105 protein-coding genes, 1 pseudogene and 1 riboswitch (2 of these 107 cut by a window edge) are annotated in these 113,023 nt (G+C 72.0%); of the genes and pseudogenes, 44 read left to right on the forward strand and 62 right to left on the reverse strand.

Annotation, left to right across the window (positions count from 1 at the left end):
* The 4 genes from IM697_RS16640 to IM697_RS16655 form a co-directional block, all read right to left on the reverse strand.
* On the reverse strand, positions 1-554 hold the 5' portion of the coding sequence (locus tag IM697_RS16640; RefSeq protein WP_194048467.1) for a hypothetical protein. It extends 34 nt beyond the left edge of the window; 554 of the gene's 588 nt are visible here — the first part of the coding sequence; its start codon is at positions 552-554; its stop codon lies beyond the left edge, outside the window.
* A gap of 24 nt (positions 555-578) precedes the next feature.
* Positions 579-1,028 (reverse strand): RNA polymerase sigma factor, encoded by a 450-nt coding sequence (locus IM697_RS16645; RefSeq protein WP_265582720.1) that lies wholly within the window; start codon positions 1,026-1,028, stop codon positions 579-581.
* Between the two features lie 233 nt (positions 1,029-1,261).
* On the reverse strand, positions 1,262-3,022 hold the full coding sequence (locus tag IM697_RS16650; RefSeq protein WP_194048469.1) for an NAD(P)/FAD-dependent oxidoreductase: 1,761 nt from the start codon (positions 3,020-3,022) through the stop codon (positions 1,262-1,264).
* Between the two features lie 56 nt (positions 3,023-3,078).
* The gene (locus IM697_RS16655; RefSeq protein ID WP_228044702.1) at positions 3,079-3,711 is read right to left on the reverse strand and encodes a hypothetical protein; all 633 of its coding nucleotides are present in this window, start codon (positions 3,709-3,711) and stop codon (positions 3,079-3,081) included.
* Between the two features lie 219 nt (positions 3,712-3,930).
* On the opposite strand from IM697_RS16655, the gene IM697_RS16660 reads away from it, so the two are divergent.
* From IM697_RS16660 to IM697_RS16670, 3 genes are all read left to right on the forward strand, one after another.
* Positions 3,931-5,313 carry a cation:proton antiporter gene (locus IM697_RS16660; protein ID WP_194048470.1) on the forward strand — a complete coding sequence of 461 codons (1,383 nt, stop codon included), beginning with the start codon at positions 3,931-3,933 and terminating at the stop codon, positions 5,311-5,313.
* 98 nt (positions 5,314-5,411) lie between these two features.
* A complete protein-coding gene (locus IM697_RS16665) occupies positions 5,412-5,948 on the forward strand; it encodes an SRPBCC family protein (RefSeq protein ID WP_194049740.1) in 537 nt (178 codons plus the stop codon).
* Between the two features lie 46 nt (positions 5,949-5,994).
* Positions 5,995-6,864 (forward strand): esterase/lipase family protein, encoded by an 870-nt coding sequence (locus IM697_RS16670; protein ID WP_194048471.1) that lies wholly within the window; start codon positions 5,995-5,997, stop codon positions 6,862-6,864.
* Between the two features lie 13 nt (positions 6,865-6,877).
* Here IM697_RS16670 and IM697_RS16675 read toward each other — a convergent pair whose 3' ends face one another.
* Positions 6,878-7,708: an alpha/beta fold hydrolase gene (locus tag IM697_RS16675; RefSeq protein WP_194049739.1), complete on the reverse strand. Its 831-nt coding sequence runs from the start codon at positions 7,706-7,708 to the stop codon at positions 6,878-6,880.
* 143 nt (positions 7,709-7,851) lie between these two features.
* Here IM697_RS16675 and IM697_RS16680 point away from each other — a divergent pair, with 143 nt between their 5' ends.
* Positions 7,852-8,739 (forward strand): RNA polymerase sigma-70 factor, encoded by an 888-nt coding sequence (locus IM697_RS16680; protein WP_194048472.1) that lies wholly within the window; start codon positions 7,852-7,854, stop codon positions 8,737-8,739.
* 171 nt (positions 8,740-8,910) lie between these two features.
* Complete coding sequence (locus IM697_RS16685; RefSeq protein WP_194048473.1) at positions 8,911-9,672, forward strand: GntR family transcriptional regulator; 762 nt, start codon at positions 8,911-8,913, stop codon at positions 9,670-9,672.
* A 113-nt stretch (positions 9,673-9,785) separates the two neighbouring features.
* Here IM697_RS16685 and IM697_RS16690 read toward each other — a convergent pair whose 3' ends face one another.
* The 3 genes from IM697_RS16690 to IM697_RS16700 form a co-directional block, all read right to left on the reverse strand.
* Entirely contained in the window at positions 9,786-10,943 is a 1,158-nt protein-coding gene (locus tag IM697_RS16690) for an ROK family transcriptional regulator (RefSeq protein ID WP_194048474.1), read from the reverse strand.
* Positions 10,944-11,053: 110 nt separating this feature from the next.
* Entirely contained in the window at positions 11,054-11,716 is a 663-nt protein-coding gene (locus tag IM697_RS16695; protein WP_194048475.1) for a response regulator, read from the reverse strand.
* A gap of 14 nt (positions 11,717-11,730) precedes the next feature.
* Entirely contained in the window at positions 11,731-12,900 is a 1,170-nt protein-coding gene (locus IM697_RS16700; protein ID WP_194048476.1) for a sensor histidine kinase, read from the reverse strand.
* A gap of 108 nt (positions 12,901-13,008) precedes the next feature.
* Here IM697_RS16700 and IM697_RS16705 point away from each other — a divergent pair, with 108 nt between their 5' ends.
* Genes IM697_RS16705 through IM697_RS16715 form a run of 3 tightly spaced genes read left to right on the forward strand, consistent with a single transcriptional unit; the run spans position 13,009 to position 15,130 of the window.
* The gene (locus tag IM697_RS16705) at positions 13,009-13,929 is read left to right on the forward strand and encodes an ABC transporter ATP-binding protein (RefSeq protein ID WP_194048477.1); all 921 of its coding nucleotides are present in this window, start codon (positions 13,009-13,011) and stop codon (positions 13,927-13,929) included.
* A 3-nt stretch (positions 13,930-13,932) separates the two neighbouring features.
* Positions 13,933-14,658 (forward strand): ABC transporter permease, encoded by a 726-nt coding sequence (locus IM697_RS16710; RefSeq protein ID WP_194048478.1) that lies wholly within the window; start codon positions 13,933-13,935, stop codon positions 14,656-14,658.
* Between the two features lie 58 nt (positions 14,659-14,716).
* On the forward strand, positions 14,717-15,130 hold the full coding sequence (locus IM697_RS16715) for a hypothetical protein (protein ID WP_194048479.1): 414 nt from the start codon (positions 14,717-14,719) through the stop codon (positions 15,128-15,130).
* 4 nt (positions 15,131-15,134) lie between these two features.
* On the opposite strand, the gene mug is transcribed toward IM697_RS16715, so the two are convergent.
* Together mug and purB are read right to left on the reverse strand one after the other, a co-directional pair.
* Positions 15,135-15,680 carry a G/U mismatch-specific DNA glycosylase gene (gene mug, locus IM697_RS16720; RefSeq protein WP_194048480.1) on the reverse strand — a complete coding sequence of 182 codons (546 nt, stop codon included), beginning with the start codon at positions 15,678-15,680 and terminating at the stop codon, positions 15,135-15,137.
* Between the two features lie 13 nt (positions 15,681-15,693).
* Positions 15,694-17,136 carry an adenylosuccinate lyase gene (purB, locus tag IM697_RS16725; RefSeq protein WP_194048481.1) on the reverse strand — a complete coding sequence of 481 codons (1,443 nt, stop codon included), beginning with the start codon at positions 17,134-17,136 and terminating at the stop codon, positions 15,694-15,696.
* A 289-nt stretch (positions 17,137-17,425) separates the two neighbouring features.
* On the opposite strand from purB, the gene IM697_RS16730 reads away from it, so the two are divergent.
* Positions 17,426-18,229, forward strand: a complete 804-nt coding sequence (locus tag IM697_RS16730; RefSeq protein WP_194048482.1) for a hypothetical protein — start codon at positions 17,426-17,428, stop codon at positions 18,227-18,229.
* 23 nt (positions 18,230-18,252) lie between these two features.
* On the opposite strand, the gene IM697_RS16735 is transcribed toward IM697_RS16730, so the two are convergent.
* The 7 genes from IM697_RS16735 to IM697_RS16765 form a co-directional block, all read right to left on the reverse strand.
* The gene (locus IM697_RS16735; protein ID WP_194048483.1) at positions 18,253-19,035 is read right to left on the reverse strand and encodes an SGNH/GDSL hydrolase family protein; all 783 of its coding nucleotides are present in this window, start codon (positions 19,033-19,035) and stop codon (positions 18,253-18,255) included.
* Between the two features lie 73 nt (positions 19,036-19,108).
* The gene (locus tag IM697_RS16740; RefSeq protein ID WP_194048484.1) at positions 19,109-20,122 is read right to left on the reverse strand and encodes a hemolysin family protein; all 1,014 of its coding nucleotides are present in this window, start codon (positions 20,120-20,122) and stop codon (positions 19,109-19,111) included.
* The gene (locus IM697_RS16745; protein ID WP_194048485.1) at positions 20,119-21,459 is read right to left on the reverse strand and encodes a hemolysin family protein; all 1,341 of its coding nucleotides are present in this window, start codon (positions 21,457-21,459) and stop codon (positions 20,119-20,121) included. Before IM697_RS16745 ends, IM697_RS16740 begins: the two co-directional genes overlap by 4 nt.
* Before the next feature lie 153 nt (positions 21,460-21,612).
* Positions 21,613-22,038 (reverse strand): GNAT family N-acetyltransferase, encoded by a 426-nt coding sequence (locus tag IM697_RS16750; protein ID WP_194048486.1) that lies wholly within the window; start codon positions 22,036-22,038, stop codon positions 21,613-21,615.
* Positions 22,035-23,000, reverse strand: a complete 966-nt coding sequence (locus IM697_RS16755; protein WP_194048487.1) for an LLM class F420-dependent oxidoreductase — start codon at positions 22,998-23,000, stop codon at positions 22,035-22,037. The genes IM697_RS16750 and IM697_RS16755 overlap by 4 nt, the downstream gene beginning before the upstream one ends.
* Positions 23,001-23,046: 46 nt before the next feature.
* Positions 23,047-25,620 (reverse strand): ABC transporter permease, encoded by a 2,574-nt coding sequence (locus tag IM697_RS16760; RefSeq protein ID WP_194048488.1) that lies wholly within the window; start codon positions 25,618-25,620, stop codon positions 23,047-23,049.
* A gap of 4 nt (positions 25,621-25,624) precedes the next feature.
* Complete coding sequence (locus IM697_RS16765) at positions 25,625-26,548, reverse strand: ABC transporter ATP-binding protein (RefSeq protein WP_194048489.1); 924 nt, start codon at positions 26,546-26,548, stop codon at positions 25,625-25,627.
* A 191-nt stretch (positions 26,549-26,739) separates the two neighbouring features.
* On the opposite strand from IM697_RS16765, the gene IM697_RS16770 reads away from it, so the two are divergent.
* Positions 26,740-26,979, forward strand: coding sequence for a toxin-antitoxin system HicB family antitoxin (locus IM697_RS16770; protein WP_194048490.1), 240 nt, complete (start codon positions 26,740-26,742; stop codon positions 26,977-26,979).
* A gap of 4 nt (positions 26,980-26,983) precedes the next feature.
* Positions 26,984-27,358 (forward strand): fic family toxin-antitoxin system, toxin component, encoded by a 375-nt coding sequence (locus tag IM697_RS16775; protein WP_194048491.1) that lies wholly within the window; start codon positions 26,984-26,986, stop codon positions 27,356-27,358.
* 22 nt (positions 27,359-27,380) lie between these two features.
* On the opposite strand, the gene IM697_RS16780 is transcribed toward IM697_RS16775, so the two are convergent.
* Positions 27,381-28,070 carry a class I SAM-dependent methyltransferase gene (locus tag IM697_RS16780; RefSeq protein WP_194048492.1) on the reverse strand — a complete coding sequence of 230 codons (690 nt, stop codon included), beginning with the start codon at positions 28,068-28,070 and terminating at the stop codon, positions 27,381-27,383.
* 101 nt (positions 28,071-28,171) lie between these two features.
* Entirely contained in the window at positions 28,172-28,858 is a 687-nt protein-coding gene (locus IM697_RS16785) for an esterase/lipase family protein (RefSeq protein ID WP_194048493.1), read from the reverse strand.
* 117 nt (positions 28,859-28,975) lie between these two features.
* Between IM697_RS16785 and IM697_RS16790 the strand changes: the two genes are divergently transcribed.
* Positions 28,976-31,468, forward strand: coding sequence for a helix-turn-helix transcriptional regulator (locus IM697_RS16790; RefSeq protein ID WP_228044960.1), 2,493 nt, complete (start codon positions 28,976-28,978; stop codon positions 31,466-31,468).
* 10 nt (positions 31,469-31,478) lie between these two features.
* Here the strand turns inward: IM697_RS16790 and bioD are convergent, their stop codons facing one another.
* From bioD to bioB, 3 genes are read right to left on the reverse strand one after another with little or no spacing between them, the layout of a single operon-like run.
* On the reverse strand, positions 31,479-32,195 hold the full coding sequence (gene bioD / locus IM697_RS16795; protein ID WP_194048494.1) for a dethiobiotin synthase: 717 nt from the start codon (positions 32,193-32,195) through the stop codon (positions 31,479-31,481).
* A gap of 1 nt (position 32,196) precedes the next feature.
* A complete protein-coding gene (locus tag IM697_RS16800; protein ID WP_194048495.1) occupies positions 32,197-33,477 on the reverse strand; it encodes an adenosylmethionine--8-amino-7-oxononanoate transaminase in 1,281 nt (426 codons plus the stop codon).
* Positions 33,470-34,621 (reverse strand): biotin synthase BioB, encoded by a 1,152-nt coding sequence (gene bioB / locus IM697_RS16805; protein ID WP_194048496.1) that lies wholly within the window; start codon positions 34,619-34,621, stop codon positions 33,470-33,472. The genes IM697_RS16800 and bioB overlap by 8 nt, the downstream gene beginning before the upstream one ends.
* Positions 34,622-34,767: 146 nt before the next feature.
* On the opposite strand from bioB, the gene IM697_RS16810 reads away from it, so the two are divergent.
* Positions 34,768-35,895, forward strand: coding sequence for an 8-amino-7-oxononanoate synthase (locus IM697_RS16810; protein WP_194048497.1), 1,128 nt, complete (start codon positions 34,768-34,770; stop codon positions 35,893-35,895).
* Between the two features lie 80 nt (positions 35,896-35,975).
* Here the strand turns inward: IM697_RS16810 and IM697_RS16815 are convergent, their stop codons facing one another.
* Positions 35,976-36,203, reverse strand: coding sequence for a DUF397 domain-containing protein (locus tag IM697_RS16815; RefSeq protein ID WP_194048498.1), 228 nt, complete (start codon positions 36,201-36,203; stop codon positions 35,976-35,978).
* Positions 36,204-36,212: 9 nt separating this feature from the next.
* Positions 36,213-37,091: a helix-turn-helix domain-containing protein gene (locus IM697_RS16820; RefSeq protein ID WP_194048499.1), complete on the reverse strand. Its 879-nt coding sequence runs from the start codon at positions 37,089-37,091 to the stop codon at positions 36,213-36,215.
* A gap of 213 nt (positions 37,092-37,304) precedes the next feature.
* Here IM697_RS16820 and IM697_RS16825 point away from each other — a divergent pair, with 213 nt between their 5' ends.
* Positions 37,305-37,763, forward strand: coding sequence for an ATP-binding protein (locus IM697_RS16825; RefSeq protein WP_194048500.1), 459 nt, complete (start codon positions 37,305-37,307; stop codon positions 37,761-37,763).
* Between the two features lie 10 nt (positions 37,764-37,773).
* On the opposite strand, the gene IM697_RS16830 is transcribed toward IM697_RS16825, so the two are convergent.
* Positions 37,774-38,691: a LysR family transcriptional regulator gene (locus IM697_RS16830; RefSeq protein WP_194048501.1), complete on the reverse strand. Its 918-nt coding sequence runs from the start codon at positions 38,689-38,691 to the stop codon at positions 37,774-37,776.
* A 91-nt stretch (positions 38,692-38,782) separates the two neighbouring features.
* Between IM697_RS16830 and IM697_RS16835 the strand changes: the two genes are divergently transcribed.
* Positions 38,783-39,397, forward strand: coding sequence for a LysE family translocator (locus tag IM697_RS16835; RefSeq protein ID WP_194048502.1), 615 nt, complete (start codon positions 38,783-38,785; stop codon positions 39,395-39,397).
* 53 nt (positions 39,398-39,450) lie between these two features.
* Here the strand turns inward: IM697_RS16835 and IM697_RS16840 are convergent, their stop codons facing one another.
* From IM697_RS16840 to IM697_RS16850, 3 genes are all read right to left on the reverse strand, one after another.
* The gene (locus IM697_RS16840; protein ID WP_194048503.1) at positions 39,451-39,924 is read right to left on the reverse strand and encodes a C40 family peptidase; all 474 of its coding nucleotides are present in this window, start codon (positions 39,922-39,924) and stop codon (positions 39,451-39,453) included.
* 3 nt (positions 39,925-39,927) lie between these two features.
* Positions 39,928-40,060: riboswitch (cyclic di-AMP (ydaO/yuaA leader) on the reverse strand.
* A gap of 419 nt (positions 40,061-40,479) precedes the next feature.
* Positions 40,480-40,788, reverse strand: a complete 309-nt coding sequence (locus IM697_RS16845; protein ID WP_194048504.1) for a hypothetical protein — start codon at positions 40,786-40,788, stop codon at positions 40,480-40,482.
* Positions 40,789-40,795: 7 nt separating this feature from the next.
* Entirely contained in the window at positions 40,796-41,431 is a 636-nt protein-coding gene (locus IM697_RS16850; RefSeq protein WP_194048505.1) for an ATP-dependent Clp protease proteolytic subunit, read from the reverse strand.
* Between the two features lie 69 nt (positions 41,432-41,500).
* Between IM697_RS16850 and IM697_RS16855 the strand changes: the two genes are divergently transcribed.
* Positions 41,501-41,788: a type II toxin-antitoxin system Phd/YefM family antitoxin gene (locus IM697_RS16855; protein ID WP_194048506.1), complete on the forward strand. Its 288-nt coding sequence runs from the start codon at positions 41,501-41,503 to the stop codon at positions 41,786-41,788.
* Between the two features lie 95 nt (positions 41,789-41,883).
* Here the strand turns inward: IM697_RS16855 and IM697_RS16860 are convergent, their stop codons facing one another.
* Positions 41,884-42,900, reverse strand: coding sequence for an ABC transporter permease (locus IM697_RS16860; RefSeq protein WP_194048507.1), 1,017 nt, complete (start codon positions 42,898-42,900; stop codon positions 41,884-41,886).
* A 125-nt stretch (positions 42,901-43,025) separates the two neighbouring features.
* On the opposite strand from IM697_RS16860, the gene IM697_RS16865 reads away from it, so the two are divergent.
* The 7 genes from IM697_RS16865 (at position 43,026) to IM697_RS16895 (ending at position 48,324) form a co-directional block, all read left to right on the forward strand.
* Positions 43,026-43,655 carry a TetR/AcrR family transcriptional regulator gene (locus tag IM697_RS16865; protein ID WP_194048508.1) on the forward strand — a complete coding sequence of 210 codons (630 nt, stop codon included), beginning with the start codon at positions 43,026-43,028 and terminating at the stop codon, positions 43,653-43,655.
* A gap of 133 nt (positions 43,656-43,788) precedes the next feature.
* Positions 43,789-44,091: an urease subunit gamma gene (locus IM697_RS16870; RefSeq protein WP_010988499.1), complete on the forward strand. Its 303-nt coding sequence runs from the start codon at positions 43,789-43,791 to the stop codon at positions 44,089-44,091.
* Between the two features lie 10 nt (positions 44,092-44,101).
* Positions 44,102-44,413 (forward strand): urease subunit beta, encoded by a 312-nt coding sequence (locus IM697_RS16875; protein ID WP_194048509.1) that lies wholly within the window; start codon positions 44,102-44,104, stop codon positions 44,411-44,413.
* Positions 44,406-46,127 carry an urease subunit alpha gene (locus tag IM697_RS16880; protein ID WP_194048510.1) on the forward strand — a complete coding sequence of 574 codons (1,722 nt, stop codon included), beginning with the start codon at positions 44,406-44,408 and terminating at the stop codon, positions 46,125-46,127. The genes IM697_RS16875 and IM697_RS16880 overlap by 8 nt, the downstream gene beginning before the upstream one ends.
* Before the next feature lie 14 nt (positions 46,128-46,141).
* A complete protein-coding gene (locus IM697_RS16885; protein ID WP_194048511.1) occupies positions 46,142-46,816 on the forward strand; it encodes an urease accessory protein UreF in 675 nt (224 codons plus the stop codon).
* A 69-nt stretch (positions 46,817-46,885) separates the two neighbouring features.
* Positions 46,886-47,563 carry an urease accessory protein UreG gene (gene ureG, locus IM697_RS16890; protein WP_194048512.1) on the forward strand — a complete coding sequence of 226 codons (678 nt, stop codon included), beginning with the start codon at positions 46,886-46,888 and terminating at the stop codon, positions 47,561-47,563.
* Positions 47,560-48,324, forward strand: coding sequence for an urease accessory protein UreD (locus IM697_RS16895; protein WP_228044704.1), 765 nt, complete (start codon positions 47,560-47,562; stop codon positions 48,322-48,324). Before ureG ends, IM697_RS16895 begins: the two co-directional genes overlap by 4 nt.
* Before the next feature lie 10 nt (positions 48,325-48,334).
* Here IM697_RS16895 and IM697_RS16900 read toward each other — a convergent pair whose 3' ends face one another.
* From IM697_RS16900 to IM697_RS16925, 6 genes are all read right to left on the reverse strand, one after another.
* Entirely contained in the window at positions 48,335-49,063 is a 729-nt protein-coding gene (locus IM697_RS16900) for a lysophospholipid acyltransferase family protein (protein WP_194048514.1), read from the reverse strand.
* A 325-nt stretch (positions 49,064-49,388) separates the two neighbouring features.
* The gene (locus IM697_RS16905) at positions 49,389-50,621 is read right to left on the reverse strand and encodes a PP2C family protein-serine/threonine phosphatase (RefSeq protein WP_194048515.1); all 1,233 of its coding nucleotides are present in this window, start codon (positions 50,619-50,621) and stop codon (positions 49,389-49,391) included.
* 110 nt (positions 50,622-50,731) lie between these two features.
* Positions 50,732-53,194 carry a SpoIIE family protein phosphatase gene (locus tag IM697_RS16910; RefSeq protein ID WP_194048516.1) on the reverse strand — a complete coding sequence of 821 codons (2,463 nt, stop codon included), beginning with the start codon at positions 53,192-53,194 and terminating at the stop codon, positions 50,732-50,734.
* Between the two features lie 179 nt (positions 53,195-53,373).
* Complete coding sequence (gene rocD / locus IM697_RS16915; protein ID WP_194048517.1) at positions 53,374-54,591, reverse strand: ornithine--oxo-acid transaminase; 1,218 nt, start codon at positions 54,589-54,591, stop codon at positions 53,374-53,376.
* Positions 54,588-55,400 carry a dimethylargininase gene (gene ddaH / locus IM697_RS16920; RefSeq protein WP_194048518.1) on the reverse strand — a complete coding sequence of 271 codons (813 nt, stop codon included), beginning with the start codon at positions 55,398-55,400 and terminating at the stop codon, positions 54,588-54,590. Before ddaH ends, rocD begins: the two co-directional genes overlap by 4 nt.
* A gap of 114 nt (positions 55,401-55,514) precedes the next feature.
* Positions 55,515-56,027 carry an Lrp/AsnC family transcriptional regulator gene (locus IM697_RS16925; RefSeq protein ID WP_194048519.1) on the reverse strand — a complete coding sequence of 171 codons (513 nt, stop codon included), beginning with the start codon at positions 56,025-56,027 and terminating at the stop codon, positions 55,515-55,517.
* A gap of 88 nt (positions 56,028-56,115) precedes the next feature.
* Between IM697_RS16925 and IM697_RS16930 the strand changes: the two genes are divergently transcribed.
* The 4 genes from IM697_RS16930 to IM697_RS16945 are packed head-to-tail and all read left to right on the forward strand — an operon-like array spanning position 56,116 to position 60,153.
* Complete coding sequence (locus tag IM697_RS16930; protein WP_194048520.1) at positions 56,116-56,880, forward strand: LytR/AlgR family response regulator transcription factor; 765 nt, start codon at positions 56,116-56,118, stop codon at positions 56,878-56,880.
* A gap of 2 nt (positions 56,881-56,882) precedes the next feature.
* Entirely contained in the window at positions 56,883-57,242 is a 360-nt protein-coding gene (locus IM697_RS16935) for a hypothetical protein (RefSeq protein ID WP_194048521.1), read from the forward strand.
* Positions 57,239-58,951 (forward strand): sodium/solute symporter, encoded by a 1,713-nt coding sequence (locus IM697_RS16940; protein WP_194048522.1) that lies wholly within the window; start codon positions 57,239-57,241, stop codon positions 58,949-58,951. The genes IM697_RS16935 and IM697_RS16940 overlap by 4 nt, the downstream gene beginning before the upstream one ends.
* Positions 58,948-60,153, forward strand: a complete 1,206-nt coding sequence (locus tag IM697_RS16945) for a sensor histidine kinase (protein ID WP_194048523.1) — start codon at positions 58,948-58,950, stop codon at positions 60,151-60,153. Before IM697_RS16940 ends, IM697_RS16945 begins: the two co-directional genes overlap by 4 nt.
* Before the next feature lie 3 nt (positions 60,154-60,156).
* Here IM697_RS16945 and IM697_RS16950 read toward each other — a convergent pair whose 3' ends face one another.
* The 7 genes from IM697_RS16950 to IM697_RS16980 form a co-directional block, all read right to left on the reverse strand.
* A complete protein-coding gene (locus IM697_RS16950; RefSeq protein WP_194050166.1) occupies positions 60,157-60,294 on the reverse strand; it encodes a hypothetical protein in 138 nt (45 codons plus the stop codon).
* Positions 60,295-60,339: 45 nt separating this feature from the next.
* Positions 60,340-62,169, reverse strand: a complete 1,830-nt coding sequence (locus tag IM697_RS16955) for a serine/threonine-protein kinase (protein ID WP_194048524.1) — start codon at positions 62,167-62,169, stop codon at positions 60,340-60,342.
* Positions 62,170-62,212: 43 nt separating this feature from the next.
* Positions 62,213-63,580, reverse strand: coding sequence for a PASTA domain-containing protein (locus IM697_RS16960; RefSeq protein WP_194048525.1), 1,368 nt, complete (start codon positions 63,578-63,580; stop codon positions 62,213-62,215).
* A gap of 67 nt (positions 63,581-63,647) precedes the next feature.
* On the reverse strand, positions 63,648-64,598 hold the full coding sequence (locus tag IM697_RS16965; protein WP_194049742.1) for a cytochrome c oxidase assembly protein: 951 nt from the start codon (positions 64,596-64,598) through the stop codon (positions 63,648-63,650).
* A gap of 101 nt (positions 64,599-64,699) precedes the next feature.
* Positions 64,700-65,725: a 6-phosphofructokinase gene (locus tag IM697_RS16970; protein ID WP_194048526.1), complete on the reverse strand. Its 1,026-nt coding sequence runs from the start codon at positions 65,723-65,725 to the stop codon at positions 64,700-64,702.
* Positions 65,726-65,916: 191 nt separating this feature from the next.
* Positions 65,917-66,645 carry a type 1 glutamine amidotransferase gene (locus tag IM697_RS16975; RefSeq protein ID WP_194048527.1) on the reverse strand — a complete coding sequence of 243 codons (729 nt, stop codon included), beginning with the start codon at positions 66,643-66,645 and terminating at the stop codon, positions 65,917-65,919.
* Positions 66,646-66,668: 23 nt separating this feature from the next.
* Entirely contained in the window at positions 66,669-67,907 is a 1,239-nt protein-coding gene (locus IM697_RS16980; RefSeq protein WP_194048528.1) for a MurT ligase domain-containing protein, read from the reverse strand.
* 112 nt (positions 67,908-68,019) lie between these two features.
* Here IM697_RS16980 and def point away from each other — a divergent pair, with 112 nt between their 5' ends.
* Positions 68,020-68,559 carry a peptide deformylase gene (def, locus tag IM697_RS16985; protein ID WP_194048529.1) on the forward strand — a complete coding sequence of 180 codons (540 nt, stop codon included), beginning with the start codon at positions 68,020-68,022 and terminating at the stop codon, positions 68,557-68,559.
* 24 nt (positions 68,560-68,583) lie between these two features.
* On the opposite strand, the gene IM697_RS16990 is transcribed toward def, so the two are convergent.
* Positions 68,584-69,228 (reverse strand): TetR/AcrR family transcriptional regulator, encoded by a 645-nt coding sequence (locus IM697_RS16990; RefSeq protein WP_194048530.1) that lies wholly within the window; start codon positions 69,226-69,228, stop codon positions 68,584-68,586.
* Between the two features lie 184 nt (positions 69,229-69,412).
* Here IM697_RS16990 and IM697_RS16995 point away from each other — a divergent pair, with 184 nt between their 5' ends.
* Entirely contained in the window at positions 69,413-70,639 is a 1,227-nt protein-coding gene (locus tag IM697_RS16995; protein WP_194048531.1) for an acyl-CoA dehydrogenase family protein, read from the forward strand.
* Between the two features lie 74 nt (positions 70,640-70,713).
* On the opposite strand, the gene IM697_RS17000 is transcribed toward IM697_RS16995, so the two are convergent.
* The 5 genes from IM697_RS17000 to IM697_RS17020 all read right to left on the reverse strand — a co-directional run bounded on the left by IM697_RS17000 (position 70,714) and on the right by IM697_RS17020 (position 75,481).
* On the reverse strand, positions 70,714-70,950 hold the full coding sequence (locus IM697_RS17000; RefSeq protein WP_194048532.1) for a DUF6213 family protein: 237 nt from the start codon (positions 70,948-70,950) through the stop codon (positions 70,714-70,716).
* A gap of 25 nt (positions 70,951-70,975) precedes the next feature.
* The gene (locus tag IM697_RS17005; RefSeq protein ID WP_194048533.1) at positions 70,976-72,370 is read right to left on the reverse strand and encodes an NADP-dependent succinic semialdehyde dehydrogenase; all 1,395 of its coding nucleotides are present in this window, start codon (positions 72,368-72,370) and stop codon (positions 70,976-70,978) included.
* 76 nt (positions 72,371-72,446) lie between these two features.
* Positions 72,447-72,920: an NUDIX hydrolase gene (locus tag IM697_RS17010; RefSeq protein WP_194048534.1), complete on the reverse strand. Its 474-nt coding sequence runs from the start codon at positions 72,918-72,920 to the stop codon at positions 72,447-72,449.
* Positions 72,917-74,455 carry an ATP-dependent DNA ligase gene (locus IM697_RS17015; protein ID WP_194048535.1) on the reverse strand — a complete coding sequence of 513 codons (1,539 nt, stop codon included), beginning with the start codon at positions 74,453-74,455 and terminating at the stop codon, positions 72,917-72,919. Before IM697_RS17015 ends, IM697_RS17010 begins: the two co-directional genes overlap by 4 nt.
* Positions 74,456-74,557: 102 nt before the next feature.
* Positions 74,558-75,481, reverse strand: a complete 924-nt coding sequence (locus tag IM697_RS17020) for an NAD(P)/FAD-dependent oxidoreductase (RefSeq protein ID WP_194048536.1) — start codon at positions 75,479-75,481, stop codon at positions 74,558-74,560.
* A gap of 78 nt (positions 75,482-75,559) precedes the next feature.
* On the opposite strand from IM697_RS17020, the gene IM697_RS17025 reads away from it, so the two are divergent.
* The 6 genes from IM697_RS17025 to IM697_RS17050 all read left to right on the forward strand — a co-directional run bounded on the left by IM697_RS17025 (position 75,560) and on the right by IM697_RS17050 (position 80,858).
* A complete protein-coding gene (locus IM697_RS17025) occupies positions 75,560-76,138 on the forward strand; it encodes a helix-turn-helix domain-containing protein (protein ID WP_194048537.1) in 579 nt (192 codons plus the stop codon).
* A gap of 89 nt (positions 76,139-76,227) precedes the next feature.
* Positions 76,228-77,205, forward strand: coding sequence for an NADPH:quinone oxidoreductase family protein (locus tag IM697_RS17030; protein WP_194048538.1), 978 nt, complete (start codon positions 76,228-76,230; stop codon positions 77,203-77,205).
* Entirely contained in the window at positions 77,202-78,383 is a 1,182-nt protein-coding gene (locus IM697_RS17035; RefSeq protein WP_194048539.1) for an acyl-CoA dehydrogenase family protein, read from the forward strand. Before IM697_RS17030 ends, IM697_RS17035 begins: the two co-directional genes overlap by 4 nt.
* Entirely contained in the window at positions 78,380-79,465 is a 1,086-nt protein-coding gene (locus IM697_RS17040; RefSeq protein ID WP_194048540.1) for an acyl-CoA dehydrogenase family protein, read from the forward strand. The genes IM697_RS17035 and IM697_RS17040 overlap by 4 nt, the downstream gene beginning before the upstream one ends.
* Positions 79,466-79,651: 186 nt before the next feature.
* Complete coding sequence (locus tag IM697_RS17045) at positions 79,652-80,515, forward strand: phosphatidylinositol-specific phospholipase C/glycerophosphodiester phosphodiesterase family protein (protein WP_194048541.1); 864 nt, start codon at positions 79,652-79,654, stop codon at positions 80,513-80,515.
* A gap of 148 nt (positions 80,516-80,663) precedes the next feature.
* Positions 80,664-80,858, forward strand: coding sequence for a hypothetical protein (locus IM697_RS17050; protein WP_107912016.1), 195 nt, complete (start codon positions 80,664-80,666; stop codon positions 80,856-80,858).
* 15 nt (positions 80,859-80,873) lie between these two features.
* On the opposite strand, the gene IM697_RS17055 is transcribed toward IM697_RS17050, so the two are convergent.
* The 3 genes from IM697_RS17055 to IM697_RS17065 all read right to left on the reverse strand — a co-directional run bounded on the left by IM697_RS17055 (position 80,874) and on the right by IM697_RS17065 (position 87,865).
* Positions 80,874-82,151 carry a phosphodiester glycosidase family protein gene (locus tag IM697_RS17055; protein ID WP_194048542.1) on the reverse strand — a complete coding sequence of 426 codons (1,278 nt, stop codon included), beginning with the start codon at positions 82,149-82,151 and terminating at the stop codon, positions 80,874-80,876.
* Positions 82,152-82,227: 76 nt separating this feature from the next.
* Entirely contained in the window at positions 82,228-82,587 is a 360-nt protein-coding gene (locus IM697_RS17060) for a DUF779 domain-containing protein (protein WP_194048543.1), read from the reverse strand.
* Positions 82,588-82,891: 304 nt separating this feature from the next.
* On the reverse strand, positions 82,892-87,865 hold the full coding sequence (locus IM697_RS17065; protein WP_194048544.1) for a family 43 glycosylhydrolase: 4,974 nt from the start codon (positions 87,863-87,865) through the stop codon (positions 82,892-82,894).
* Between the two features lie 260 nt (positions 87,866-88,125).
* On the opposite strand from IM697_RS17065, the gene IM697_RS17070 reads away from it, so the two are divergent.
* Positions 88,126-89,583 carry a VMAP-C domain-containing protein gene (locus IM697_RS17070; RefSeq protein ID WP_194048545.1) on the forward strand — a complete coding sequence of 486 codons (1,458 nt, stop codon included), beginning with the start codon at positions 88,126-88,128 and terminating at the stop codon, positions 89,581-89,583.
* Positions 89,584-89,714: 131 nt separating this feature from the next.
* Positions 89,715-93,599, forward strand: a complete 3,885-nt coding sequence (gene fxsT, locus IM697_RS17075) for an FxSxx-COOH system tetratricopeptide repeat protein (protein WP_194048546.1) — start codon at positions 89,715-89,717, stop codon at positions 93,597-93,599.
* Positions 93,600-93,657: 58 nt separating this feature from the next.
* Here fxsT and IM697_RS17080 read toward each other — a convergent pair whose 3' ends face one another.
* From IM697_RS17080 to IM697_RS17090, 3 genes are all read right to left on the reverse strand, one after another.
* Positions 93,658-95,520, reverse strand: coding sequence for an HEXXH motif domain-containing protein (locus tag IM697_RS17080; protein ID WP_194048547.1), 1,863 nt, complete (start codon positions 95,518-95,520; stop codon positions 93,658-93,660).
* 29 nt (positions 95,521-95,549) lie between these two features.
* A complete protein-coding gene (locus IM697_RS17085; protein ID WP_194048548.1) occupies positions 95,550-95,729 on the reverse strand; it encodes a hypothetical protein in 180 nt (59 codons plus the stop codon).
* Positions 95,730-95,791: 62 nt separating this feature from the next.
* Positions 95,792-96,898: an effector-associated domain 2-containing protein gene (locus tag IM697_RS17090; RefSeq protein ID WP_194048549.1), complete on the reverse strand. Its 1,107-nt coding sequence runs from the start codon at positions 96,896-96,898 to the stop codon at positions 95,792-95,794.
* 153 nt (positions 96,899-97,051) lie between these two features.
* On the opposite strand from IM697_RS17090, the gene IM697_RS17095 reads away from it, so the two are divergent.
* Complete coding sequence (locus IM697_RS17095; RefSeq protein WP_228044706.1) at positions 97,052-97,357, forward strand: trypco2 family protein; 306 nt, start codon at positions 97,052-97,054, stop codon at positions 97,355-97,357.
* Between the two features lie 6 nt (positions 97,358-97,363).
* Here the strand turns inward: IM697_RS17095 and IM697_RS17100 are convergent, their stop codons facing one another.
* The 4 genes from IM697_RS17100 to IM697_RS17115 form a co-directional block, all read right to left on the reverse strand.
* Positions 97,364-97,996, reverse strand: a complete 633-nt coding sequence (locus IM697_RS17100; protein WP_194049744.1) for a DedA family protein — start codon at positions 97,994-97,996, stop codon at positions 97,364-97,366.
* A gap of 98 nt (positions 97,997-98,094) precedes the next feature.
* Positions 98,095-99,348 (reverse strand): sugar ABC transporter permease, encoded by a 1,254-nt coding sequence (locus IM697_RS17105; protein ID WP_194048550.1) that lies wholly within the window; start codon positions 99,346-99,348, stop codon positions 98,095-98,097.
* 14 nt (positions 99,349-99,362) lie between these two features.
* Positions 99,363-100,136: an ATP-binding cassette domain-containing protein gene (locus IM697_RS17110; RefSeq protein ID WP_194048551.1), complete on the reverse strand. Its 774-nt coding sequence runs from the start codon at positions 100,134-100,136 to the stop codon at positions 99,363-99,365.
* Positions 100,137-100,182: 46 nt separating this feature from the next.
* On the reverse strand, positions 100,183-101,271 hold the full coding sequence (locus tag IM697_RS17115) for a substrate-binding domain-containing protein (RefSeq protein WP_194049745.1): 1,089 nt from the start codon (positions 101,269-101,271) through the stop codon (positions 100,183-100,185).
* Between the two features lie 246 nt (positions 101,272-101,517).
* On the opposite strand from IM697_RS17115, the gene IM697_RS17120 reads away from it, so the two are divergent.
* From IM697_RS17120 to IM697_RS17140, 5 genes and pseudogenes are all read left to right on the forward strand, one after another.
* Positions 101,518-104,031 carry a SpoIIE family protein phosphatase gene (locus IM697_RS17120; protein ID WP_194048552.1) on the forward strand — a complete coding sequence of 838 codons (2,514 nt, stop codon included), beginning with the start codon at positions 101,518-101,520 and terminating at the stop codon, positions 104,029-104,031.
* A gap of 70 nt (positions 104,032-104,101) precedes the next feature.
* On the forward strand, positions 104,102-105,136 hold the full coding sequence (locus tag IM697_RS17125) for a sugar ABC transporter substrate-binding protein (RefSeq protein ID WP_194049746.1): 1,035 nt from the start codon (positions 104,102-104,104) through the stop codon (positions 105,134-105,136).
* 23 nt (positions 105,137-105,159) lie between these two features.
* A complete protein-coding gene (locus tag IM697_RS17130) occupies positions 105,160-105,336 on the forward strand; it encodes a hypothetical protein (RefSeq protein WP_194048553.1) in 177 nt (58 codons plus the stop codon).
* Between the two features lie 92 nt (positions 105,337-105,428).
* Complete coding sequence (locus IM697_RS17135) at positions 105,429-105,701, forward strand: hypothetical protein (RefSeq protein WP_228044708.1); 273 nt, start codon at positions 105,429-105,431, stop codon at positions 105,699-105,701.
* 64 nt (positions 105,702-105,765) lie between these two features.
* A pseudogene (locus IM697_RS17140) lies at positions 105,766-107,492 on the forward strand (beta-L-arabinofuranosidase domain-containing protein); the annotation flags it as partial.
* On the opposite strand, the gene IM697_RS17145 reads toward IM697_RS17140, so the two are convergent.
* From IM697_RS17145 to IM697_RS17160, 4 genes are all read right to left on the reverse strand, one after another.
* Complete coding sequence (locus IM697_RS17145; protein WP_194048555.1) at positions 107,476-108,423, reverse strand: LysR family transcriptional regulator; 948 nt, start codon at positions 108,421-108,423, stop codon at positions 107,476-107,478. The pseudogene IM697_RS17140 and the gene IM697_RS17145 sit on opposite strands and share 17 nt — an antisense overlap.
* A gap of 185 nt (positions 108,424-108,608) precedes the next feature.
* Complete coding sequence (locus IM697_RS17150; protein WP_194048556.1) at positions 108,609-109,850, reverse strand: NAD(P)/FAD-dependent oxidoreductase; 1,242 nt, start codon at positions 109,848-109,850, stop codon at positions 108,609-108,611.
* Entirely contained in the window at positions 109,847-111,292 is a 1,446-nt protein-coding gene (locus tag IM697_RS17155) for an amidase (protein WP_194048557.1), read from the reverse strand. Before IM697_RS17155 ends, IM697_RS17150 begins: the two co-directional genes overlap by 4 nt.
* Positions 111,289-112,584 carry an Nramp family divalent metal transporter gene (locus tag IM697_RS17160; RefSeq protein ID WP_228044711.1) on the reverse strand — a complete coding sequence of 432 codons (1,296 nt, stop codon included), beginning with the start codon at positions 112,582-112,584 and terminating at the stop codon, positions 111,289-111,291. The genes IM697_RS17155 and IM697_RS17160 overlap by 4 nt, the downstream gene beginning before the upstream one ends.
* A 119-nt stretch (positions 112,585-112,703) precedes the next feature.
* Here IM697_RS17160 and IM697_RS17165 point away from each other — a divergent pair, with 119 nt between their 5' ends.
* Positions 112,704-113,023, forward strand: the start of a protein-coding gene (locus IM697_RS17165; protein WP_194048559.1) for an Lrp/AsnC family transcriptional regulator. It continues 679 nt past the right edge of the window; the window shows 320 of its 999 coding nt (coding positions 1-320); the start codon lies at positions 112,704-112,706; its stop codon lies beyond the right edge, outside the window.

Below are 113,023 nucleotides of genomic sequence, written 5' to 3' on the forward strand. Positions count from 1 at the left end.
AGCGCCTGGATGAGCTGCGGGATCAGTTCGAGGAGCTGGGTGAGCTGAGCCGGCAGCGAGAGCACGTCGCCCACGCCCTCGGCGGCGTGTCCGACGCCGCCCGCCAACTGGCCGACGCCCCCCGCGAGTTGTCCGAGCCCGGCGAAGGCGTTCGCCGCACCGCCCACCGCGGCCAACGGGTTGGCGCCGCCTCCGGTGAGAGCGGCGAGGGGATTGGCCGCCCCCGCAGCGCCCGCGGCCCCGGTCAGCGCGGCGAGCGGGTTGGCGGCGCCCGCCGCTCCGGCGGCCCCGGTCAGCGCGGCCAGCGGATTGCCCGCCGCCCCTGTGACCGCCGCCAGCGGATTCGCCGCCCCCGCGAGCAGCGCGGCCGGGTTGGCGGCGCCGGAGAGGGCCGCCAGGGCGTTCGCCGGCAGCCCGGCCAGGGCCTCGACGGAGCCGGTGGCCGACGACGACTTCTCGGGGCGGTTGAGGATATCGTCGAACGCCTCCTTTCCGCTGTCGGCCATATTGCCCATGAGGTCCTTGAGAATGTCCTGCATGTTCTTGTTGGACATGAGCGGATTTCCCTTCGGTTTCGGTTATCCCGGGGCGTCTTCCATGGCCTTCACACAGGCCGTTCTGAGGCGTGCTCGCCCTCTGGTGAAAGCGGCCTCGGCCGCCTTGAGGGAGATATTGTGTATGCGCGCGAATTCCGCCGTGGAAATTCCCTTGGCCCGGGCGAGTATCACTTCCTGCTCCCGTCCGCGCAGCTGCTGGACCTGGTCGAGCAGCCATTTGCCGAAGTCCTCGTCACAGACGTCCTCCTCGGTCGTCCCGGAGGCGTCCAGGAAGGCCGTCCGTTCTAACAGGCGTCTGCGTCGTTCCAGGTCACGGTAGAAGTCCGTGCACAGGCGCAGTGCCACGGAGGTGAGGAAGGGCCCCAGCCTGCTGCCGTCCAGGGCGGAGTGCGCGGCCGCCCGGGCCATCGTTTCCTGCACGCAGTCCTCGGCGTCCTGGAGGCTCGGGAGTCGGCGTCGGACCAGCCGCATGAGGCGGTCCCGGTGCTGGGATATGTCGTCCCAGGAGCATTGGGCGGGCGAGGGGCAGGTAGAATGTCGCGCCATATGGAGTGCAGCCCGTAGTCTCTCGATCGAGCAGGGGGAATGGCGGCCCAATTCAGATATGTGGGCCACAATTTTTTCCTACCCGAGGTGTCGGGGCGGCAAACCGTGGGCCCGTATCCCGGAATGTGCAGAAATGAATTTTCCGGGTGCTGCCGTTCCTATTTTCGGGCGGGAATCTCCCGCCGGGCCCAGTCGCGGTTCCAGTTGACCCACATGTCCCGTGCGGTCTGCCGCACCAGTGAGCCACCGCGCCGCGCATCGGTGGTGAGGGCTTGCACCGCCTCCTTGCCCACGAGCCGCGCGCCCCCCGTGAAGTACATGCCCCTGACGTGCCGGGGCGAGCGGAACTTGCCCCACAGCAGGATCCGCATCAGCGGCCACAGGGTGAACACCCCGGACGGGCAGCGGTCCTCGGGGTCGAGCGTGCCCCACACGGCCGGGCACAACTCGCTCTCCCGCAGCAGGGCGTAGACCCGCTCGACGGTCTGCTCCCTCGTCAGATCCCCCGCGCCATAGGCCAGTACGGCGTCCCGCGCCTGCTCGAAGAGCTGGCCCACCCAGGGATTGTCGACCCCTTGAAGACCCCGGTAAGGAGCCTTCTCCAACGCGTCGAAACAGGCCGGATCACGCGTCTTCTCGAATGCCACGGCCGCCTGGTTCTGCGCGTTCGTGCCGTAGAGGGTCGTGATGGTCCACACCCGGTTCCAGGCGTTCCACAACTCGAAGTCGTCGAACGACAGATAACTGCACGACACCAGGTCGTCGTAGAAGCGGAACATCCGCTTGATCCAGTTCTCCAGATACGCGAACCGCGCGGAGTCGAAATCGTCCTCGCGCACCGCGCCGATCAGCCGGTGGCCGAGCGCGTTGAGCGCCATCACGGTGACCGCCAGCCCGCTGGAGAACAGCGGGTCGATGAAATCGCTGGCGTGCGGCAGCAGGCACCACCGGTCGCCGACCACGGTCCGCGAGGAGAACTGCGTCCGGTCGGTCGACACATACGGCCGTACCGCCCGAGCCCCCTCGAACTGCCGGGCCACACTGGGGAACCGCCGCACATGGCGCCAGAACTCCTCCTGAGCGGTGACCCCCTCGGGACGCGGATAGCGGTCCAGGTCGAGATTGACGCCGACGCTGCACAGTTCGCTGGTGCTCGAGGAGTGGTTGTCGAACGGGATGACCCAGAACCAGCCGCCCTCGAAGAGATGGTGCAGCGTGCCCTGGCTGAACGGGCTGGGCATGCCGTGCTGTTCGCGCGGGGGCGCGACGGTGTCGAAGGGGCGCACGTTCACCATGTGCGTGAAGACGGTGCGCGAGCGCGTGCGGTACGGCGGCTCCTGCCGCAGCCCCAGCCGCTCGGGCAGCAGCGCCCGCATACCGCCGGCGTCGACGACGTACGACGCCTGGAAGGTGCCCTTCTCCCGGGTGACGAGCGTGACCCCGTCCTCGTCGAACTTCACGTCGTCCACGACGGTGTGGGTGTGCGCGGTGGCGCCGTAGGAGACGGCGACATGGAACATGTACGCGTCGACGTCCTGCCGCAGATAGTGCGAGTCGGGTCCCAGCGGCGGCCCCCAGGTGGGGTACTGGGTGCACTCCTCGGCGCGGGTGGGCTCTCCCTCGCGGTGGTAGACGAAGCTGAAGTTGCGCTTGACGCCGCAGTTCGACGACACATGGCGGCGCAGCGCCCCGTTGGTCGCCAGGTGCTCGATCTCCGGGACGTCGTAGCGGCGGGCCAGGACCCGCAGGCCGAAGGTGGTCTCGGGGACGGTGGACTCTCCGATGGCGAATCTGGGGTGGCCGCTTCCCTCCAGAAGCAGCACCCGCACGCCGTGGCGGGCGAGGATCGCCGCCAGCATCGTCCCGCCGATGCCGCCCCCGACGATGGCGACATCGAAAACACGCTGGTCGTCTTGCACGTCTTCGTCCTTTCGCGACGAGTAGAGCGCTGTGCCGAGCCGGTGTCCGGCGGCCGTCAGGCCGTCGGGCCCGGCAGTGCCCGGCGCAGCCCGCAGGCCGCCACCCGGGCGGAGAACGACAGGGCGAACCAGGGAGTGGGCGCGAGCGTGGCCAACCGCCGCCGCTCGCCCGGCAGTCGGCTGCCACCGCGTCCGGTGACGTCCAGCCAGGCCCCGAAGTGCAGCAGCCGTGCCTCCGGGCCCGCGTGCCGGGTGGGCCAGGGCCGCATGTGTTCACGCACCGCCCGGGTCAGCGGCGCGCACCGCGCCTCGGCCACACCGTGCCCGGCCAGGAAGCGGTCGAGCGACGCGGCCGAACGGCCGGGGAATCCGCCCCGCACCCGTGCGCCGCCCGACGCCAGCCCGGTGTCGTGGAACGCCGCCGCGACGAACAGCCCCGGCCGGTCGTAGTCGATGCCGTGGCCGCGCGCGAACGCGTCGGCCAACAGGAACGTGCGCAGCGAGTGCACCGCCGTGCGCGGCGGCACCAGCCGGGGCAGTTCCCGCAGCGCCGCAGCCACCAGCCGGTCCCCGAGCAGTTCCGCCACGGCCGGCTCGGCGAGCAGCACCCGCCATGCCTCCGGCTCCGCACCACCCCCGCCGACCTCGTGGGGACCAGGGCCTCGCACGCCGTGCGGCTTGGCGGCCATGAGTGCTCCTCTCGCATATGCGACGTGCCGGTTGCGCCTGTCTCTTCTCTTTACGCTCGGGTCCGGCTTCCCCCTGCCCCCGTCCGGCCACCGTCCGGACCTTGGCCGGTCTTCGCCCTCGCACCCTCGAACGTCGATACGGCAGCGCGCGAATCCGGTGAGCACGGGCAGAGATCACGGCACCGACCAGGCGCCATCGCGCTCGTCAAGGAGCCGCCCGTGAAGGCCAGTACGCCCGAGCTCTCCGAACCCGCAGCCGCCCCCGCCCCGCGCCGGGTACTCCTCGGCTACGGCGCGTTCGTCGGGATACCCGTCGGCGCCACGGCGCTGATCCTCGCCTCGGTCGGCTACGCGGGCCCCTCCGGGCAGGCACCCGCCGACTCCACGACCGTGCCCCTGTACCGGATCCTCGGCGCCCTGGCCCTGGTGACCGCCTGCGCCGCATGGGCCGGCGCCCTGGCCCGCAAGGTAGGACAGCCCCGTGTGGTGGGGGAGATCGCCATCGCCCTGCTGCTCGGCCCCTCCGTGCTGGGCGCGCTGTCGCCCGACGCCCAGCGATGGCTCCTCCCGCCCGAGGTGTTCCCGTTCCTCACCACGCTGGGCCAACTGGGCGTCACCCTCTTCATGTTCACCGTGGGACGCGAGCTGTCACTGAGCGCGCTGCGACGTGACGGACTGTCCGCATCGACACTTATCGGCCATTCCGGCATCGCCATCCCTTTTCTGACCGGTGTGCTGGTCGCCCTGGCCCTCCCGGACGCCTACCGGCCCGACGGTGTGGGCGCGGTGCCGTTCGTGCTCTTCATGGGGCTGAGCCTGAGCGTCACGGCCGTACCCGTGCTGGCCCGGCTGCTATCCGACGAGGGCCGGCTCACCACCCGGCTCGGCACCCTCGCGATGGCCTCGGCGAGCGTCGCCGACGTCACCGCCTGGTGCCTGCTGGCGCTGGTCCTGGCCATCGCGAGCGGCGGGTCGCCGGCGGCGGTGGCCGTCACCGTCGGCTGGGTCGTGCTCTTCGGCCTCGTCGTGTGGCGCGTGCTCCGCCCGCTGCTGCGGCGTCTGCTCGCACCGCGGCGCCCCGACGGCCCGATGGCCGCGGCCCGCACGGCGTCCATCGTCCTGGTGACCGTCCTGCTGTGCGCCCTGGCCACCGAACAGATCGGGGTGCACGCGCTGTTCGGGGCGGTGGCGGCCGGCCTCGCCATGCCGCGCACCCAGGCGGTGGAGCAGGTCGCCTGGCGCGTGGAGGGACTCACCAACTGGATGCTGCTGCCGTCGTTCTTCATGGCCGTGGGCCTCAGCACCCGTCTCGGCGCGGTGCCCGGGGCGACCGGCTGGCTCGTCTGCCTGGCCGTCCTGGCCGCCGCGGCGGTGGCGAAGTTCGTCGGCACGGTGGTGCCCGCGCGCCTGCTGCGCTTCTCGTGGCGGCAGTCGGCCCAGCTCGGCGCGATGATGAACTGCCGGGGCCTGACCGAACTGATCATCCTCAACACGGGACTCGCGGCCGGACTGCTCTCGCCCGCGCTGTTCGCCATGCTGGTGGTCATGGCGCTCGCCACCACCGCCATGACGGGGCCGCTGCTGCGGCTCATGGACGACTGAACCGGAGTGCGGGGCGGCCCAAGTGCGCCGGGCGTGCCCTTGGGTTCCCCTTTCGAGGGAGTTCCCGGGTGCGCGGGGCCGGGCAGCCAGTAGCGGTGATCGCTGTGCTGAACGTCCACGAACGTGTCCTGCCCGCACCCCAGAAGTCCGTCGGCGCCCTCATCGACCGTCTGGGCGGCGCGGACGACCGGCTCTGGCCGCCCGACTGGCCGCCGGTGCGCTTCGACGGGCCGCTGGCCGTGGGGGTGTCCGGCGGGCACGGCCCGGTGCGCTATGTGGTGAGCCACTACGTGCCGGGCCACTGGGTGCGCTTCCGGTTCAACGGACCGCGCGGCTTCGACGGATTCCACGAGTTCAGCGTCGAACCGCTGGACCAGGAGCACACCGTCCTGCGCAACACCCTCGTCCTGCGCCCGCACGGGGTGCGCTGGCTGGGCTGGCTGCTGTTCTTCCGGCCCATGCACGACGCGGCCTTCCGGCACAGCCTGGACTGCGCCGAGCGCGCGCTGACCGGGCGGGTCGCGCGTCCGGCGAAGTGGGGTTGGTACGTCAGGCTGTTGCGCGCCGGGACCGCCCGCCTGGTGCCCCGACTGGCCGGCCGGCCCGGGTCAGGGATCGCCGCGCCGGGGCCGTAAGACCGGGCGGACGAAGGAAGGTTGCCCGCAGGAAAGGCGGATCGCCGTGAGTCTCCCGCATCCTCACATCCCCGGCATCAACACGGACGACATCGCCACGGACCTCACCGAGGCACCGCACCGCGCGGCCGGCCTCGGACAGGCCGCCGTCGCCGGAGTCGTCGCCACCGTCGACGTGGAGGCGGGGGAGGACGACTGGGACCTGCCCCTGACCGAGGAACATCCACGCCCGGTGGTGCTGGTGCACGGCACCTTCGGCAACCGCGGCTACACCTGGACCGAGGCCACCCCGCTGCTGCGGCGCAGCGGCCACCGCGTCTTCCGCCTCGACTACGGCCGGCACCTGCACCCGGTGCTCTTCGGGCTCGGCGACATCAGGACGTCGGCCCGGCAACTCGGCGAGTTCGTCGACGAGGTCCTGCAGCGCACCGGCGCCGAGCAGGTGGACCTCGTCGGCTTCTCGCAGGGCGGCATGATGCCGCGCTACTACCTCAACGCCCTGGGCGGCGGCCCCAAGGTGCACAACTTCGTGGGCATCGCCCCCAGCAACCACGGTGTCACCGCCCAGGGCCTGATGAACCTCGCCCGTCAGATCCCGGGCGCCAAGGAACTGGTCGAGCAGGGCGCCGTGGGCACCGTCGTCCCGGCCTGGCCCCAGCTCCAGCACGACCACCCCTTCCAGCGCGAACTCGCCGAACTGGGCGAGACCACGGAGGGCGTCCGGCACACGGTCATCGCCACCCGCTACGACGACGTGGTCACCCCGTACACCTCGTGCGCGCTCGCCGAGACCGAGGGCCGCCACGTCAGGAACGTCCTCCTCCAGGACCTCGCCCCCGACGACCACACCGCGCACGCCGCCATGCCCTACAACCCGACCGTCCTCAAGGTGGTCCTCGAAGCGCTGGCCGAGTGACCGTACGGCGCGCTCAGCGGCTGCCGTCGAGCAGCACCCGGGCGACCAGCGCCGGATCGTCGCTCATCGGCACATGGCCGCAGCCGGGCAGCCGCACCAGCCGGGCCCGCGGGATGATCCGCTTCGCCCGGACCCCCTGGCGGGGCACCAGGAGCCGGTCCTTGCTGCCCCAGGCCACCGTCACCGGAATCCCCGGCACATCGTCGGTGAACCGCACCTCCCGGCCCGACCGGAGGGTCTCGAAGAAACCCTGCGCGCGGGCCAGCCCGACCGTCTCGGCGACCACGGACTCGGGCGAACGGCGGCCCGGGCGGGCGTAGATGGTGCTGGTCAGACCGGCGCGGCCGGCCGCCGAGCGGGACAGCCACTCGACGAGGGGGAGCGGCATCCGCTCGGCGGTCCGCCGCATCCCGGTCAGGACGGTGAAGGCGTACTGCCGCTCCAGCGGCGACCAGAACCCGGCCGGCGACAGGGCGGTGACGGATCGCGCACGGTTCGCCCGGCCGAGATCCAGAGCCAGCAGCCCGCCCAGCGAGTTGCCCGCCACATGCGGCCGCTCCAGCTCCAGCGCCTCGCACAGGGCGGCGAGCACCACGCTCATCGTCGGCAGGTCGTGCGCCAGCCCGTCCGGCAGCGCCGGGGACCGGCCGCATCCGGGCAGATCCACGGCGATCACCTCGCGCTCGGCGGCCAGGACGGGTGTGACCGGGTCCCACACCTGACGGTGGTGGCCTATGCCGTGCAGCAGGAGCAGCGGTTCGCCGGTGCCCACGCGCGCGTAGGAGACCGTCATGCTTTGCGGGCCGTACGGAGTGGGGACTTTGAAGGAGACGGTGGCGGACATGCTGCTCCTCGTCGGGGTCATGGACCGGCATTGTGTAGACACCTTGTCAGCAATTGCTACCGACGGGTAGACCCGAGGGCGAGACCTCTCCGTCCCGCCGATTTCGCCTGGACAGGGCCGCACACGTCGGCTGGGATGGTGCGGTGACCACCGAAACCGAGACCGATGTCTTCGAAGAGCACCGCCCCGTCCTGCTGGGGGTCGCGTACCGCATGCTCGGGCGCGTGGCCGACGCGGAGGACGTGGTGCAGGAGGCCTGGCTGCGCTGGTCCGGCGCGGACCGGTCGGAGGTCCGCGAACCGCGCGCCTACCTGGTGCGCGTCACCACCCGACTCGCCATCGACCGGCTGCGCCAGGTCAAGGCGCGGGGCGAGACGTACATCGGCCCCTGGCTGCCGGAGCCCTATGTCACCGACTTCGGCGACACCGTCCAGGACACCGCCGAGCGCGCCGTCCTCGCCGACTCCGTCTCGCTCGCCGTCCTCGTCGTCCTGGAGTCGCTGTCACCCCTGGAGCGGGCGGTGTTCGTCCTCAGGGAGGCCTTCGGCTACCCGTACGCCGAGATCGCCGCCATGCTGGAGCGCGGCGAGGCGGCGGTGCGGCAACTGGCCGGCCGGGCCCGCAAGCACGTCGACGAGCGGCGCCCGCGCTACGAGGTCGACCCCGTCCAGCGACGCGATCTCACCGAGCGCTTCCTGGCCGCGGCCGCCGGGGGCGACCTGGAGGGGCTCATGTCCCTGCTCGCCCCCGACGTCCGGCTCGTCGGCGACAGCGGCGGCAAGGCGAAGGCTCCGCTGCGGGTCCTGGAGACGGCCGACAAGGTGGGCCGCTTCCTCGTCGGCGCCGCACGCAAGGGCGACGTCCCCGACGTGTCCTTCCACTTCCTGGAGGTCAACGGCGGCCCCGCGCTGCTGATCCGCTCCGGCGACAAGCCCGACAGCGTCTTCCAGCTGGACGTCCTGGACGGACGGATCCAGGCCGTCTACATCGTCCGCAACCCCGACAAGCTGAGGTCGCTGGCCACGGTGTAGCCCGCGCCGCCGCGCCGCGACCGTGGCCGCGCGAGCGCGTCCCGTGAACGTTCCCGGCGATTGGTATTGACCAAGGGTGAGTGCCGTCCTATGGTCGCTGATAAGTGCAACAACCTTTAATAAACAAGGGCGCTAAAACGCCGCCGGGCCACGGCGATTGCGGAGGACAGGGTGGGGACCACGCAACTGGAATCGGTGCCGGAACCGAAGTACTGGCATCTGAGGACCGTGCTCAGTGAGGCACTGGACTCGGAGTTCACCGTGGGCGAGATCCTGCCCAACGAACGCGACCTGGCCGCCCGCTTCGGCGTGGCCCGCGCGACGCTCCGGCAGGCTCTCGAACAGCTCGAACTGGAAGGCCGGCTCCAGCGCCGCCGCGGTGTCGGTACGACCGTCGCCCCGCCGCGCGTGGGCGTGGCCGTCGGCACCGAGCAGCACGCCTGGCCGGGTGCCGAGGACGACGTCTGGCAACCCACGGACTGCGCACCGGCGGTGCCGCCCGCGTCCGTCGCCGACGCCCTGGAGAGCGGCCGGGACGAGTCCGTGCACATCGTGCGCCGCTCCCGTGTGACGCACGGCCAGCCCGTCGCCGCCGAACTCCTCTACATCCCGCAGTCGTCGGTGCCCGACCTCTCCGGCATCGACGCCCCCTCCGGAGCGGCACGCGCGCGTGCCGTGCTGCGCGAGCTGCACCGCCTGGAGCTGGAGGGCCAGGAGAGCGCCGTCGAGCTGGGCTCGGCCCGCGCGGACGACGCGAAGGAGCTGGACCGCCTTCCCGGGGCGCCGGTGCTCGTCGTGACCACCCGCTACATCGCCGAGGGCCGCACCGCCGCGCTCTCCGTCGCCACCTACCGCGCGGACACATGCCGGCTGACCTTCGGTGACTCCGGCGGCGTGGAGATCCACGAGGACCCGGAGCGCCGGGCATCCTGACCACGCCGCACCGGCCGACTCACACCACGCCCCGGATCCCGTCCGGGGCGCGTGTGTTTTGGGCCGGGGCCCGACCCGGGCGCGTGCCTTGGGTGGGAGCCCGGCGGTGGTGGTCAGCGCCGGCCCGTGACGGTTCCCTCCACCGCGAACAGCTGCTCCTCCACATGGTCCAGGGCCAGCCGCAGCGCGCCCGTCGCCACGGCCGCCTCGCCGAGCAGGGACAGGGCGACGCTCGGCGGGCGCAGGCAGTAGCGGGCCAGTTCGCGCCGCAGCGGCTCCAGCACGCCGTCCAGTCCGGCCGCCCAGCCGCCGACGACGACCAGCTCGGGGTCCAGGGCGAGGACGAGCGCGGCCACGTCGTGGACGAGGCGCTGGATGAAGCGGTCGACGGCCGCGCGGGCCCCCTGGTCGCCCTCCCGGGCCTGCGCGAACACCTCGGCGACGGCGTGCTCGTCGAGCGGGCGCAGCGGCTCGTCCGTGGTGGACAGCAGGGTCTCCGGGGTCGCCTCGCGGCCCAGCAGATGCAGCGCGCCGATCTCGCCGGCCGCGCCGCCGAAACCCCGGTGCAACTGCCCGCCGATCAGCGAACCGGCGCCCGGGCTCAGCCCCGCCAGCACGAACACCACGTCGTTCGACTCGGTGGCGGAACCCTTCCAGTGCTCGGCGACCGCCGCCGCGTTGGCGTCGTTCTCCACCAGCACCGGGCACTTGAAGGACCGGCTCAGCCGCTCGCCCAGCCGCAGCCCCGTCCACTCGGGCAGCGCGGCACCCAGGCGAACGGTGCCGTCCGCCTCGACGATGCCCGGCGTCGCGACACCCACGGCCCGCAGTGAGCTACGGGCGACACCGGCCCGGCGCAGCAGCTCCGCGACCGCCGTACGCACCCGCTCGAGCCGCTCGTCGGCCGGAGCCGTCTCGTCGACGTCCTTGGCGATGGAGCCGAGGATCCGGCCGTCCAGGTCGGCGAGCAGCGCGGCGACCCGATGCGCACCGACCTCCACGCCCAGCAGATGACCCGCCTCGGCCCGGAACCGGAAGCGCCGCGCGGGCCGGCCCTGGCGCCGGACGACGCTCTCGTCCGCCGGTTTCTCGACGACGTACCCCGCCTCGATGAGCCCTTCGACGACGCCCTCGACGGTCGGCCGGGACAGTCCGGTCACGCGGGTGATCTCCGTCAGCGTGGCGGCGTCCGTGGCACGCAGCGCGTGCAGCACCACCGCGGAGTTGATCCTTCGCAGCAGCGAGGGATCCCCGCCGGTCAGCTGCCCCAACGTCCGTCCTCCCAGCTCGTACGCATGTTTGGCGGATCGTACTCGCCGGGGCGGGCCCCGGCGAGTGCTGAGCGGCGAGGACCTTGCCGAGCGGTCCCGCGCGCGGCGGGTCACCCGGGTGCCACGAACCCCGACTCGTACGCCGTGATCACCGCCTGGGTGCGATCACGCGCCCCCAGCTTCGCCAGCACCGCACTCACATGGGACTTCACCGTCTCCGTGCCGACCACCAGCCGTGCGGCGATCTCCGCGTTCGACAGCCCGCGCGCCATCAGCCGCAGCACCTCCGCCTCCCGCTCGGTCAGCCGGGCGCGCTCCAGCACCGCGCGCGCCGCACGGTTACCGCCGTCGTCGCCGTACCGCGCGGCGAGTTGCCGCACCGACGCGGGGAACAGCAGCGACTCGCCCTCGGCGACCAGTCGCACCGCGTGCACGATCTCGGCCGGCCGCGCCCGCTTCAGCAGGAAGCCGTCGGCGCCGGCCCGCAGCGCCTCGTACACGTACTCGTCGTTCTCGAAGGTCGTGACGACGACGATCTTCGGCGGATCGTCGACCGTGCGCAGCACCGCGCGCGTGGCCTCGATCCCGTCCAGCAGCGGCATCCGCACGTCCATGGCGACCACGTCCGGCCGCAACCGCCGCACCAGCGGTATCACCGCCGCCCCGTCGGCCGCCTCCCCGACGACCTCGATGTCGGGCTGCGCCTCCAGCACGGCCCGCAGACCGGCGCGTACGAGGGGTTCGTCGTCGACGAGGAGAACGGTGACCGGCATCGGACAAGCCTAGATCAACTCGTCGGCAGTTCTACATGTACCTGCCAGTCACCCCGGTCGTGACCGGTGCGCGCGTGTCCGCCCAGCAGGGCGGCGCGCTCGCGGATGCCGCGCAGGCCGCTGCCCCTGCCGGGCCCGGGTATTCCGGCGGTGAGCGGATTGCGGATCTCCAGGGTGAGGGTGCCGTCCGCGACGGAGATGCGGACCCGGGTCGGCACGGAGCCCGCGTGACGCAGCACATTGGTCAGCGACTCCTGGAGGATGCGGTAGCCCTCCCGCGAGACCGGGCCGGGCACCGTGTCCAACGCCCCCGTCAGCTCGGCGTCGACCTTCGCACCCGACGCCCGCGCGGACTCCAGCAGCCGGTCCGCGTCCGTGAGCGTCGGGCGGCTGCTGACCGGGCGCTCGGACTCGCGCAGGACGCCGAGGACGCGCTCCAGATCCTCCAGGGCGGCCCGACCGGTCTCCTCGATGGCGTCCAGGGCCCGCTCGGTGAACGCCGGATCACCGGCCGCGCGGGCCGCACCCGCCTGGACGACGGCCACGGTCAGGGCGTGGCCGATGGAGTCATGGAGCTCGCGGGCGATGCGGGTGCGCTCCAGGAGCTGCTCGGTGCGCTCCTCCAGGGCGGCGAGGCGCTCCGCGGGGGAGGGGCCGAGGAGACGCAGGGCGAGTGCGGTGATGAGACGGCCCGAGATCACCACGACCGCCCCCAGGGCGGCCAGCGACATCGGCACGAGCAGCACGTGCCACCAGCGGTGGCCGCCGAGGAGGGACAGTCCGCCCTCCTCGAAGTCACCACCGAACGGCGCGGCGACCAACTCCACCGTGGCGAAGACCAGTTGGGCGCTCGCCGTCACCGTCACGTAGCCCAGCAGCAGCCGCGCCTCCAGCCATACGACCAGCCGCCCCCGGTCGCCCCAGGAAGCGGACGGCGCGACGACGATGCCGGTGCTCCCCTGGTCGTGGCGGTGACCGGTCAGCAGCAGCCTCGCCTGGAGCCCCTCCACGGTCCGCATCGCGGGCACCAGCCCGGCGGGGACGAGCACCGCGCCCGCCACCACCCAGATCCACCACTCCTCCCGGACGAAGATGAGCATGGACGGCCCCACGACGGCGATGATCAGGTGCAGCCATCGTGTGTACGTCACCGCCCGGCCGAACGGGCGCAGCAAGCGGACCATTTCGCCATCGTGCCAGCCACCACTGACAACGGACCTCCCCCGCACGGGGGAGACGATCTCCACCGGCGGGGGAGGAGCGGCCCCCGGCCGGGCGGGCACGCTGCCGCCATGACCAGCATCGAAGTCCAGGCCCTCACCAAGGAGTACGGCACCCGGCGAGCCGTGGACGACCTCACCTTCACCGTCGTCCCCGGCCGTGTCACCGGCTTCCTCGGCCCCAACGGCGCCGGAAAGTCCACCACCCTGCGGCTCGTGCTCGGCCTGGACCGGCCGACCTCCGGAACCGCCACCGTCGGCGGCCGCCCCTACGCCACGCTCCGCGAACCCCTGCGGCACGTGGGCGCGTTGCTCGAGGCCCAGGCCGCGCACGGCGCCCGCACCGGCCGCGACCACCTGCGCGTCCTCGCCGCGAGCAACCGCATCCCCGGGCGCCGGGTCGACGAGGTGCTGGAGCAGACCGGGCTCGCGACGGCGGCGCGCCGCAGGGTGAGGACGTACTCCCTGGGCATGCGCCAGCGCCTCGGCATCGCGGCGGCCCTCCTCGGCGACCCCGAGGTCGTCATCCTCGACGAGCCGTCCAACGGTCTCGACCCGGAGGGCATCGTCTGGATCCGCGAGTTGCTGCGCCGGCTCGCGGGGGAGGGGCGCACGGTCCTGGTCTCCAGCCATCTCATGAACGAGACCGCGTCCTTCGCCGACCACCTCGTCGTCCTCGGCCGGGGACGCCTGCTGGCCGACACCCCCATGCGGGAGTTCATCGACGCGCGCGTGGAACCCCGCGTCCGCGTCCGCACCCCGGACGCCACCGCCCTCAGGACAGCGCTCGCCCGGCACGGCTACGACGCCGTCCAGCACCGGGACGGGCACTGGACGGTGCGCCACGCGCGCGTGGACGACATCGGCCGCCTCACGTCCGAGGCCGGCGTGCCCCTCCTCGAACTCGCCGCCGAGGAAGGCACCTTGGAGCAGGCCTACCTCGACCTGACCGCCGCCGAGACCGAGTTCACCGCACAGCCCCAGGAGGCCTGAACCATGGCATTCGCACCCGTGCTCCACGCGGAGTGGCTCAAGATCCGCACCCTCAGGTCCCTTCCGGGAGCACTGCTGGCACTGTTCACCGTGACGACGGCGTTCTCCGCGCTGGCCGGCTCCGACGGCAGTTCCGAACCGGACTTCGACCCGCTGTTCACCGCGCTGTCGGGCGTCCTGCCCGGCCAGATCGCCGCCATCTCGTTCGGTGCGCTGGCCGTGTCGTCGGAGTACCACGGGGGTGCGCTCCGGCTGTCGCTCGCCTCGGTGCCGCAGCGGGGGCGGTGGTTCGCCGCCAAGATGACGGCGATCGCCGTGCCGGCGCTGCTCGTCGGGCTGCTCACCGCGGTCACGTCGTTCGCCGTGGGGCGCGCGGGACTCGGTTCGGCGGCGAGCGGGCTCACCACGGCCGAGCAGGTGCGCGCGGTGTCGGGCTGCGGGATCTACCTCATGCTGATGGCCCTGCTCGCGGCGGGCCTCACCGCCGTGCTCCGCAGCGGCGTGGCCACGCTCTCCGTCCTCGTCCCGTTCATCCTCGTGGTGTCCTTCGTCATCGGCGACGCCGCGGGCACCGTGGCGGACTTCCTGCCCGACAAGGCCGGCCAGACCGCCCTGCACCAGTCGTACGACGGCACCCTCGGACCGTGGTCGGGCCTGGCGGTGACGGCGCTGTGGACGGCGGGCGCGCTGGTGGCGGGGGCGTGGAGCGTGCGGCGCCGGGACGCCTGACCCGGGCGGGCGCCTGATGCCCCGCCAATTGTCAGTGGCGGCGGCAATACTGGATCACATGGACCTCGCGAAGGATCTCGCCCTGACCGACCTGCTGTGCACCGAGGCCTTTCTCCCGGAGCGCGGCAGGACGGAGTTCGCCCGGGGCGGCCCCGGCTACTACATCACCGAGTTAGGAACAGGCTCGTGGCCGAGCACGGACGACCTCTACGCCTATGAGGCCGCCCTGGTGCAGCGATACGACGAGCGATGGGGAACGGCGTCACGTTGGGGGAGCGTGACCTTCATGGAGCGGAGCACACGAGGGGAGGACATAGCCGAGCCCTGGGTCCTGCTCGGCACCCGGGCGGACGACCTGCGTACTTGGGACGTCCCTGGCAAGGGGCGCTGGGTCAACCTGGCCGTCGCCGACCGGGACCGCGAGGCCCAGCCGGAACTCCTGCTGATGGTCACCGACATAGCCCCGCCCTGACCCGTCAGGCCTCCGCCGCCACCCGCAGCCGCCCGTACTCCTCCGCCATCGTCGCCGCCGTCCAGTGCGCGTTCAGCCCGCTCGGATTCGGCAGGACCCACACGCGCGTGTCGCCGATCGTCCGCTCCTGAGGCCCCACCTGTGCCTTGCGGTCCTCGAAGGCCGCCCTGTAGGCCGTGACCCCCACGACGGCCAGCCAACGCGGCCGCAGCCGTGTCACCTTCGCCGCCAGCAGCCGCCCGCCCTCGCGGTACTCCTCGGCGCTCAGCTCGTCGGCCCGCGCGGTCGCCCGTGCCACGACGTTGGTGATGCCCAGCCGGTAGGACAGCAACTCCCCCTGCTCCGACGGCTTCATGAGCCTCGGCGTGAAGCCGGACAGATGCAGCACCGGCCAGAACCGGTTGCCCGGCCGGGCGAAGTGATGGCCGGTCGCGGCGGTCATCAGACCGGGGTTGATGCCGCAGAACAGGACGTGGAGGCCGTCCGCGACGACGTCCGGGACGAGTCGGTCGTGGGCGGCCTCCAGCTCCGCCCGAGTCAAGCGCGCCATGCCGTGAGCGGCGTCAGAGGATGGCCCCGGGCGTGTAACCGGCGGCCTCGGGACGCTGCTTCACGATCTCCTCGACCCGGCCCACGACGACGCCGACCTGGTCGGCCGCGGCGCCCGTGAAGGACAGCTTGTCGGCCATCAGGGCGTCCAGCGCTCCGCGGTCCAGCGGGATGCGCTCGTCGGCGGCCAGCTTGTCGAGCAGCTCGTTGCGCTCGGCGCCCTGCTCGCGCATCGCGAGGGCCGAAGCCACGGCGTTCTCCTTGATGGCCTCGTGCGCGAGTTCGCGGCCCACACCCGCGCGCACCGCGCCCATGAGCACCTTGGTGGTGGCGAGGAACGGCAGGTAGCGGTCCAGCTCACGCGCCACGACCGCCGGGAAGGCGCCGAACTCGTCGAGCACCGTCAGGAACGTCTCCAGCAGACCGTCCAGCGCGAAGAACGCGTCCGGCAGCGCGACCCGGCGCACCACCGAGCAGGACACGTCGCCCTCGTTCCACTGGTCGCCCGCCAGCTCGCCCGTCATCGAGGCGTAGCCGCGCAGGATCACCATCAGGCCGTTGACCCGCTCGCAGGACCGCGTGTTCATCTTGTGCGGCATCGCGGAGGAGCCGACCTGGCCCGGCTTGAAGCCCTCGGTCACCAGCTCGTGCCCGGCCATCAGCCGGATCGTCTTCGCGAGCGACGACGGCGCCGCCGCAAGCTGCACCAGCGCGGTCACCACCTCGTAGTCCAGCGACCGCGGGTAGACCTGGCCGACCGAGGTGAAGGCCTGCGAGAAGCCCAGGTGCCGGGCGATCCGGTGCTCCAACTCGGCGAGCTTCGAGGCGTCCCCGCCGAGCAGGTCCAGCATGTCCTGCGCCGTGCCCACCGGGCCCTTGATGCCGCGCAGCGGGTAGCGGCCCAGCAGCTCCTCGACGCGGCCGTACGCGACGAGCAGTTCGTCGGTGGCCGTCGCGAAGCGCTTGCCCAGCGTCGTGGCCTGCGCGGCGACGTTGTGCGAGCGGCCGGCCATGACCAGCTCGCCGTACTCCCCGGCCAGCTTGCCCAGGCGCGCCAGCACCGCCACCGTACGGTCGCGCATCAGCTCCAGGGAGAGCCGGATCTGGAGCTGTTCGACGTTCTCCGTGAGGTCGCGGGACGTCATGCCCTTGTGCACGTGCTCGTGCCCGGCGAGGTCGTTGAACTCCTCGATCCGCGCCTTCACGTCGTGCCGCGTGACCTTCTCGCGCTCGGCGATGGAGGCCAGGTCGACGGTGTCCAGGACGCGCTCGTAGTCGGCGATCGCCGCGTCCGGCACCTCGATGCCGAGGTCCTTCTGGGCCCGCAGCACGGCGAGCCAGAGCTGCCGCTCCAGCTTCACCTTCTGCTCGGGGGACCAGAGCGTGGCGAGCTCGGTGGAGGCGTAGCGTCCGGCGAGGACGTTCGGGATGCGGGGCTTGGCGGGCGCAGAAGTCACGTGCACGGAGTTTACCCGGGGCGCTCCGCGCGCCGTTCCTTCGCCCGGTCCGCGAGACGGATACGAGACGGACACCGATGCCCTCGGGCGTTCGGGTGAATTCCCCGGCCGTCGTCGCGTCCCGGTTTCCGGGGGCCTCCACATCTCGTTCATAGTCTGCACGTCGTGGCGAGTGCGGTCGTGCGGCATCACGGCACCTGCGACGACGTCCCGAATCCCGGCAATCGACACCATCGCGTCAATGACCGACGTCGGCTTCCCCATTCCGCCTGAGAGAAAGACAACGAGAATGCGACAGGCTCTGACCAGGGGATTGATCGTGGCCGCCGCCGCGACAAGTGCCCTGTCCCTCTACGGCGCGTCGGCGTCCGCGGTCCCACGCACGCAGGGGGCCGTGGTGAACTCCGCCGCCGCACTGTCGGGCCACGCGGATCCCTGGGACCCGGCCCGGCTGGACGACAAATTCGGCAGTATGCAAGAGAAATTCGACGAGATGCGGGACGAATTCCAGGAGGTGAATGACAGGATCAGCGACCTGGATCTGCCGCAGCCCGCTTCCGGAAACACCACCTCGGGATTCGGCGACTCCGGCTACGGCACCGGGGAGCCGACCGGCCAGGGCTATGGCTCCGAGGAGCCGAGCAGCCAGGGCCACGGTTCCGAGAAGCCGAGCGGCTACGGTTACGGCTACGGCGACGACCGGCCGAGCGAGCAGGGCTACGGTTCCGACAAGCCGAGCGAGCAGGGCTACGGCCGCGAGACGCCCAGCGGCTACGGCTACGGTTCCGAAGAGCCGAGCGGCTATGGCTACGGCTACGGCGACGAGAAGCCGGACGACCACGGGTACGGGTACGGCTACGGCCACGACTCGCAGACCCCGACCCCGACGCCCACACCCACCAAGACCGCCACACCACCGCCCAGCCACAAGCCCACGCCGACTCCGACCCAGGCACCGCCGAAGAAGCCGACTCACCCGCACATGCCCGAGACCGGCGCCGAGAGCGTCATCGGAGGCATCGCCGCCAGCGGGGCGCTGCTGATCGCCGGAACCGTCCTGTACCGGCGGAGCCGGGCCGCGTCGCGTCGGTAGCGCGCAGGGGGTCCGGGGGCGGCCTACGCCGCCGGGCCCTCGTACGGCAGCAGCTCCGGGCGCTTCGCCGGCAGCCCGTCCCCGGAGGAGCGCCCCGTCAGGCGCCGGCCGATCCAGGGCAGCAGATGCCGGCGCGCGAACCGCACGTCGGCGACCCGCCGGGTGACCCATCCCGGCGGCGCCGCGGCCGGCATCGGCGTGCGCCACTCGGTGTCCTCGGGGTCGTAGCCGAGCGTCTGCCACACGGCCTCGGCGACCCGGCGATGCCCCTCGGCGGTCAGATGCAGCCGGTCCACGTCCCACATGCGGGGGTCGGAGAGCGACGGGGCCCCGTACAGATCGACGACGACCGCGCCGTGCCGGTCGGCCAGCTCGTCGACGCAGGCGAACAGCTCCTCCATACGCGGCCGGAACCGCTCCAGGACCGGCCCCTGCCGTCCCGGACTGCGCATCAGCACCAGCTGTCCGCAGGCCGGGGCGAGCTTCTCCACCGCCTCCTGAAGCAGTGCGCGCACCCGCCCCATGTCGCACTTGGGCCGCAGCGTGTCGTTGAGCCCGCCGACGAGCGTGATCACATCGGCGCCCATCGAGGCCGCCACGTCCACCTGCTCCTCGACGATCTGCCCGATCAGCTTCCCGCGCACCGCGAGGTTGGCGTACCGGAAACCGGGCGTACGGGCGGCCATCCGCTCGGCGAGGAGGTCGGCCCAGCCCCGGTAGGAGCCGTCCGGGAGGAGGTCCGACATGCCCTCGGTGAAGGAGTCGCCGACCGCGACCAGGCTGCTGTGTGTGGGATTCGTCTGCATGGCGACGGAAATGGTATCCCGGGCTCCATACCCGTCGGTCGGTCGGCCCGGGAACCACTGCTGAGTGCGGCCGTCAGGCCCGCTGTCCGAACAGCTCCCGCAGCACGTCCTCCATCGTCACCAGCCCGGCCAGCCGTCCGTCATTGCCCAGCGCGGCCGCCAGATGCGTACGGCTGCCCCGCATCGCGGTGAGCACGTCGTCCAGCGGCGTGCTCTCCCGCACACGCGCGATGGGCCGCATGTCCCCGACCTCGAACGGCACCTCCCGCGGGGAGGCGTCCAGCGCGTCCTTCACATGGAGGTAGCCCACGATGTGGCGCTCCTCGTCGACGACCGGGAAGCGGGAGAAGCCCGACTCGGCCGACAGCCGCTCCAGCTCCTCCGGTGTGACGCCCACGCGCGCGTAGACGACGCGTTCCAGCGGAAGCACCACGTCGCGCACGGGCCGGCGGCCCAGCTCCAGGGCGTCGTGCAGCCGGTCCCGCGCGCGGTCGTCGATCAGGCCGGCCTCGCCGGAGTCCCGCACCAGCCGGGCCAGTTCGGCGTCCGAGAAGGTCGCGGTGACCTCGTCCTTGGTCTCGACGCGCAGCAGCTTCAGCAGGGCGTTGGCGAACGCGTTGATCGTGAAGATCACCGGCCGCAGCGCCCGGGACAGCGCGACCAGCGGCGGACCGAGCAGCAGAGCGCTGCGCACCGGCTCGGCCAGCGCGATGTTCTTCGGCACCATCTCGCCGAGCAGCATGTGCAGATAGGTGGCCAGTGCCAGCGCGATCACGAACGACACCGCGTGCCCAGCGCTCTCCGGCACGCCCACCGCGTGGAACACCGGCTCCAGGAGGTGCTCGATGGCCGGTTCCGCGACCACGCCGAGCACCAGGGTGCACAGCGTGATGCCGAGCTGCGCCGCCGCCATCAGCGCGGACACATGCCGCAGGCCCCACAGCACGCTCTTGGCGCGCCGGTCGCCCTCCTCGGCGTACGGCTCGATCTGGGAGCGCCGCACGGAGATCAGCGCGAACTCGGCGCCCACGAAGAAGGCGTTGACGACCAGCGTCAGAAAGCCGATGAACAGCTGTACGGCGGTCATCGCCCGTCCTCCTTCTCGGTCTCGGCCGCGTCGTCGAACGGCGCGTGCAACAGCACTCGCGCGGCTCTGCGTCCCGCGGCGTCCACCACGTCGAGCCGCCAGCCGGCGACCTCGACGCGGTCACCGACGGCGGGTATGCGGCCGAGTTCGGCCGCGACGAGACCGGCCAGCGTCTCGTACGGCCCTTCGGGCGCCCTGAGGCCGACGCGCGCGAGCTGGTCCACCCGCGCGGAACCGTCGGCCGAGAACAGGGCCCGGCCCTCGTCGTCGCTGCCCGCGGGGGCGAGGTCGGGCGTCTCGTGCGGGTCGTGCTCGTCGCGCACCTCGCCGACGACCTCCTCGACGATGTCCTCCAGCGTGGCCACGCCGGCCGTGCCGCCGTACTCGTCGATGACCACGGCCATGGTGCGCTTGCCGGACAGCCGGTCCAGGAGCCGGTCGACGGTGAGCGTCTCGGGGACCAGGAGCGGCTCGCGCATCAGCTCGGCGACCGAGACCCGGGGGCGGCGGTCGGCGGGCACCGCCAGGATGTCCTTGATGTGCGCGGTGCCCACGACCGAGTCGAGGCTGCCGCGGTAGACGGGGAACCGGGACAGCCCGGTGGCCCGGGTCGCGTTCGCCACGTCCTCGCAGGTCGCCTGGGCGTCCAGGGCGACGACCTGGACACGCGGGGTCATGACGTTCTCCGCCGTGAGATCGGCCAGGTTCAGGGTCCGTACGAAGAGCTCGGCGGTGTCCGGCTCCAAGGCGCCCTCCCGGGCGGAGTGCCGGGCGAGGGCGGCCAGCTCCTGGGGGCCGCGCGCGGCGGCCAGCTCCTCGGTGGGCTCCACGCCGAAGCGGCGCACGACGCGGTTCGCCGTGTTGTTCAGGTGCGTGATGAAGGGGCGGAAGACCGCGCTGAACCAGCGCTGGGCGTTCCCGACCCGCTTGGCCACGGCCAGCGGCGAGGAGATCGCCCAGTTCTTGGGCACCAGCTCGCCGACGACCATCAGCACGACGGTCGACAGCGCCGTACCGATCACCAGCGCGATCGAGCTCGCCGTCGATCGGGAGACCCCGACCGACTCCAGCGGGCCGGCGAGCAGTGTGGCGATCGACGGCTCGGCGAGCATGCCGACGACCAGGTTGGTGACCGTGATGCCGAGCTGCGCGCCGGAGAGCTGGAACGTCAGGTTCCGTACCGCCTTGAGGGCGCCCGCGGCGCCCCGCTCGCCGCGCTCCGCGGCCCGTTCGAGCTCGCTGCGCTCGACCGTGGTCAGCGAGAACTCGGCCGCGACGAAGGCACCGCAGGCCAGTGACAGCAGGATCGCCACCAGAAGGAGGAGCACTTCGGTCATCGGGTCACCTCCGTCCCATGGTCGGACAGGGTGGGGAGGATCGCGCGATGTCTGCTACTGGGAGGCTCGCCCATGGGCGGACGCTCACACCTTTCACTGGAGGGCCGAAGTGGTCCCCCAATAGTAAAGGATCGGCAAAGCGGATCGGTCGGGTCAGTCGGTGAGGGGCCTCACCCATCGCCGCCAGTGTTCCTCGGGCGTGTACCCCGCCGCGCGCCAGGCATGGTGTGCGGTCTCGTTGTCCACCAGCACCATGGCGTCGCCCCGTCGCCCGCCGAGCCGTACGAACCGTTCCTCCGCGGCGGCCAGCAGCGCCGCGCCGATGCCCCGGCGTCGGCGCTCCGGGTGCACCGCGAGCCGGTACAGATGGCAGCGCCAGCCGTCGAAGCCCGCGATCACCGTGCCGACCAGCTCGCCGTCGAACTCGGCGAGGATCAGCGCCTCGGGGTCGCGGGCGACCAGCCGCTCCACACCGTCCCGGTCGTCGCTGATGCTGGTGCCCTCGGCGGCCGTCTTCCAGAAGGCCAGCACGCTGTCGAGGTCGTCGGCCGTCGCGGACCGTATCTGCGGATCAGTCATGCCGCGATCCCATCACGGGCGACGGAACGGGGCGTGGAATTCCGGGATGCGGACGGCTCCATGCCGCGCAGCCGTTCCATCACCGGCGCGAACGCCTCCATGCTCGGTTCCAGGACGGTGAGATAGCTGAACCCGTACCGCTCGCGCTGGGCCAGCACCTGGGCGCTCATCTCCGCCACGCTGCCGATCAGACCGATGGGCAGCTCCAGGACCTGTTCCGTGGTGAGGTAGGGGACCCGTTCCAGCAGGGGCTGCGCGGCGGCCTCGCGGTCGTCGGTGTCGATCACGAACTGAATGAGCAGGTTCAGCTCCGCCGGCTCCGCGCGGCCCGCCGCCAGTGCGCGGTACCGCGCGACACGCTCCTCGAGCTCGTCGGCGAGCATCGCCCGCAACTCTCCCGCCGAGCTTCCCGGCACCGAGCGCGCGCCGGTGAAGGCGGCGATCTCGGCGTGCTCGGCGGTGAGGCGCAGCACACGGTCGCCGTTGCCGCCGACGAGCAGGGGGACGCGCGGCTTCTGCACCGGCCGGGGCTGGTGTTCCTCGGCGGCGAGAAGCCGGTGGAGCTCCTCGATGGTGTGCAGCAGATGGTCCACCCGTCCGCCGGGCGAGAGCCACGGCAGACCCGCCGTGTCGTGCTCCGCCTTGACGTAGCCGGTGCCGAGCCCGAGCTCCAGCCGTCCCCCGGTCAGCGCGTCGGTCGTCGCCACCTCCCGGGCGAGCAGGGCCGGGTTCCAGAACCCCGCGTTCAGCACGAACGTGCCCAGCCGGGGCCGCTCGGTCGCCTCGGCCGCCGCGACCAGGGCCGGGAACGGCGCGGGCATGCCCAGATGGTCGGGGACCAGGATCACGTCGTAGCCGAGCTCCTCGGCCCGGCGGCACTTGGCCCGCCACTCGTCGGCCGGGGCGGGGGTCATCAGGTTGACGCCGAAGCGGAACGGACGCGGGCTCACCGGTTGCGACATGAACTCTCCTCACCCTCAAGGGACTTGAGCATCTGCCGCGATTCCATCACTCGTGCGCGATGGCCGCCAGCACATTCATGCGCGATGCACGCAACGCCGGCAGCAGCGCCGCCACGACACCCACGACCGCCGAGCCGATCACCACCGCCGCGATGGTGCCCCAGGGGATCGCCAGCGCCGTCATGCCCTGCAGCGCCAGCACCTGCTGGGTGCACACGCCCCACACCAGCCCCAGGGCGAGGCCCAGCACCGCGCCGAACACGGCGATCACCACCGACTCCAGCCGGATCATCCGGCGCAGCTGCCGCCGGGCGAGCCCGATGGCCCGCAGCAGCCCGATCTCCCGGGTGCGCTCCACGACCGACAGGGCGAGGGTGTTGACCACGCCGAGCACCGCGATGATGATCGCGAGGCCCAGCAGGGCGTACACGAGATAGAGCAGTACGGCGATCTGGTCGTGCACCAGGTCCTTGTAGTCGGCGATGTCGCGGACCTGCACCTGCGGATAGGGGTCGAGCGTCCTCTCCAGGCCGGCCCGCAGATCGTCCGGGCCGGTGCCGGAGGCGGCGTTGACGTACACGGCCGCGTCCTGCCCGCCCGGCGCGTACTCCTCCAGCGTGGCCAGGCTGAAGAAGATCCCGCCCTGGCCGCCGAACCCGTCCGCGGACTCCTGGTCGGTGAGGGCGCCCACCGTCAGCTCGGCCCGCCGGTCGCCCTGGAACTCGACGGGGACGGTGCTGCCGAGCCGTACGCCGTGGTCCTCGGCGAAGTCCTTGTCCATGGCGAGGTGGCCCGCCGCGAGCGCGTCCGCGGTGTCGCCCTGGGCGTAGGTGATGTTGGCGACCTCGTCGAGCTCGGGTTCGTAACCCGCGGCGGTCGTCTTCACGCGGTCGCCGTCCGGGAGCCGCAGCGCGATCGTCGTGAACTGCGAGCGTACGACGAGCCCCACGCCTTCGGTGTCCTGGATCCGCTCGGTGATCTCCCGTGGGAAGGGCACGAAGTTGCCGTTCTGCACCACGAAGTCGGCGCCCAGCGTCTTGTCGATCTGCTGGTCGAACGACTTGGTCATCGAGGCGCTGGCCACCGACATCCCGCCCACCAGCGCGAGGCCGACCATCAGGGCGGCCGCGGTGGCGCCGGTGCGGCGCGGGTTGCGCAGGGCGTTGCGCTGGCTCATCCGGCCGATCGAGCCGAACAGCGCGGGGAAGGCCCCGCCGAGGACCCGGATGACGGGCCGCACGAGCAGCGGTCCCGCGATCACCGTCGCGATCAGGGTCAGGAGCACACCGAGGCCCAGCAGGGACGCGGCCGACGACGTCTTCGAAGCCACCGCGCAGCCCACCAGCGCCGCCGCGCCGGCCGCCCCGACCACCGAGCCCAGCACCGCGCGCAGCCGCAGCGGCCGCCCGATCTCGGCGATCTCCGCGTCCGCCAGGGCCGCCATCGGCGAGACGCCCGCCGCCCGCCGGGCCGGGAGGTACGCCGCGACGAAGGTGACGCCCAGGCCGACCACGTACGCGGTCACCGGCGTCCCCCAGCCGATGACCATCTCGGTCGTCCTGATGTTCATCCCCATCAGGCCCATCAGCTCGATGAGCCCCACAGCCAGCCCGATACCGGCCGCGAGGCCCGCCGTCGAGCCGACCAGGCCGAGCAGCAGCGCCTCGGTGAGCACCGAGCGCCGCACCTGGCGCCGGTCCGCGCCGAGCGCCCGCAGCAGGCCCAGCTCACGGGTGCGCTGGGCGATCAGCATGGAGAAGGTGTTGACGATCAGGAACACGCCGACGAGGACCGCCACCCCGGCGAAGCCGAGCATGACGTACTTGATGATGTCGAGGAATCCGCCGAGCTGCTCGACGTCCGACTCGGCCTGCTCGCCGGCGGTGCGCAGCTCGTAGGCACCGCCGTCGGCGCCGAGCGCGTCGGCCACCCGCCGCTTCAGCTCGGGATCGCTGACGCCGTCGGCCGCGTCGAGGGAGATGCTGGTGGCGCCCTCGGGGTCGCCCAGCAGCTTGGTCTGCGCGGTCGGGGTGTCGAAGAAGACCAGCGCGGCGCCCGGGTTGGTGGTGGTGAAGGTGACGATGCCGACGACCTCGACCGGGAAGGAGCCCTCCTGCCCGATGACCGTGAGGCGGTCGCCGATCCGCACGTCCTTGCTGTCGGCGGTGTCCGCGTCGATCATGACCTGCCCGTCGCCCTTCGGGGCGTGACCCGAGGTGAGCTCCACGGGGCTGCGCTCGGTCGGGTTCCAGGCGGTGCCGATGGTGGGGGCGCCGGTGGTCGGGCCCACCGACTCGCGGTTCTCGTCGGCGACGGTGAGGCCCTCCACGTCCACGTCCGCGCGGGCCGCCGTGACGCCGTCGACCCGGGCGAGACGATCGGCGAGCGAGGCCGGCAGGGTCAGGGTCTGCCCCGAGGGGATCGTCTCGTCGAGGGTCTCCCTCGGGGTGACGGTGACATCGGCGGCGGTCGACGCGAAGAGCCGGTCGAAGGTGCGGCTGACGGTGTCCGAGAAGATCAGGCTGCCCGCGACGAACGCCACGGAGAGGATCACCGCCAGGGCGGAGAGCAGCAGCCGCCCCTTGTGGGCGAGGAAGCTCCGGAGCGTCGCTTTCAGCACGGGGTCAGGTCTCCTCGGGCGACGCGGGCGACGCGGGCGGCTCGGGCGACGTCGGCGACGTCGGCGAGGGTTCGTCGGCCGCCGGTATCGCCCCCGGCGCGGGCCCGCCGTCGTCGAACTGGCTCCGGATCACGTCGAACCCGGGGGTCTGGGGGTTTCCCCCGGTGAAAAGGCGCATGCGTTCCAGCACGGCCTCTGCAGTCGGCCGCTCCATCTCGTCGACGATCCGTCCGTCGCCCAGGAAGAGCACCAGGTCGGAGTGGGCGGCGGCGCCCGGGTCGTGGGTGACCATCACGACGGTCTGCCCGAGCTGGTCGACGGCCTCGCGCAGGAAGCCGAGCACCTCCAGGCCGGCCCGTGAGTCGAGGTTGCCGGTCGGCTCGTCCGCGAAGATCAGCTCCGGCCGGGAGGCGAGCGCGCGGGCGCAGGCGACGCGCTGCTGCTGGCCGCCGGAGAGCTGGGCGGGGCGGTGCCCCAGGCGGTCCCGCAGCCCGAGGGTGTCGATGACCTGGTCCAGCCACTTCTCGTCGGGCTTCTTGCCCGCGATGTCCATGGGCAGGGTGATGTTCTCGGCCGCGTTCAGAGTCGGGATGAGGTTGAACGACTGGAACATGAACCCGATCCGGTCCCGCCGCAGCCGCGTCAGCTCGCGGTCCTTCAGCCCGGTGATCTCGGTGTCGCCGAGCCACACCTGCCCCGCCGAGACGTTGTCGAGGCCCGCCAGGCAGTGCATCAGCGTGGACTTTCCCGAGCCCGACGGCCCCATGACCGCGGTGAAGCGGCCGCGCGCGATGTCCACGTCCACCGCGTCGAGGGCGAGCACCGTCGTCTCGCCCGAGCCGTACGCCTTGGTCAGGCCACGGGCGCGGGCAGCGATCCCGTCCGCCGACGCGGAGCCCGGGACGTGCTGGGCAGCTGCAGTGGACAAAACCGCCTCCTCGCGGACGTAACGACCCTCATCTTCGCCGAGCGTAATGTGATCCAGCGCACGTCGGGTATCCGCCGAAGGTCCCGGTCGTTCTCCGTCCCAGGTCGGGCCCCTGATATCGATGTAAGGGGCATGCTCCACCCCTGGACGCACTCTTGCCGTTGCTAGCACTCCCGCGCTAGCTTCGAAGCATGGCGAAGACCCAGCTGAACGTGAGAGTGGACGAGGGTACGGCCCGCGCCGCCCGCGAGCGCGCCCTGGCCCGCGGCATGAGCGTCAACCGCTACATCGAGGAACTGGTCAAGCAGGACACCGGCGAGGTCGGTCATACGTTCGTCGAGGCCGCGGCCGATTTCATGAAGCAGTACGAGTCGGTGTTCGCCGAGGAGTTCGGCGCCGACCGCGAGGGCTCGCGCGAAGGTCGCCACTGAACCGTTGAGCGAACTGCATATCGACCTCGCCTGGCTGCTCATGCTCGCCGAGAAGCGGACGCCGGGGGACCCCCAGGTCTCCGACTGGGGAGCCCTCGTCGCCGCCGTGGCACGCCATCAGGCCGAGATATTCGACGTCCCCGTCTACGACAGCCCGCACGCCCGGGCCGCCGCCCTCCTCCAACTGCTCATCCACGTCCCCGCGCTGGAGCGCTCCAACGCCCTGTTCGCCTCCGCGGTCGCCTACGCCTACCTGGTCGCCAGCGGCCTCAAGGTCGTCACCTCACCCGAGCAGGTACGCGACCTGGCCCGGCTGGTGAAGAGCGGCGAGGCCTCGGTGCAGGACATCGCGCGGGAACTGCGGCAGTGGAGCCTGTGACGTGTGGCAGTGGAGCCTGTGACTACCGACTGACCGGCGGCCGCCATGCCGTGCCCAGCGTGCAGTACGACGAGGGCAGCGCCGGCCCCTGCTCCGGCACCATCACCCGCCGGCAGGGGCCGAGTTCGAAGCCCGCCTCGCGCAGTGCAGCGACCGGGTCCCGGGAGACATGGCAGCCGCCGCTCAGCAGCGGCCACACCGTCCGGTCCAGCGCCCGCTGCGTGAGGAGCATCGCGCGGCCGCCGCCCCGGCCGTGCTCGAAGAACCGCACCATGCCGCCCGGCCGCAGCACCCGCCGCACCTCGGCCAGCGCCCGCGGCACGTCCCGCACGCTGCACATCACCAGCGACAGCACCACCGCGTCGAAGGCCTCGCTCTTGACCGGCAGCGCCTCCGCCACGCCCGGCGCCACATCCACCGGCACCCCGGCGCGCAGCGCGGACTCCACCGCCAACTTCCGCAGCATGCGCTCCGGTTCGATGGCGACGACCTCCGACACCGCCCGCGGATAGTGGGCGAAGTTCAGACCGTTGCCGGCGCCGATCTCGATCACCCGGCCGGACAGCCCGGCCAGCAGCCGGTCGCGGATGTCGGCCATGCCCATCCGTGTCTCGGCGTTGACGCTGACCCGGGCGTAGAAACGGGCGAACAGCGGGTGGTGCACGGCATCCCGTGGCACCTTGCCGGAACCGGTGGCGGACCTCGGGGCCATGGGGACCTCCCGGGAGGACGGGACTCATTCTCGATTGTCCCCCGTTCGGGACCGGCGCACCCCCGCTGTCGCCGCGGCTGTCGTCCGAGCGGGGCCCCGCCTCAGCCGATGAAGTCCCGGACCTGCTCGTACACGCCGTGATCGTTGTTCATGTCAGTGTGCGAGACACAGCCCACTTCGACGTTCGTCGCGCCGCTCAGGATCGCGGTGGTGTCGGGAGTCAGCGCGTCGTCACAGTTCGACCAGTAGCTGGCGTACGACACACCGCCCGGGGTCTCGTCACCGGAGTTCAGCGCGGTCAGGAACGAGCTGCCGGTGTTCATCTCCGCGCAGGAGGTGTACAGCCACGCGCACCACGAGGCGGTGGACGTGCCGTGGTTCACGCCGGCCGTCGAGACGAAGTCGTCCACGTACGACGTCCCGCTGAGGTTCTTGAGGTAGTAGCGGGCGCTCAGCGCGCCCATGGAGTGCACGACCAGGTCGACCTTCGAGGCACCGGTCCGGGCGAGCACGTCCTTGATCTCGGTCGCGAGCCGCTGGGCGGTGGTGGCGTTCGACTGGGCCCAGTCGTACGACCAGGCGTCCAGCTCGGCGGAGGAGTAGCCGTCGGCCTCGAAGTAGCCGGCCCAGTCGTCCCAGCTGCTCGCCGAGCTGCTCAGGCCGTGCACGAAGACGACGGGATCGTGGGCGGCCGCCTGCGCGGGTGTGGGGGAGAGGGACAGTGACAGAAGGAGCGATGAGGCCGCGGCCGTCAGAACCGTGGCGATGCGACGCTTGTGGCGCTGCATGATGCCTCCTGAAACGTGTGGGGTTGTCAGGAGTGTCGAGCCGGTCTACGCGCGCCGCATCGGCGAAATCGCCGGTCTTTACGCTTCAACTGACCCGCCAGTAACGTCATCTGTGTGGTGACCCCGGTGAACCCCCCACCTCTCGACCGCACTTCGCCACCGCAGCCGACGGACGCGTGGCGAGCGTCGGCCGCCGCCCTTCCCGAAGGGGTCCGTGTCCGGGTGCTGCGCGCGGTGTACGGCGATCCGCGCGCCGCCGCCGAACTGGCCCCGCGCCTCACCGACCGCCAGGCGACGGGCCTCGACCCGCTCCCCACGGAACCGGCCGACCAGGCGCCGGCGCTGCTGCGCGAACGCCGGGCGGAGATACGGGCGTTGCCCGACGACACACGCCTGCTGCTCCTGCTCGCCGCCGCCGACCAGTACCCGGTCCCCACCGACGCCTTCCTGCGCGCCGTCATGGCCGCCCGCCTCGACACCCGGTCCCTGGACACCGCTGAGGCGGCCGGGACCGCGCACGCCGGGGCGGGCGGCGTGGTGTTCCGCGACGCGTGGACGCGGATCGCGGCCTACGAGACGGGCTCCCCGGCCGACCGGCGCGACGTCCACCGGCTGCTGGCCCGCGTACTGCGCGGCGAGGGCGAGACACCGTGGCGTTCCTGGCACCGGGGCGCGGGGGCGGTCGGCCCCAGTGGGCGGCTGGCCGCGGAACTCGGCGTGGCCGCGGGCAAGGCGGCCGGCGCGGGGCGGCTGCCGTTGGCGCGGGCCCTGGCGGAGCGGGCCGCCGCGCTGTGCCCGGACCCGTCCCGGCGGTCCCGCCTGATGGCCCGGGCCGCCGGATACGCCTGGCGGTCGGGCGACGGCGACCGGGCGCGCAGGCTGGCGGCGGCCGTGGCCGACGACGCGCTGAGCGGGGTGTTGGCGCTGCGGTCGGGGAACGCGACGGAGGCGTTCGACGCGCTGCTGACGGCGGTGGTTCGGGCAGCGAACGCACCGACGCCGGCCACCGCCTCCGACGCCACGTCAGGTCGCGCCGTCACTGCCGCCTCCGACGCTGCCTCGGGTTGTGGTGTCGCTGCTGTCTCTGATGCCGGGTCGGGTTGTGGTGTCGCTGCTGTCTCTGATGCCGGGTCGGGTTGTGGTGTCGCTGCCGTCTCCGATGCTGCCTCGGGTCGCCGTGCCACCGTCGCCTCCGACGCCACTCCAGGTCGCGGCGTGACCCCCGCCTCCGACGCCACTCCGGGTCGCCGCGTCACCCCCGGCTCCGTCACCCACCTCCTCGCCCGGGCCACCGAGGCCGCCATCTACACGGGAGACCTGCGCCGCCTGCGTGAGGCGTCCCGGGTCGCCGACCGGCTCGGGGTTGTGCAGCCCGGCACCCTGGGCGGGCTCGTCGCCGCGTTCGACGGGCGGTACGAGGACGCGCGCGACCTGCTGAAGGCGGCGGCCGGGCGGTGCGGGCCGGGTGGCGACCCCACTGTCCTCATCCACGCCGGGATCGCCGCCCTGCTTCTCGGCGACCACACCCGCGCGGCCACCGCGACCCTGCGGGCCACCGCCTCCGCCCGGACGCGGGGCGCTCCGGTGACCGTGCCGCAGGCGATGGAGTTCCGGGCGTACGCCGACTTCTGGACCGGGCGCCCCCGGGCCGGTGAGGCCGCCGCGGCCGATGCGCTGTGGCAGGCCCACGCCACCGGTCAGGACAACGGTGCCTGCCATCTGCAGGCCGCCCTCGCCATGTTCGCGGCGCTCACCGCCGACGCCGACGTCTGCCGCGAACGCGCCGCGACCGCACGGTCGTACGCCCTCGCCCGCGGCCTGGGCCTGCCCGCGGCCCTCGCCCAGTGGGCGCTCGCCTTCCTCGACCTGAGCAGCGGCCGCTACGCCGCCGCGGCCGCCCGGCTGCGCGCCCTCGCCGGATTCGGCCCCGGCCACGGCCACCGGGCCATCCGCCATCTGGCCACCCCGCACTATGTGGAGGCCGCCGTCCGCACCGGCGACACCCGGGTCGCCCGTGTGGCACACGCCGACTACGAGCGCTGGGCCGACACCGTCCGCAGCCCCGACGACCTGGCCCTCAGCGCCCGCTGCCGAGCCCTGCTCGCCCCCGGCGCGGAAGCCGTCGACCACTACCGCGCGGCACTCGACCTGCACTCCCACGGCACCCGGGACTTCGAACGGGCCCGCACGGAGCTGCTGTTCGGCAGTGCCCTGCGCCGGCTGCGGCGCCGTACGGAGGCACGCGACCGTCTGCACAGCGCTCTGGAGGCCTTCGACTCCTTCGGCGCCCCGCACTGCGCGACCCAGGCCCGCACCGAACTGCGCGCCCTGGGCACCCCGGCCGTCCCGGGACAGAGCAGCCCCGACACCCCCGTCTCCCGCCTCACGGCCCAGCAGTTCCTGATCGCCCGCATGGCGGCCGAGGGTGCCACCAACCGCGAGATCGCCGCCCGCCTGGCCCTCAGCCCGCGCACGATCGACCACCATCTGCGCGGTGTCTTCACCCGCCTGGGCATCCGCTCCCGCATCGAACTGGTACGGATCGTCGCCGAGGGCGAAGCCGACCAGCGGACGAACCCAGCGAGACAAGAAGACGGCACGAGGGACTGAGACACCCGGCTCAGGGCGCCACCCGCCCCCGAAACCCCTCCGCGTCCCACGTCCCGAACAGCCTCGGCGCCAGCCAACCCGCCGCCGCGCCACGGAAGTCGGCGGGCGGCAGCGCTCCCGCTCCCGCCGGCACCGCGCCCAGCAGCGGCGCCCCCGCGACCTCCGGCAGATCCGCCACATTGCAACGCGACGCCAGATCCGGCGCCTGGGGCCAGCTCCCGATCACCACGCCCAGCAAGTCCAGCCGCCGGCCGCGCAGCTCACGCGCCGTGAGCTCCGTCGTGTTCAGGGTGCCCAGGCCGGCCGACGCCACCACCAGGACCGGCGCCGCCATCAGCTCGGCCGCGTCCGCCAGGGTGCCGCCCGCCTCGTCGAAGCGGACCAGCAGGCCACCCGCCCCTTCCACCAGCACCAGGTCGTACTCGGCGGACAGCTTGGCGGCGGCCTCGGCGATCTCGTGCGGCCGGACCGGTGCCCGGCCGGCCCGGCGTGCCGCCGTCGCGGGGGCCAACGGGTCGGGATAGCGGGCGAGTTCCGCCGTCGTCACCGCGCCCGCGAGCCGCGCCACCTCCTGCGCGTCCCCCGGCTCGTGTGGCCGTACCCCCGTCTGCGCCGCCTTCAGCACCGCCACCGACCGGCCCGCCGCCACCGCCGACGCCGCGATCGCGGCCGTCGTGACCGTCTTGCCGACCTCGGTGCCGGTGCCCGTGATCACCAGTACCGGCATCTCAGCCCTCCCGCGCCGCCGCGCACACCGCACGGGCGATCCTCGCCACGTCGACGTCGCCCGTGACGTACGGCGGCATCGTGTAGACGAGGTCGCGGAACGGCCGCAGCCACACGCCCTCGCGCACGGCCGCCGCGCTCGCCGCCTTCATGTCCACGGCGTGGTCCAGCTGGACGACCCCGATGGCTCCCAGGACCCGTACGTCCGTCACGCCCGCAAGGTCCGCCGCGGGCGCCAGTCCCTCCCGCAGTCCCGCCTCGATCCGCTTGACCTCGGCCTGCCAGTCCTGGCCGAGCAGCAGCTCGATCGAGGCGCCGGCGACCGCGGCCGCCAGCGGATTGCCCATGAACGTCGGGCCGTGCGCCAGCACCGGCACCTCGCCGCGCGAGATGCCGTCGGCCACGCGGGACGTGCACAGCGTCGCCGCCATCGTCATATAGCCGCCGGTCAGCGCCTTGCCCAGGCACATCACGTCCGGCGTCACCGCCGCGTGCTCCGCCGCGAACAGCGCGCCCGTGCGGCCGAAACCGGTCGCGATCTCGTCGAACACCAGCAGCACGTCGTGCGCGTCGCACGCCTCGCGCAGCACCCGCAGATACGCGGGGGAGTGGAACCGCATCCCGCCCGCGCCCTGCACGACCGGCTCGACGATCACCGCGGCCAGTTCGTGCGCGTGCCGTTCGATCAGTGACCGCAGATGGTCGGCGTACGACTCCTCGTACTCGGCCGGCGGCGGGTCCGCGAACACCTGGCGCTGGAGCACCCCGGTCCACAGCTCGTGCATCCCGCCCTCGGGGTCGCACACCGACATCGGCTGCCAGGTGTCGCCGTGATAGCCGCCGCGCCAGGTCAGCAGCCGCTGCTTGCCGGGGCGGCCCAGCGAGCGCCAGTACTGCAGGCACATCTTGGCCGCGACCTCGACCGACACCGACCCGGAGTCGGCGAGGAAGACATGCTCCAGGCCGTCCGGCGACATGTCGACAAGGAGCTTCGCCAGCCGTACGGCGGGCTCGTGGGTGAGCCCGCCGAACATCACATGGCTCATCCGCCCGAGCTGCTCGCGCGCGGCGTCGTTGAGCACCGGGTGGTTGTAGCCGTGGATCGCCGACCACCAGGACGACATGCCGTCGACCAGTTCACCCGAACGGTCCGCGAGCTTCAGCCGTACGCCGCTCGCCGACTCCACCACGAGGGGCTCCGCCAGGCCCGGCATGGGCCCGTACGGATGCCACACGTGCCGACGGTCGAGCTCCAGCAGCTCGGGCACGCTCAGCTCAGGCATTGGGCGCGAGGTCCGTACCGGCGCCCCGGCGGCGTACGGCGACCAGGTCGGTGCGCGGCTCGCCGGCCGGGGCGGCGGCAGCGGCCGTACCGCAGACACCGCCACCCTCGTGCGACCCGCAACCGCCCCCGGCCGTCGTCGCCCGGTGCTCCGGCAGCGTCACCTGGTCGGTGCCCTCCACCTCGAAGCCGGCGTCGGCGATCATCTCCAGGTCGGCCTTGCCCGCCTGGCCCTCGGTCGTGAGGTAGTCGCCGAGGAAGATCGAGTTGGCCAGGTTCAGGGCGAGCGGTTGCATGGTGCGCAGATGGACCTCCCGGCCCCCGGCGATCCGCACTTCCACGTCCGGACAGACGAACCGCACCATCGCCAGGATCCTCAGGCACCGCTGCGGAGTGAGGTTCCACTCCTTGGCCAGAGGTGTTCCCTCGACCGGGATCAGGAAGTTCACCGGCACCGAGTCCGGGTCCAGCTCACGCAGCGCGTACACGACGTCGACGAGGTCCTCGTCGCTCTCGCCCATGCCCGCGATGAGCCCGGAGCAGGCGGAAAGACCGGCCGCGTGCGCCTTGTGCACGGTGTCCACGCGATCGGCGTAGGTATGCGTGGTCGTGATGTCCCCGTACGTCCCCTCGGACGTGTTGAGGTTGTGGTTGTACGCGTCCGCGCCGGCCTCGCGCAGCCGCTCCGCCTGGCCGTCGGACAGCAGACCGAGACAGGCGCACACCTCGACGCCCTCGTTCTGCTCCTTGATCGCCTTGATGGTGCCCGCGACCCGGTCCACGTCACGGTCGGTCGGGCCGCGCCCGGACGCCACCAGACAGACCCGCTTGGCGCCTCCCGCCAAACCGGCGGCCGCGGCCTGGGAGGCCTCGTCGGGCTTGAGCCAGGTGTATTTGAGGATGCCGGTGGTGGAGCCGAGGCGCTGGGAACAGTAGGAGCAGTCCTCGGGGCACAGCCCGGACTTCAGGTTGACGAGGTAGTTGAGTTTCACCCGTCGGCCGAACCAGTGCCGGCGCACCTTGCCGGCCGCGGCCACCACATCGAGCAGGTCGTCGTCGGAAGTGGCGAGGACGGCCAAGGCTTCCTCGCGGGTCGGCAGCTCGCGCCGAAGCCCCTTGTCCACCAGCGTGTTCAGCAGGTCCATGGGAGCTGATCCTTACGTACGGAGGGTGCCGGAGCCAAGGAGAGTTCGCACAACCCTGTCGATTCGATGTGTGGGTATTGCCACACCGTGCGCCGTCGGTCGTGCGACTAGTGTCTGTGCACTGCCTACAAAAGCCCGGAGGAACCATGGCGTTCGGCTGGATCGACGAGCAGGCGGAGCTGCGCCGCCGGGCCGGACTCGTGCGGACCCTGCGCCCCCGCCCCGCCGACTCGCCGCTCCTCGACCTCGCGAGCAACGACTACCTGGGCCTGGCCCGCCACGAGGAGGTCGTCGCGGGGGCGGTGCGATCGGCGCGGCGCTGGGGCGGCGGCGCGACCGGCTCCCGGCTCGTCACGGGCACGACCGAGCTGCACACCGCGCTGGAGCGCGAGCTGGCCGGCTTCTGCGGTTTCGAGGCGGCCCTGGTCTTCTCGTCCGGCTACGCGGCCAACCTCGCCGCGGTCACCGCGCTGGCCCCGCACGGTTCGCTGATCGTCTCGGACGCGGGCAACCACGCCTCGCTGATCGACGGCTGCCGACTGGCGCGCGGCACGACACAGGTCGTCGCGCACTCCGACCCCGACGCCGTGCGCAAGGCGCTCCGGACGCACGACGGTCCCGCCGTGGCCGTGTCCGACACCGTCTTCTCGGTCGACGGCGACGCCGCCCCGCTGGCCGAGTACGCCGAGGCGTGCCGGGGGCGCGGCGCGGGGCTGGTCGTCGACGACGCCCACGGCCTCGGTGTGCTCGGGGACGGCGGTCGAGGGGCCCCGTACGCGGCCGGGATCGCCGGTGCCGACGACGTCGTCGCGACGGTCACGCTGTCCAAGTCGCTCGGCAGCCAGGGCGGCGCCGTCCTGGGCCCCGCCCGGGTGATCGAGCACCTGGTCAACACGGCCCGGACGTTCATCTTCGACACGGGCCTCGCCCCCGCCTCCGCGGGCGCGGCCCTGGCGGCGCTGGGCCTGCTGCGCCGCGAGCCGGAGCGGGCGGCGCGGGCGGGTGCGGTGGCACGCGAACTCCACGCACGTCTGACCGCCGCCGGTCTGGAAGCGGTACGTCCGGACGCCGCGGTCGTCTCCGTGCGCGCGCCGTCCCCGGAGGGGGCCGTCCAATGGGCGGCCGAGTGCCGGGCGGCCGGCCTCGCCGTGGGCTGCTTCCGTCCTCCCTCCGTGCCCGACGGCATCTCACGGCTCAGGCTGACCGCCCGCGCGGACCTCACCGAGGCCGAGATCGAACGCGCTGTACGGGTGATCGGCGAGACACGACCATGAGTCGGCGTGACACGGCCTGTCTTCGCCTGTCATCGAATTGATTGGAACCAGTCAGGGTTGATCGAAACCGATCGAAGTGGTCAGGGCTGGAACGCGGCCGTGAAGCCCGCCCAGCTCTCGGGGGAGAAGAGCAGCGCGGGTCCGGCCGGGTCCTTGGAGTCGCGCACGGCGAGCAGCCCGGTCCAGGGACCGGAGTGCGGTCGTGCCGTCTCCACGCAGTTGTTGGCTCCCGTGCTGTAGCTGCTGCGCAGCCAGCACGCGCCGAACAGTTCGGTGCTCGACGTGATGTTCCGAGGCAGTGCGGTCATGGTGCCTCCTTACGCGCCGCCAGCCAGCGCGGCGATGTAATCCAGCGATTCCTCGGGCGAAAGGGCGTGGATCCGAAGGGCGTTGAAGGCCTCCGTGTAGGCCTGGAGGTCTTCTTTCCGTTCGAGATAGAGGCTACTCGTCAAGTGGTCGAGAACAACCACATCCAGATCAGAAGTGCTCGAAAATGAGAAGATAACGAAAGGCCCGGTGATGCCGATATGCTCCCCGGCCTTGAACGGCAGCACCTGGAGCCTGACTTGGGGCAGCCGCGCCGCCTCCATCAGCCGGCTCAGCTGCCGCGTCATCACCTCGGGCCCGCCGATCTCCCGGTGCAGCACCGCCTCGTCCAGCACCGCGCTCAGCCTCATCGGCGGATCGGCGCGCAGCACGTCCTGCCTGGCCAGACGCACCGCGACCAGCGCGTCCAGGCGTTCGTCGGCCTCATCGGCCTCGTCGGCAAGGCCGCCCACCGCGGCCCGGGTCACCGCCCGGGCGTACTCGGGCGTCTGGAGCAGCCCTGGCACCACGGACGTCTCCAGGGTGCGCATCGCGCTCGCCTGCGACTCCAGGCTGATGAAGTCCCGGTACGTGGGTGGCAGCACTCCGCGGTACGCGTGCCACCAGTTGTGCCGGCCGCCACCCTCGTCGGACCCCGCCAACACCAACAGTAACTCCCGCAGTTGGGCGTCCCGTACGGCGTAGACGTCGAGAAGTAACCGCACATCGGCCGGTTTCACCCCACTGGCGCCGGTCTCGATCCGGCTCACCTTGGACTGGTGCCAGCCCGCCAGCCGGGCCGCCTCACCGCTGGTGAGCCCCGCCCCGGTGCGCAATGCGCGCAGTTCCGCGCCCAGTTTTCGGCGGCGCACCGCGGGACCGTGCTGCATGGGCTACTCCTTACTCCAACCGAGCCGCCCAAATACGGTCTGCCGTCGCAGAGTTCACCGCTTCGAGCGACAGATATATGCATATCTTGGTGGATCGCCACCCGTGACAGGCGCGGTAATGGCAGTCTGGCGACGAAGCACCAGTCCGGGACCGTACTCGAACCATCCGCTCCGTGTCGGACTCCGGTCCCGTGGGAAAGGGACGACGTCGCCATGGCAGATCATCTGGAAGCATCCGTCACTCTGCCGAGCGATCCCGCCTCGGTCTCCGCTGCCCGGGCCTATGTGCTCACCACCCTCGCGGAGTGGGGATTGCCACCGGAAGCGGAAGTGGCCGACACCATCCGCCTGATCGTCTCCGAACTCACCACCAACGCCGTACAGCACACCCTCGGCCAGTCACCCACCTTCACGGTGGACCTCGCGCTCGACCGTGACGAACAACTGCGCATCGGCGTCACCGACAGCCACCCGCGCTTCCCCAAGCGGCTGCCGGCCGCCGTCCAGCAGGACAACGGGCGCGGCATGGTCATCATCCGCTGGCTGACCGCCGAATGCGGCGGCAAGCTGAGAGTGCGCCCCACCCGCGAGGGCGGCAAGACCGTCTCCATCGAACTTCCGTGGACCGTGCCCGCCGCACCGGTGGCGGCGGCCGGACCGCAGGAGTCATAGCCCCTCGGTGCTACTGCGGCTGCCCCGACCGGCCGAACGTGCCGCGCAACAGGGCCCGGAAGGCGTCCGCCGCGGGAGCCGCCTCGTCGCCGCGATAGGCGACCGAGATCGTACGGCGCAGCTCTCCGCCTTCCAGCGCGCGCACCCCGACCGGAGTGACCGACGTGCGCGCCACCATCTCCGGTACGACCGCGACCCCGAGCCCCGCACTGGCCAGCGCGCACACCAGCAGATACCCCGGCGTCGGCACCAGCACCGACGGCGTCGCCCCGGCCCGGGTGAGCACCGCCTCCACACCCCGCCGGGCCGGAGCGTCCGGCGCCATGCTGATCAGGGGCTGCCCGGCGAGCTCGGCCAGCGGCAGCCGGGCGGTGCCGGTGGTGAGGGTGTGGCCGGGGGCGGACACCAGGACCAGTTCCTCCACGAGGATCGGCTCGACGCCGACGGTGGCGGGCAGCGGAGTCGGTTCCCCCGGTGCGTAGGTGTGCGTCAGCGCCAGATCGACCTCGCCCGCCGCCACCGCCGCGACACCGGCCGACGGCTCGTAGTCCGCGACCGTCAGCTCCACGTCCGGATGCGCCCGGCGAAAGGCGCTCAGGGCCGGTGGCAGCAGATGGATGCCCGCCGTCTGGAAGGTGCCGAGCCGCAGGGTGCCGCCCGAGAGACCGGTCAGCCGGGCCAGTTCGTGCCGCGCCCGGTCGAGTTCGTCGAGCACGCGCCGCGCCCGGGCCACCAGCAGCTCGCCCGCACCCGTCAGCCGCGCCCCGCGGTGGTGCCGTACCAGCAGGGCGGTACCCGCCTCGCGCTCCAGCTTGGCGAGCTGCTGGGAGAGCGCGGGCGTGGTGTAGCCGAGCCGCTCTGCGGCCCGGGTGATCGAACCCGCCTCCGCGACCGCCACCAGGGCGGCGAGCCGGACCGGGTCGTACATGGGAGCCCCGATCTGTCTTAACCAATGCTTAAGGACTTCCCAGAATATTCGTAATACCTGCTGAAGGCATCCTCGCGGCAGTCTGGACCGCATGGACGCTCAGCTCATGGTCTTCACCGGTGTCGCGGCCGGCCTGGTCGCCATGCCCGGCGCCGACTTCACCGTCGTCGTACGCAACGCGCTCGTCTCCCGCCGGGCCGGCATCGCCTGCGCGCTCGGGATCGGGGCCGGGCTGCTGGTCCACGTGACGCTGGCGGTGGTGGGGGTCGCCGCGGTCCTGGCCGCCGTACCGGCCCTGTTCCGCGCGATCCAAGTGGTGGGCGGCGGCTATGTGTTGTACCTCGGCGTCCAGACGCTGCGGCGGCGGCACTCCGAAGCGGGGGAGACGCACGAGCAGTCCACCGCGCGACCGCTGCGGCAGGGCTTCGTCACCAACGCCCTCAACCCGAAGGCGTCCCTCACGTTCCTCAGCGTGCTGCCCCAGTTCGTGCCCGCGGGCGCTCCGGCGCTGCCCCGGACGCTGCTGCTGGCCCTGATCGTGCTGGCGATCGCCCTGGTGTGGTTCCAGGTGGTCGCCCTGCTGGTGGACCGGCTCGGCAGGTGGCTGCGCCGGCCGCGCGCCGCCCGGGCGGTCACCGTCGGCACCGGCGCCGCCCTGACGGCCTTCGGCGCGGCACTCCTCGCCGGGTCCGTGCCGGCCCTCTGATGCCCCGGGGGCGGTGACGGCGCGTCAGGCCGCCCGCACCACCCCCGGGAAGGTCACTTGACCCGGCCGTACCAGACGCTCCTGGTCCAGATCTTCTGCAGCTTCACGACGTCCCCGGACTTCGGGGAGTGCCAGATCTTTCCCTTCCCGGCGTAGATGCCGACGTGGTAGACGTTCGACCCCGAGTGGAAGAACACCAGGTCTCCGGCCTTGCGGCTCTTCGCGGAGATGTGGCGGGTCTTGTTGTACTGCTGGGCCGCCGTGCGCGGCAGCTTCTTGCCCGCCTTCTTGAACGAGTACAGCGTGAGCCCCGAGCAGTCGAACCGGTGCGGCCCGGCGGCGCCCCACTTGTACGGGGAGCCCTTCTTGGAGGCCGCGATCCGAAGTGCCTTCGATGCCGGCGTGGCGGCCTCCGCCTCGGAGGCGAAGCCGGGAGCCACGATCGAGCCGCCCACTGCGGCGATGGTGAGGGCCGAGGCCGTACCGGCCCGGACCATGAGCGACGGGACACGATTGAGCGCAGTCATGCGCAACCCTTCGTCAGCCGCCTGTGAAGGATGACCTGTCGGATTCGGGCTGGCGAAGTTGCCCGGCCGCGTTGCCACGGCTTCACCCCAAGGGCTGCTCGGCTCGAACGAACGTCCGCTCCGGCGGCCCGTCTTGCTCGGGTCCTCCACTCCTGCCGATCCACTCCGTCGACCGGTCATCCGGGCGGCGGCAGGACTCGGCGTCCGCCCGGACCGCCCCGCCGCTGCGGCGGGGGCTTGTCGTCAGACAGGGATCTTGACGCACGGATGAACGAAATACCCAACGGAATCGGGGATTTGTGGCGTTACTCACCACTCACCCGTTCGGGTGGGTGGCCGGGTGTTCGAGGGGGTGTCCAGATGCCCGAGGAGTCCCGGACCAGCGACGGAACACCTCATTCCGTCCGGGGGTCATGCCTCTTGCGCAACCCTGGCGGGCGCGCAAAAAGTAGGCTCGGCTACGCCGAAAGGGGGTACCTCGACTGGTCCGTTTCAGCCCGGTTCCGGACGCCTCGTCAGCGGGTCGGGACGTCCGGAATCCGGCTGTACACGTCGTCAACTGTCGGAGCGCGGTGGCACCGTGACGCGAGCCGTGCGGCGCTCTCCGTCCAGCACGCGCAACGCACGCGCCAGCGTGGGCGCGTGCAGCTCCGTCTCACCGCGCTGGTGCATCAGCGCCAGCGCGTCCCGCAGCTCGGCCGCCTTGCTCACCAGCGCCTGGGCGGCGCGCAGTCCGCGGTAGGTGTCGCCGTACTGCGCCGGATTGATCCGGCCGAGCAGGTCCACCGCATCCAGGTAACGGTCGATCAACTCCCCCTCCGCGCGCGTCAGCGCGGGCAGGGGCGGCAGCTCGGGTGGCAGCACCGGCCGATCACCGCCCCGTCGGCGGGGCCATCGTGGACCTGCGGTCGGGGACGATCCGGTCCGCCAGCCCGTACTCCACCGCCTCCTGTGCGGTGAGGACCTTGTCCCGCTCGATGTCCTCGGTCACCTGTTCGCGGCTGCGCCCGGTGTGCTCGGCGAGCATCTCCTCCAGACGGGCCCGAATCCGCGTCAGTTCGTCGGCCTGGATGGCCAGATCGCTCGCCTGTCCCTCGACCGGCTCGGGCAGGGCGGGCTGATGGAGCACCATCCGGGCCCCCGGCAGCGCGAACCGCTTGCCCGGTGTGCCCGCGGCCAGCAGTACGGCGCCGGCCGCGCCGGCCTGGCCCAGGCAGATCGTCTCCACGTCGCAGGCGACGTACCGCATGGTGTCGTAGATCGCCGACATGGCGCTGAACGAGCCGCCGGGGGAATTGATGTACAGCGAGATGTCCTGGTCGGGGTCCTTGTGCTCCAGGTACATGAACTGGGCCATCACGTCGTTCGCCGAGGTGTCGTCGATCTGGGTGCCGAGAAAGACGATCCGTTCCTCCAGCAGCTTCGAGTAGGGGTCCTGCGTCCTGAGGCCGGAACTCGTGCGCTCGGTGAACTCGGGCAGTACATAGCGCGCGGACGGTCGGGTCATGGCTCACGCCTCCCTCTCCGGGGTGCCTGTAAAAAATGTACAGGACGTACATGACGTAATGTGGGGAGCATGGCCTACGAGATTCCGGTGACGCAAGCCAGGGCTGAGCTCGCCGATCTGATCAATCGCGTGGTGTACGGCGGTGAGCGCGTCGTCGTGACCCGTCATGGCAAGCCCCTTGTCGCCCTTGTCTCCGCCTCTGACCTCGAACGACTGGAGGAGCTCGGGGCGCCGGCGGAGCTCGCCGAGGAGCAGGTGATCAGCGCGGTCTCCAGCGTCCGCGAGGTCGCGTCCGCTCCCCGCGAACGGCAGCGCTTCGGCATCGCCGCCGAGCACCGCGGTGCGAGCCCCTCCTAGTACCCGCATCCCAGTACCCGTCTCCGGCACGACGAAGACCGTGCACCCCCGTCCGCTACAGCGGGGGTGCACGGTCGCTTCGGGGTGGCCGGCGGTCAGCCGACGGTGGCCAGTTCCCGCTCGGGTGCCCGCTCGGCGCTCGCCTTCCTCGCCTTGAGCGCGCTCCCCAGCAGTACGGCGCCCAGGCCCAGCGCGGCCCACCAGGTCAGGGTCAGCGCCGGGCCGGTCGCCGCCGCGCCGTCGAAGAAGGACACCGAGCGCAGCAGGGTCGTGCCCGCGCCGGGCGGCAGCCACTGGCCGATCACGCCGACCGGCTCCGGCAGCATCTGCGGTGCCGAGGGCGCGCCGGAGAAGGGGTTGCCGAACAGCATCACGGCGCCGGCCACGATCCCGACACCGGCGGTGCCGATGAGCGCGGCGAGCCCCGCGACGGCGGCACTCACCGCCAGCGTCGCCAGGGCGAGCACCCCGGCCTCCGCCCACCAGTCGCCGGTGAGCACCCCCAGCCAGCTGTGCGCGAGGGCGGCCGCGATCACGCCGATCAGTGCGGCGACGCCGACCAGCGCGCTCACGGCGCGCATGCCGCGCAGTCCGAGCAGGGTCACCGCGGCGCCCGCCGCAATGCCGGCCAGGGCCAGTGGCAGCACACTGGCGTTCAGGGCCGCGCCGCGCGGGTCGTTCTCGGGTGCGGGGACGACGTCGACGGTCCTGACCTGGGTGCCCTCGGCGGCGGCCTGCTCGGCCACCGCCTGCTGGAGGAGCTGGGCGACCGTCGGGCTCGCGGCCGATGCGGTCAGCAGTTCGGGCCCTTGGGGTGTGACGACGACCGCGCCGTATACGGTCCGGTCCTCGACGGCCTCCCGGGCCGCGGCCTCGTCGGCGTAGCGGTGGATCTCGAACGCGCCGTCCTTCTGGGCGAGCTGCCGCTCCACCTGGGCCGTGGCCGCGGCGGGCCCGGCCACGCCGAGCGGCAGGTCGCGGGGCGCGGTGCGGGCGGCGGGCCAGGCGAAGGCCCACAGGGCGAGGGCGGCGATGACGGGCACGAGGACGACGACCGCGATCAGGCGGCGACGCGCCGGGGCCCTGGTCGGCGTAGCGGAAGGGCTGGACATGGTCTCTCCCTGAGGGTCGGAGGTGCCGGACCTAAAAAGAAGGAGCGTTCGTTTTTGCTGTGCCACCACCGTCCTGCGCAATGTCGGCCCTTGTCAAGAAGGAATGTTCGTTTTACTTTTTGACCATGGCCCGTGTATCCCAGGAACACCTCGACGCCCGCCGCCGGCAGATCCTCGACGGCGCCGCGCGCCTCTTCGCGCGCAACGGCTTCCATGCCACGTCGATGCAGGACGTGCTGAAGGAGGTCGACCTCTCGGCCGGAGCGGTGTACCGCTACTTCAGCGGCAAGGACGAGCTGATCGCCGCCATCGCCCGGGAGGTGCTCGGCGAGGTGCGCACGGCGTTCGAGGACGTCGCCCGGCAGAGCCCGCCCCCGCCGCCGGACGTCCTGGTCGGCGAGGTCCTGAGCAGGGTGCTCGGCATCTGGGAGTCCCTGAGCGTCGACGCCGAGCCGGTGCTCCCGCGGCTGATCATGCAGGTGTGGGCGGAGACCGTGCGCCACGAGGAGCTCGCGGTCGTCCTGGCGCAGGGCTACGAGGCGGTGGAGCAGGGCTGGGTGCGGGTCGTCGAGGCGTACCAGGACGCCGGCCTGATGCGGTCGGACATCCCTGCCGAGGACGCCGCCCGCACCATGATCGGTGCCGTGCAGGGCTTCATCGCACAGCAGGCCCTGTTCGGAACGACCCCGGTCGAGATGCTGCAGAACGGGCTACGGGGTCTGATGAGCATGGGCGGCGCGGAGCCGGCGGCCTGATCGGATCACAGCTCGGTTAACTTGCTTGAAACTCGGTCCAACTAGCCTGCCGGTCCATGCCACCAGGGACTTTGCCCCGTGGCCGCGGCAACCGGACCCCGCACGGTCCGGAGCGAGGACTGTGAGGTGGGACGTGCAACTGACCCCGCACGAGCAAGAGAGGCTGCTCATCCACGTGGCGGCGGACGTCGCCGAGAAGCGCCGGGCCCGCGGGCTGAAGCTGAACCACCCCGAGGCGGTCGCCCTCATCACGTCGCACATCCTCGAGGGCGCCCGCGACGGCCGTACGGTCGCCGAGCTCATGTCCTCCGGGCGCAAGCTGCTCACCCGTGACGACGTCATGGAAGGCATCCCCGAGATGATCCACGACGTCCAGGTCGAGGCGACCTTCCCGGACGGCACCAAGCTCGTCACCGTCCACGACCCGATCGTCTGAGGAGGCCTCGTTGATCCCCGGAGAGATCCTCTTCGCCGACGGCCCGATCGCCTACAACGAGGGTCGTGAGGTCACCCGGCTGACCGTCCTCAACGCCGCCGACCGGCCCGTGCAGGTCGGCTCCCACTACCACTTCGCCGAGGCCAACCCCGGTCTGGACTTCGACCGCGCCGCAGCGCGCGGCAAGCGGCTCAACATCGCCGCCGGCACCGCCGTGCGCTTCGAGCCCGGGATCCCCGTCGACGTCGAACTCGTCCCGCTCACCGGCGCCCGCGTGGTGCCCGGACTGCGCGGCGAGACCGGAGGTGCCCTCGATGCCTGAGATCTCCCGCGCCGCGTACGCCGACCTGTTCGGCCCGACCACCGGTGACCGCATCCGGCTGGCCGACACCGATCTGCTGGTCGAGATCGAGGAGGACCGCTCCGGCGGACCCGGACTCGCCGGTGACGAGGCCGTGTTCGGCGGCGGCAAGGTCATCCGCGAGTCCATGGGCCAGTCGCGGGCCACGCGCGCCGACGGCACCCCCGACACGGTGATCACCGGCGTCGTGATCATCGACCACTGGGGCATCGTCAAGGCCGACGTCGGCATCCGCGACGGCCGGATCACCGGCATCGGCAAGGCGGGCAACCCCGACACCATGGACGGCGTGCACCCGGACCTCGTCATCGGCCCCGAGACCGAGATCATCGCCGGCAACGGACGGATCCTGACGGCCGGCGCCATCGACGCGCACGTCCACTTCATCTGCCCCCAGATCGCCGACGAGGCGCTGTCGGCGGGCATCACGACACTGATCGGCGGCGGCACCGGACCCGCCGAGGGGTCGAAGGCGACCACGGTCACGCCCGGCCCGTGGCACCTGGCCCGGATGCTGGAGGCGATGGAGCACCACCCCGTCAACTTCGGCCTGCTCGGCAAGGGCAACACCGTCTCCCACGAGGCGATGCTGTCCCAGATCCGCGGCGGCGCCCTCGGCCTCAAACTGCACGAGGACTGGGGCTCCACCCCGGCCGTCATCGACGCCTCGCTCACCGTCGCCGACCGGACCGGCATCCAGATCGCCATCCACACGGACACCCTCAACGAGGCCGGCTTCGTCGGCGACACGCTCGCCGCGATCGCCGGACGCGGCATCCACGCGTACCACACCGAGGGCGCGGGCGGCGGACACGCGCCGGACATCATGACCGTCGTCTCCGAGCCGCACGTGCTGCCCAGCTCGACCAACCCGACGCGGCCGTTCACCGTCAACACCGCCGAGGAACACCTCGACATGCTGATGGTGTGCCACCACCTCAACGCGGCCGTGCCCGAGGACCTCGCCTTCGCCGAGTCGCGGATCCGGCCGTCGACCATCGGGGCGGAGGACATCCTGCACGACCTGGGCGCGATCTCGATCATCTCGTCCGACTCGCAGGCCATGGGCCGGGTGGGCGAGGTCGTCATGCGGACCTGGCAGACCGCCCATGTGATGAAGGGGCGGCGCGGTGCGCTGCCGGGGGACGGGCGGGCCGACAACCTGCGGGTGCGGCGCTACGTGGCCAAATACACGATCAACCCGGCGCTCGCGCAGGGCCTCGGCGGCGAGATCGGCTCCGTGGAGAGCGGCAAGCTCGCCGACCTGGTGCTGTGGGAGCCGGCGTTCTTCGGCGTCAAGCCACACCTCGTCATCAAGGGCGGGCAGATCGCGTACGCGCAGATGGGCGACGCCAACGCGTCCATCCCGACGCCGCAGCCGATCCTGCCCCGGCCGATGTTCGGCGCGATCGGGCGTGCGCCCGCCTCGAACTCGGTCAACTTCGTGGCGCCGCTCGCGATCGAGGACGGCCTTCCGGAGCGGCTCCAGCTCGGGAAGCGGTTCGTGGCCATCGACTCGACGCGTGCGGTCACCAAGGCCGACATGCGGGAGAACGACGCCCGGCCCGACGTACGGATCGACCCCGACAGCTTCGCCGTGCACATCGACGGGGAACTGGTGGAGGCGACTCCTGCCGCCGAACTGCCCATGGCCCAGCGCTACTTCCTGTTCTGACGGCCGGGTTTCCGATGTCACGCGCAGCACTGCTCGTCCTCGCCGACGGCCGCTTTCCCGCCGGGGGCCACGCGCACTCCGGCGGGGCGGAGGCGGCCGTCAAGGCGGGGCGGATCACCGGGGCCGCGAGCCTGGAGGACTTCTGCCGGGGACGGTTGCACACGGCGGGCCTGGTCGCGGCCTCACTCGCCGCGGCGGCCGCCCTCGGCGTCGACGCGGAGGCCCTCGACGAGGCGGCCGACGCCCGTACGCCGTCGCCCGCGCTGCGGCTCGCCGCCCGCAAACTGGGGCGGCAGCTCATGCGGGCCGCTCGGGCGACATGGCCCGCGGCGGAACTCGACGCCCTGGCGCGCCGGTTCCCCAAGGGCGCCCATCAGCCGGTCGTGCTGGGGACCGTGGCGCGGGCCGCGGGCCTGGGAGCCGTCGAGGCGGCCTACTGCGCCGCGTACGAGAGCGTCAGCGGCCCGGCGACCGCGACGGTGCGGCTGCTGAGCCTCGATCCCTTCGACGCCACGGCCGTGCTGGCCCGGCTGGCGCCGGAGCTGGACCGGGTCGTGGACCGGGCGGTGGAGGCGGGGCGGCGAGTCGTCGACAGCGGCGTCGACGAGTTGCCCGCGGCGTCGGGGCCGCTGCTGGAGATCGGGGCGCAGGCGCACGCGGCGTGGGCCGTACGGCTGTTCGCGTCGTAGCACCCCACCCCCACCCCCACCACCGAACCAGGCCAGCCCTCAGCACCACCCGAACCGAAGGAGCCGCCCATGCACCTCGACCACTCCCACGACGGCCCCGGTGCCGTCAGCGCCGACGCCCAGCGCCCCGACGGATCCCGCCGGGCCCTGCGCATCGGCCTCGGCGGACCCGTCGGATCCGGCAAGACCGCGACCGTCGCCGCGCTGTGCCGCGCGCTGCGCGACGAACTGTCCCTGGCCGTCGTCACGAACGACATCTACACGCGCGAGGACGCCGAGTTCCTGCTGCGGGAGGCCGTGCTGCCGCCCGAGCGGATCACCGCCGTGGAGACGGGGGCGTGCCCGCACACCGCCATCCGCGACGACATCTCCGCGAACCTCGAAGCCGTCGAGGACCTGGAGGACGAGGTCGGTCCCCTCGATCTCGTCCTCGTCGAGTCCGGCGGGGACAACCTCACCGCCACCTTCTCCAAGGGGCTCGTCGACGCGCAGATCTTCGTGATCGACGTGGCCGGCGGGGACGACATCCCCCGCAAGGGAGGGCCCGGCGTCACCACCGCCGACCTGCTCGTCGTCAACAAGACCGACCTCGCCCCGTACGTCGGCTCCGACCTGGCGCGGATGGCGGCCGACGCCAAGGCGCAGCGCGCCGAACTGCCGGTCGTGTTCCAGTCGCTGCGCGGCGAGCCCGGAGTGCGGGACGTCGCCGCATGGGTGCGGGCGCGGCTCGAGGCGTGGACGGCATGACGACCGTCGCCGGCGGGGTGCGGGCCCACGCGCGGATCGTCGCCCGGGCCGACGGGCGGGGCGGTACGGCGCTGCCGGTGCTCGACGGCGAGGGGCCGCTCGCCCTGAGGCGGACCCGGGGGAGCGGTGCCGAGGCGCGGGTCGTGCTCGTCGGCGCGATGAGCGGGCCGCTCGGCGGCGACCACTTCACCGTCGAGGCCGAGGCGGCGGACGGCGCACTGCTGCGCGTCGGGTCGGCCGCGGCCACCATCGCGCTGCCGGGGCAGCACAAGGGCGAGGCCCGCTACGACGTACGGCTGTCCGTGGCCGACGGCGGCGAACTGCACTGGCTTCCCGAGCAGTTGATCTCCGCCCGCGGCAGTGACCTGCACGTCACGACCCGGGTCGAGGTCGGTGCGACGGGTCGGCTCGTGCTGCGTGAGGAACAGGTGCTCGGGCGGGCCGGGGAGGAGCCCGGGCGGCTCGGCAGCCGGATCCGGGTGCGCGTCGCCGGGCGGGTCGTCCTCGACCAGGAACTCTCCTGCGGGCCCGGGGCGCCGGGCGGCTGGGACGGGCCCGCAGGGCTCGGCGGCCTGCGTGCCGTCGGTCAACTCGTCGTCGTACGGCCGGAGTTCGCCGATGCTCCGGTGGCGGCCCGGATGCTGGGCGAGACCGCCGCCGTGATGCCGCTCGCCGGCCCCGCCGTGCTGGTGAGCGCGGCGGCGCGGGACGCGCTGCGGCTGCGCCGGGTGCTCGACGAGGCGCTGGAGTGCGTCGGCTGAGCGAGCCCGGTCAACTGATGGGCAGGCGCGGGAACTTGCGCTCCTTGTCCGCCTTGGTCGCGGCCTCCTGCTCCGCCTTGGCGACGGCCGCGTACTGGTCGACGTACTCCTGCTCCGAGAGCGACAGGATCGCGTACATGATCTCGTCGGTCACGGCGCGCAGGATCGCCTTCTCGTTCTCCATACCGGCGTAGCGGGAGAAGTCCAGGGGCTTTCCGAAGCGGATCGTCACCGGGTGGATGTTGGGGATGACCTTGCCCGGCGGCTGCGCCTCGAAGGTGCCGATCATCGCGCAGGGGATGACCGGGACCCCGGCCTTGAGCGCCATCACGGCCACGCCGACCTTGCCCTTGTAGAGGCGGCCGTCGTGGGAGCGGGTGCCCTCCGGGTAGATGCCGAGGAGTTCGTCCTTGCTCAGGACGCCGAGGCCCTCGCGGATCGCGGCCTGACCCGCCTCCTTGCCGGTGCGGTCGACCGGGATCTGGCCGGCGCTGCGGAAGAACGCCGCGGTCAGGCGGCCCCTGACGCCGGGGCCGGTGAAGTACTCCTTCTTGGCCAGGAAGGTGATGCGCCGCTTGAGGATCGCCGGCATCAGGAAGTGGTCCGAGAACGACAGGTGGTTGCCGGCGACGATGGCCGCTCCCGTGTCCGGTACGTGCTCAAGGCCCTCTATTCGGGGCCGGAAGACCAGTCTCAGCAGCGGTCCCAACAACACGTATTTCAGTACGTAGTAGAACAATGGGGGCGCTCCTCACTCGGAGTATCAGCTCGGGCCGCCGCGTTCTGGCAGGTCAACCAGCGTGCCATGGGGGTGCCAGTGTAGGCGCAGGGGTGGGCGGCCGGAACCGGGTCGGGGTCGGACGGATGCCGAACCATGCCGATTTTCCTGACTGGATGTCAGGAGGGCCGTGTGCGTCGGCGTTTCGCGGGTGGGGAGGGGCCGCCCGACCAGCCTGGTCCGCGGCGGATGGGCGCGGCAACCCGATGGTCCGGTTTGGCGTGATCACGATCGCCGGGTGGCAGGTGGCCCGCCCTTGCGGCGAGGCGGTGCGTCTGCTCGTCCATCACAGCCGCACGATCACCAGTGCCGTGTCGTCCGTCGCGCCGCCGGGGGGCAGCAGCTCCAGCAGCACGGCGTCGGCGAGGGGCTCGGGGTCGTCCGTGCGATGGCGGACGAGGGAGTCGGCGAGGCGGGCCAGCCCGGTGTCGATGTCCTCGTGGCGGCGCTCGACCAGTCCGTCGGTGTACAGCACGAGCGTGGCGCCGCTGGTGTAGGCGGTGACGGCCTCGGGGCGCGGCATCGGGTCGGGACGGGCGTCCAGCGGCGGGTCGGTGGCCCGGTCGAGGAACTCCACCCGCCCGTCGGGGTGGACCAGGGCGGGCGGCGGATGGCCCGCGCTGCTGTAGGCGATGGTGCGGGCGTCGAGGTCGATGAACGTCGTGACCGCGGTGGCCGATTCGGCGCCGTCGACGACATGGGCGTACCGCCCCAGCACGTCCAGCGCCTGGGCCGGGCCGTCGGCGACCCGGGAGGTCGCGGTCAGCGCGCTGCGCAACTGGCCCATGACACCGGCCGCCGCCAGTCCGTGCCCGACCACGTCGCCGACGGAGACGCCGATGCGGTTGCCGCCGACCAGCTCGACCAGGTCGTACCAGTCTCCGCACACATTGAGCGCGCCGACCGCGGGCCGGTAGCGCACGGCGGCCCGGCGGGTGCGCACCTGCCGGTGGGCGGGCAGCATCGCCTCCTGGAGGGCCAGGGCCACCTCGCGCTCGCGGGCGTGGGCCTGCCGCAGCCGTTCGTTGACCTGCTGCAGCTCCCGGGCCCGCGTGTACAGCTCGGCCTCCAGCACCCGCGCCCGGCTGCCGCCGCCCGTGCCACCGCGCAGCCGGATGAGTTCGGTGACCTCCTCCACCCGGTGGACCACCAGCACCACCTTCCCGTCGGGGCCGAAGACCGGCGCGTTGATCGGGCTCCAGTAACGCTCCTCCCACTCGCCGGGGCGCAGCGGGTCCTCGACGTCATAGCGCTGCAGCGCCATGGTGTCCCGCTCGCCGGTGGCCACCACGCGCAGCATCGAGGCCCGGACGTCGCGCATGCCGGTGGCGGTGGAGTCGTTGGGGTTCTCGGGGAAGACGTCGAAGATGTAGCGGCCCACCAGCTGGTCGCGGGTGCGTCCGGACAGGCGCTGGAAGTCCTCGTTGGCGTCCACGTAGACCAGTTCCGGGGTGAGCAGCGCCACCATCCCGGGCAGACCCTGGAAGACCGCCTCGTAGTCGATCGCCTTCTCGTCCATGGCTCTCGCCTCACCGCCGGGATCCGACCAGTCTTCCGCGCCATATGTGGCGTATGTATCGATGTACTACATCTGTTCAGATTCGTCAGGTCGAAGGGCGGAATCCGATCTCATGGCGAGGGATCCGTCAGGGGCTGCTCGGCCCAGATGATCTTCCCCTCGGGGACGAAGCGCGTGCCCCACCGCTGGGTGACCTGGGACACCAGCAGCAGCCCGCGGCCGCCCTCGTCGGTGGTGCGCGGATGACGCAGATGCGGGGCGGTGGCGCCGCCGTCGAAGACCTCGCAGACCAGCGCGCGCTCCTTGATCAGGCGCAGCCGGATGGGCCCCGCGGCGTACCGGATCGCATTGGTGACCAGCTCGCTGACCACCAGTTCTGTGGTGAACGCCAGCTCCTCCAGGCCCCATTCGGCCAGCAGCCGGGTGGCCGTCTTGCGGGCGGTGGCGACGGCGGCCGGGTCGGCGGGCAGATCCCAGTCGGCGACCTGCTCGGCGCCGAGCAGCCGGGTGCGGGCCATCAGCAGCGCCACGTCGTCGTGCGGACGGGCCGGCACCAGCGCGTCGACCACCGCCCGGCAGCGCAGGTCGAGGGTGTCCGCGCGCCGCTCCAGAGCCCGCCGCAACCGGTCCCGGTCGGCGTCCACCACCCCGTCGCCCTCCTCGCGTGCCAGCAGCCCGTCGGTGTGCAGGGCGAGCGTGCTGCCCGCCGCCAGGGCCAGCTCGACCGACTCGAACGGGGGGCCGCCCACCCCCAGCGGCGCCCCCTGCGGAAGGTCGACGAAGGTGACGTCGCCGTCGGGCAGCACGACGGCCGGCGCCGGATGGCCCGCGGCCGCCATGGTGCACTGCCCGTCGACCGGGTCGTAGACGACGTACACGCATCCGGAGCCCACGGACTGGGCGATGGCGGCCTCCTCCGCGCCCGCCTCGACACCCTCCTCGCGGGCCGACCGCGCCACCAGGTCGTCCAGGTGGGCGAGCACCTCCTCGGGCGGCAGGTCCAGCGCGGCGAGAGTCCGTACGGCGGTGCGCAGCCGGCCCATCGCCGCGGCGGCGTCGATGCCGTGCCCCGGCACCTCGCCCACCACCAGGGCGACCCGGCCGCCGGACAGGGTGATCAGGTCGTACCAGTCGCCGCCGAGGCCGGTCAGCTCGTCCGCCGGGCGGTAGCAGGCGGCGACCTCCACCGCGTCCTGCTCGGGCAGCCGGTGCGGGAGCAGACTGCGCTGCAGGACCAGCGCGGCGTCGCGCTCGCGGGTGTAGCGGCGGGCGTTGTCCACGCAGACGGCCGCGCGCGAGACCAGGTCCTCGGCGAGGGTCAGGTCGTCCTCGTCGAAGGGGTCCTGGCGGCGGCGCCGGAAGAACGTCGTCACGCCGAGGGTGACGCCCCGGGCTCGGATCGGAACGATCAACACGCTGTGCAGCCCCAGCTCCAGGAAGGTCGCCTCCCGGCCGCCGGGTATGCCGGTGGCCCACTCCCTGGCGAGCGGATCGAGACGCTCCTGACGCCAGGACATGCCCGTCGTCAGGGCGTGGATCGGCGGGGAACCGGCGTGGTAGGCGGCCACCTCGCCGATCGCGACGACGGCCTCCGGGACGTTCTCGTTCACCGACTGGTGCCCCGCGCGGCGCAGCGGCACATCGGCCGCGTCGCCCGGCGTCCCCGGGGCGAGCTCGGCGCCCGCCAGCACCGACTCCAGCAGGTCGACGGCGACGAAGTCGGCGAACGTCGGCACCGCCACATCGGACAGCTCCTGCGCGGTCTGCATGATGTCCAGGCTGCGGCCGATGCACTCCCCGGCCCGGTCGAGCAGGGCGAGGCGCTGCCGGGCGCGGTGCCGCTCGCTGATGTCGACGACCGTGTAGTACACGCCCATCGGACTGCCGTGCTCGTCGTCGAGCCGGGTGAACGACATCATGTGCGCCGTCTCGCGGTGCGGTGCCGACTGCACGAGGCCCACATGCTCGTACCCCACCACCGGATCCCCGGTCTCCAGCACGCGCTTCATCTGCGCCTCGATCGACTCGGCGTCCAGGCCCGGCTGGACGTCGGCCAGCCGCATCCCCAGCCGGTTCCTCGCCGGGCCGCCGCCGAACTGCTCCAGGGCCGCGTTCGACCACACGTACCGCAGATCGGTGTCCACGATCGCTATCCCGACGGGCGATCCGGCGACCATCTGCTCCAGCACCGGCCGGCTCATGGCCCACCCCGGGGCGTCGCCCATCTCGGACAGCAGCACCAGCCAGCGCGACGGCCCGGGCGGCCCCTGCGCCGAGGTGACCCGCACCATCACCCTGACCGGCTCCCCGCCCCGGCGTACCGCGGTCAGCAGCCCCGCCCAGCCGCCGTCCCTGCGACACTGCCGCTCGACGTCGGCCAGCCGCAGCGCGTCCTCGGCGGTCAGCAGACGACCGGCCTTCGCGCCCACCGCCTCGGCCGCGGGGTAGTCCAGCAGCCGCTCCGCGTCCCTGGTCCAGCCCGTCACCCGCCCCCGGGCGTCGAGCAGCAGGGCCGCAGCGTCCGCCACGTCGAACCACTGCCGGTCAACGCCCTGCTCCTCGAAAGTGCCCACGGCCGACCTCTCTGTCGCTGAGAGCGGTCTACCACCTCTTGTCCCCATCTTCACCCTTCCACTCACCCCCGCCTCTTTGCGGGGGCCGGGAGGGTGCGGAGCAGGGGCGGCAAATCAGAGGGCGGGTGTCCGGCGGCCCGGCTCCCGCGCCGGGAACCGGGCCGCCGAGCCACGCCGATCTACGCCAGTACCTTCTCCAGCGCCCCCAGCGCCTCCGTCAGCTCCTCCGCGGTGATCGTCAGCGGGGGAGCCAGCCGGATCGTGGAGCCGTGGGTGTCCTTGACCAGGACCCCCTCCCGGAGCAGGCGCTCGCCGATCTCGCGGCCCGTGCCGGCCTCCGGGTCGATGTCGACGCCCGCCCACAGGCCCCGCGCCCGGAAGCCGACGACGCCCTTGCCCAGCAGCGCCGACAGGCCGCCCCGCAGGACCACGCCCAGCTCCGCGGCCCGGCGCTGGAACTCGCCCGTCTCCAGCAGTCCGACCACGGCCGTGCCGACCGCCGCGGCCAGCGGGTTGCCGCCGAACGTCGAGCCGTGCTCGCCCGGCCGCAGGACGCCGAGCACCTCCCGGCGGGCCACCACCGCCGACACCGGCACGATCCCGCCGCCCAGCGCCTTGCCCAGCAGCAGCACGTCCGGCACGACCGACTCGTGCTCGACGGCGAGCGTACGGCCCGTGCGGCCGAGCCCCGACTGGATCTCGTCCGCCATGAACAGGCAGCCCTTGCGGCTGGTCAGCTCCCGCACCCCGGCCAGATAGCCGTGGTCGGGGATGAGGACACCCGCCTCGCCCTGGATCGGCTCCAGCAGCACCGCCGCCGTCGTCTCGTCGATCGCCGCCTCCAGCGCCGGCAGATCGTTGTACGGCACGATCCGGAAGCCCGGCGTGAAGGGGCCGAAGCCCTGCCGCGCGGTCTCGTCCGTGGAGAACGACACGATCGTCGTCGTACGGCCGTGGAAGTTCTCGGCCGCCACCACGATCGTCGCCCGGTCCGCCGGGACGCCCTTCACCTCGTACGCCCACTTGCGGGCCACCTTGATGCCGCTCTCCACGGCCTCGGCGCCCGTGTTCATCGGCAGCACCATGTCCAGGCCGGTCAGCGCCGCGAGCCGCTCGGCGAACTCCGCGAGCCTGTCGTTGTGGAACGCCCGGGACGTCAGGGTCAGCCGGTCGAGCTGGCTGTGCGCCGCCTCGGTCAGCGCCGGATGGCGGTGCCCGAAGTTCAGCGCCGAGTAGCCCGCCAGCATGTCGAGGTAGCGGCGGCCCTCCACGTCCTCCACCCAGGTGCCCTCGGCACGTGCGACGACCACGGGCAGCGGGTGGTAGTTGTGCGCCAGGACCGGTTCCTCGGCGCGGATCAGATCGGTGGACGAACGGGTCTGCGCGGGCGCGGTCATGAGCGGATCTCCTGGGTGCAGCACTTGATGCCACCGCCGGCCTTGCGGAACTCCGACAGGTCGACGGGGACGGGGACATAGCCGCGCTCGTCAAGCCGGGCGGCGAGCGCCTCGGCCTGCGGCGCGATGAAGACATGGCGGCCGTCGGACACGGAGTTCAGGCCGAACGCCGCCGCGTCGTCGCGGGTGGCGAGCACCGCCTCCGGGTACAGCCGCGCGAGCACCTCACGGCTGCCCGGCGAGAACGCCTCCGGGTAGTAGGCGATGTTGTCGTTATCGAGCACGAACAACGCCGTGTCCAGGTGGTAGAAGTACGGGTCCACCAGCGTCAGGCTGATCACCGGGTGGCCGAAGAACTCCTGCACCTCGCGGTGCGCGTCCCGGGTGGTGCGGAAACCGGTGCCGGCGAGCACATAGCGGCCCGTCCAGACCAGGTCGCCCTCGCCCTCGCACACCGACTCGGGCCGGTACACGTCGAAGCCCGCCGTCTTGAACCACGTCTCGTAGTGCGTGGACTCCGGGCGGCGCTCGGGCGCGTGGAACAGGGATCCGAAGACGCGGCCGCCGACGACGACCGCCGAGTTCGCGGCGAACACCATGTCGGGGAGACCGGCGACCGGCTCCAGGGTGTCGACCGCGTGGTCGTGGGAACGGTAGGCGTGGATCAGCGCCTGCCACTGCTCCTGGGCCAGATCGACGTCCACCCGGACGTCGGGCTGCATCCAGGGGTTGATCGCGTACTGCACGGCGAAGTGTCTGGGTTCGCAGACGAGGAAGCGCCGCCGGCGCGGCACACGGGTTTCGGGCACAGAGGGGTTCCTCCGCTTCCTACGGTGTCGATGAGGATTGAGACCAAGGTAGGAAGCGACGTCGACGAGCGACAAGAAACCAGTATTGCGTGTCCACGCAGGAATGCTGCGTCTTCAGGCCGGTCGGCGCACGTGTGCTGCGTCGTTCGGCACGGGCTGGCTGGCGCCCGCCTCGGGGCTCTCCGGGATGAGATGGGACAGCACCATCACGCTGATCGTCTTGCGGATGAACGGCTCGACCCGGATGCGCTCCAGCACCTCCTCGAAGTGCTCCACATCCCGCGCCCGCACATGCAGCAGCGCGTCCGCGCCCCCCGTCACGGTCATCGCCGCCGTGATCTCCGGATGGTTGCGGACCACCTCCGCCAGCCGCCGCGGCGGGGCCGCCCCCTCGCAGTAGACCTCGACATACGCCTCCGTACGCCAGCCCAGCGCCGACGGCTTGACCGTGGCCGTGAACCCGGTGATCACCCCGGTGTCGCGCAGCCGGTCCACGCGCCGCTTGACCGCCGTCGCCGACAGCCCGACGCTCGTGCCGATCTCGGCGAAACTCGTCCGGGCGTTCGCCATCAGGGCCGTGATGATCTTCCGGTCGAGTTCGTCGAAAGAGGCCGCGCCGCTGTTCATGAGGGCACTGTAAGCGGCACGACACCCAGCGCGAACGTGTACGCAGCCCACATGTCCAGGCGCGCCCATTGCTCTTACACTCCCGTTCATGCTGCGCGCCCTGGCTGTCGACGACGAACGCCCCTCGCTGGAGGAGCTGCTGTACCTGCTGAACGCGGACCCGCGCATCGGCAGCGCGGAGGGCGCCGGCGACGCGACCGAGGCGCTGCGCCGGATCAACCGCGCCCTGGAGTCGGGACCCGACGGCCCGGAGTCGATCGACGTCGTCTTCCTCGACATCAACATGCCCGGCCTCGACGGCCTGGACCTGGCCCGGCTGCTCACCGGCCTCGCCAAGCCGCCGCTCGTGGTGTTCGTCACCGCCCACGAGGACTTCGCCGTCCACGCCTTCGACCTCAAGGCCGTCGACTACGTGCTCAAGCCGGTGCGCAAGGAGCGCCTCGCGGAGGCCGTCCGCCGCGTCGTCGAACTGCGTGGCGCCGAGCCCCGTGACACCGCGCCCCGAATACCCGTGAGCGAACCCGACCCCGACCACATCCCGGTCGAGCTCGGCGGCGTGACCCGCTTCGTCGCCGTCGACGACATCACCCACGTCGAGGCCCAGGGCGACTACGCCCGTCTGCACACCGACAGGGGCAGCCACCTCGTCCGCATCCCCCTGTCGACCCTGGAGGAGCGCTGGCGCTCCCGCGGCTTCGTCCGCATCCACCGCCGCCACCTCGTCGCCCTGCGCCACATCGGCGAGCTCCGCCTGGACGCGGGCACCGTCAGCGTCATGGTCGGCTCCGAGGAACTCCAGGTCAGCCGCCGACACGCGCGCGAGCTGCGGGACCTGCTCATGAGGAGGCCGTGACGATGCCCCAGAGCCCCGCCGAACGCCGCGTCGTCGTCACCGGCCCGCCCCGGCGCACCCGCCCCGTCTCCGGCTACTACCGCCCCCGCACCGAGATCGACGAGCAGACCACCCTCGGCCACACCTACGTCCGCTCCCTGATGCGCACCCAGCTGCGCGCCGGCCTCACCGTGTTCGCGGTCCTCGGCCTGCTCATCGGCCCCCTGCCCCTGCTGTTCGCCGCCATGCCGGACGCCCGCGGCCTGGTATGGCTGGTCCTCGGCTTCGGCCTCTACGCCCCGCTGGTCCTGCTCGCCCGCTGGTACGTCCGGCGCGCCGAACGCAACGAGCGGGACTTCGTACGCCTCGTAGAGGACCGATGAACTCCGGCTACGCCGTCCCCGCCGTCGCCCTGGTCGTCCTCGCGACCGTCCTCGTCGGCGCCTTCGGCCTGCGCATCTCCCGCACCACCTCCGACTTCTACGTCGCCTCCCGCACCGTCGGCCCCCGCCTCAACGCGGCCGCGATCAGCGGCGAGTACCTCTCCGCCGCCTCCTTCCTCGGCATCGCGGGCCTGGTCCTCGTCCAGGGCCCCGACATGCTCTGGTACCCGGTCGGCTACACCGCCGGCTACCTGGTCCTGCTGCTGTTCGTCGCGGCCCCGCTGCGCCGCTCCGGCGCCTACACGCTCCCCGACTTCGCCGAGGCCCGCCTGTCCTCCCAGGCGGTGCGGCGCCTCGCGGGCGCCTTCGTCGTCGGCACCGGCTGGCTGTATCTGCTGCCCCAGCTCCAGGGCGCCGGACTGACGCTGACCGTGCTGGCCGGCGCGCCCGACTCGCTCGGCGGAGTGATCGTCGCGGTCGTCGTGGTCGCCATCGTCGCCGCGGGCGGCATGCGCAGCATCACCTTCGTACAGGCCTTCCAGTACTGGCTCAAACTCACCGCCCTGCTCGTCCCGGCCCTCTTCCTGATCCTCGCCTGGCAGGGCGACGGCGCCCCCCGCCATGCCTTCGACGAACCGGCGACCTTCCGCGAGCAGCGAGTCGTCCGCGTCGACGACTCCCTCAAGCTCAAGCTCGACCGCCCGCTGTCCGTCACCGTCAGCGGCACGATCGACGGCCGCGACCACGAGGACGACCGGCTCGAACTCCCCGCCGGCACCCACCGCATCGAGGCCGGCACCCGCCTGACCTTCGCCGAGGGCGCCGAGGTCCCCGAACGCGACCGCAGCGCCGGCGGCGGACTGTCCCCGTCGCTGGCCGAGAGCCGCGGCGAACGCCCGCTGTACGCCACGTACGGACTGATCCTCGCCACCTTCCTCGGCACCATGGGTCTGCCGCACGTCGTCGTGCGCTTCTACACCAGCCCGCACGGCGTCGCCGCCCGCCGCACCACCGTCGCCGTGCTCGGCCTGATCGGCGCCTTCTACCTCCTGCCGCCCGTCTATGGCGCCCTCGGCCGCCTCTACGCCCCCGAACTCACCCTCACCGGCGACGCGGACGCCGCCGCCCTGCTGCTGCCCGACCGCGTGATCGGCGGCCTGGGCGGGGACCTGCTCGGCGCGCTGGTCGCGGGCGGCGCCTTCGCCGCGTTCCTGTCCACGGCGTCCGGCCTGACCATGGCCGTCGCGGGCGTGCTCACCCAGGACGTGCTCCCCTCGCGCGGCGTACGGCACTTCCGGCTCGGCACCGTCATCGCCATGGCCGTACCGCTCGCAGCGAGCGTCCTGGTCGGCGGGCTGCCCGTCGCCGACGCGGTGGGCCTCGCCTTCGCGGTGTCGGCGTCCTCCTTCTGCCCGCTGCTCGTCCTCGGCATCTGGTGGCGCCGGCTCACCCCACCGGGCGCCGCCGCCGGGATGCTGGTGGGCGGCGGCTCCGCACTGCTCGCCGTGGCGGCGACGATGGCCGGCTTCCCGGGGTCCGGCGCGCTGCACGCGCTGCTCGCCTGGCCCGCGCTCTGGTCGGTGCCGCTGGGCTTCCTCACGATGGTCCTGGTGTCCCTGGCCACCCCGGGCCGGGTGCCGCCCGGCACTGCGGCGATCCTGGCGCGGTTCCATCTGCCGGAGGAGCTGCGGGCGGAGGTGAAGGCGTGAGCGGATTCATCGCGGGCCTGTGCGTGGCGATCCTCCCGCTGCTCGCCGCCGGCTTCTGGCTCGGCCGGCGCACCGCCCGCCCCGAGACCCTCGGCGACCTCGGCACCCCCGTCGAGCACGCCACCTTCGAGACCCTGCACACCGCCTCGCTCGCCGCACCCCCGCTGCGGGCCGGCCTCACGGAGGAGACCGCCCGCAGATCGGCCCGTCGGCTGCGCTCACTCCTCGGCACCGACGCGCTGTGCCTGACGGACGAGAAGGACGTCCTGGTCTGGGACGGGATCGGCGGCCATCACCGCACGGAGATCATGGAACTCCTCGCCGGCCCCCTCGACTCGGGCCGCGGCGAGGCCTTTCCGCTCACCTGCGACACCCCCGACTGCCCGGTGCGCTGGGCGGTCGTCGCCCCGCTCACCGTCGACGACCGTGTGCACGGCGCCCTCGTCGCCTGCGCGCCCCGCGAGTCGGCGGTGCTCGTCCGCGCGGCGGGCGAGGTGGCCCGCTGGGTGTCCGTGCAGCTGGAGCTGGCCGACCTGGACCAGTCCCGCACCCGGCTGATCGAGGCCGAGATCAAGGCGCTGCGGGCCCAGATCTCCCCGCACTTCATCTTCAACTCGCTCGCCGTGATCGCCAGCTTCGTGCGCACCGACCCCGAACGCGCCCGTGAACTGCTCCTGGAATTCGCCGACTTCACCCGCTACTCGTTCCGCAAGCACGGCGACTTCACCACCCTGGCCGACGAGCTGCACGCCATCGACCACTATCTGGCGCTGGTGCGGGCACGCTTCGGCGACCGCCTCTCCGTCACCCTCCAGATCGCCCCGGAGGTACTGCCGGTCGCCCTGCCCTTCCTGTGCCTGCAGCCGCTCGTCGAGAACGCCGTCAAGCACGGCCTGGAGGGCAAGGCCGACAAGTGCCACATCCAGATCACCGCACAGGACGCCGGCGCCGAGGCCCTCGTCGTCATCGAGGACGACGGCGCCGGAATGGATCCCGTCCTGCTGCACCGCATCCTCGCGGGCGAGGTCAGCCCGTCGGGCGGCATCGGCCTGTCGAACGTCGACGACCGGCTCCGGCAGGTCTACGGCGACGACTACGGCCTCGTCATCGAGACCGCCCTGGGCGCGGGCATGAAGGTCACCGCCCGGCTGCCGAAGTACCAGCCGGGCGTGCACTCCGCCGGGCGGCTCACCCGGGAGTGAGGCTCAGGTGCTGCGGCTGACCACCATCCCCAGCGTGATCAGACCCAGCACCACCCACCCGAACCACAACCAGCCGTTGCTCCCCAGCGCCACCGTGTAGGCCGTCACCATGACGAGGCCGCCGACGGTGAGCACCCCCATCGTTTTCGTAGAACTGTCCGTAGAACCGGGCATCGCAACACCCTCCTAAGGTTCGTCCCCCTCCATGGTGCCCCCGTTCTGCTTCCGGACGGTGCAGACGACGAAATGAGACCCCGACTTCCAGGACCCCGCGCTCGTCCAGGAGCCCGCCGTGTACACGGAAGGATCGAATCCGAAGTCGCGCGGCGGCACCTGACGGGCACACACCGTGTCCGACTCCGTACGTGCCTCACTCAGCGTGACATCGGCGCCCATCCGGGCGAACCCGAGCACCTGCTCGTCGTACGCCCCGGCACAGGACACCAGCCGAGCGTCCCGGGGGGAGCGCACGTCCAGGCAGTCCCGCCGCTGCATGGTCGCCGTGTCCGCGAACGCCGACCCGACCTCGCGGTGCTCGCCCAGCGGCCCGTACACCGGCCCGTGCGCGCCCAGCACCAGACAGGCGGTGCGCCGTCCGGCGGCCTCGAACCCCGCCTCGGTCGGTACGACGGCGAAGCCGCGCACATCCGCCAGCTTCTCCCGGACCTCCGCCGTCCGCGCCTCGCACTGCGCCGGCCCCTCCCGCCGTGCCTCGGCGGCGGACGCCGCGGCGACGAACGCCATCACCTGCCCGTCGGGCGCCCGCTCCCGGCAGCTCGGGTCCAGACTCAGCCGGGGCGTGCCCCGGAAGGCGGCCGCGCCGGGCCAGTCCGCGAGCACACAGTCACCGTCCTGCAGCGGCGCACCGAGTCCGACGGCGTCACCGTACGGCCGCTCCGTCCCGGCGGTTGCGGACCGCTGGGACAGGGCGTACCAGACGCCGGCCCCCGCGAGCGCCAGACCGAGCAGGCCGGCGAGGACCGCGTGGCGCACGCGCGGGCCGGTCCGAGGCCCGCTGCCCGGCCGCTCGGGCACGGGCGGCGGGCCGAACCCCACCGCGTCCGGCACCGGCACCGGCTCCGGAGGCGGCGCGCCACCCCAGTGCGGCTGCGAACCGAGATCGGTCCGGGTCCGCGCGTAGGCGTCGGCCTCCGGGACGACGATCCGCGACAGCGCCGCCTCCGCCTGCGCGGCCGACATCCGCCGCGCCGGATCCTTCTCCAGCAGGCCTCGCAGCACGGGCGCCAGGGCCCCGGCCCGCGAGGCCGCCCGGGGCTCCTCCATGACCACGGCGGTGAGCTCCGCCAGATGCGACTCGCGCTCGAAGGGGCCCCGGCCCTCGACGCCGTAGTACAGCGTGCAGCCCAGCGAGAACAGATCGGTGGACGGCGTGGGCGCCCCGCCCGTGATCCGCTCCGGCGCCAGATAGCCCGCCGTGCCCACGAGCACCGACCCCAGCGTGTACCGCGTCTCACCGGCGTCCGGCTGCACCGAGATGCCGTAGTCGGTGAGCAGCACCCGGCCGTACGGCGCCCCGCTGCGGTCCGGCGCCAGCAGGATGTTCGCCGGCTTCACGTCCCGGTGCAGGACGCCCCGCTCGTGCCCGGCGGTCAGCGCGTCCAGCACGGCGAGCCCGATGCGGGCGCACTCCGCGGGCGCCAGCGGGCCGCGCTGTTCGATCAGGTCGCGCAGGTTGACGGCGCCCTCGACGTACTCCATGACGATCCACGGCAGCCCCTCGTGCTCCAGTACGTCGTGCACGGTCACCACATGCGGATGCCCGCGCAGCCCCGCCGCGTGCCGTGCCTCCGCGCGGGCGCGGGCCACCCGGGCCTCGCGCTGGTCGGCCGCGACCGGGTCCCGGAACACGATCTCCTTGAGCGCGACCTCGCAGGCCAGTCTCTGGTCGTACGCGAGCCAGACATGGCCCATACCGCCGCTGCCGAGCGGGTTCAGCAGCAGATAGCGGCCGGCGATGACCCGGCCCACTCCCGACGTCGGTGATCCTGAAGGCATCCGGTGACTCCCGGGGTCTGCGGGTGCGCTGCGCGCGGGGTCGCTAGGCGGTCGTGCTCGCGCCGGGCCCGGCGGTGGAGGGAGCGCCGGTCGCCGGTTCGGTGGTGGCGGGCCCACTGGTCGCGGGCGGCGGCGCGCTGCTGGTGACCGGGGTGCTGGTCGGGGGCGCGCTCGTGGTCCTCGGGGGCGAGCCGGTCGGGGGTGGCGGTGGGTCGGAGGTGGGCGGCGCGGACGACGCTCCCGTGGACGCAGGCCTGCTCGTGGGGCCGGACGGCTCGGAGCCGGCGGACTCGGAGCTTCCTGGAGACGAGGGCGGCGCAGTCGACGCGGGCGGCGATGACGGCGTGGCGGTGGACGACGTCGTCGGCTTTGCCGACTCGGCCGGCTTCGACGGCGTCGAGTCCGACGGATCCCGCGTCGGCCGGGGCGTGCCCGAGCCCGGGGGAGTGGTCGCCGTCCCGCCGGAGCCGTCGCCGGCCACGCTCAACGTCACGTACTCCCCGAACCGCAGCTCGGTCCCGGCCCGCGGATCGGACGCCGTCACCCGCGCGTCGTCCGGCGGCAGCCCTCCGCCCTCGGCGGCGACCGCCAGCCCCTGGCCGGCCAGCCGCCGGCTCGCCTGCCCGAACGTCGCCCCGGCGAGGTCGGGCACCGCACGCCGCTCGCGCGTGTCGAACGAGGTGTCGTCGCCGCCGGTCGTCCCGACGGGACGGTCGATGCCCCGGTCCGGTTCGTGGACGTCGACGAGAGCGAGCCGCTCCACTTTCCGCGGCGCGGGTCGCACGGCCACCACGGACGACTTCTGGTATCCCTTCCATTCCGCATTACGGTCGTCGAACTCGACCTTTATCCCGGTCGTGTCCCCTTCGAAGGGCCGCAGCGGATTTCCGCACGAACACTTCACAGCCGGAAGGCCCTGCTCATCGACGAGAATCGCGATTCCCGACTGAAGCAACGCGTTGAAGGGGACGGCCTTCCCCTTCTTGTAGTCGTGATTCTTCACGAGAGTGTCGTGACGCAGGAGAACAGGTGTGAGGCGGTCCAGATATCCGGGAATCCCGTCCGTGGCCAGGGAGAGCGCGGCTGCCCACGCCTGCGCCTTGCGCTCATGGGCGGGATCGGTGAGGAACTCCTTCAGCCGTACGACATCGCAGGTCGCCGGCTGCTTCGACCCCCCGTACAGCCCCGGCGTGTCCCCCTGCTGAAGACCACCGTGCGCGGCCTGGGCCGTGGTGAGCCGCGCATCGTCCCGCCCGAGCCCCTGGTTCTCGTCGAAGAAGGGCGCCAGCGAAGGAACTCCCGCGGCGACCGCCTTCACCACGACCAAAGACGTGTCCCGGTCGCACCCGCTCAGCGCGAGTACGAAGACCAACAGAACAGCGAACCTGCGTACGAAAACACGAAGCGCCATTACCGCTCCCCCCGGCGGTTCCCCCGACGCGCTTCATGCTACTGAAAGGCGAAGCCTTTCGGTTTCCTCAGTTTCCGCGTGCGTTCAATGAGGCCAAATAGGCGTTGTACGCCTCGAGTTCCTTGTCGCCGTCGCGGTCGGCGGCCCGGTCCGTGCGCCGCGCCTGCCGCTGCTCCGAGCGATACCACTGGAACAGCAGCGCGATCAGCACCAGAACGGACGGAACCTCACTGAACGCCCAGGCGATACCGCCGGCCGCGTTCTGGTCGGAGAGCGCGTCGATGCCGAGCGAGGCGGGCGGGTTCTCGAACGTCTCGACCATCGGCGACGACGCCATCATCAACGCGATACCGAAGAACGCGTGGAACGGCATACCGGCGAACAGCTCCAGCATCCGCATCAGATACCCCGGCCGCTGCGGTCCCGGATCGACACCGATGATCGGCCAGAAGAACACCACGCCCACGGCGAGGAAGTGCACCATCATCGCGATGTGCCCCGTCTTGGACCCCATCAGGAAGTCGAAGAGCGAAGTGAAGTACAGCGCGTAGAGGCTCGCGATGAACATCGGAATGGTGAACGCCGGATGCGTGATGATCCGCATGTAGCGGCTGTGCAGCAGGGCCAGCAGCAGTTCCCGCGGCCCCTTGCGCCCCCGCCCGGCGGGCGGCAGCGCGCGCAGCGCCAATGTGATGGGCGCCCCCAGCAGGATCAGAATGGGCGACAGCATGCTGATGACCATGTGCTGCACCATGTGCACGCTGAACATGACCATTCCGTAGTCGTTCAGCCCGGTACACATGACGAGCAGCACGGTCAGCACACCGATGACATAGGAGACCGTCCGCCCCACGGGCCACTTGTCCCCGCGCCGACGCAGCCGTACGACTCCCCACGCGTACAGCGCGAGCCCCGCGACACAGGCCACCAGAAAGAACGGGTCCGCGGACCACGCAAGCCCCCGCCCCAGCGTGAACGGCGGCAGATCCATCATCATGCCGTGCCCGCTGTGATCCATCCGGCGGCTCCTGATTCGTGGGGGTTGTGCGCTGTCTGTCCCCCACAGACTAGAACCGCCCCCGGCGACAGCAGTCACCGGGGGCGATTACAGTGCGCTCCTCAGAGCACGCACTCAGCCTCTTCGTACCGGTCCTGAGGAACGGTCTTCAGCGTCTGAACGGCCTCGGCCAACGACACCATCTCGATGTCGGTCCCCCGCAGCGCCGTCATCTTCCCGAACTCACCCCGGTGCACGGCCTCCACCGCGTGCCACCCGAACCGGGTCGCGAGCACCCGGTCGTACGCGGTGGGCGTGCCGCCTCGCTGGACATGCCCCAGAATCACCGGCCGCGCCTCCTTGCCGAGGCGCTCCTCCAGCTCGATCGAAAGCTGGCGGGCGATCCCGGCGAACCGCTCGTGCCCGTAGATGTCCTTGCCGCCCTCGTCGAACTCCATGGTCCCGGCCCTGGGCTTGGCCCCCTCGGCCGCGACGACGATCGCGAAGCGCTTGCCGGCCTGGAACCGGTTCCCGACGACCCGGGTCAACTCGTCGATGTCGAAGGGCCGTTCCGGTACGACGACGGCGTGCGCACCGGCCGCCATGCCGGAGTGCAGGGCGATCCAGCCGGTGTGCCGGCCCATGACCTCGACGACCAGTACCCGCTGGTGGGACTCGGCGGTGGTCTTGAGCCGGTCCAGCGCCTCGGTCGCCACGGTGACCGCGGTGTCGAAGCCGAAGGTGACGTCCGTGACGGCGATGTCGTTGTCGATGGTCTTCGGCACCCCCACCACGGGCAGGCCGCTGTCCGACATCAGCCGGGCGGCCTTGAGCGTGCCCTCGCCGCCGATCGGGATGATCGCGTCGAGGCCGAGCTCGGCGACATGGCCCTTGGCCCGCTCCACGCCGTCCCGCAGATGGGAGGGCTGGACCCGGGAGGAGCCGAGGATGGTGCCGCCGCGGGCGAGGATGCCGCCCACCGCGTCGAGGTCGAGCTTGAGGTAGTCGCACTCCAGGAGGCCCTTCCAGCCGTCCCGGAAGCCGATGACCTCGTCGCCGTGGTCGACGACGGCGCGGTGCACGACGGACCGGATGACGGCGTTCAGGCCGGGGCAGTCGCCGCCGGACGTGAGGACACCAATGCGCATAGCCCGAAAAACCTTCTTCACGTGGGCCGGGACCGGACCACGCTGTCCGGCTCGAATCCCCGCCACCCTAGCGGCATCGGGGGGCGGGGCCGAACCGTGCGTCCGCCTGCTGGACGACCCCGCTCACCTGTGCGGACGCCCCGACAGACGGGCTGGTGACGACAGGCTGGAGCCGGGGTGTGCGAGCGCCGTCAGGCAGGCTGCTGGGCGGCTGCGATGCGCTCGTTGCGCAGCGCCTCGTACCAGCGGTCGTCCGTCGGGGGCAGCGCGTTCACGTCGAGCGCCAGCTTCAGCAGCAGGTCGGCGATCAGCGGATTGCGGGCGAGCACCGGACCGTGCATGTACGTGCCGAAGACGGTGTCGTTGTACGCGCCCTCCGTGCCGTCCCCCGTGCCGTTGCCCTTGCCCAGGCGGACCTGGGCCAAGGGGCGGGCGGTCGGGCCGAGGTGGGTGACGCCCTGGTGGTTCTCGAAGCCGGTCAGCGGAGGCAGGCCCAGGCGCGGGTCGATGTCGGCGAGCACGTCACCGACGCACCGCTCGCCCTCGCCGCGCACGGACACCACGTCGATCAGCCCGAGGCCGGGCTCGCGCTGCCCGAGGTCGTTGATGAACTCGTGCCCGAGGATCTGGTAGCCGGCGCACACCGAGAACACGATGGCGCCGTTCTCGACGGCGCGGCTCAGACCGCCGTCGCGCCGCAGCCGCTCGGCCGCGAGCCGCTGCGGGCGGTCCTCGCCGCCGCCGATGAGGTAGATGTCGCCGGAGGTCGGGATCGGCTGGTCGCTGCGCACGTCGAGCCGGGCCACGTCGAGGCCGCGCTGGCGGGCGCGGCGCTCCACGACGAGGACGTTGCCCTGGTCGCCGTAGGTGCTGAGCAGGTCGGGGTAGACCCAGACGACCCGCAGTTGGTTGTCGCTCACTTAAGTCCCCTGAAGTCCGGTGGTCAGTTGCCGACGCGGCGGCGCAGGTCCTGGAACGCGGTGTAGTTGGCGATGACCTCGATCCGGCCCGGCGGGCACTTCTGCACGGCCTGGTCGAGGTTCTCGCAGACCTGGAACTGCTGGTCCGCGACCTCCAGGCGCACCGCGAGGTCGAGCCTGCGGTCGCCGATGACACAGATCGGGTGCCCGCTGAGCCGGGTGTAGTCGACGTCCCACAGCCAGGAGGTGTCGGTGCCGTCCGCGCCGCGCGCGTTCACGGAGAGGATCACCGGGGTCGGCGGCGGGTCGATCAGGGAGAACGTCTCCAGCCAGCCGGCCGGGTTCTTGGCGAGCAGCAGCCGCAGATCGCGTCCCTGGAACTGCACGACGTCGTAGCGCCCGGCGACGGCCTGCACCTGGTACATGCGCTCCAGGGCGACCTGCGGCGGCACCCCGAAGACGGCGGCCACCGCGGCCGAGGAGGCGGCGTTGGCCTTGTTGGCCCGGCCGGGCAGCTGAAGGTGGATGGGCCACGCGGAACCGTGCGGGTCCAGGACGTGGTCCCCGGACAGCGCCCAGCTCGGCGTGGGGCGGCGGAAGCCGCACTCACCGCAGAACCAGTCGTCCCCCGGCCGCTGCATCACACCGCCGCAGGACGGGCAGGACCAGGCGTCGTCCTTCCACATCTGCCCGGCGGCGACCCAGATCACGTTGGGCGAGGAGGAAGCGGCCCACACCACCAGCGGGTCGTCGCAGTTGGCGACGACCACGGCCTTCGAACCGGCGAGCCCCTCACGCCAGTTCTCGGCGAGCATCCGGGTCTCGGCGGCCCGGTCCAGCTGGTCGCGGGAGAGGTTGAGCAGGGCGATGCACTTCGGGTCGGTGTCCCGGGCGACTCCGGCGAGGTACTTCTCGTCGACCTCGATGACGCCGTAGCGCGCCTCCGAGCTGCCCGCGAGCGCCGAGGTGATGCCGGCGGGCATGTTGGCGCCGAGCGCGTTGGAGACGACCGGCCCCGCGGCCCGCAGCGCCTCCGCGATGAGCCGCGTCGTCGTGGTCTTGCCGTTGGTCGCCGACACCAGGATCACGTCCAGGTTCTGGGCGAGCCTGGCGAGGAGGTCGGGGTCGAGTTTGAGTGCCACCCGGCCACCGATCACCGAACCGCTGCCGCGCCCCGCGGCGCGCGATGCCGCCGCGACCGCCTTGCCCGCGGTCACGGCGATCTTGGCCCGCGGCGTGAGCGGGTCCGAGTTGCCTGCCATCAGTTCTCGATCCTCCTTGCGTACCAGCCGCGCCTGAAGCCCTACGGCAACGTGGTGGTGGTCAGCCTATCGAGATCCATTCGCACTCCCGAATCGCCGTACCCTTGCGGCCATGCGCAATGTCTCCATTCCGGGCACACACGGGCGTGTTCGGCCCCTCACCCTGCTCGGTGGCCCCGTGCTGCACGCACCGTGCGAGGAGGTCACCGACTTCGGCCCGGAACTGGCGGCGCTGGTGGACGACTTGTTCGCGACGATGTACGCCGCGCAGGGCGTGGGACTGGCGGCGAACCAGGTGGGGGAGCCGCTGCGGGTCTTCGTGTACGACTGCCCCGACGACGAGGACGTACGGCATCTCGGCCATGTGGTGAACCCACGGCTCGTGGCGGCGGACGGCGTCGTGATCCGCGGGCCGGAGGGCTGTCTGTCCCTGCCGGGCCTTGAGGCGGGGACGGAGCGGTACGACCACGCCGTGGTCGAGGGGTTCACGGTGGCGGGGGAGCCGGTGACCGTTCACGGGACGGGGTTCTTCGCGCGGTGCCTGCAGCACGAGTGCGATCACCTGGAGGGCCGGGTGTACATCGATCACCTCACGGGGTGGCGAAAGCGACGGGTGCTGCGGCAGGCCGCGCGAGCGCCGTGGGGAAGATGACGCGATCCCGCCCCTGAGGGCGCCTCAGAAACCAGGGCCGCCCATCTTGTCCCCCGCCGCCGCCAGCCTGCCCCACAACAGGTCGGCCAGACTGCGCACCAACTCCGTGCGCGTGCACGGCCGTTCCCCCAGCCACCAGTCTCCCGCGGCATGCATCATCCCGACGATCCCGTGCCCCCACACCCGGGCCAGCTGCTGACTGCCGGGACCGAGATCCAGCCGCTCCTCGATGACGGTGGCCAGTTCCTCACCCATCCTGCGGAGCAACGGCGCCGAGTGCTTGCCGACGTCGAACCCCTGGTCCCCGGTCTGGCCCGCGTCCGCCGGATGCATCAGGAACCGGTACACCTGAGGCCGTGCCTCGATCGCCGCGAGGTAGGTGTCCAGCGTGGCCTCGACCCGCTCGCGCCGGTCCGCGGGAGCGTCCAGCGCCGCCCGCAACGAGTCCAGGAGCGCATCCGTGTGTCTTTTGGCCAACGCCGCGTAAAGTCCGCCTTTGTCGCCGAAGTGCCGATACAGAATGGGCTTTGTGATGCCCGCTTCCGCCGCGATCGCGTTCATCGAGGCTTGTGGGCCGTCGCGCAGCACCACCCGGTCGGCGGCCTCCAGCAGCTCGCGCCGACGGCGATCGGCGGACCGCTGCTGATCGGTCCGCTGCGTGGTGTCCATGAGCTCTCCCCACCCGTACTGATTCGGTGACGCCTGCGCAAACTAACACCCAACCTGCCACAACCATCGAACGGGCTGCCGATCGGGCATCGTGGGTTGACTTTACCTACTCGCCGGTAACAAACTAGGGTTACCGCAAGTAACAACATGCATGCTGCCATGCACGTACGCCGCTGGAGGGGACATGGCCGAGTTCACCATGGAGCTCAACGACGAACAGAAGGAGGTCCGGGACTGGCTGCACGGTTTCGCCGCCGATGTGATCCGCCCCGCGGCCGCCGAATGGGACGAGCGTGAGGAGACTCCCTGGCCGGTCATCCAGGAGGCCGCGAAGGTCGGCATCTACTCGCTCGACTTCTACGCCCAGCAGTACTTCGACCCGACCGGCCTCGGCATCCCCATGGCGATGGAGGAGCTGTTCTGGGGTGACGCGGGCATCGCCCTGTCGATCGTCGGCACCGGTCTCGCCGCCGTCGGCGTCCTCGCCAACGGCACCGAGGAGCAGATCGGCACCTGGGTGCCCCAGATGTACGGCGACGCCAACGATGTCAAGCTCGCCGCGTTCTGCTCGTCCGAGCCCGACGCCGGCTCCGACGTCGCCTCGATGCGCACCCGTGCCGTGTACGACGAGGCCAAGGACGAGTGGGTGATCAACGGCACGAAGACCTGGGCGACCAACGGCGGCATCGCCAACGTCCACGTGGTCGTCGCGGTCGTCGACGCGGACCTCGGCTCCAAGGGCCACGCGTCCTTCATCATCCCGCCGAACACGCCGGGCCTGTCCCAGGGCCAGAAGTTCAAGAAGCACGGCATCCGTGCCTCGCACACCGCCGAGGTCATCCTCGACAACGTGCGCGTCCCGGGCTCCTGCCTGCTGGGCGGCAAGGCGAAGCTGGACGAGCGGCTGGCGCGGGCGCGCGAGCGGGCCAAGGCGGGCGGCGAGCGCGTGAAGAACGCGGCGATGGCCACGTTCGAGGCGAGCCGCCCCGCGGTCGGAGCCATGGCGGTGGGCACGGCTCGGGCGGCGTACGAGGTCGCCCTCGACTACGCGATGACGCGTGAGCAGTTCGGGCGCCCGATCATCGACAACCAGGGCGTGGCCTTCCAGCTCGCCGAGATGCGGACGCAGATCGACGCCGCGCGGCTTCTGGTGTGGCGTGCGTCCTGGATGGCGATCAACGGGAAGCCGTTCACCGCGGCCGAGGGGTCGATGTCGAAGCTGTTCGCGAGCGAGACGGCGAAGAAGGTCACGGCTCAGGCCATACAGATCCTGGGCGGCAACGGCTACACGCGCGAGTACCCCGTGGAGCGGATGCACCGCGACAGCGCGATCTACACGATCTTCGAGGGCACGAGCGAGATCCAGCGGCTGGTGATCGCCCGTACGTTGTCGGGTATGCCGATTCGGTAAGCGCCGTGGAGGTGCTGCGCGATGCGGTCCGCGGCTTCGGCGTGGCTGGTCGCGCAGTTCCCCGCGCCTCACCCCTACGGAGCAGTCCCGCTGCTGTGCGCGATGCACGCCACGTCGATCCGGTCGGCGAGCTTCGCCAGCTCGATCGTCAGCGCGGCCACCGTGTCCTCGTCGAGCCCTTCCTCCCCGTTCTCGACAAGGTGCACCCACCGACCACCCACCGTACGCAGCAGCTTGCTCACATCGGCGGCAGCCACCTGCAAGGTCCCGCGGTCATCGACGATCAGCGGCAGAGTAACTTCGCGGTTCACACCCGGGATCGTAACCGCGCAGGGCTCACGCACCCTGCCAAACCGTAGTGATGTTGCAGAACTCGCGGATTCCGTGCCCCGACAGCTCACGCCCGAATCCGGACCGCTTCACTCCGCCGAACGGGAACGCCGGATGGGACGCGGTCATCCCGTTGACGTACACGCTTCCGGCCTCCAGATCCCGTACGAACCGGTCGACGTCGGCCTCGTCGCGGGTCCATACGTTCGAACTCAGTCCGAAGGGTGAGTCGTTGGCGATCAGCACCGCCTCGTCCAGATCGGCGGCCCGGTACAGCGTGGCGACCGGACCGAAGGCCTCCTCGCGGTGGATCCGCATCTCACGGGTGATGTCGGCGAGCACCGTGGGCGGGTAGTACCAGCCGGGCAGTTCGGGCCGGCGGATCCGGTGGCCGCCGCACAGCACGGTCGCGCCGCTGCGCTTGGCGTCGTCGACCAGCTCCTCCAGGTCGGTGCGGCCCTGCTCGCTCGACAGCGGGCCGACCTCCGTCTCCTCCCGCATCGGGTCGCCGACCACCAGCGCCTTCATGCCCTCGACGAACCGGTCGGCGAAGGCGTCGTAGACGTCCGTGTGCACGATGAACCGCTTGGCCGCGATGCAGGACTGCCCGGTGTTCTGCACCCGCGCGGTCACGGCGATCCGCGCCGCGCGATCGAGGTCGGCCGACGGCATGACGACGTAGGGATCGCTGCCGCCCAGCTCCAGCACCGTCTTCTTGACCATCTCCCCGGAGGTGGAGGCGACCGCTCGGCCCGCGGGCTCGCTGCCGGTCAGCGTCGCCGCCTTGACGCGGTCGTCGCGCAGGATGTCGTCCACCTGCCCGGCGCCGATCAGCAGGGTCTGGAAACAGCCCTCCGGATAGCCCGCGCGGTGGAACAGGTCCTCGATGTACAGGGCGGTCTGGGGGACGTTCGAGGCGTGCTTGAGCAGGCCGACGTTGCCCGCCATCAGCGCCGGGGCCGCGAAGCGGATCACCTGCCAGAGCGGGAAGTTCCACGGCATCACCGCGAGGATCGGCCCGAGCGGGCGGTAGCGCACCCGTACGCGCGAGGCGCCCGAGTCCTTCACGTCGGAGTCGGCCGGCTCCTCGTCGGCGAGCAGTTCCTCGGCGCGTTCGGCGTACCAGCGCATCGCCTTGGCGCACTTGGCGGTCTCCGCGCGGGCCTGGGTGATGGGCTTGCCCATCTCGGTGGTCATCACCCGGGCCACGTCCTCGGCATCCGCGTCCAGGTGGTTCGCGGCCTGGAGCAGGAGGCGTGAGCGGTCGACGAAGCTCGTCGTGCGGTAGGTGCGGAAGGTGGCCTCGGCGAGCTGGAGCCTGCGCTCGATCTCCTCCTCGCCCATGGCCTCGTACGTCTTGAGCGTCTCGCCGTTCGCCGGGTTCACCGTCGCGATGGGCATGACCGACCTCCTGGAAACGGACTGATGCTTCGACCTTCCCGCGCCGCGGTGGGGACCGCAACGCGTGTACGGCCGCTCAGGCCGAGTGCTCCGCCAGCCGGTCGAGAAACGCGGCCTGGGCCTTGACGACGACCTCGCGCGCCCGGTCCAGGCCGAGCCATTCGACCCGGTCCAGCTCCGGGAACCGCTGGGTCCGGCCGGAGCGGGGCGGCCACTCCATGGCGAACGTGCCGGGCACGACCGTCGCCGGGTCGAGATCGGCCTCGACCGCCCACACCGTGACGATCTTGCCGCCCGACTGCCTGACCTCGCCGAGCGGCACGACCTCCCCGTCGGGCGGCGCCAGCCCCAGCTCCTCCCGGAACTCGCGGCGGGCCGCGTCCCAGGCGGGCTCGTCGGGGTCGTACTCGCCCTTGGGGACCGTCCATGCCCCGACGTCCCGCTTGGCGAAGAACGGGCCGCCCATGTGCCCGAGCAGCACTTCCAGGCCGTCGGCGGTGCGGCGGAAGAGCAGCAGGCCCGCGCTGTGCCGCGCCCGGGACGCGGTCACGGCTTCACCTCCGGATGGGCCGCGAGCAGGGTCTCGACCGTGTCGGCCTCCTCCGGCCGCTTGTCCTCGCGATAGCGGACCACGCGGGCGAAGCGCAGGGTCACGCCGGCCGGGTAGCGGGTGGAGCGCTGCAGGCCGTCGTAGGCGATCTCGACGACCAGCTCGGGGCGTACGGTCACCACCCACCCGTCGCTGTCCACGGCGAGCTCCTGGAGCCGCTCGGTCTGCCAGGTCAGCAGCGCGTCGGTCATGCCCTTGAAGGTCTTGCCGAGCATGGCGAAACCGCCGTCCGCCGTGCGGGCGCCCAGGTGGAGGTTGGAGAGCTTGCCGGTCCTGCGGCCATGGCCCCACTCGGCGGCCAGCACCACCAGGTCGAGGGTGTGGACGGGCTTCACCTTCAGCCAGGAGGCGCCGCGCCGGCCCGCGCTGTAGGGGGCGTCGAGGGCCTTGACGACCACGCCCTCGTGGCCGCGCCCGAGCGTCTCGGCGAGGAAGTCCTCGGCCCGCGCGAGGTCGTCCGGGCCGGACACCAGCGTGCGGCGCACCCGCATCGGCTCGGGGACCAGCCGGGCCAGCTCCGCGTGCCGCTCGGTGAACGGCAGGTCGAGCAGGTCGTGGTCGTCGACGGACAGGGCGTCGAAGAACACGGGGGAGACGGGGACGTCCTCGGCCGCCGTCGCCACGTCCACGCGGGAGCCGACGCGGCCGGCGGTCTCCTGGAAGGAGCGGGGGCGGCCCGCGTCGTCGAAGGCGATCACCTCGCCGTCCAGGATGAAGCGCTCCCCTCTCAACTCCATGGCCGCCGCGGTCAGTTCGGGCAGTCGGTCGGTGATGTCGTCGAGAGTGCGGGTGTAGATCCGTACCGTGTCGCCCTCGCGGTGGAGCTGGACCCGGACGCCGTCCAGCTTCTCCTCGACCGCGCACGCGCCGAGCTTGCCGACCGCCTCGGGCACCGAGGGCGCGGTGTGGGCCAGCATCGGCAGGACCGGGCGGCCGACGGTGAGCCGGAAGCGGTCCAGGGCCTGCGGTCCGTCCGCGAGCAGCGTCCGGGCGACGTTCTGGAGGGAGCCGGCGAGCATCACCGCCCGCCGTACGTCCGCGGGCGGCGCCCCGGTCGCCACCGCCAGCCCCTCCACCGCCACCGCGTCCAGCGCGCCCTGCCGGACCTCGCCGGTGATCAGCCCGAACAGGAAGCGCTGCTCGTCCTCCGTGGCCGCGCCCATCAACTCGCCCACCAGACGTGCTCGTTCGGTCTGCGAGCCGGCCCCGGACACCTTGCCCAGCTCGGTGAGCCGGGCGTCCACCTCGCGCACGGTCAGGGCCGGCTCGGCGGCGGGCGGTACCGGGCGGCTCAGCACCTTCCAGCCGACGCCGAGCCGCCCCTGCGGCAGTCGGCCCGCGAGATACGGGATGACGATCGGCACGTCGTCCGCCTCGGCGTCCCGGAACAGCTCCGCCAGCAGAGCGATCTTCCGGGACCGCGCCGAGGTCGCGGCGACCTCTCGGGACACTTGGGCCAGCCGGGTCAGCAGCATGCAGCCCATGGTGCAACGGGCTCCGCCGGTATTCACCCGGACAAACGGGCCGTCGATCGTCTGAGGGTCCGTCGTGGCCGGTCGCGCAGTTCCCCGTGCCCCTCAGAGCGTTGCGTCAAGGTCGGCGAAGAGCAGCTCCCCGTTGATGAAGGCCCCTGCCCGGTAACCGCCGGCCGCCGCGTTCACGACCTGCTCCGAGAAGCCCATCACGTTGCCGACCGCCCAGACGCCCGGCACCGAGGTGAGCCCGGTCGGGTCGACCACCGGGTACGCGCCGAAGGGGGTCTCCTGGAACTCGGCGCCCAGCTTCTGCAGCAGCCCGTTCTGCGGCACCGCGCGGGGCGCGACGAACACCACCTCGCGCGCGTGCGCCGTGCCGTCGGCCAGGCGCACCGCGGTGAGCCGGTCGCCCTCGGTCACCAGCTCGGCCACCGGACCGGGCACCACCTTCACCCCGGCCGCCGCCAGCCTGCGCAGGTCGTCGTCCGAGAGATCCGCCTCGGCGACCTCGTGCAGGAAGAAGGTCACGTCCTTCGACCACTGCGACACCATCAGCGCCTGGTGCACGCTCATCGGGGTGGTCGCCAGCACGCCGAACGCCTGGTCACGGACCTCCCAGCCGTGGCAGTACGGGCAGTGCAGCACATCCTTGCCGAAGCGCTCGGCGACGCCGGGCACCTCCGGCAGCTCGTCCTTGAGACCGGTGGCGATGACCAGGCGCCGGGCGTGCACATGCCGGCCGCCGGCCAGCGCGACCGCGAAGTCCTCGCCGCGCTCGACGTCCACCACCCGGTCCCGGACCAGCTCGACGCCGTACCGCGCGATCTCCTCCCGCCCGACGGCCAGGAACCGCGCCGGCGGCATGCCGTCCCGGGACAGATAGCCCTGCATGTGCGCGGCGGGCGCGTTGCGCGGCTCGCCCGCGTCGACCACCAGGGTGCGGCGCCGGGCGCGGCCCAGGACGAGGGCGGCGGACAGGCCGGCCGCCCCTCCGCCGATGACGATCACTTCGTACGTTTCGGTCATGGTGACCACCTCCATGTAGACCGTCGCCCGAGCGGTGCGGCATTGACAAATGTGTTTGCCGAAACTGCAATGGCATCCATGAGTGACGACATGGACGACGTTCTGGCGGAGGTCGGCCCACGGCTGCGCCGCATCCGCAAGGAGCGGGGCGCCACGCTCGCCGGCCTCTCCGAGGCGACCGGCATCTCGGTGAGCACGCTCTCGCGGCTGGAGTCGGGGCTGCGCAGGCCCAGCCTCGAACTGCTGCTGCCGATCGCGCGGGCGCACGAGGTGGCGCTGGACGAACTGGTGGCCGCGCCCGCGGTGCGCGATCCCCGGGTGCGGTCCGAGCCGATCAGGCGGCATGGCCGCACGTACTGGCCGCTCACCCGGCAGCCCGGGGGGCTTCAGGCCTTCAAGGTGCTGGTGCCGCAGGAGACGGCCGAGCCGGAGCCGCGGACCCATGAGGGCTACGAGTGGCTGTATGTGATGTCGGGGCGGCTGCGGATGGTCCTGGGCGATCACGACATCGTGCTGGCCGCGGGGGAGGCCGCCGAGTTCGACACACGCGTGCCGCACTGGTTCGGGTCGACGGGGGAGGGGCCGGTGGAGTTCCTCAGTCTGTTCGGGCCGCAGGGGGAGCGGATGCATGTACGGGCGCGGCCGAAGCGGTCGTGACGCATCTGACTGTTCCCTGAATGGCAAGCGACCGCTTAGTATGCGAACCGACCCCGGTCAGACGAAGCAGTCCCCCGTGGAGGCACCGCATGCAGGCATGGCAAGTGCACGAGAACGGCGAGCCGAGCGAGGTGATGCGCCTCGAGGACGTCGGGACGCCCACGCCCGGTGACGGCCAGGTCCTGCTGAAGGTGCGCGCCGCGAACATCAACTTCCCGGACGCGCTGCTGTGCCGGGGCCAGTACCAGGTCCGGCCGCCGCTGCCGTTCACGCCGGGCGTGGAGATCTGCGGCGAGACCGAGGACGGGCGCCGCGTGATCGCCAACCCCGCCCTGCCGTACGGCGGCTTCGCCGAGTACGCCGTCGCGGACGCCGCCGCCGTCCTGCCCGCGCCCGAGGCGCTGGACGACGCCGAGGCCGCCGCCCTGCACATCGGCTACCAGACCGGCTGGTTCGGTCTGCACCGCCGGGCCGGCCTGGAAGCCGGCGAGACGCTGCTCGTCCACGCTGCCGCAGGAGGGGTCGGCAGCGCGGCCGTGCAGCTCGGGAAGGCCGCCGGCGCCACCGTCATCGGTGTCGTCGGCGGCACCGAGAAGGCGGCCGTCGCCCGCGAGCTGGGCTGCGACGTCGTCATCGACCGGCGCGCCGAGGACGTCATCGGTGCCGTCAAGGAAGCCACCGGCGGCCGCGGCGCCGACGTCGTCTACGACCCCGTAGGCGGCCAGGCCTACGCCCAGTCCACCAAGGTCGTCGCCTTCGAGGGGCGGATCGTGGTCGTCGGCTTCGCGAGCGGAGTGATCCCCAGCCCGGGGCTCAACCACGCCCTGGTGAAGAACTACTCGATCCTCGGCCTGCACTGGGGCCTGTACAACACCAAGAACCCGAAGCTGATCCAGCACTGCCACGAGCAGCTCACCGACCTGGCCGCCCGGGGCGCCATCAAGCCGCTGGTCAGCGAGCGCGTTCCACTGGGCGGGGCCGCGGCCGCCGTGCAGCGGGTCGCCGACGGCGTCACCACCGGGCGCGTCGCCGTGATCCCGGGACTCACCGAAGGAGGAGCGGCATGATCGACGCCGCCGAACTGCGCCGCCGTACGGCTCAGTTGCTGGCCGCCCATCCGTCGGCCACCACCGACCGCCTGGACTTCCTGCGCGCCCGCTTCGACGCCGGTCTGGCCTGGGTGCACTACCCCGAGGGCCTCGGCGGTCTCGGTGCGCCCCGCTCCCTCCAGGCCGTCGTGGACGCCGAACTGGAGGCCGCCGGCGCCCCCGACAACGAGCCGCGCCGCATCGGCATCGGCCTCGGCATGGCCGCGCCGACGATCCTCAAGTACGGCACCGAGGAGCAGAAGCGGCGCTATCTGCGCCCCCTGTGGACCGGCGAGGAGGTCTGGTGCCAGCTCTTCAGCGAGCCCGGCGCCGGATCCGACCTCGCGGCCCTCGGCACCCGGGCCGTCCGCGAGGGCGACGACTGGGTCGTCAACGGGCAGAAGGTGTGGACGTCCAGCGCCCACCTCGCCCGCTGGGCCATCCTCATCGCACGCACCGACCCGGACGTGCCCAAGCACGCGGGCATCACCTACTTCCTGTGCGACATGACCGACCCCGGTGTCGAGGTCCGGCCGCTGCGCCAGATCACCGGCGAGGCCGAGTTCAACGAGGTCTTCCTGACCGACGTGCGCATCCCGGACGCGCGGCGGCTCGGCGACATCGGCGCCGGCTGGAAGGTCGCGCAGACCACGCTGAACAACGAGCGCGTCGCCATCGGCGGCATGCGGCTGCCCCGCGAGGGCGGCATGATCGGCCCCGTCGCCAGGACCTGGCGCGAACGGCCCGAGCTGCGCACCCACGATCTGCACCAGCGGCTGCTGAAGCTGTGGGTCGACTCCGAGGTCTCCCGCCTCACCGCGGAACGGCTGCGCCAGCAGCTCGTCGCGGGCCAGCCCGGCCCCGAAGGTGCCGGCATGAAGCTCGCCTTCGCCCGCCTCAACCAGGAGATCAGCGGCCTTGAGGTGGAACTCCGCGGCGAGGAGGGCCTGTTGTACGACGACTGGACCATGCGCCGCCCCGAGCTGGTGGACTTCACCGGCCGCGACGCCGGCTACCGCTACCTGCGCTCCAAGGGCAACAGCATCGAGGGCGGGACCAGCGAGGTCCTGCTGAACATCGTCGCCGAGCGCGTCCTGGGACTGCCGTCCGAGCCGCGCACCGACAAGGACGTCGCCTGGAAGGACCTGGCCCGATGAGCACACAGCCCGACCTGCTGTACTCGGAGGAGGAAGAGGCGCTGCGGGCCGCCGTACGGGACCTGCTCACCGACCACTGCGACGCGCCCGGCGTCATCGCCCGCACCGAGTCGGACGCCCCGCACGACCTGGAGGCGTGGAAGGCGCTCGCCGACGGCATGGGCCTGGCCGGACTCCTGGTCCCGGAGGACAGGGGCGGCCAGGGCGCCACGCACCGCGAGGTCGCCGTAGTGCTGGAGGAGCTGGGGCGTGCGGTCGCCCCGGTGCCGTATCTGACGAGCGCCGTGGTCGCCACCGAGGCGCTGCTCGCCTGCGAGGCCGAAGATGGCCTGCTCGCCGAGCTGGCGTCCGGGCGGCGGATCGGCGCCCTCGCCGTCGCGCTGAACGTCGCTCCCGGCGCCGCCTACAAGGTCGTACGGCATGAGGACGGCGCCCTGAACGGGGAGCTGACCGCCATCGCGGACGCGTCCGCCGCCGATGTGCTGCTCGTGCCCGCGGACGACGGTGGGCTGTACGCGGTGGACGCCGACGCGGTGACCGTCACCCCGCAGGTGTCCCTGGACCTGACCCGGCCCGTCGCGACGGTCAGCCTGGACGGCGCGCCCGGCCGGCTGCTCGGGGACGCCGAGCCCGCCGTACGACGCGCCCTGAGCGCCGGAGCCGGGCTGCTCGCCTCCGAGCAACTCGGGCTCGCCGAATGGACGTTGACCGAGACAGTCCGCCACCTGAAGGACCGCAAGCAGTTCAACCGCCCCGTCGGCGGCTTCCAGGCCCTCAAGCACCGGCTCGCCCAGCTGTGGCTGGAGGTCGTCAACCTGCGCGCCGCCGCCCGCAACGCCGCCGACGCGCTGGCGACCGGCGAGGACGTCGAGGTGGCGGTCGCCGTCGCCCAGGCGTATGCGGCGCCCGTCGCCGTGCACGCCGCCGAGGAGGCGCTGCAACTGCACGGCGGAATCGGGATGACGTGGGAGCACCCGGTGCATCTGTATCTGAAGCGGGCCAAGGCCGACTCGATCGCCTACGGCACCGCGGGCGCCCACCGCGAGGCACTGGCCGGATTCATCGACCTGCAGGCTCCCTGACACACACCCGGGCGAAGCCCGCGAAAAGCCCGTCCCACCTGGGGCGGGCTTTTTCGTGTGCCCTGCGCGGAGGAAGTGAACGCGGGACGGCGGTCCGGCCAACTCCCCGCTCGGGCACTGCTGTTCGGGCCCTTCGGAATCGCATACTCGCAACGGTTCCATCCGGCCCTATCAGGGAGGCAGAGCATGGCCCTCACCACCCGTCGCAGAGCCCTCACCACCCTCGGCGCCGCCCTCGCGGGCACCGTCGCCCTGCCCGCCACCGGTGCGCTGGCGAGCGAACGCAAGCACGGCCCGCGCCCGTTGTGGCGGGCGCACGCACACAACGACTACGAGCACCCGCGCCCTCTCCTCGACGCCCTCGACCATCGCTTCGGCAGCGTCGAGGCCGACATCTACCTGGTCGGCGACCAGCTCCTGATCGGCCACGACCCCGAGGACCTCGACCCCGGCCGCACCCTGGAGTCCCTCTACCTCGACCCGCTGGCCGCCCGCGTCAAGGCCAACCGCGGCTCCGTGTACCGGGGTTACCGCCGACCGGTCCAGCTGCTGATCGACATCAAGACCGAGGGCGCCTCGACGTACCTCGAACTCGACCGGCACCTGGGGCGCTACAAGCACCTGTTCACGACGTACGCCCACGGCCGGGTGTTCCCGGGCCCGGTCACCGCCGTGATCTCCGGCGACCGCGCCGCCCGTGCGCCGATGGCGGCCCAGACCGTCCGCCGCGCCTTCTACGACGGCCGTCTGTCCGACCTCGGCACCTCCGCGCCCGCCTCCTTCGTCCCGCTGATCAGCGACAACTGGACGCTCAACTTCACCTGGCGCGGCGTCGGCGCCTTCCCGGACGCCGAGCGGCAGAAGCTGCACGGCATCGTCCGGGCCGCGCACTCCCGTGGTCAGCGGGTGCGGTTCTGGGCCACCCCCGACGTGGCCGGCCCCGCGCGGGAGGCCCTGTGGAGCGAGCTGCTCGCCGCCGACGTCGACCACCTCAACACCGACGACCTGGCCGGCCTGGAGGCCTTCCTCGACGCCCACCGGACGGCCTAGGCGACTCCGGGGAGTCGCCCGGCCGCACCGCGCCGGAACACCACACGTTCGGAGTACAGGTCAGCCGCCCGGACGAACCCTCCGCTACGCCACACTTACGGCCGAACGCCGTGAACCGGGCAAGGCGGCGTGGCGGAGGAGGTAGACGATGGCCATTTCCATCTCTGTGGTGCTGCTGCTGTTCATCCTTGCGGTGATCTTCGTGCGCAACGGCGGGCTGAAGATCACCCATGCGCTGGTGTGCCTGCTGCTCGGCTTCTATCTGGCCAGCACGAGCATGGCGCCCACCATCAACAGCGGTCTGACGGCCACGGCGGACATCGTCAGCAGCCTCAGACCGTGACCGCCGGCGGGCCGGTCAGGAAGTCGAGAACACTCCGATGCCGTTGGGGACGGGGCGCTCCCTGCCCCCGGACGGGTGGTTGCGCACCGACACCGTCCCGGCTCCCGGCTCGCGGGCGACCAGTGTGGACGAGCCGCCGCCGTCCAGGCTGAAGGCGTCGTCCGATCCCAGGTCCCGCATCACGGAGGCGACCTCCGCGATCGTCAGGCCGGTGCGGTACTCGGGCGCTCCGTCCAGCGTGAGCAGCATCAGGCGCCGGCCGCCGGCCGCGATGCCGACCGCGGTGCGCACGGCGGAGGTCCGGTCGTCCAGGCCCGGCAGCGGCCGGCCGTCGTCGAGCACCGGGTAGCCGCCGAGGGCGAAGCGGTACGGGATCCGGGACGTCGAGGCCACCAGCCGGTGCCGTACCGCCACCCTCCCCCAGCCTCCGGCCGGGGGGACCCCCATCTCGCTTCGCTCGCCCGCGAACAACTTCCGCAGCCGCTGTGCGCCCTCCTCCCGGCCCACCAGGACGGTGGTGCCCGGCGCGATCGGACCGTTGCCGGGCGTGTCGGCCATGGACACGACCCGGCCGTGACGGACCGTCACCTCATGGGTGTCGGCGCTGCACGGAGCCCCCCGGTCCTCGTCCGTGCCGCATGTCGCGCGCACCCGGGACACGCTGCCCCAGTCGCTGGTGAACGCCCCGATGGAACCCACCGGCAGCGCGTACTGGTTGAGCCCGCCCAGCGGGAGCCGCCCCTCGGGTGTGCGGATCGAGCCGTCCAGGCTCAGGCCGTCGAGCCGGGCCCGGCGGTCGACGCCCACCCCGAACACGTCCTCGGTGCTGGTGCCGGGCGGCAGCGCGGGCCCGAAGCGCTGGCCGTCCGGCACCGCCGCCTTCAGCGCCCGGCCACGCGCGACGGCCGGCCCCACGCTCGCGCCGGTCACCTCGACCCCGGGGTGCTGGGTCTCGCTGATGTTGAAGAAGTCGCCGTTCACGCCCGCCACGGCACCCTGAGCGGTGGCCTGCCGAGAGATCGTGGCCCGCGCCGCCACCGCCCCCGGATGCAGCAGGTCGAGCCGTACGCGCGGATCGCGCAGGTCGACGGTGAGCACATGGGCGTGCGCCGTGCCCTTGGCCGCCGGGATGTCGAACTCGTCGTAGGCGACACCCGGCGCGATCTCGGTGCCCTGCTGCACGGCGCCGGCCGGTGCCGCCCCCACCAGGGCCGCACCGGCCAGCGCGCCGAGTGCCGTGAACAGCGTGAGTGCCGCTCTTGCCGATGCGAACCGTTTCTGACGAAGCGTCACGGCTTCCCCCTGAAGTCTCGTCAAATGTCCCAGGACTCAGGGGAAGTGCACCAGACGGCGATGACCGGCCGGGTTTCTAGGCGCCGACTACACGAGAACGGGTGAGGAAACGCACCCCCTCGGGTGCCTCCAGGGAGAACCCGCTGCCCCGGCCCTCGACCACGTCGACGATCAGCCGGGTGTGGCTCCACGCCTCGTACTGACTGCGTGACATCCAGAACGTCACCGGCTCGACCACCCCCTCCACCCGCAGCTCCGCGAGCAGCACGTCCGAGTCGCCGGTACGGAACTCGCCCTCCGGGTAGCACATCGGCGCGCTGCCGTCGCAGCAGCCGCCGGACTGGTGGAACATCAGCGGGCCGTGCGTCGCGCGCAGACGGCGCAGCAGATCGGCGGCCGCGGGGGTGAGTTCGACGCGCGGGGTCTCCTCATACATGGGAGCCAGCGCAGCACGGGCAACGTTGCGAGAGGGTTGCACCCAGGGCCAGGAGCCGGGGCGCGGCGTCCATACGTCGGCGGAGCCACAGGGCGGGGCGGTGGCTGACGTCGAAGGAGAGCAGGCGGCCTCACGACGGCCCGCACCGCCATGCGGACCCAGCTGCGCGCCGTCTTCAGCGACATCGAACGCATCCGCGCCCATTCGCCCGAACTCTCTGGGAGTAGCGCGGGCCCCCGGGCACACGGCGAGGCCCTGAGCCGGGCCGAGGTCTCGGCACCGGCTCAGGGCCCAGAGGACGCCGCTAGCGTCGGCCGACGGTGACGAAGCCCGCGGTCCGAGCGCCGGTGACGTTGTCGTACACGACATCACCGGTGGACTTCTTCCAGATCCTGATACGGAAGGTGTCCGGCGTGTCGGTGGCGGTGACCCGGAAGCCGTAGCCGCCGCTGCCGTTGACCTTGCCGGTGCCCTGGTAGACGGCCCGGGAGCCGCTCACCACGAGCCAGTCGGAGCCGGTGGAGCGGAACTTCAGGCGGGCCCGCCCGAAGTCGAAGGTGGCCTTCCCGAGGGGGGCGGCGGCTGCCTTCGGGTACGTGGCGGCGAAGGAGAAGACCGCCTTGCCCTTCAGGGTGGGCCTGTCCGGGTACGCCCCGGCCGCGGAGGTGATCAGGCCCGTGCCCAGCGCGGGACCGGCGGCGCGGTCGTAGACGATCAGCTCGGGCAGGGTGGTGCTGTCCGAGGCGTCGTCGTTGTCGGTGACGGTGACGACCGGTCGCTGGATGCCGGCCCGGGCGTAGGTGTGCTCGGCCCGGCACTCGGTGCCCTCGACCGTGCCCGTCGTCGGCTCGGTGCCGTCCTTCCAGTCGACCCGGCAGACGTGGGTGTCGCCGACGTCGGCGTCCCGGAACTCGGCCGTGACGGTGGTGCGGTGGCCGGCCGGCACGGGGGCCGTCGGGCCGGTGGCGGAGGTGATCGCCGGGGTCCGGTTGACGATCGGGTCGATGCCCGTCAGGGTCGGGACGACCTTCTTGATCAGGCCGTCGGCGTCGAACTCCAGCTTGTCGAGGGTCGTTTCGCGGTGGGTGCCGTCACCGCCGGGGATGGCGAACCGGTGATAGGCGACGTACCACTCGTCGGTCTTCGGGACGTGCACCACCGAGTGGTGGCCGGGGCCCTTGATGCCGAGGGAGAGGTCCTTCTCCAGGATCACGCCGTGCTTGGTCCACGGGCCGGTGGGGGAGGGGCCGGTGGCGTAGGCGACGCGGTAGTTCTCGTCGCGGGTGTCGTTCTCCGACCACATGAAGTAGTAGGTGCCCTTGCGCTTGATGACGAAGGTGCCCTCGTTGTAGCCGCTCGGGGTGATGTCCTTGACCTTGGAGGTGTCGATGGACGTCATGTCGTCGTTCAGCGGGGCGACGTAGGCACGGCCGTTGCCCCAGTACAGGTACGACTGGCCGTCGTCGTCGGTGAAGACGGCGGGGTCGATCATCTGGCCGCTGTAGGCGCCGCGGGCGACCAGCGGCTTGCCCAGGGGGTCCTTGAACGGGCCGGTGGGGGAGTCGGAGACCGCGACGCCGATGTTCGTGTCGGCGGAGTAGTAGAAGTAGTACTTGCCGTTCTTCTCCGTGGCCGTCGGCGCCCAGGCCCGGGCGTCGGCCCAGGAGACGTCCGGCCCCAGGTCGAGGATGACGCCGTGGTCCTTCCAGTGGACCAGGTCCTTGGAGGAATACGCCTTGAACTGCGTGCCGCTCCAGCCCTCGAAGCCGTCGGTGGTCGGGTAGAGGTAGTAGGTGTCGCCGAACCGGACGATGTTCGGGTCGGCGTTGAGACCCGGCAGAACCGGGCTCTTCATGATCAGCGCCTTGACCGTCCAGGTGCGCTTGGCGCCGTCGGAGCCCGTGACCTCGTACGTCACCGGCTCGCTGAAGTCCCGCACGCTGCCGGAGGCGGGGCTGATCGCCGCGCCGTGGGCCAGGGTGAACTCCGGGGCGAGCGCGGTGAGATCGGTGCCCTCCTTCATCGGCAGCGTGATCCGGCTGCCGGCGTTGTCGATGAGTGCGTCGACCTTCAGGTCCGGATGCGTCGCCCGCGCGATGCCCGCGGTGTTGCCGCTCAGCTCCATGACCTCGGCGGCCGTCAGGGCCCGGTCGTAGACACGGAAGTCGTCGACCTCACCGCCGAAGTACGGGTCGGCCGCGTACAGGGACCTGCCGATGTAACCGCTGTAGTCCTTGTTCGCGTCGTACAGCTCGGACGGCTTGATGGTGGTCGTCGTACGGGCCACCGCGACGCCGTCCACGTAGAGGACCATCGCGCCGGACGCGCCGTCCAGGGTGACGGTGACGTGCCGCCACTCGCCGGGCGTCAGCCGCGAGCCCGCCGTCAGCTTCGACTCCGCCGACCAACTGGCCTTCGTGATGGCCGAGTAGAGGCTGGAGCCGCCGTTGGACGGGGTCGCGAACAGGTACTTGTCACTGTCCGGCCCGAGCCCGAACAGCCACTGGAAGTTGCCGCCGCCCTTCCACTTGGCGTACGTCGAGACGGTGACGCTGTCGGCGTCCTTCAGCACGCCGTTCGGGATCTTCACATACGGCGAGGTCGAGTCGCCGGACATCCGGAACGAGCCGCCGTCGACCCCGGTGCCGAAGTCGGGCGTACGGACGTAGGTGCCGTGGTGGCCGTGCCCGCTGGAGTCACGGGCGATGCTGCCGCCCGTCTCGTCGAAGTCGTACCGCAGCAGCAGGTCGGCGGGGACGTCGGCGCCCTCCTCGGACACGGTGACCTCGGCGCGGACGGGCAGCGCGGCACCGTCGGGCAGGCCGCCGGTCACGGTGAACGTGCCGGCCTGCGCGTACTTCGACTCCGGGACGTCCTCCCAGGAGACGGCGACAGGCCGCCGCACACCGTCGGCGTACTCGGCGATCACGGTGGCCGGCAGGACCGGCGCCTGACCGATCCGCGTCTTCACGCTCACGTCCTCGACGCTCTCCACCAGCTGGTCCGGCTGGTAGGCGCGCAGCAGACGGTCGTACTCGGCCTGCGTCACCGGGAGCACCGTGCCGTGGCGGGGCTTGGCGGGCAGGTCGTAGTCGGTGGACGGGGTCCAGGTGCCGGAGGCGAGGTCGGTGGTCTCGAAGGGGATGTAGCCGCGGCCGCCGAACTCGTCGAGGAACGCGTACCACTTGTCCTCGGTGTTCGACTTGAACACCAGCGGCCCCTCGGCCGCGTTCATCGCGCCCTTGCCGATGCCCTCGGCGACCGCGGTCCAGGACAGGTCGAGGAGGGAGTCGCTCTTCTCCTCGAAGATGAACTTGCTGTTGGGCGTGGAGGAGGTGTTGTTCCGCTCGTCCTTGGACAGGCGGAAGTACGTGCCGTCGTGCTCGATCACCGTGGAGTCGATGACGGAGTAGCCGCGGTCGATCCACACCTTGGGCTCGCTGAAGGTGTGGAAGTCGCGGGTGGTCGCGTACATCATGCGGTTGTACGTGCTGCCCGAGTGCGCATCGTTGTCGTACAGCTTCGAGGCCCAGAAGACCACGTACTCGCCGCGCTGTGCGTCGTAGAACGCCTCGGGCGCCCAGGTGTTGCCCGCGCTGTCCGGGGAGACCTTCACCAGGCGCTGGTCCGTCCAGTGGACGAGGTCGGTGGACTCCCACACCATGATGGACTTGCTGCCGGTGCGCTGCGCGGCGTCCCAGTCGCCGTTTCCGTAGATCCTGAGGTCGGTGGCGATCTGGTAGAACTTGTCGCCCTCGGGGGAGCGGATGATGAACGGGTCGCGCAGGCCCTTCTCACCGAGCGTGGAGGTCAGGACCGGCTTGCCGTCGTTCAACTCCCGCCACTTCAGCGGGTCGTCGCCCTTGCTGAGCGCGGCGTACAGCTGCTCGCCGTCAGCCGTGCCCTCGCCGGTGAAGTAGCTGAACATATAGCCCTTGAGGGCCTCTTGCCTTGGTAGTTCGGGCACCTTGGCGGTGAAGGCGCGGGTCGTGCTCGCCTCCCCCTTGGTGACGGTGGCGGTGAGTTTGACGGTGGTGGCCCCGGCGCCGTGGGCGGGGCGGTGGACCAGGCCGTCGGAGGTGATGACGTCCGGCTTCGCGGAGGACCAGGTGACGTCGGTGCCGTAGGAGCCGGTCGCCGGGAGGGTGAGGTTGCCGCGTACGTCGTCGAGGTTGTGGACGGTCAGCTCCTTGGCCGCCTGCTCGGTGGCCGCCTCGTCGTCGAAGGCGGGGAGCACCGTGACCTCGAAGGTCCTGGTGTCGGTCACGGTGCCCTTCTTCAGGGTCGCCGTGAGCGTGGCGTGGCCGTCGGGTTCGCCGGCGGCGGGGCGGGTCACCTCGCCGGAGTCGGACACGACGGCGGGGTTGTCGCTGGCCCAACCGATCGTGGAGCCGCCGGCCGGACCGGTCTTCGGCAGGTCGAGGTCGGCCGTGACGGCGCTGGTGTCACCCAGGCTCAGCGCGGCCTTGTCGTCGGCGACGCCCTGCGTGGCGACGGGGAGGGCGAGTTGCTCGACCTCGGAGCCGGCGAGGGCGCGGTCGTAGACCCGGAAGTCGCGGATCCGGCCCTTGAACAGCTTGTCGCCGGAGTAGACCGACCTGCCGATGTGGTTGGCGGTGGTGGTGCCCGAGCCTATGGCGCCCGGGGTGATGCTGACGGCGGTGTTGCGGCCGACCTCGACGCCGTCCTCGTACAGGACACCGGTGCTGCCGGTCTGGGTGTAGGTGAGGTGCTTCCAGACCGAGCGGGTCAGGTTGTGGGAGTCGGCGGGCCTGGTGGTCTGCTCGGTCGACCAGTTGCCGGTCGCGATGGACGTCCGCAGGGAGTTGCCGGTCGTGAACAGATACCCGTTCCCGTTGCCGCCGCTGGAGTTGCCGAAGCCGTAGATGAAGTACGGCGTGCTCTGGGCGGAGTCGACCATCACGTCCATCGAGACGGAGATCGAGTCCATGCCCTTCATCACGTCGTCGGGCACCTTGAGGTAGGTGTCGGAGCCGTTGAAGGCGAGCCCCTGACCGGTGCCCGACCAGTCGGCGGTGCCGTTCACCGTCGCGTCCCGGCCGTGGCCCGAGGCGTCGGTGACGGTGCTGCCGGCGGCGGCGTCGAGCTTGTACCAGAGGGCGAGGCCGGCGGTGATCTCGGCCGCTTCGGCCGGGTCGGCGGCCTGTGCGGGAAGGGCGGGTGCGGCGAGTCCCAGCAACAGCGACGCGGCGGTGAGCCCGGCGAGTCGGCCCGCCAGGCGTCTCGCGCGGGCACGGACGCGTGCGATGTACGGCATGTGGTTTCCCTGCTGAGGCATGGCCGGGGCCTCGGCCATGGGCACCCTGCCGTTTCGGCTGTGTGACGTCGTGTTGCGAGAGTGTCAATCGGGGTGTGGCACAGCGTCAAGAGTTTTCGAACAATGTCCGACCTGTCGAACGTTCTGGAGGGTATCGACGCGGTCATCTGCCGTTCACCGCTCCTCAGCTCTACGCTGACAGGGATCGGGAAAACCGGCGGTCGAGTGCGCCACGGTGGCTTTCGGGGGGCAACGGGGTGGTGGAGGAGCGCAGCCCGGCGCGCATCCGAAATGAGCTGGTGGCCGAGATCGTCGACGCACTCCAGATGAGCGCCACGCTGCGGCTCCCCGGGAGCCGGCATCTGTGGACCACCTATCTGTGCGAGGAACTCGGCGTCTCCCTTGAGCCGTTCACCGGCGAGGCGTTACGTCCCTGGCTGCTCGGCCTCGTCGAGCGGTGCGCGCGGCTGCCCGACGGACTGCCCTGTCTGGCGAGGGCGTTGCGCTATCTGGAGCAGGAGTCCACCTCGGTCACCTCGCTGCTGCAGCTCCTGGAGGAGTGGGAGGCGGCGGCGTTCTTCAGCGGTGTGGACCTGCGCGGGCTGCGGCCCGTCCTGGAGACCCTGGGGCCTCCGGGGCTGCCGGCCCTCGCGCGGCGCGCCAGCCGGTCACGGGTCCAGGAACTGCCGTCGTGGTGCGATTCGGGCTGGCGGGTGTTCCTCCGGCTGGCCGGGGAGAACTCGGCGAAGGGCGAGATCCCCCCAAGTCTGGCCTTCCTGGCCCTGGTCGCCGAGGAACTCGCCACGGACGGCCGCCTGGAGGAGGCCGAGCAGCTCCGTCGCTGGCATCGGCTGCGTCAGTACGAGTGGGGGCTGGACGGTGACGCGGCGGACTGGGAGCTCTCCCTGGTCCCCGCCTACCTGATCATCCAGTTCGAGCCGGACGGTCTCGACTCCGAGCGCTACTACCTGTCCCACTGGCACCAGTCCGACAGCGCGGGCTGGCATCCCGTACAGGGCGAGACCCGGCACCTGCACCGGGACGAGCTGCATGCCGAGGTCGAGCGGCTGATCGAGGAGACCGAGGAGAGATGGGCCGATCTGACACAGCCGGTCGTCCTGGAGTTCATCCTGCCGTGGGAGTTGCTCAACGAACCCGTCGAGTGGTGGCACAAGGAGTCGTCGTCCGCGCTGCCCACCCCCCTGGTGATGGACTACATGGTGTTCCTGCGCAGCCTCGACCGGCTGCGAAGAACCGCATGGCATCGCCCCTGGCGGAACAAGTGGCGCCGGCTCAGCGAACAGCCCGCCGACAGCCACTCGTACTGGAGCCACCCGGCCGACGGCCCGAGTTACTACTTCCACCTGGAACGCGAACTCAAGGAGGACCAGCACGCGGTGTGCCTGATCCTCAGCGCGCCCCCGGGCGGCAACGGAGAGGCCGACCGCTACGAGTTCCTCGCCGGGCTCCGCTCCGGCGTTCCCCTGATGATCTGGCACCGCCGTGACTGCGCCGACCCGGCGTTCAGGGAGGCCGTCAGCGAGATCGTGCAGGACCGGGGACTCGCCAGCCTCGCGGACCGGGTGGCCCGGCTGCGCACCGAGGCCCTCGCACTCGGCCCGGACCAGTGGGACGGCCATGTCGGCCGGCATCTGGCGATCCTCCTGGACGATCCGGACCACCAGCCCGGACTGCGCAGCCCGGACCGAGCGTCCTGAGCCCGGACCCGGACTCTTGCGTCCGCCTGGCCCCACTGCGAGGCTGAGGGCGTGGATGACTCTCCCGCGCGCCGGTCCGGCCTATGCGCGTGCCCGCCGGTGGCTGTCGGCCCCTCGACGTAGTACTCCCCATGACTGCTGACGGCGGGGCGGGCCGGGCGAACCCGACGGAGACCTCCTTGCGGGCACTGCGGGCCCTCGCCCCGCCGGACGGCTCGCCACCTGCCGGAGATCTGCTCGTGGCGATCGACGCCCACCCGACCATGCGGGTGTGGCAGGACACCCTGGACTCGGCGTTCGCGGAACTGCGCGCCCTGGGGCTCTTCGACCGGGTCGACACCGTGCGCCTGCCCGGCACCGACCCGGACGACGCGGCCGGCGTCCGGGAGCAGCCGTGGCCCGCCCCCGAGACGGGCCGGCACCGGATGGTGCTCGTGGTCACCGACGGGCTCGCGGCGGGCTGGCGGACCGGCTCGGTGTTGCTCGCGCTGCGTCCCGAACTGAGCCGGGGGCCGACCGCGATCGTCCATCTGCTGCCCCAACCCCTGTGGTTCCGCAGCGGGTTGAACGTCCGCCACTTACAGGTGAGCGCACACCGGCCGTGGACCGCGAACGACACCTACGACTGGCGGCCGCGCGAGGTTCCGCTGGAGATCGACGACGCCGACGGCGAGGCGGAGCGCGACGTCATGCCGTTGCCCGTCCTCGAGTTCACCGAGCGATCGATGTCGGCCTGGGCGAGGCTGGTGCACGACGGGAACGGGGACCGGCTGGAGATGTCGGCCGTCCTGACACCGATCGGCCCCACTCCGGAGGCCGAGGACCCGCCGGAGCCACGGCTTGTGCGGCCCCCGGTCATGTCCGCCCATGACTGTGTGTCGGACCTGCGCGCAGCGGCCTCACCCACCGCGTTCACCCTCGCCACGCAACTCGCCGCCGCGCCGCTGTCCCTTCCCGTCGTACGCATGCTCATCGCTCAGACCCCCGGCGCCGGACCGGGACACCTGAGCGAGGTGCTGCTGAGCGGTCTGCTGCGGCCCGTGACCGGTGCCGGCGACGGCCGGACGGACATCGCCTTCGAGTTCGCCCCGGAAATCCGTGAGGAACTCCTGGCACTCGCCCGCCGTGCCGATACCATTCGCGTGCTGCGCGATGTGCGCAGACTGGTGAACAACTCGGCGAATACCACGGAGATTCCGCTGCTTCCGCCTGTCTCAGAGGCACTGGACAGCACCGCCGTTCCGACCGTCACCCGACGGAACCTTCCTTTCCTCAGAGTCGAACTCCACGCTCTGCAGGCGTTGTCCGGGCCCTTCCTGGAACGCGCCGAAATGCTCGCCATCGTGCTCAACTCGTTCGACCAGTACGATGCGGGCGCTGTATCTCCATCCGACCGGGCACCCCGCCCGGAACTGCCTGAAATACTCTCGAGAGGAGAGTCGGGCATGGCCGTCTCGCCCCTGCCTCCGGCAGACGAGGGAAACGTCTCGACACCCCGTGTCTGGGGGAACATCCCACCACGCAACCCCAACTTCACCGGCCGAGCCGACCTGTTGGAGCTGCTCGCCGCCCGGTTGCGGGAAGGCACGACGACCGTACTGCCGGAGGCACTGCACGGCATGGGCGGTGTCGGCAAGACGCAGCTCGCCATCGAGTACGCGTACCGGCATCAGTCGGAGTACGACATCGTGTGGTGGATTCCCGCCGAACGGCCCGGCCAGATAGGGCAGGCATTGGTGGAACTCGCGCAACGGCTGGGTATCAACACCTCCTCGGAGGCCAACATCGCCGGCCCGGCCATCCGTGAGGCGCTTCGGGAGGGACGGCCGTATTCCCGATGGCTGCTCATCTTCGACAACGCCGAAAGTCCGGAACGAGTGCGGCATTATTTCCCCACGGGCGGCAGCGGCACCATTCTGGTGACATCCCGCAACCGACGGTGGAGCCTGGTCGGTGGCTCACTCGAAGTGGACGTCTTCACCCGTGAGGAAAGCAAGGAATTGCTGCGCCGCAGCGGGGCGCCCATCGACGACGGCGAGGCCGACCGGCTCGCGGACGCCCTCGGCGACCTGCCGCTCGCCCTGGAGCAGGCGGCCGCCTGGCGCGCCGAGACGGGCATGCCGGTGGCCGAGTATCTGCGGCTGTTCGAGACCAAGCGGTCCGAACTGCTCGAACTGTCCCCGCCGTTGGACTACCAGCTGCCGGTCGCCGCGGCGTGGAACGTCTCGCTGGACCACCTGGAGACCCGCAGCGTGGCGGCGCTCAGACTGCTGCAACTGTGCTCGTACTTCGCCCCGGGACCCATCTCCCGCGCCATCTTCTCCGGGCTCGGCGGCGGCAGCATCGTCCCGGAGCTGGACCACGCCCTCAACGACCCGATCCGGCTGGCCCGGGCGCTCAGGGAGGTCAACCGGTACTCCCTCGCCCGCATCGACCACCGCACGAACTCCGTGGAGATGCACCGCCTCGTACAGGCCGTCCTGATCAACCGGATGTCCCTCGACGAGCGGGAGCGCATGCGCAGCGGCGCGCACACGCTGATGGCGGCCGCGGACCCGAAGGAACCCGCCCAGCCGGACAACTGGCCCCGGTACGCCGAGCTCTACGGCCATGTCGTCGCGTCGGAGGCGGTCGCCTCCGACCAGCTCTGGGTGCGTGAACTGGTGATGAACATCGCCAAGTACCTCTACTACTGGGGCGACTGGGAGATCGCCGTCGACTTCTGCGAGCAGTCCTGGGAGACCTGGCAGCGGCGGTTCGGCCCGGACGACACGGCCAGCCGCAGGATGGCCTGGTGGCTGTGTTTCGTCTATCTCAGGACGGGCCGCCACGAGGACGCGAGGGTGCTGTCGGAACGGCTGCGGGAGATCTACGAGTCCACCGCCCCGCCGGACGGCGAGGACGACCGCGAGGACGCGATCGAGGCGCTGAGCCTGGTGGCGGCCGTCCGGCGGGTTCTCGGCGAGTTCGCCGCCGGGGCGGAACTGGACACCCTCGTCTACGAACGCGCCCTGCGGCTCTACGGCGAGGACGATCCACAGACGCTCTACGCGGGCCACAACCTCGCGGTGAGCCTGAGGCTGACCGGTGAGTTCCACCGGGCACTGGAACTGGACGAGCGCACGCATGCGCTGAAGGTGCGGCTGTTCGGCTCGGACCACCAGCAGTCGCTGGTCACCCAGGGCGGTCTCGCGATCGACGTCCGCGAGACCGGGGACTACATCCGGGCCAGGTCCCTGCAGCAAGCCGCCCTGGACGCCAACCGCCTGGTCTTCGGCGCCACCAACCCCGCGACCGTCCAGGCGACGAAGCAGCTCAGTGAGGCCTGCCGCAAGGAGGGCGACCACGAGACCGCGCTCGAACTCGCCCGCGAGGCCTTCACCGAGTTCACCAGGCGGTACGGCCACACCCACCCCCGCTCCCTGGACGCGGCGCTCGCCCTGGCGATCTCGGAACGCCAGAACGGAGACCTCGACTCCGCCCTGGACATGGGGATGAAGGCCTGTGAGCGCTACCGGCGGCTGTTCACCCCCACCCACCCGCACACACTCGCCGCCGACGTGGACCTGGCGGTGACGCTACGGCTGCTCGGCCGCCCGGAGGAGGCCAGGGACCTGGACCGGAACGCCCTGTCCCAGCTGACGGAGCGCCTGTCGGCGGGGCACCCCATGGCCCTCGCCTGTGCGATCAACCTCGCCAGCGACCTGAGCGCGCTGGGCGAGGTGGCCGAGGCACGCCGGCTCGGTGAGGAGACGCTGGAACGCTGCCGGTCGGCTCTCGGCCCCGATCACCCGACGACGCTGGCATGCGCGGGAAATCTGGCACTGGACCAGATCGCCACGGGCGCGCGGGAGGAGGGCACTGGAGAGGATCTGCTGGAGCAGACCGTGGAACGGCTCAGGGCCGTCCTGGACACGCCCCGGCTCCGCTCACCGAGCGCGGCCCCGCATCCCGCCACCCGGCAGGCGCAGAACCGGGAACGCGCCAACTGCGCGATCGATCCCATGCCTCTGTAGAGGTTGGCGCGAGCCCTCCGACCGCGCCCGCAGCGGATGCGGTCGGAGCATGCCGCCCTCAGACCGTCGGAAGGCCGCCGCCCAGCCAGGCCGCCAGGCGCACCGGGTCACCCGGCCGCCCGGTGTCCGCCACGAGGACCCGCTGCACCGCCCGGGCCCGTTCGGGATGCCGGGTCAGCAACCGGGCCGCATCCGGCTCGACCCCCTCGGCGGTCAGCGCGCCGCCGAGACCCGCCCACGCGGCGGCATCGTCAGGGGCCGCCGCCAGACGTGCGACGTAGGACCGCCTGGCGGCACCCGGCTCGCCGGCCGCGAGCAGCGCGTCGCCCTCGAGGGCCCCCTTGACGTGCGCCACCGCTCCGGCCGGATCGGCGCCCAGCAGTCCCCCGCACGCGGCGGTTCCCTCGAGCCGGTGCCGGACCAGCGTCGCCAGGCTGTCCAGCCGGTTCGCGGACCGGTCAGGCGCCAGTCGGGTGCCGGTGTCCGAGGACTCCGGTGGGCCGTCGGCCGCCTCGGTCCAGCGCCGTGCGGCCGACTCCGCCCACTCCCGGGCCGGGCGCAGATGGTACGCCCGCCAGCGGGCCCGGTGATTGTCCGCGCACATGTGGGCCAGCAGCCCGGGTACATCGGGCACCGGGTCGTCCAGCCACGCCGCGCACCGACCCCGCAGGATGCCGAGGAACCGGTGGCCCAGCGGGGTCAGCCGCCGGTGGTCGCGCACCGAGTCGAGCACCGACCACAGCTGTGAGCGCCACAGCGCGAACTCGAAATGCCCGAGCTCCGACGCCCCGCCGACCGCCGAGTGGCGATGAGTGCGCCAGAAGCGGGTGACGCCCGTGAACGCGTAGATGCCCTGGAGCAGTCCGCCCAGCGGCCGGGGATCGTCACGCCAGGGCGCGTACAGACGTTCGTCGCTCTGGGGTGCGTCCATCCGGTACAGGGGCGTCAGATGGAGCAGACCGCTCAGCTTCGAGTGCTGGAACTCGTGCACCATCGTGGCGGCCAACTGCACCGCGTCGTCCGGTTCGGAGACCAGTACGCCGCCGAAGGCGTCCCCGGTGGAGGCGCTGCGCGGCCGGAACCGCTCGCCGGCTCCGACGGGACTGAAGGACATCAGCCCGCGGCGCATCGCTGTCGCGGTCTGCGGTTCGTCCCGCAGCAGCAGCGTCCAGGTGCGTTCCAGGAGTTCCTGCCAGCGCTCGGCCCGGTCGTCGGGCAGCCGCTCCGGCACGGTCGGCCTGGGGTAGGTCCGGTACGGGTCCAGGTCGTCCAGGGCCAGGGCGAGCTCGCTGTCCCCGTGCCCGGCCCGCAGCCAGCGCAGCGGGTGCCAGCCCGGCCTGCCGCGATCGGGGTGCGGGGCCACCCGGACGCGGCCGTTCGGCGTCGTGATCCAGGTCTCGCCCGCCGCCGACCGCACCCACACCGTCGTCCACGGGTCGTCGGCGGTTACCTCGGCAGCTCCCAGTGTGGGCAGCAGCGCGTACCCGTACCGCACCGGCACGGTGATCGTGAAGTCCAGGCCCGCCCGGACCCCGGCCGCGGCGGCCAGGGCCGACAGATGACCGAGGACGACCCACAGCGGTGTCGCCTCGTCCTCGGTGCCGCGCAGTCGGCGCAGGGCGGACGACAGCCACATCCCGGTCTGCGGGTACAACAGGACCGCGTCCACCGCGGCGGGCTTGGCGCGCTGGGCGCGGGCCAGGAGTTCCCACGCCTCGCTCAGCGAGAGCGAGCCGTCGGACGGCCCCGGCATCCCGCCCGACGTCATCTCGTCCAGCATGCGCAGCAGCAGGAGCCTGCGGCTCCGTTCCGCGGACACCAGGAGGTCGACGACATCGTGGTCGCCGTCTCCTTCGGCGAGGGCGACGAGGCTCTCCGCCGGAACCCGGTGGCGCGGCAGAACGGGACTGCTACCCGGCATCGGCGGTGTCCCTTGCTGTGATCGGAAGGTCAGTCGTCGTACGAGGGGTTGAAGTCGCCGCCGGCACTCGCCTGCGGGTTGTCGATCTTGAGAAGGATGCTGGGCAATGAAGGAGCGACAACCGAGTCGTCGAGGCTGCGCAGCATCTCAATTGATACCCCCGTGAGATCGACCAGATCGGACTCGACGGCGGCCATCGGCTGATCCATGACGGCCAGGCCCCTTCTTCGAAGTGCTAGCTTTTCACGACTCCCACATCATGGCCCATCTGTCAGCCGTCGGCCCCAGTGGGGGTGGACGACACGGCCGCAGGTCCGCCGCCGTCCGGTCCCTGACGCCGCGCCAGCTCGGCGGCTTCCCGGTCCAGCCGTGCCCTGGCGGCGGTGTCCCCCTCCAGCAGCCGTATGGAGTCGAGCAGTTCGTCCAGCGTGCCGGGGTAGCGCAGGCAGGTGCGCACGATGCCGAAGACGTCCACGCGGAGGGTGGCGTCGCGGGGGCTGTTCGCCGCGATCGCCGGGTTGACGTTCTGCAGCACGAGATCGAGGCGTGTCCTGTCCCGGACGACGGGCAAGGCGGTGAGCGCTGTCACCAGACCGTCCAGCTCGCGCAGCGAGACGGTGTCGGGCAGGCCCCCGAGACGCACGGCGTCGGACGGCGGCGGGGCCTGGTGCCCTATCAGGCCGTCCCGTCCGGTGGGGAACCCGGCGGTACGCGCCAGCAGGTCCAGCTCCTCGTCCGCCAGGAGTTCGAACCACCGATCCACGCGGGCCACGGCGAGGCGTCCCGGCCCGTCCGGGCGATGGTGTGCCCGCACGAGACCGATGAGCGCCCCGGTGTGCCAGACCGCCGCACCGGACATGCCCTCCCACGGTGAGCGAGCGGGGTCCGGATCGGGATCCGGCGCCGCCACGACGAACTCGAGCGTGCCCTCCCTGCGGTTGGACAGGACGGCGATGGTTCCCGTGGCGTGGCACGAGTCGCGGTACCGGTCGTGCGAGCCGTCCCGGAGCTTGAAGCGCGGGAAGCCCATGGCGGTGCAGCGCAGCACCACGTCGTCGTCGGGCACCGGACCGTACCGGGGCGGCGCGATGGGCGCGTGGCGCGTCGGGCCGGCGACCTCCAGAAGAGCCACATCCGCGGACTCGGCGAACAGCCGGATGCGTGCGGGGGCGGACCACTGGGCCGGCAGGTCGGCGTTGAACCGCACGGTGACGGTGGCGGCCGGGGCCGGGGAGACGGCGTGCGCGGCGGTGAGGACCCAGCGGTCGCCCACCAGATACCCGGACCCGCGGCGGCCGGGTCCGCCTCCGTCCGGGGCGACGATGATCTCGGCGACCCGGCCGGGGTCGAGGCCCGGTGCCCGGGGTGGTGTGACCACGGCGTCAACGCTCCGGCACGGGCAACCGTGCGACGGTGCAGGCGAGTTCGCGCATCCTCCATGCATACCCGGGTCGGCTGGGAGCCAGTCGGCGGACGCGCGGCCCCGGTAGCATCGGGAGCGGGCGGGAGCGGGCGGGAGAGGGGGAGCAGGGTGGAACTCACCGAGATGATCAGGGAGTTGCGGGCCGAGCTGATCGCCGCGATGACCGACGACACGAGGCAGCCGTTGCGCTTCGAACTGGGTCCTGTGGAGGTGGAGGCGACGGTGGCCGTGTCCCGCGAGGCGGGCGCCGGCGGGAAGGTGCGGTTCTGGGTCGTCGAAGGCGGCGCGGACGCCAAGTACGCGCAGTCGACCACCCATCGCATCACGCTCACCCTCCACCCCAAGGCCGTCGCCGCCGACGGGACCACCCGGACCGCGATGGTCTCCGGTGACGAGGTGGCCGGGGAGCGGTGAGGGACGTCAGCGGTCGCGCCTGTCCCGGCGGGCCTCCGTCAGCACGGGGATCAGCGGCAGCAGGGAGAGCACGACGATGAGGGCGACCAGCGGCAGCAGGAACGCGTCGGCGTCGGGGACGGTGGCCCCGAGGGCGTATCCGGCCATGACCAGGCTCTGCGACCAGAGCAGTCCGCCCACGATCTGCCAGACGGTGAAGGTGCGTGTGGGCACGCCCAGGGCTCCGGCCGCCGGGTGCAGGACGGTCCGCACCATCGGGATGAAACGGCCGATCACCAGGGCTTTCCCGTAGCCGTAGCGGGCCAGGAGCTTCTCGGCGCGTGCCGCTGTCTCGCGCACGCGCCGTCTCGAGGTGCGGGCCAGCAGGGCCCGGCCGCCGTGCCGACCGAGCAGGAAGCCCACCTGGCCCCCGGCCACGGCGCCGACGGCCGCGCACAGCAGCACCTGCCACAGCACCAGCCGGGGTGCCTGGCCGGCGGTGGCGGCGCACAGCACGCCCGCCGGGAAGAGCAGGGTGTCGCCGGGCAGGAAGAAGCCGAAGACGAGCAGGCCCGACTCCGCGAAGATCACCGCGAGGACCCCGAGGGCGCCGAAGGTCGCCAGCACCGCGTCGCTGTCCATCGGGTTGACGGCGATCACTGCCCTCACCTCCCGACCGTCCTCGTCGGTCGCGCTCCCTCCAGCATCCCGTGGCCGCGGCGCGGGCGCCGCACGGCCGCCGCAGCCCCGCGAGACGGTCAAGCCCGCCCATGCGCCTCCTGGGAGCGTCGCGACAGCGCGTCGATCACCACGGCGGCGAACAGCACCCCGCCCGTGATCATGAACTGGACGGCCGCGGGCGTGTCCGTGATCGCCATGCCCGAGGAGATCGACTGGATCACGAGCATGCCGAGCACCGCCGACCAGGTCGAACCGCGCCCGCCGAACAGGCTGGTGCCGCCGATGACGGCCGCCGCGATGGCGTTGAGCAGCAGCACGCCCGAGCCCGAGCTCTGGCTCACGGAGGTGATCCGCGAGGCCAGGAACAGACCGCCGATCGCGGCCATGGTGCCCGAGACGGCCAGCACCGCGGTCTGCACCCGGGTGACGCGGAGGCTGGCGCGACGGGCCGCCTCGACCCCGCCGCCGAGGGCGTAGACCTGCCGCCCGTAGTGCGTGCGGCGCAGCAGGATGTCGAGGCCGGCCACCACCACGAGGAAGATCAGAAGGGCGAGCGGCAGCCCCTGGAACCGGTTGAGCAGATAGGCGACGGTGAACGCGACCACCGCGAGCGCTCCCGCGCGCAGCCCGATGACCTGCAGAGAGCGGTGCGGCATCCCGGCGGCGAGCCGGCGCCGCCGGTCCAGGTAGGACACCAGGAAGACGAGACCGGCGGCGAGCGCGGCAAGGCCGTAGGCGACGGCGTCGTCGGTGAAGTAGTAGCTGGTCAGCTTGGCGACGAGGCCGTTCTCGTCGATGTTGATGGTGCCGCTGGTGCCCAGGATGTAGAGCATGAGCCCGTTCCAGGTGAGCAGCCCCGCGAGGGTGACGACGAACGCCGGCACCCGGGTTCTGGCGAAGGAATAGCCCTGCACGGTGCCCGCCGCCATGCCGGCGAGTACGGCGATGATGAGGGCGAGCCACTCCGGCACGCCGTTGTTGACGTTCAGCACGGCGAAGATCGCCGCCGCGAGCCCGCTGATCGAGCCGACCGACAGATCGAGCTCGCCGAGCAGCAGCACGAAGACGATGCCGACCGCGATCAGGCCGGTGCCCACGATGTCCACGCTGAGGTTGGACAGATTGCGGGGCGAGAGGAAGTTCTCGTTGAGGGACTGGAAGGTGATCCAGACGACGGCGAGGACGAGGACCACGGGCAGCGACCCCACTTCACCGGCCCGCAGCTTGCGCCGCGCGTAGGCGACCCCGTTCTCCACGGCCCGGCCGACGGCCTGCGCGCGGGGTGTCCCGCGGGCGTCGGGGGGCTGGGGCGGCGGGGTGCTGTCCGCCATGTCGCGCGTCCCTTTCACCACGCCGCCTCCTGATGGGTCGGTCGGCGCGGCGCGTTCTCCGTCGCCCCGGTGATGGAGGAGATGATCTGTTCCTGCGAGGCGGTGTTCACGTCGAAGAAGCCGTTGTTGCGACCGAGCCGCAGTACGACGGCGCGGTCCGCCAGGGCCTTGACGTCGCCCATGTTGTGGCTGATCAGCAGCACGCCGAGGCCGCGGTCCCGCAGCTCGTCGATCAGGTCCAGGACCTCGGTGGTCTGCCGCAGCCCCAGTGCCGCGGTCGGTTCGTCGAGCAGCAGCAGCCGCGGGTCGCCGAGGAGCGAGCGGGCGATGGCGACCGTCTGCCGCTGACCGCTGGACAGTGACACGACGGGGGCGCGCAGCTCGGGGACGCCCCGGGTCAGCCGCTCCAGCAGGTGCAGGGTGCGGCGCTCCATCTCCATCTCGTCGAGGAAGCCGAACCTGCGGATCTCGCGGCCGAGGAACAGGTTGCCGACGACGTCGAGGTTCCCGCACAGCGCGAGGTCCTGGTAGACGGTGGCGATGCCGAGGTCCCGGGCGTCGTTGGCGCGCCTGATGTGGACGGGACGGCCCTCCCACCGGATGTCGCCCTTGTCCGCGGGGGCGACGCCGGAGATCACCTTGACCAGGGTGGACTTGCCGGCGCCGTTGTCGCCGAGCAGCGCCACCACCTGGCCGGCCCGGATCTCCAGCTCGATGTCGATGAGCACCTCGACGGCGCCGTAGCGCTTGCACACGCCGTTCAGGGCCAACAAGGGGGCGGCAGACATGCGGAACCATCTCCTTCCCATGGCCCGGTCGGGGTCGAACCGGAGGTCAGGTCAGCCCGGCCTTGGCGCAGGCGGCCCCGAGACCGGGGGCGCAGATCTGCCGGACCGTGTACACGCCGTCCTTCACCAAGGTGTCCTCGATGTTGTCGACGGTCACGGACACCGGGGTGAGCACGACCGCCGGGACCGTCTTCCCGCCGCTCGTCCGCACCTGTTGTTCCGCCACCCGGTCGAGGCTCTCGCCGCGGGCCGCGGCCACGGCCATGGCGGCGCCGGCGGACGCCTCCGGTTCGAAGGGCTTGTAGACGGTCATGTACTGCTCGCCGACGACGATGCGCCGCACGGCGGTGAGCTCGGCGTCCTGTCCGGTGACCGGGGGCAGCGGTGCCACCTTGTTCGCCTTGAGGGCGGTGATGCTGCCGGCGGCGAGGCCGTCGTTGGCGGCGTAGACCCCCTCGATGTTGCCGGCGCCGAGCGCGGAGATGGCACCGGCCATGTTCAGGTTGGCGGTCTCGGCCCGCCACTGGAGGGTGTCGTACTCCTTGCCGATCTTCACCTTCCCGGCCAGCACCGACAGCGCGCCCTGCTTGAACAACACGGCGTTGCGGTCGCTGGGATCGCCGTTCATCATGACGATCTGGGCGCCGGGCACCTTGTCGCCCATGGCCCTCAGCAGGGCCCGGCCCTGGAGCCGGCCGACCTCCTGGCCGTCGAAGGAGACATGACCCGAGATCGGGCCCTCGGCGGGCCGGTCGTAGGCGATGACCGGGACGTCGGCCGCCTCCGCCTTGCGGACCGAGGCGGCGAGCGATCTGGAGTCCACCGCCGCGAGGAGCATCGCGTCGACCCCCCTGGCGATCATCGAGCTCACCTGCTGCTGTTGCAGCGCCACATCGCCCTTGGCGTTGCCGTACTTGACGGAGCACGTCGGGCACAGCTGCCGGATCTTCCGCTCCAGCAGCGGCCGGTCCTGGTTCTCCCAGCGGGCCGTGGTGGCGTCCGGCAGCAGCACGCCGATCTGCGGTCCGCTCTCCGTGCCGGTGGCGTTCCCGCCGTCCGACCCGCAGGCCGCGAGGCCGACGGCCGTGGAGACCGCGAGCACAGGGAGGGCCGCGTGCCGTACGGAGGCCTTCATACGAGAGATCCCTCTGGCGAACATGGCGACACCTGGCTTCTCACATGCCGACCACTTGGTCAGTGTGACACCGGGGGCGGGGTTCTGCGAACGCAGCCGACCCGCCGTACGGGACCGGCGACCGGGTGGATATGTCCGTCTCGTCCGTATATGCGATTCTGGTGTTCGGGCACCCGGAAGTGATGGGAGTGCGGTGCCCGAAACTCCTTCGGCACCTCCGGCATGGACGGGAGGAAGGTTGCGGACATGCCTCATGACGGCCCTGCCCGGACCGGAGTCTCGGCGCCGGGGGCTTGCGAGGCCGGCACCGCAGACACCGGTTCACCCGCTACGGGGCCGCAGACCGCCACGAGCGCGCGTGCCCTGACGTTCGCCGGCGCCGCGCTGACGGCGCTCTACGCGCGCGCCGTCGGGGACGACGAGTTCCAGCTCCTGGAGACGGTCGGCGACACACCCGAGTACCGGGTGCCGAAGCGGCTGTCCCCGTCCGGCGGCTCGGCCGCGGCACACGCCGTCCGCACCGGCCGTCCGCTGTGGCTGAACGCCGCGGCCCTCGCCTCCTACCCCGAGGGCGCGCCCACCCCGCCGCGCGCGAGGAGCGCCTCGCTCGGCGCGCTGCCCCTGGAGGCCGAAGGCACCCGGCCGGCCTGCCTCGTCGTCGTGGGAACCTCGGCGGACGGCTTCGACGCCGGGCAGCAGCGCTTCCTGGAGCGGTACGCCGACGCCGTCACCACGGTTCTGTGCGCGCGGGCGGGCCCGCCGGAGCAGGCGGCGCCGGTGCTGAGGCGTGCGCTGCTCCGGCTGCGCGTCGGCTCGTTCGACCTGGTGCCCGACACCGGCCTGATCGAGGCGGACGAGGCGCTCCTCGAGCTCGTCGGCATCACACCGGACGACTTCGACGGCAAGGTGGACACCCTGCTCGCGCACGCCCTGCCCGAGGACCTGCCCGCGCTGATGTCGGTCATGGAGCCGTCCCTGCACGCGGTCGGCCGGCGGGAGCTGGAGTTCCGGGTCCGCCGCCCCACCGGCGAGGTCCGCTGGCTGAGCCTGAGCTGCCGGGTGCCCGCGAGCGTCGGCGACGAGCCGGAGCGGGTGCTGGGCGTGGTGACGGCGACCCAGGTCAGGAGCCGCAGCGCCGACGACGTGTCCAGGATCCAGTGGCTGACCGCCGCGCTCGACGACGCCGCGACCGTCGGCGACGTCGGACGGGTCGCGGTCACCGCCCTGCGCGAGCCTCTGGGCGCCGACCGGGTCGCGCTCGCCGACGTCCGCGACGAACGGCTCATGGTCACCCTGCTCGACCCGCCGGACCCGGACGCCTGGCCGCAGCTGTGGCGCGCCCAGTGGCGCTCGGAGTGGCCCGACGCCCCGGTCAGCGCCCTGCCCACCCTGCAGCTCGCCCTGCGGGACGGCCGGATGGATCTGTGGCCCGCCGGGACACCGCTCGAACCGGGCCTGGCGGGCGTCGGACCCGGCGGCCTGGCCGTCCTGCCGCTGCCGGCCAAGGGCAGTGTGGCCGGTGTGTGCCTGGTCGGCTGGGACCAGCCGCACGAGTTCATCCCCGAGGAGCGGTCCCTGCTGACCGCCACCGCGGCCCTCGTCGGGCAGGCCCTCAAGCGGGCCCATGCCCACGACGCCGAGCAGGAACTCGCCACCATGCTCCAGCGCAGCCTGCTGCCCCGGCGCCTGCCCGAACTGCCCGGCGGCACGGCCGTCGCCCGCTATCTGCCCGCCCGCCGGGGGCTCCAGGTGGGCGGCGACTGGTACGACGTGATCGCCCTGTCCGAGGACCGGGTCGCCCTGGTCATCGGCGATGTGCAGGGGCACAGTGCGGCGGCCGCGACGATCATGGGCCAGATGCGTACGGCGGTCCGGGCGTACGCGGTGGAGGGCCACCCGCCCGACGTGGTCGTCTCGCACGCCAACCGCCTCCTCGTCGGCATGGAGACCGACCTCTTCGCCACCTGCTGCTATGTCGAACTGGACATGGAGGAGGGCAACACCCTCTTCGTCCGGGCGGGACATCTGGCGCCGCTGCTGCGCCACCCCGACGGCCGCACCGAGGAGGTGGAGGTCGAGGGCGGGCCCCCGCTGGGCATCGTCGAGGACGCGGAGTTCCCCCTGACCGCGGTCGCGCTGTCCCCCGGCACCGTGCTCGCCCTGGTCACCGACGGCCTGGTCGAGGCCGCCGACCTGCCGCTGGACGCGGGCATGGAGCGCACCCGCGCCGCGCTCGCCGCGGCCGATCCCTCGGACCCGGCGCGCATGGCCGACGCGCTGCTCGGCGACATCGGCCGGCGCGAGGACGACGTGGCGCTGCTGCTGCTGCGCTACGACGGCATGAAGACCAAGCCGATCCGGTCCGGCTGGGTGGTGTGGCGGCTGCCCGACGCGGTCATGCACGCCCGCCGCTTCACCGCGCGCACCCTGCGCCGGTGGAACGTCCAGGAGGCCGCCGACGCGGTGCTCCTCGTCGTGTCCGAACTGGTCACCAACGCCCTGGTGCACACCCAGGGCTCGGTCCGCCTCGACCTGGTGCTGCGCGGCAACCGGGTCCGGGTCAGTGTCAGCGACTCCTCGCCGCGTGCGCCCGCCAAGCCGGTGATCGTGGACTGGGAGTCGACCGGCGGCCGGGGCCTGCTGCTGGTCGAGGCGGTGTCGGATGCCTTCGGCACGGTGCCGGTGGCCGGTGGGAAGCAGGTGTGGAGCGAGATCTCGGTGCCGCGGAGCGAGCCCGCCACCGCGGACGCCGGTCTGTAGAACGGAAGCGAGGGGAGCTGTGCCGAGGACCCGTACGCCGCAGGTCGTCGCGGCGCTCGTCGCGGGGCTCATGGCGCTGTCGTCGGCCGCCTGCGGCGGGGACGGTGGCGCGGGCGAGGGCGGCTTCCGCGTCGGTCTGCTGCTGCCGAGCCGGGCGCTTCCCCGCTGGGAGCACTCCGACAAGCCGCTGATCGAGAGCGGTCTCAAGCGCCTGTGCCCCGACTGCACGATGGAGTACGCCAACGCCGAGAACGACGCGGCACGGCAGCGGCAGCAGATCAGCACCATGATCACCAGAGGTGTCGGCGTCCTGATCCTCGACGCCGCCGACACCCGGGCGCTGCGCTCCTCGATCCAGGAGGCACGCAGGGCGGGCGTCCCGGTGGTCGCCTACGACCGGCTCGCCGAAGGTCCGATCTCCGGCTTCGTCAGCTTCGACGGCGGGGAGGTCGGCCGGCTCCAGGGCGAGGCCCTGCTGAAGGCGATGGGCCCAGGGGCGAGCGGCCGGACCGTCGTCATGATGAACGGCGATCCGACCAGCCCCAACGCGGCCTGGTACCGCAGGGGAGCGCTGTCCGTCCTCGAGGGCAAGGTGAAGATCGCCAGGTCGTACGAGACCCTGGGCTGGACCGCGCACAACGCGCACGACAACATGTCGGCCGCCATCGCCGCCCTCGGCCCGGACCGCATCGACGGCGTCCTGGCGGCCAACGACGCCATCGCCGCCGGCGTCATCTCCGCCTTCAAGAAGGCAGGCGTCAGGAATCCGCCCCCGGTCACCGGGCAGGACGCCGATCTGGAGGGACTGCGGCGCATCGTCCGGGGCGAGCAGGACATGACGGTGTACAAGCCGTTCGGCAAGGAGGCCGCGGCGGCCGCCGCGATGGCCGTGGCCCTGGGCCGCGGCGAGGAGGCCGACGAGGTCGCGACGACGACGATCGACAGCCCCACCACCAAGGACATCCCGTCCGTCCTGCTCAAGCCGAACGCGGTGACGGCCGCCGACATCGAGAAGACCCTCGTCCGTGACGGCGTCTACACCGTCGAGCAGATCTGCACACCGAAACTCCGGCGGGCCTGCGATCGGATAGGGCTCACCGGATGAGGAAGGAACCAGGGAGGTCAGCCATGAAGACCGGAGCCTCGGAGTACGACCGCTGGCTGTACTCGCACACCCCCTCCCAGGCGGAGGGCGAACGCGACGAGCCCGCCGAGCGCACGGCCGCGGAGCAGCACCCGGACGTCCCCAGGACCGAGCCGTCCCAGGCCGAGGGAGAGCGGGTGGACGACCTCAGGAACCGGTGATCAGCAGCACACCGTCCACCAGGGGATCCGGCTGGACCTCCCGCGGGCGAGCACGCATACTTTGAACACGTTCAGAAATGGGGGAACCGATTATGCGTGAACCGATCGCCGCGGCCCAGCAGGACTCACCCGCCGTCGCCCTGGGACCCACCGCACTCGTCTTCGGCGTCATCGCCGCCCTGACCTCGTTCTTCATCTCCCCGTTCGCCCTGATCGCCGGCGGTCTGGCCGTCACCTTCGGCGCGGCGGGCCTGCACTACGCCCGTCAGGGCGTCGGCCGAATGTGGCCCGCCGCGCTCGGGATGACGCTCGGAACCGTCGGAGTGCTCGGCATCGCCGCCCTCCTCGGGGCGTTCGGCGCCTAGCCGGTGTGGACGATCCAGTCCTCCGTCCCGTCGGGCGACTTGAAGAAGCCATGGTGACCGGGCCCGCGCCAACGCCGGGCTCGACACCCGCGGCGCCCGCCCGCCCGGCGGCTGGGAGACCTTCGACGGCAATCTGCGCGGCCACTACGGCGGCCACGTCCTCACCCTGCTCGCCCAGGCGTACGCCGACACCGGGGAGGCCGCCCTCAAGGCCAAGCTCGACCACCTCGTCACCGCGCTGGAGGGGTGCCGGCGGGCCCTGGCGGAGCACGGCGAGCCGAGGCCCAGTCACCCCGGCTATCTGGCGGCGTATCCGGAGACGCAGTTCATCCTGCTGGAGAGCTACACGACGTACCCGACCATCTGGGCGCCGTACTACACCTGCCACAAGATCATGCGCGGCCTGCTCGACGCGCACACCCTGGCCGGGAACGCACAGGCGCTGCGGATCGCCTCCGGGATGGGCGACTGGGTGCACAGCCGCCTGAGCCGGCTGCCCAGGGTCCAGCTGGAGCGCATGTGGTCGATCTACATCGCCGGTGAGTACGGCGGGATGAACGAGGTGATGGCGGACCTGTACGCCCTCACCGGACGGCAGGAGCACCTCGCCGCCGCCCGCCGCTTCGACAACACCGCGCTGCTGGACGCCTGCGCCGCCGACCGGGACATCCTGGAGGGCAGACACGCCAACCGGCACATCCCCCAGTTCACCGGCTACGTCAGACTGTTCGACCACACCGGGGAGGAGACGTACGCCGCCGCGGCACGCAACTTCTGGGGCATGGTCACCGGCACGCGGACGTACAGCCTGGGCGGCACCGGGCAGGGCGAGATGTTCCGCGCCCGGGGCGCCATCGCGGCCACCCTGGACGACAAGAACGCCGAGACCTGCGCGACGTACAACATGCTCAAGCTGAGCCGGCAGCTCTTCTTCCGCCGGCCGGACCCGGTCTACATGGACCACTACGAGCGGGCCCCGACCAACCACATCCTCGCCTCCCGCCGGGACGTCCCCGGCACCGGCACCTGCTGCGGCGGCACCGGCATGGAGAACCACACCAAGTACCAGGACTCGGTCTACTTCCGCTCCGCCGACGGCGACGCGCTGTACGTCAACCTCTACCTCGCCGCCACGCTGCCCTGGCCGGAGCGCGGTCTCGTCGTCGAGCAGTCGAGCACCTATCCGTACGAGGGGGTCCGCACCCTGACGTCCCGGGAGGGCGGCGGCAGGCTCGACCTGAAACTGCGGGTGCCGTCCTGGGCCACGGGCGGCTTCACGGTCGCGGTCAACGGCGTACGGCAACGCGTCGAGGCCACGCCCGGCACGTACCTCACGCTGAGCGGGAACTGGCGGCCCGGCGACCGCGTCAGCGTCACCGCCCCCTACCGTCTGCGCATCGAGAGGGCCCTGGACTATCCGGGTCCGGTGCCCGGCCAGCTCGGCGGGGTGACGGCGGCGGCGCCGGCGAACGGGTGGGCGGGGCCGGTGGACTGACCCTCGCCCCGTTCCACATCGCGGACGACACCCGCTACCACGCCTACTTCAGGCGTGCCGAACCCGTCGTCGTGTTCGGCACGAGCGACTCGGGCGTACCGAACCGGGCTCGCGGCGACGGCCTGACCTTCCTCGACGTGCTCTGGGCACGGGCGCCCTTCGTGTCGTCGGGCAGCTTCGTGGCGGCGGTGCGCGCGCTTGCCGGGACCTGGCTGTCCGAGGGTCTGTTCACCTCCGCCGAACGGGACCGGGTCGTCGCGGCGGCCGTCAACGCGGACCTCAGGAGCCGTTCGTAGGGCGACGCGCCCACGTCGGCGTCCAGGTCTCACCGGCCGGCGGGTCGTGGTGGACGGAGGCGAGGTACGCGCGCAGCGCGGTGAGCGCCGGGTGCGGGTTGTCGGCGCGCCAGAGAATCGAGTGCGGGTAGACCGGTGCCGGGTCGCGCAGCGGGACGAGGCGCATGTCGTAGCCGGCCGGCCAGACGATGGGCGTCTGCGGGCCGAGGAAGGTCGCCAGCGTCGAGGAGGCCGCGATCGTGTCGATGAGGGCCTCGACCCCGAAGTTGGGGCCCGTGGTCTCGATGGTCAGCCCGAAGTCGGCGGCCAGCGCCTCGTAGTACGCGGTCCACTCCGTCCCGGGGACGTTGCCCGGCATCCAGATCCGGTGCCCGGCCAGCTCGGCGGGGGTGACGGCGGCGGCGCCGGCGAACGGGTGGGCGGGGCCGGTGAACAGGTGGAGCGGCTCGTCGTGGACCGGGGTGATCTCGATGCCCTCGGGGATCATCTGCCCGGGCATGGTGACGGCACGGAACGTGGCGTCGATGGTGCCGTCCCGCACGGCGGCGACCGCCTCCTCCGCGCCGAGCAGCGTCACGACGTCCAGGGCGATCTCCGGATGGACGCGGTGGAAGTCGCGCAGCACACCGGCCAGTGACACCCGGCGGCCCACCACGTCGACCCGCAGCGCACGGCTGCCCGGACGGACCGAGGCGCGCGCCCGCTCCGCCGCCTGGAGCAGGGACCGGGCGTGGGCCAGGAACGCCTGCCCGTCGATGGTGAGCTCCGCGCCGCGCGGTGTGCGGGTCAGCAGCCGCACCCCGAGTTCCCGCTCCAGCGCGGCGACGCGCTTGGAGACGGCCTGCTGGGTGAGCGACAGGTCGACGGCGGCCATCTGGAACTGCCCGGCATCGGCGACGGCGACGAAGGTCCGTACGGCATTGAGATCCACGCCGGTCACCCTATCCGCACAACGTTGTGTTGTGATTCGGTGGCGTGTTCGGTTGTTTGATTCGGCCGATCACCTGGCCTTTGGATGGGCGGTCTTAGTGCGGGGCGCCCGATCTGATCAACGTTCCGTTGTACATCCGGAGGTGACGCACCGAGTGCTCGATGCTGGACGGCGCCCGCACCCCCTCACCTCAGGGGATGCAGCGCGGCCAGCTCCGGTGCCCCGCGGCCGGTCACGATCGACTCCGCCAGCAGCCTGCCGCTGAGCGGCCCCAGCACGATGCCCCACATGCCGTGCCCGCCGCACACATGGACCCGGGGCGAGCGGGTCGGGCCGATCAGGGGCAGACCGTCGGCCGTGCAGGGGCGCGGTCCGGCCCATTCGTCGGCGCGGTGGGTGAGGTCGGCCGAAGGGAGCAGGTCCCGGGCCGCGTTGACGATCGCCTGGACGCGGCGGGGATCCCTGGGCCGGTCGGGCGCGGTGAACTCCATCATCCCCGACACCCGCACCCGGTCCCCGAGCGGCGTGCAGACCACCCGCTGCTCGGCGAGATAGGTCGGCCGCGTGGGCAGCCCTTGCGTGGACACCGTGAAGCTGTAGCCACGCCCGGACTGCACCGGCGTACGCACACCGAAGGGCGCGGCCAGGCCGCCGAGCCAGGCTCCGGAGGCGAGCACGGCCGCGTCGGCCCGCACGGCCGCGCCGTCCGGGGCGAGCGCGGCGACCCCGGTGCCCAAGTCCCGTACCCGGACGACCTCCAGATCGCTGACGATCTTCCCGCCCCGCTCGCGCACCGCGTCGGCCAGCGCCGCGACGAACGCCCCGGGGTTGAGATACCGCTGACCGTGCAGCCGTACGGCCGACTCGATCCGCGCCGACAGCGCCGGTTCCAGCTCGCGCGCCTCGGCACCGGTCAGCAGGTCGTACTCGACGTCCTGCCCCGCCGCCCGCACCGCGTCCAGCTCCGCCACGAGCGGGCCGCGCCCGGCTGCGGAGGTGAAGGCGAGCAGAGCCGCCTCGCCCGCGCGGGTCGGCTCGGCGACCCCGCCCCGCGCCAACTCGTCGTACGCCGACAGCGCGCGGCGGTTCAGCGCGGAGAGCGCGGCCATGCCGACCTGCCAGCGCCGGTGGGTGCAGTTCCGGGTGAACGCCAGCAGGAAGCGGGCCAGCCGAGGGTCCGGGCGCGGCGGGACATAGAGCGGGGAGGCGGGGGAGAGGAGCCCACGCACCCCCACCTTCAGGGTGGCCGGTTCGGGCAGCGGCACCGTGAGGGCCGGGGACAGCCAGCCCGCGTTGCCCCAGGACGCGCCGGCCGCCACGCCGCGTCGGTCGACCACGGTGACCTCGACGCCCGCCTCCTGGAGGAACCAGGCCGTCGCCAGCCCCGCCATGCCGGCCCCCACGATCACGGCACTGCGCGGGCTCATGACCGGCCCCCCGCACCTTCGGCGACGGCGACGGGCGGTCGCCGTTCCCCCACCCGCGTCGCCTGCTCGAAGGCGTACCCCGCCCTCAGCACGGCCGCGTCCCCCCGGTGCGGCCCCACCACCTGGACCCCGACCGGCAGCCCGCCCGGGGTGAAGCCGGCCGGGACCGACAGGGCCGGACAGCCGGTCATCGTGATGAGGTAGGCCGAGCGCATCCAGTCAAGGTAGGTCTCCATGTCGGTGCCGTCCACGGTGGTGGGGTAGGGGAGCCGGATGTCGAAGGGCGCGACCTGGCTGACCGGCAGCAGCAGGACGTCGTACGTCCCGAAGAACTCCCGGACCCGGTGGAAGAGCGCGGCCTGGAGAAGCTGGGCGCGCCCCAGGTCCGGGCCGGTGAGCCCCCGGCCCTCCTCGATGTTCCACACCACGTCCGGCGCCATGCGGTGGCGGTGCTCGGCCAGCAGCGGCCCGTGGGCGAGCTCCATCTGCCAGGCCCGCTGCACGAGGAACGCCTCGTCGGCGCCGTCGAGATCCGGGCACGCCTCCTCGACCTCGCACCCGAGCGCGGCGAACACCTCCACCGCGCCGCGCACCACGTCCCTGACCTCGGCGTCGACGGGCACGCTCCCGCCGAGGTCGGGCGACCAGGCGACCCGCAGCCCGCGGATGTCGCCGTCGAGCGGGCCGGCGAACACGGACCCCGGAGCGTCGAGGGCGAGCGGGCTGCGCGGATCCGGCCCGGCGAGCACGGACAGCGTCAGCGCGACGTCCCGCACGGTCCGCGCCATGGGGCCCTTGACCGAGAGCTGCCCCCACGGCGCCTTGTCGGGCCACGACGGCACCCGGCCGGGGGACGGCCGCAGCCCGACCACGTTGTTGAAGGACGCCGGGTTGCGCAGCGAGCCGCCGGTGTCGCTGCCGTCGGCGATCGGCTGCATCCCACAGGCCAGCGCGGCCCCCGCGCCGCCGCTGCTGCCGCCCGCGCTGCGCGAGAGGTCGTAGGGGTTGCGGGTCGGGCCGAAGACGGGGTTGACGGTGTGTGAACCCATGCCGAGTTCGGGCACGTTGGTCTTGCCGAGCGTGATGGCGCCGGCCCGCCTGAGGCGTTCGACGACCAGATGGTCCCGGTCGGGGACGTGGTCGGCGAAGACGGGGGAGCCGTACGTCGTGCGGATGCCCGCGGTGTCGTGGAGGTCCTTGTGCGCGACGGGCAGCCCGTGCAGCGGCCCGACCTCGGCCCCGGCGGCGAGCCGCTCGTCCGCGTCGGCGGCCTGTGCCAGGGCCTGTTCGGCGACGAGGGTGACGATGGCGTTCACCGACGGATTGACCCGGTTGATCCGGTCGAGATGAGCGCTGACGACTTCACGCGCGGACACCTCACGGCGCCGCAGGGCCGCGGCGAGGTCGGTCGCGGTGTCGAAGCACAGGTCGGCGGGGTTCACAGTCCTCCCAGGGTTTCCTTGAGCTGGACGACGGCGAGCACCCCGAACAGCACGAAGGAACTCGACAGCAGCACGTTCGAGACGGTCTTGTTGCGGTACGGCGCCCGCAGGGCACGCCGGTTCAGGAGCACCAGCAGCGCCCCGGACAGCAGCGGCAGCACGAGGGAGCCGACGGCCGCGTAGGTGAGCACCAGGCGGACCGGCCGGCCCATGAAGGTCACCGCCACCGACGTGACCGCGCAGTACAGCACGAACAGTCGGTACGGCCGGCTGCGCTGGCCCATGTGCCGCTCGGCCTCGCTGTCCGGGACGCCGCGCAGGGTGCGCAGGGAGTCGGACAGCAGGTAGCACAGGGCGTTGAAGCCGCCGACGAGGGCACTCAGGGTCACGAGGAAGAAGGTGCCCAGGAACAGCACCCGGGCCACCGAGCCCAGGTCCGCGCCGAGCGGATCGGCCAGCGCGGCCAGCCCGTCGTTGCCGGTGATCGTCCGCCCGGTGCCGTACAGCAGACCGGTGCCGACGATCGAGGCGCACACCACGAACAGGAACGTGACGGCGTAGCTCACCGCCGAGTCGGCCCGCATGACCGGCAGCCAGCTCCGGTGCCGCCAGCGCTTCTCGCGCACCCAGTAGCTGTACGACGCCACCCCGGCCGTACCGCCCACCCCGCCGACCAGCGCCAGCACGGTGATCAGGTCGCCCTCCGGCAGCCGCGGCCGCAGCGAGGACACCAGGGTGGACGGGTCGTCGATCGTGACGACCGTGACCACCGCCAGCACCACCATGCCGACGAACTTGGCCAGCATGAAGGCGCTCATCACCCGCTCGAACAGCGCGTACCGGCCCACGTACACCAGACCGGCCGACGCCAGCGCGATCACCACCGCCAGCGGCCGCAGCGGCAGCGCGGGGAACAGCGTCGACAGCGCCAGCGCCGCCACCGAGCTCAGCGCCGCCCCGTACAGCAGCCCGATGACCAGGACGAACACCAGGAAGGCGTACGGCAGCCAGCGGGCCGCCGCACGCAGGCTCGCGATCACCGTCAGCCCCGACGCCAGATACAGCCGCCCCACCGCCTCGGTGAGCGCGTACTTGAGGACGACCCCGACGAGGATCGCCCACAGCAGGGCCATGCCGTACCCGGCGGCGCCCGCCAGCGACGTCACCATGTCGCCCGCGCCCACGCTCGTGGCCGCCAGGACCAGCCCCGGGCCGAGGACGGCGAGCCGCCCGCGCCGGGTGGTGGGGGCGGGGGCGTGGACCTGGGGAGGGCTCTGGGATGTCGCGGTCACGTCGGCCACCTCCGGAGGTAGGGGAAGCGCGGTCCGGCTTCCCGGCAGGGTCGGGCCGACTGACGGAAGGGAACAACAATCCCTGTGAAATCGACGGAATCGGCCATACGCTCAGACCGATGGACGCACCGCACCCCGGCCCCGTGGCCGATTCGCTGGACCGGCGCATCATCAGCGCCCTGCAGATCGACGGCCGTGCCTCATGGCACCGCGTCGCCACGGCCCTCGGCGAACCGGAACGCACCGTGGTGCGCCGGGGCACCAGGCTGCTGGACTCCGGACTCGTGCGGATCGGCGCGATGGCGGTGCGGGGCCGCAGCACCGTGGTCGCCATGCGCTGCGCACCCGGCCGGGCCCGCGTCGTCGCCACCGCGCTGGCACGCCGTCCCGACTCCGTCTTCGCCCATGTCCTGACCGGGACCTGGGACTGCGTCGCGGA

This window comes from Streptomyces ferrugineus (genome assembly GCF_015160855.1).
GTDB classification, from domain to species: domain Bacteria; phylum Actinomycetota; class Actinomycetes; order Streptomycetales; family Streptomycetaceae; genus Streptomyces; species Streptomyces ferrugineus.

Excerpts from the sequence above, each read along its gene's own strand:
- IM697_RS16785 (WP_194048493.1), bottom strand. The coding sequence starts at position 28,858 with ATGCAGCGCCACAAGCGTCGCATCGCCACGGTTCTGACGGCCGCGGCC.
- IM697_RS17040 (WP_194048540.1), top strand. The coding sequence starts at position 78,380 with ATGAGCACACAGCCCGACCTGCTGTACTCGGAGGAGGAAGAGGCGCTG.
- IM697_RS17115 (WP_194049745.1), bottom strand. The coding sequence starts at position 101,271 with ATGAAGGCCTCCGTACGGCACGCGGCCCTCCCTGTGCTCGCGGTCTCC.
- IM697_RS16675 (WP_194049739.1), bottom strand. The coding sequence starts at position 7,708 with ATGTCCGCCACCGTCTCCTTCAAAGTCCCCACTCCGTACGGCCCGCAA.
- IM697_RS16730 (WP_194048482.1), top strand. The coding sequence starts at position 17,426 with ATGCGACAGGCTCTGACCAGGGGATTGATCGTGGCCGCCGCCGCGACA.
- IM697_RS16925 (WP_194048519.1), bottom strand. The coding sequence starts at position 56,027 with ATGAACAGCGGCGCGGCCTCTTTCGACGAACTCGACCGGAAGATCATC.
- IM697_RS17105 (WP_194048550.1), bottom strand. The coding sequence starts at position 99,348 with ATGGCGGACAGCACCCCGCCGCCCCAGCCCCCCGACGCCCGCGGGACA.
- IM697_RS16750 (WP_194048486.1), bottom strand. The coding sequence starts at position 22,038 with ATGACTGATCCGCAGATACGGTCCGCGACGGCCGACGACCTCGACAGC.
- IM697_RS17110 (WP_194048551.1), bottom strand. The coding sequence starts at position 100,136 with ATGTCTGCCGCCCCCTTGTTGGCCCTGAACGGCGTGTGCAAGCGCTAC.
- IM697_RS16865 (WP_194048508.1), top strand. The coding sequence starts at position 43,026 with ATGGCCCGTGTATCCCAGGAACACCTCGACGCCCGCCGCCGGCAGATC.
- IM697_RS17025 (WP_194048537.1), top strand. The coding sequence starts at position 75,560 with ATGAGTGACGACATGGACGACGTTCTGGCGGAGGTCGGCCCACGGCTG.
- IM697_RS17005 (WP_194048533.1), bottom strand. The coding sequence starts at position 72,370 with ATGCCCATCGCGACGGTGAACCCGGCGAACGGCGAGACGCTCAAGACG.
- IM697_RS16745 (WP_194048485.1), bottom strand. The coding sequence starts at position 21,459 with ATGACCGAAGTGCTCCTCCTTCTGGTGGCGATCCTGCTGTCACTGGCC.
- IM697_RS16940 (WP_194048522.1), top strand. The coding sequence starts at position 57,239 with ATGAACTCCGGCTACGCCGTCCCCGCCGTCGCCCTGGTCGTCCTCGCG.
- IM697_RS16930 (WP_194048520.1), top strand. The coding sequence starts at position 56,116 with ATGCTGCGCGCCCTGGCTGTCGACGACGAACGCCCCTCGCTGGAGGAG.
- IM697_RS17150 (WP_194048556.1), bottom strand. The coding sequence starts at position 109,850 with ATGAGCCCGCGCAGTGCCGTGATCGTGGGGGCCGGCATGGCGGGGCTG.
- IM697_RS16970 (WP_194048526.1), bottom strand. The coding sequence starts at position 65,725 with ATGCGCATTGGTGTCCTCACGTCCGGCGGCGACTGCCCCGGCCTGAAC.
- IM697_RS16770 (WP_194048490.1), top strand. The coding sequence starts at position 26,740 with ATGGCGAAGACCCAGCTGAACGTGAGAGTGGACGAGGGTACGGCCCGC.
- IM697_RS16850 (WP_194048505.1), bottom strand. The coding sequence starts at position 41,431 with ATGACCCGACCGTCCGCGCGCTATGTACTGCCCGAGTTCACCGAGCGC.
- IM697_RS16880 (WP_194048510.1), top strand. The coding sequence starts at position 44,406 with ATGCCTGAGATCTCCCGCGCCGCGTACGCCGACCTGTTCGGCCCGACC.
- IM697_RS17035 (WP_194048539.1), top strand. The coding sequence starts at position 77,202 with ATGATCGACGCCGCCGAACTGCGCCGCCGTACGGCTCAGTTGCTGGCC.
- IM697_RS16735 (WP_194048483.1), bottom strand. The coding sequence starts at position 19,035 with ATGCAGACGAATCCCACACACAGCAGCCTGGTCGCGGTCGGCGACTCC.
- IM697_RS16935 (WP_194048521.1), top strand. The coding sequence starts at position 56,883 with ATGCCCCAGAGCCCCGCCGAACGCCGCGTCGTCGTCACCGGCCCGCCC.
- IM697_RS17135 (WP_228044708.1), top strand. The coding sequence starts at position 105,429 with ATGCGTGAACCGATCGCCGCGGCCCAGCAGGACTCACCCGCCGTCGCC.
- IM697_RS16815 (WP_194048498.1), bottom strand. The coding sequence starts at position 36,203 with ATGACCGCACTGCCTCGGAACATCACGTCGAGCACCGAACTGTTCGGC.
- IM697_RS16840 (WP_194048503.1), bottom strand. The coding sequence starts at position 39,924 with ATGACTGCGCTCAATCGTGTCCCGTCGCTCATGGTCCGGGCCGGTACG.
- fxsT (WP_194048546.1), top strand. The coding sequence starts at position 89,715 with ATGACTGCTGACGGCGGGGCGGGCCGGGCGAACCCGACGGAGACCTCC.
- IM697_RS16895 (WP_228044704.1), top strand. The coding sequence starts at position 47,560 with ATGACGACCGTCGCCGGCGGGGTGCGGGCCCACGCGCGGATCGTCGCC.
- IM697_RS16995 (WP_194048531.1), top strand. The coding sequence starts at position 69,413 with ATGGCCGAGTTCACCATGGAGCTCAACGACGAACAGAAGGAGGTCCGG.
- IM697_RS16800 (WP_194048495.1), bottom strand. The coding sequence starts at position 33,477 with ATGCCTGAGCTGAGCGTGCCCGAGCTGCTGGAGCTCGACCGTCGGCAC.
- IM697_RS16905 (WP_194048515.1), bottom strand. The coding sequence starts at position 50,621 with ATGGACGAGAAGGCGATCGACTACGAGGCGGTCTTCCAGGGTCTGCCC.
- IM697_RS17085 (WP_194048548.1), bottom strand. The coding sequence starts at position 95,729 with ATGGATCAGCCGATGGCCGCCGTCGAGTCCGATCTGGTCGATCTCACG.
- IM697_RS16820 (WP_194048499.1), bottom strand. The coding sequence starts at position 37,091 with ATGCAGCACGGTCCCGCGGTGCGCCGCCGAAAACTGGGCGCGGAACTG.
- IM697_RS17030 (WP_194048538.1), top strand. The coding sequence starts at position 76,228 with ATGCAGGCATGGCAAGTGCACGAGAACGGCGAGCCGAGCGAGGTGATG.
- IM697_RS17060 (WP_194048543.1), bottom strand. The coding sequence starts at position 82,587 with ATGTATGAGGAGACCCCGCGCGTCGAACTCACCCCCGCGGCCGCCGAT.
- IM697_RS16810 (WP_194048497.1), top strand. The coding sequence starts at position 34,768 with ATGGCGTTCGGCTGGATCGACGAGCAGGCGGAGCTGCGCCGCCGGGCC.
- IM697_RS16655 (WP_228044702.1), bottom strand. The coding sequence starts at position 3,711 with ATGGCCGCCAAGCCGCACGGCGTGCGAGGCCCTGGTCCCCACGAGGTC.
- IM697_RS17120 (WP_194048552.1), top strand. The coding sequence starts at position 101,518 with ATGCCTCATGACGGCCCTGCCCGGACCGGAGTCTCGGCGCCGGGGGCT.
- ureG (WP_194048512.1), top strand. The coding sequence starts at position 46,886 with ATGCACCTCGACCACTCCCACGACGGCCCCGGTGCCGTCAGCGCCGAC.
- IM697_RS17045 (WP_194048541.1), top strand. The coding sequence starts at position 79,652 with ATGGCCCTCACCACCCGTCGCAGAGCCCTCACCACCCTCGGCGCCGCC.
- IM697_RS16855 (WP_194048506.1), top strand. The coding sequence starts at position 41,501 with ATGGCCTACGAGATTCCGGTGACGCAAGCCAGGGCTGAGCTCGCCGAT.
- IM697_RS17050 (WP_107912016.1), top strand. The coding sequence starts at position 80,664 with ATGGCCATTTCCATCTCTGTGGTGCTGCTGCTGTTCATCCTTGCGGTG.
- IM697_RS16950 (WP_194050166.1), bottom strand. The coding sequence starts at position 60,294 with ATGGGGGTGCTCACCGTCGGCGGCCTCGTCATGGTGACGGCCTACACG.
- IM697_RS17130 (WP_194048553.1), top strand. The coding sequence starts at position 105,160 with ATGAAGACCGGAGCCTCGGAGTACGACCGCTGGCTGTACTCGCACACC.
- IM697_RS17125 (WP_194049746.1), top strand. The coding sequence starts at position 104,102 with ATGGCGCTGTCGTCGGCCGCCTGCGGCGGGGACGGTGGCGCGGGCGAG.
- IM697_RS16695 (WP_194048475.1), bottom strand. The coding sequence starts at position 11,716 with ATGCCGGTCACCGTTCTCCTCGTCGACGACGAACCCCTCGTACGCGCC.
- IM697_RS16710 (WP_194048478.1), top strand. The coding sequence starts at position 13,933 with ATGGCATTCGCACCCGTGCTCCACGCGGAGTGGCTCAAGATCCGCACC.
- IM697_RS17020 (WP_194048536.1), bottom strand. The coding sequence starts at position 75,481 with ATGACCGAAACGTACGAAGTGATCGTCATCGGCGGAGGGGCGGCCGGC.
- IM697_RS16705 (WP_194048477.1), top strand. The coding sequence starts at position 13,009 with ATGACCAGCATCGAAGTCCAGGCCCTCACCAAGGAGTACGGCACCCGG.
- IM697_RS16835 (WP_194048502.1), top strand. The coding sequence starts at position 38,783 with ATGGACGCTCAGCTCATGGTCTTCACCGGTGTCGCGGCCGGCCTGGTC.
- IM697_RS16830 (WP_194048501.1), bottom strand. The coding sequence starts at position 38,691 with ATGTACGACCCGGTCCGGCTCGCCGCCCTGGTGGCGGTCGCGGAGGCG.
- IM697_RS16780 (WP_194048492.1), bottom strand. The coding sequence starts at position 28,070 with ATGGCCCCGAGGTCCGCCACCGGTTCCGGCAAGGTGCCACGGGATGCC.
- IM697_RS16980 (WP_194048528.1), bottom strand. The coding sequence starts at position 67,907 with ATGGCAGGCAACTCGGACCCGCTCACGCCGCGGGCCAAGATCGCCGTG.
- IM697_RS17080 (WP_194048547.1), bottom strand. The coding sequence starts at position 95,520 with ATGCCGGGTAGCAGTCCCGTTCTGCCGCGCCACCGGGTTCCGGCGGAG.
- bioB (WP_194048496.1), bottom strand. The coding sequence starts at position 34,621 with ATGGACCTGCTGAACACGCTGGTGGACAAGGGGCTTCGGCGCGAGCTG.
- IM697_RS16885 (WP_194048511.1), top strand. The coding sequence starts at position 46,142 with ATGTCACGCGCAGCACTGCTCGTCCTCGCCGACGGCCGCTTTCCCGCC.
- IM697_RS16990 (WP_194048530.1), bottom strand. The coding sequence starts at position 69,228 with ATGGACACCACGCAGCGGACCGATCAGCAGCGGTCCGCCGATCGCCGT.
- IM697_RS16755 (WP_194048487.1), bottom strand. The coding sequence starts at position 23,000 with ATGTCGCAACCGGTGAGCCCGCGTCCGTTCCGCTTCGGCGTCAACCTG.
- IM697_RS16740 (WP_194048484.1), bottom strand. The coding sequence starts at position 20,122 with ATGACCGCCGTACAGCTGTTCATCGGCTTTCTGACGCTGGTCGTCAAC.
- mug (WP_194048480.1), bottom strand. The coding sequence starts at position 15,680 with ATGGCGCGCTTGACTCGGGCGGAGCTGGAGGCCGCCCACGACCGACTC.
- IM697_RS16860 (WP_194048507.1), bottom strand. The coding sequence starts at position 42,900 with ATGTCCAGCCCTTCCGCTACGCCGACCAGGGCCCCGGCGCGTCGCCGC.
- IM697_RS16700 (WP_194048476.1), bottom strand. The coding sequence starts at position 12,900 with ATGGTCCGCTTGCTGCGCCCGTTCGGCCGGGCGGTGACGTACACACGA.
- def (WP_194048529.1), top strand. The coding sequence starts at position 68,020 with ATGCGCAATGTCTCCATTCCGGGCACACACGGGCGTGTTCGGCCCCTC.
- rocD (WP_194048517.1), bottom strand. The coding sequence starts at position 54,591 with ATGACCGCGCCCGCGCAGACCCGTTCGTCCACCGATCTGATCCGCGCC.
- IM697_RS17015 (WP_194048535.1), bottom strand. The coding sequence starts at position 74,455 with ATGCTGCTGACCCGGCTGGCCCAAGTGTCCCGAGAGGTCGCCGCGACC.
- IM697_RS16955 (WP_194048524.1), bottom strand. The coding sequence starts at position 62,169 with ATGCCTTCAGGATCACCGACGTCGGGAGTGGGCCGGGTCATCGCCGGC.
- IM697_RS16715 (WP_194048479.1), top strand. The coding sequence starts at position 14,717 with ATGGACCTCGCGAAGGATCTCGCCCTGACCGACCTGCTGTGCACCGAG.
- IM697_RS16645 (WP_265582720.1), bottom strand. The coding sequence starts at position 1,028 with ATGCGGCTGGTCCGACGCCGACTCCCGAGCCTCCAGGACGCCGAGGAC.
- bioD (WP_194048494.1), bottom strand. The coding sequence starts at position 32,195 with ATGCCGGTACTGGTGATCACGGGCACCGGCACCGAGGTCGGCAAGACG.
- IM697_RS16965 (WP_194049742.1), bottom strand. The coding sequence starts at position 64,598 with ATGGATCACAGCGGGCACGGCATGATGATGGATCTGCCGCCGTTCACG.
- IM697_RS17065 (WP_194048544.1), bottom strand. The coding sequence starts at position 87,865 with ATGCCGTACATCGCACGCGTCCGTGCCCGCGCGAGACGCCTGGCGGGC.
- IM697_RS16960 (WP_194048525.1), bottom strand. The coding sequence starts at position 63,580 with ATGGCGCTTCGTGTTTTCGTACGCAGGTTCGCTGTTCTGTTGGTCTTC.
- IM697_RS16825 (WP_194048500.1), top strand. The coding sequence starts at position 37,305 with ATGGCAGATCATCTGGAAGCATCCGTCACTCTGCCGAGCGATCCCGCC.